The organism is Bradyrhizobium sp. LMG 9283 (assembly GCF_045571415.1).
Lineage (GTDB): Bacteria > Pseudomonadota > Alphaproteobacteria > Rhizobiales > Xanthobacteraceae > Bradyrhizobium.
Genome location: NZ_CP120691.1, coordinates 6344810 through 6460152, shown reverse-complemented (window position 1 = coordinate 6460152; position 115343 = coordinate 6344810). Strand labels below are relative to the sequence as shown.

Below are 115343 nucleotides of genomic sequence, written 5' to 3'. Positions count from 1 at the left end.
TGGACCGCGCTTATTTATTGGCGGAGATTGTCTCCGCGACCGACGGCATGCGGGTGCCCGACACCGAGACGAAGTGGATCGACGTCAAGCGGACCATCTATCTCGCGCATGCGGCCTGCGATGCAGTGCTCATCATCGAGCAGGACCGGATGGAGGTGCGCCTGGACGTCAGGACGCCAGCCGGGTGGAATTCGCAAACGCTCGGAGCATCCGATGGTCTGAAGCTGCCCGAATTCGGGCTCCAATGCGCAGTCGCCGATCTCTACGAGGGGACGCCGCTCCAGCCGCGTCGCGGACAAAAACGTTCAGCTTGATCTTTGTGTCATTCCAGGTCTGCTCCTGATCGGCCAACCGGGAATGACGAGATCAAACGTGCTGGCCGCCGTTGATGTGGATCTCGGCGCCGTTGACGTAAGAGCTGGTGTCGGTGCACAGCACGTAGATGATCTTTGCCACTTCGTCGGGCGTGCCGAGGCGGTGCATCGGGATCTGCTGCTCGACGATCTTCTCGGTGCCGGGTGACAGGATCGAGGTGTCGATCTCGCCCGGGGCGATCGCGTTGACGCGCACGCCGATCCGGCCGAAGTCGGAGGCCATCTCGCGCGTCAGCGCGGCGAGCGCGGCCTTGGAGGTGGCATAGGCGGCCCCGGCGAAAGGGTGCACGCGCGAGCCCGCGATCGAGGTGACGTTCACCACCGAGCCCTTGGCGGCCTTCAATTCCTCGATCAGCCCGCGCGCCATCATGATCGGCGCGAAGAAGTTGACGTGGAAGACATGCGTCCAGGTGTCGAGATCCGTGTCGACCGAGCCGAGTCGGGAGCCACCGGGGCCCTTAGGTGAGATCGCGGCGTTGTTGACCAGCGCATGCAGCGTGCCACCTTCGAGTCGGCGGCGGATTTCGCTGATTGCGCGCAAGGTGTCCTCGGGGTCGCCGAGGTCGACCTGGATATGGTCTTCGGGCCCCGCGTCCCAGGGACAGTCCTCCGGGAAAGGATGCCGCGAGCAGGTGATGACGCGCCAGCCCGCCGAGGAAAAGCGGATCACGGTGGCGTGGCCGATGCCGCGGCTGGCTCCGGTCAGAAGCAGCGTACGACGCGGTGCATTGGACGAATGCGGCATGGACATCTTTCAGGTTGGCCCAAAGCTCGAGACAGGGTTGAAGGAGGCTCAGGGGTACAACCGCGTCTTGGACCATTTCTGGCCGGCGGCGTCACGGCGAAATTCGATGCGGTCGTGCAGGCGGAACGGGCGGTCGTGCCAGAACTCGATACGCAAGGGCGTGATGCGCCAGCCGCTCCAGCCCGGCGGCCGCGGCACTTCGCCGATGACGTATTTGGCCGCGACCTTCGCGATGGCTTGTTCGAAAGCGAATCGGCTCTCCAGCTCTTGCGACTGCTTGCTCGCCCAGGCGCCAATCTGCGCCTGCTTTGGTCGCGTCGCGAAATAGGCGTCCGCCTCCGCGTCGGTCACCGGCGTCACGTTGCCGCGGATGCGGACCTGTCGGCGCAGCGACTTCCAGTGAAAAAGTAACGCTGCCTTAGGATTTGCGGCGAGCTCGCGGCCCTTCTGGCTGGCGATGTGGCTGTAGAAGACGAAACCTTCGGCATCGAAGCCCTTCATCAGCACCATGCGCACATCGGGCAGCCCGTCAGGGTCGACGGTTGCGAGCGCCATGGCGTTCGGATCGTTCGGCTCGCTCTTGATCGCCTCGTTCAGCCAAGCCTCAAACAGCGCAAATGGCTCATCGGCAGCGGTGAAATCACCGGATGTTAAGGGTGTCTGGTGTTTCATCGAGGTCGTGTCGGTCATGTCCGGAGTCCGAGTTGCGTCCCGCGGCCCAAAACGCGTTGTTGTCCGCTATCGCCCTATATAGGGCATGGCGACGCGTTGGCCTATCGGCGATCCGGCCGTCCGGCTTCGTCATGACGATGATTCTGATCGGGGTTGGTGCCGGCGGCTGCAGCTTTTCCCGCAACGACAGCAGCGCCTATGCCAAAGCCGACGATGGCGATCTCACCGGCTCGATCGCGCGGCCGGCGAAGGATGCCCCGCCGACCGAGACAGATCTCGCCTTCACCCGCAACGCCGCCTCCGACGTCCTGAGCAAGGGTGACAAGGATTCCAGCCAGCACTGGGAGAACCCGGAGACCGGGGCCCGCGGCTCGGTGACGCCGATCGCGCAGTCCTATGCCGCCGAGGACGGCCGCAAATGCCGCGATTTCCTGGCGAGCTACGTCAATGGCAGCACCGAAAGCTGGCTCCAGGGCGCCGGCTGCCAAAGCAGCCGTGGCCGTTGGGAGATTCATACGCTAAAGCCGTGGCGGAGCTAGGTTCAGCGCACGCTCCTAGTTGCAAAAATGCCACTCTCTTCCCACATGACCGGCAGATGGGGCGGGGAGCCCTTTGAACAATTCGATTTCTTGAAGGAGACGTGACGAATGCGCGACCCCTATGAGGTCTTGGGGGTGCCGCGGAGCGCCAACGCTGCCGCCATCAAGAGCGCCTATCGCAAGCTGGCCAAGAAGCATCATCCCGACAGCAACAAGGGTGACCCGAAGGCCGCCGAGCGCTTTGCCGAGATCAACTCGGCCAACGAGATCCTCGGCGACGAGGACAAGCGCAAGCAGTTCGATCGCGGTGAGATCGACGCCGAGGGCAAGCCGCGCTTCCAGGGCTTTCCGGGTGGCGGCGGCCCACGCGGCCGCGCGGGCTCTGGCGGGTTCGAGAGCTATACATTCCGGAGCGGCGGTGCGGGCGGCCCGGGCGGCGGCGCGTTCGAGGATATTCTCAACAGCATGTTCGGCGGCGGGATGCGCGGCGCGCGGCCCGGGGCCGGCGGCGGCGCGCAGTTCGAGTTCGACACCGGCGGCATCGGGCTCGATCTCGATGTCAACGTGGCCATGTCCGTCTCGCTGGAGGAATCGGCCAAGGGTGGCGAGAAGCGCGTCCGGTTGCCGACGGGCAAGGAGCTCAACGTCAAGATTCCCGCTGGCGTCACCGAAGGCCAGCAGATTCGGCTGCGGGGGCAGGGCGAGAGCGCGCAAGGCCATCCGCCTGGCGATCTCCTGATCACCATCAACATCGCGCCGCACCCGTTCTTCAAGGTCGAGGGCGCCGACCTCAGGATCGACCTGCCGGTCACGCTTTACGAGGCGGTGCTTGGTGGCAAGGTCCGCGTGCCCACACTCGGCAATGCCGTGGAGCTCTCGATCCCCAAAAACACCTCCAGCGGCCGGACTTTCCGCCTCAAGGGTAAGGGCCTGCCCAAAGCCGGTGGAACCGGGGATCTCTTCGTGACCATCAGGATTATGTTACCAGACGGGAACGACGCAGAGCTCGAAGCATTGATGGAGAAGTGGCGGGACCTACATCCCTACAACCCGCGGAGTGGGCTCGGCTAAGCATGATCCGGACCGGGAGGACCGCACTAGCGCAAAGTGCGCAGCGGTTTTCCAAAGAGATCATGCGCAAACAAGAAGGCGCTATCCGAGGCCACCTCGACGATCGGAGCATTCTCTTCCCGAAAGGATGATGCTCAACATACGCCTGAAGCGCGCATTGCGCTTCGACGCTGACGTTTGAGACGTGTCGGCTGTCCGGTGGGGCAGCCGATAAAAAGGTGCGGCCTCGAGAGGGGGACCAGCGCGGTACCAAAAACCCCAATCGAGGCCGCTCGCGTCGATCGGCGGATCGAACGCCACTCATAATCGCGTGAACACCCGGTGCGATAATGAGACGCGTCGATGTCCTGATTCCAAATTTTCAATGACGGAATCTGGGCATCGCGCTTATGCGGTTGCTCAGGTGCCGTTTTTCTCCGCCTGGTCGTAGACGGCCTGCGCCACCCTGGTCAGCCGGTCGCGGTCACCGCTGCCGCTGACGACGTAGCCGACGCCGCGCTCGGCCCAGAACAGCGCGCCGTCCTTGTCCGTTTTGGCGTAGCGCATTTGCGTTGCACCATTCTCGGTCTTGGCGGAGTAGATCGTGTACCGCTCGCCCGAGGCGCCCTCATACATCAGGAACGATGCCGGGCCGTTCGGTCCCGGCAAGAGCCGGCCGCCAACCAGCTTCAGTCCGCTCGCCTCCAGGTTCGGTGCGAACACGGTCCAGCCGCAACGCCGGGTCAGCCAGGCCTGCAAGTGGTCGCGCTCGTTGCCGCCGACCTCGACGGGGTGGCGGACTTCGACGACATAGAGGCGATGGGCTTCGAGCGCGTCCGCCGTAAAGCTCTGGAAGGTTGAGGGCGCGTTGGCGGCACCATGCGCGACCCAGCCGGCCGTGCCGCCGGCGACGAAAGCAACCAGCACGGCCGCGGCGGCGCCATAGAGCCATTGCCGCGGGCGGCGCTCCAGCCGTTCCAGTTCCAGCCGCGCCGGCACCGGTTCCTGGGCGACGGCATCGTAGCGGGTGTGCAGCATCTCAGCCATGGCACGCCAGGACTGCACGCGCTCGGCCTCGTCGGGATGGGCGGCAAGAAAGGCCTCGACGTCCGCGCCGCGCTCGGCCGGCAACTCGCCATCGACATAGGCGTGCAATTCGTCCTCGGTCACTGGGATCTTGCGGTCGTTCATATCGGTCGTCTCTGGCTCCGCGGCCCAAAAATCGTTCTTGGCTCAACTTCGCTTGCGTCCTCCGCAGTCTGCGGCGCGCGATACGCGATGCATCATCCTGTTCTCATTTCACCCGCCTGAGCGCCGGGCGCTCGCCCTCCAGCGAGGCTTTGACGTGGGCTCTGGCGCGCGCCAGGCGCGACATCACGGTGCCGATCGGCACGCCCTGGATGTCGGCGACCTCGCGATAGCTCATGCCTTCCAGCATCACCAGCAGCAGCACCGAACGCTGTTCCTCGACGAGAGTGGCCAGCGCCTTCTCGATGTCGCGTCCTTCGGCCTCGGTCCCGCTGGCATCCGGATTGTTCTCCGTCAGCGGCATGAATTGCGGCCGCCTTGCCAGCGAGCGCCGCCGGTTCTTGTTGAGGTTGGTCAGGATCGTATAGAGCCAGCTCCTGACGTCGCCTCCGAGAAACAGCCGCTCCGAACGCAGCGCCCGCACCAACGTGTCCTGCACCAGATCGTCGGCCGCATCCGCATCGCGCGTCAGCGCGCGGGCGTAGCGGCGCAGCGCCGGGATCATCGCTTCCACACTCTGGCGAAACGCACTCATGCCGTCTTGGCGTCCTGCTGTCCGGCGCGAGCGCCTTTAGCGATCATAACACCCGAGCGGAACGGCTATTCCGGCATTCGAAACAGCGTTAACGCCGCGGATTAGGGCTGTACCGCAGGGGAGGGCTGGTGTACCTCCAGACCTCAACGAGAGCTCGACGGGACGTTCAAAAATGGCGCAGAATTCAGGTCTGATGCAAGGTAAGCGCGGGGTGATCCTCGGCGTTGCCAACAACCGCTCGATCGCCTGGGGTATCGCCAAGGCATGCCACGCCGCCGGTGCCGAGCTTGCCTTCACCTATCAGGGCGATGCGCTGAAGAAGCGCGTCGAGCCGCTTGCCGCCGAGATCGGTGGTCTCGTGCTCGGCCATTGCGACGTCACTGATGCCGCGACCATCGACGCAGCCTTCGCGGTGCTGAAGGAGAAGTGGGGCAAGATCGACTTCCTGGTGCATGCGATCGCCTATGGCGAGCAGCTCGACGGCCGCTACGTCGACACCACGCAGGAGAACTTTTCGAAGTCGATGCTGATCTCCTGCTATTCGTTCACCGCCGTGGCGCAGCGCGCCGAGAAGCTGATGACGGATGGCGGCTCGCTGATCACGCTCTCTTATTACGGCGCCGAGAAGTGGATGCCGCATTACAACGTGATGGGCGTGGCCAAGGCGGCGCTGGAAGCCAGCGTGCGCTATCTCGCAGCCGATCTCGGCGAGAAGAACATCCGCGTCAACGCGATCTCGGCAGGCCCCATCAAGACGCTCGCCGCCTCCGGCATCGGCGATTTCCGCTATATCCTGAAGTGGAACGAATATAACGCGCCGATGCGGCGCAACGTCTCGACCGAGGACGTCGGCGGCAGCGCGCTGTATTTCCTCTCCGACCTCTCGCGCGGCGTCACCGGCGAGGTGCATCATGTCGATTCCGGCTACCATGTGCTCGGTATGAAGCGCCCGGACGCGCCTGACATCGCGCTGAGTGGCAAGGATTAACGTTCAGCCGACATGCCGGTGCCCACGATCTACTTCCTTCGCCACGGCGAGACCGAATGGAACGCGCTCGGCCGGCTCCAGGGCACCAAGGACGTCCCGCTGAACGCACGCGGCCGCAGTCAGGCGGTGCATGCTGCCGGCGTTCTGGCCGATCTGTTGACGCGCGACGGCAAGGACAGAGCGGTGCTGCCCTATGTGTCGAGCCCGCTCGGACGTGCGCGTCAGACCATGGAGCTCGTGCGCGGCAAGCTCGAGCTGCCGCCTGCCGACTATTCCCTTGACGACCGCCTGCGCGAGATCGGTTATGGTGTCTGGGAGGGGCTGACACTGGCGGAAAGCGAATCCTCAGATCCCGATGTCTATGCAAGGCGCCTTGCCGACAAATGGACGGTGGCGCCACGCGGCGGCGAGACCTATGGGGCCGTGCAGCTCCGCATGCTCGACTGGTACGAGTCGCTTCTGGTCGATACCGTCGCGGTCGCCCATGGCGGCACCTGCCGCGCCCTGATGGTGGCCTTGGGCATCGAGACCCCCGCCAGCGCCGCCGAGCTCTACATCGAGCAGGGCGCCGTCTACGTGTTCCGCGACAGGCGGCTGGAGAAGTTCAGCTAGGCCTACCCACTGTCATTCCGGGGCGCCCGCAGGGCGAAGCATGGCGCGCAGTTGCGCTCCTGAGAATCTCGAGATTCCGGGTTCGATGCTCTGCATCGCCCCGGAATGACGGAACTAGGGTTGAACCTGGTGCTCCGCGGCGCTACGACATTGACAAACAACGTTTATGTAAAACATCGTCAGGGCGGCATCTGCGAATGTCCTTCAACACCTTCGGCCATATGTTCCGCGTCACCACCTTCGGCGAGAGCCACGGGGTGGCGATCGGCTGCGTGGTCGACGGCTGCCCGCCCATGATTCCGCTCACCGAGGCCGACATCCAGAAGGACCTCGACCGCCGCCGGCCTGGACAGTCGCGCTTCACCACCCAGCGCCAGGAGCCGGACCAGGTGAAAATCCTGTCCGGCGTGATGGCGCATCCGGAGACCGGCGTGCAGGTAACGACGGGCACCCCGATCGGCCTCCTGATCGAGAATACCGATCAGCGCTCGAAGGACTATTCCGAGATCAAGGACAAGTTTCGTCCCGGTCACGCCGACTTCACCTATGAGGCCAAATACGGCCTGCGCGACTATCGCGGTGGCGGGCGCTCCTCCGCGCGCGAGACCGCGATGCGCGTTGCCGCCGGCGCGATCGCGCGAAAAGTGCTGCCCGACGTGAAGGTGCGGGGCGCGCTGGTGCAGATCGGCCCGCACAAGATCGACCGCGACAAGTGGGACTGGGACGAGGTCGCCAAGAATCCGTTCTTCTGTCCCGACAGGGACAAGGCCGCGTTCTTCGAGACCTATCTCGACGGCATCCGCAAGAGCGGCTCCTCGATCGGCGCTGTGATCGAGGTCGTCGCCGAAGGCGTGCCGGCAGGTCTTGGCGCGCCGATCTATGCCAAGCTGGATTCCGATCTCGCGGCTGCGATGATGACCATCAACGCCGTCAAGGGCGTCGAGATCGGCGCCGGCTTTGGCGCCGCCGAGCTCACCGGCGAGGAGAACGCCGACGAGATGCGCACCGGCAATGACGGCACGCGCTTTTTGTCCAACCATGCCGGCGGCGTGCTGGGCGGCATCTCCACCGGACAGCCGGTGGTGGTGCGCTTCGCGGTGAAGCCGACCTCCTCGATCCTGCAGCCGCGTCTCACCGTCGATCGGCAGGGCTCCGATACCGAGATTTTCACCAAGGGCCGCCACGACCCCTGCGTCGGCATCCGCGCCGTTCCGGTCGGCGAAGCAATGATGGCCTGCGTGCTGGCGGATCATTTCCTGCGTGACCGCGGGCAGGTCGGGCGCTGACTTCTTCACCTCTCCCCGTCGGGGAGAGGTGAACTTCCCGTCGCGGCACTAGCTCTCCGCGCAGCTTGACGGGCCCACAACTTCGTCCGCAAATGCGGACATGAACAGCTCCGAGCTTCAGCGCGTCTGCAATTGGCTGATCGACGGCGCCTGGTCGGCTCAGGAGCCGGCCGTAGGGATTGCCGATTTCTGCGAACGTCTCGTCGCGGCCGGCCTGCCGCTGTGGCGTTTCGGCATCTTCATCCGCACGCTGCATCCCGAAATCTTCGGCCGCAACTTCATCTGGCGGCAGGGCCAGGGAGTCGAAGTCGGCAGCGTCGATTTCGAGATCCTGGACACGCCCGAATTTGCACGCAGCCCGCTCCGCGTCGTGTTCGAACAGGCGATTGAGGTCAGGGGCCGCGCAAACGATCCCGACAGTAAGCGATTTCCGTTCCTCGAGGACATGCGCGCCGAAGGCGCGACCGACTATATTGCGGTGCCGGTGCCTTTTCTCGATGGCTCCATCCACGCCACGAGCTGGATCACGCAGCGCCCCGCCGGCTTCAGCGACGACGATATCGCGGCTATCCGGAGCATCATAGCGCCGCTCGCGCGCGTCAGCGAGATCATCAGCCTGCGCCGCACTGCCGAGATGCTGCTCGACACCTATGTCGGCAACCGCGCCGGCGCGCGCATCCTCGGCGGCCAGATCCGCCGCGGCCACAATGACACCATGCGGGCAGCGATCTGGCTTTCGGATCTGCGCGGCTTCACCGCGCTATCGGACCGGCTGCCGGCCGAGACCGTGGTCGAGATCCTCAACCAATATTTCGATTGTCAGGTCACCGCGATTCGCGGCCATGGCGGCGAGGTGTTGAAGTTCATGGGCGACGGCCTGCTCGCGGTGTTTCCGATCGACGAATATGTCGGCGATGCCGCCCATGTCTGCGCGCGGGTGCTGGAGGCGGCGCGCGAGTCCCGCGCCAGCGTCGAGGCGCTCACCTTTCCGGTCGGCAGCGTCATTGAGCGCTTCCGCTTCGGCGTCGCGCTGCATGTCGGCAATATTCTCTACGGCAATATCGGCGGCGGCAATCGCCTCGACTTCACCTGCATCGGCCCCGCCGTCAACCTTGCCGCAAGGCTGGAGAAGATCACGGCTCGCTTAGGGCGGACTGTCGTCGCCTCGGAAGGTTTTGCCAATGTCTGCCGCCACGATTGGCACGAGCTCGGCGAATTTCCGATCGCGGGATTTTCCAAGGCGCAGCGCGTGTATGGGCTCGCCGAGGAAACGCCGGTGGTGATGGCTTGACGTGCAATGAGCTGATGTCGTTCATCGTCGCAAGACGAAGCGCTACTCTTCCGGCTCCGTCGTGAACAGCAGCGGATAACCCTTGGCGCGGCCGGCGTCGGTGGCGCGCGTAGCCTTGGTCTCGGCGACGTCCTTGGTGAACACGGCGACGACGCAGGCGCCAAGCTTGTGGGCGGTAATCATCACCTTGTAGGCCTGGTCCTCGCTCATGCGGAACTCAGCCTTCAACACCAAGGTCACGAATTCGCGCGGCGTGTAGTCATCGTTGATCAGGATGACCTTGTGCAGCCGCGGCCGCTCGACCTTGGTCTTCGTCCTGGTTTTCGGCTTGGTGACGGCGTCGTTCATTCCGCCTCCTGGACACGGCGGGTGGGGTTCCCTGCCGGAGTGATCAGCCGGCGGCCTTCGCACCATATTGCAGGACCTGCACCTTCTCCAAGGTGATCAGCCCGCTCGACATCATGCCGTCCAGGATGGGCAGGAATGCGTTGATGTTATCCTCGCTGTCGACGATCTCGATCAACAGCGGCAGGTCTTCCGACAGCCGCAGGATCTTCGAGGTGTGCAGCCGGCTCGACTTGCCGAAGCCCATCGGCCCGCGCAACACGGTGGCGCCGGCCAGATGTCGCTCGCGCGCGGTCATCACAATCGCTTCGTACAGCGGCTTGCCGCCATAATGGTCACTCTCGCCGATGAAGATCCGGAGCGAAACTGCCTGCTCGGGGATTTGCATGCTCAGCTCCTTGTCAAGCGATTGTAGCGGCTCGCCATCATATGCCCTGCCCAGACCGAGACCAGCCAGCAGATCACGGACGCCGCGACATAAGCGAGCGCCGTGTACTTCAGGCCGCCGTAGAGCAGGCGGAAGGTCTCCAGGCTGAAGGCCGAGAACGTGGTGTAGCCGCCGCAAAAGCCGGTCATGACGAATTGCCGGTGCTCAGGCCGCGCCAGCATGCGGCCGTCGGGACCGGTCAGCGTCGCGTAGAAGCCGATGACCAGGGAGCCCGTCGCGTTGATGAACAGCGTCGCAAAGGGAAAGCCGGGGCCGGTATCGAGCGCGAGCCCGACCAGATAACGCGTCAGCCCGCCGACGACGCTGCCGGCAGCAACCCAGGCATAGAGCACGAAGTTGCGCCAGCGTTCGGCAAAAGGGGAGGGGGAGCTCATCAACCTCTAGCCTCCCAGACGATCCGCAAGGAGGAAGCCGCAGCTGACGGCGGCGAGGCATAGCCCGACCGAGGCGGCGACATTGCCGAGCGCCGAGAGCGGCTCGCCACCACGCGCGAGCGTCAGCGTTTGCAGGCTGAACGAGGACACCGTGGTGTAGCAGCCGAGAAACCCGGTCACCGCGAACAGCCATGGTGTGGGTGATGCGAAGACCGAGCCCGGATGCGTCGCCAGCGCGCCGAAAATGCCGATCAGGAAGGCGCCGGTGACGTTGATGGTCATGGTGCCCCACGGAAACGTTTCGCCCAGCCGCCGCGCGATCGCACCGGAGACGAAATAGCGCGCGCAGCCGCCCAGCGCGCTGCCGATTACGATCGCGATTGCTCCGCTCAGCAAGATGAACAGCCCCCCGTCATCGCTTGTCCTTTACCGCCAGACCCTTGCCGACGGCGAGCAGCCCCACAAGCGAGATCAGCGCGAAGCCGAGCCCCGCAAGGAAGGTTCCTGCCGGACCATAGGCGTCCCACAAGGCGCCCGCGATCACGCTTGCGGCCAGCAAGGCAAGCCCGGTGAAAAGGTTGAAATAGCCGAAGGCGGTGCCGCGCAGGCTCGGTGGCGCCGCATCCGCGACGAGGGCGGAGAGCAGGCCTTGCGTCAGTCCCATATGCAGCCCCCACAGCACGATGCCGAGCACCAGGCCGCCAATGTTCGGCAGCAGCGCCAGCGCAAGGTCGGCGCCGGCGAGGAAAACGAGGCCGACCGCGAGCAGTCCGGTCCGGTTGATCCGGTCCGACAGCACGCCGGCCGGATAGGCCGACAGGGCATAGACGATGTTCATCAGCACCAGTACCGCCGGCACCCACATCGCATTGAGCCCGATGTTCTGCGCACGCAGGATCAAAAAGGCCTCGCTGAAGCGCGCGAGCGTGAAGACGATTCCGACCGCCACGACACGCCAATAGACTGGTCCGAGCTGCCGCATCGCAGCGAGATTGAGCGGATTCTCTGCGGGCTCCCGGCGCGGATCGGGCTCCGGCTCGTCCACCGCGAACGCGATCAAGCCAAAGGACAAGAATGCCGGCAGCACCGCCACCCAGAACACGAAGACAAAATTGTCAGCCGTCCACCACATCAGGCCGATCGCCGCGAGCGGTCCGACGAACGCGCCGACCGTGTCGAGCGATTGCCGCAGGCCAAAGCTCGCGCCGCGCAGGCCGGCGGGGGCGATATCGGCGATCAGCGCATCGCGCGGCGCGCCGCGAATGCCCTTGCCGACGCGATCGATGAAGCGCGCCGCGACCAGCCATCCGACGCTGGGCGCGAGTGGGAACAGCGGCTTGGTGAAGGCGGCAAGCCCATAGCCGAGCGCGGCGAGCAGCTTGCGGCGTCCGAGCCAGTCCGACAATGCACCGGAGAAGATTTTCGTGATCGAGGCGGTCGCCTCGGCGATGCCCTCAATGAAGCCGACGGTGAGCGTGGAGGCACCCAGCACGGTGACGAGATAGACCGGCAGCAGCGCGTGGATCATCTCGGAGGAGATGTCCATCAGCATCGAGACGAAGCCGAGCACCCAAATCCCCCTGGGCAGGGTGGTGCGCGCAGCAGTCGGTGTCGTCATCGTCACGTCTTTGCTTTCTCCTTCTCGTGGCCTTCGCCAGGCAACAAAAAACCCGCCATCGGCGGGTATATCCATGCTCCCGCCAAAGGCAGAGGTCTAAAGATTACCTCTCCTCAAGCAAGAGTCATCAGCCCACGAGGTCATCGACCGCCGGGCGGTTGTTGGGGGACTCCATCCCCATCGATGTGACCAACCCTAGCATGGAAATCGTGCCGGACAAGTGGCGGGGCTGTTTCCACCAGCAGCCGTCGTTCCGGGCTCGCGAAGCGAGAACCCGGAATCTCGAGATTCTCAGGTGCGCAAGGACGCACCGGAGTTCGGCTATTCGAGCCGCCCCGGAATGACTGTGCGAGTGATCGTGCCTGTTCCTGTGTCAGCGCTATGGCCAAACGACGGCAACGCGCAGCAGCGATGCACTCGAATGTGAAGCGCAAGCGATCTTCGGCCTTTGCGGCAAGGCGATTGCATGTCACCATCGCGTCATACGACGGGAGACTGCGATGCGTTTGCTGATCTCGATCGGGGCTGTGCTGGTGGCCGGCATGTTTGCCGGAGGGAACGTCGCGGGCATCGCGGCGCCAGGACCCAAATTCGAATCGTCCAAGACGGAAACGCAGCGGCTTGCGGCCGACAAGGACGCGCAGGCGGTCGATGTCGAGCTGATCCTCGCGGTCGACGTGTCCTACTCTATGGACATGGACGAGCTCGCGATCCAGCGCGAAGGCTATGCGCAGGCGATCCAGTCGAAGGAGTTCCTGCAGGCGCTGAAGCTCGGTCCGAACGGCCGCATCGCGGTGACCTATTTCGAGTGGGCCGCCTCCAGCGACCAGAAGATCATCATTCCCTGGCGGCTGATCGACGGACCGGAGACGGCGGATGCGGTCGCCGCCGAGATCATGAAGACGCCGATCCGGCGCGCTTCGCGCACCTCGATCTCCGGCGCGATCACCTTCGCGATGCCGCTCTTCGACGAGGATCCCTATCGGGGCTTGCGCCGTGTCATCGACATTTCCGGCGACGGTCCCAACAACAATGGCGGTCCGGTCACTGTGGCGCGCGATGCCGCGCTCGAGAAGGGCATCGTCATCAACGGCCTGCCGATCATGGTCAAGGAGCCGTCCTATTCGACGATGGATATCGACAATCTCGATTTCTACTACGAGGACTGCGTCGTCGGAGGTCCCGGCTCCTTCGTGATCACGATCAAGGACCGCGACAAGTTCAAGGAAGCGATCCGCACCAAGCTGCTGATGGAAGTCGCCGGCCGCACGCCGGAGCGTCCCGTGATGCGCGTTGCCGACAAGGAGCCGCGCGTCAACTGCCTGATTGGCGAGAAGATCTGGTCCGATCGCTGGGGACGCTAAAGCCCCGGCTGAGACCTTTTGCCCATCCCAACTGGCAGTTGAATTTAACTGCCGGTTAACCGGTGCATGGCCCTAATCTGATGGTTTCTGTCCGTTTCCAGCCAGTATCCTGACATGCTGGACCGAAACGAAAGCGGGTTTGCCAAACCTGTCTCCGAGCAGTCCAATGGCCATCGTCACGTCGAGCACCAGCCAGATTTCGCCCGCCAACGAGCGGATCTATCGCCAGAGCAATCTGCTCGGTGAATGGAAGGGCACCTGGACGGCGAGCGGTCAGCCCGTCGGCTTCAAGGTCGTGAACATCCGCGGCGCACGGGCCGAGGTCGAATACACCCACAACGGACGCACCGAGCGCGGCATCGGCCAGGTTGACGGCGCCACCATCAACTTCGGTTCCGTGACGATTGGCACCAAGAACGGCAAGAGCGCGGTCCTGCTGTTCTCGGCCGGTGGCGGCAAGGCGACCGCGTCATTGGAGAAGCAGGCGCCGCCGGCTTCCGACAGCCGCCTCATAGGAAGCTGGGGCGGATATTCGTCCGCCAACGGCAAGAGCGCGAGTTTCAAGGTGCTCGCCGTCAACGGCAAGGAGGCGCAGGTCAGCGTCACCACGGACGGCGTCACCCGCCAGGGCACCGGCATCGTCTACAAGAACGTCATCATGTTCGGGCAGGCGCAGATCGCGACCGACGACGGACAGAACGGCAAAGTCATCTATCAGGTCGGCACGAAATCTTTCATGGTGCCGGTGACGAAATATCCGCCGGCGGATTCGTCGTCCTCCGTCGACAAGACCGCCTGAGGCTGCCGTCCTCACCATTTCGGCGGCCGCTTCTCCACGAACGCCTTCAGGCCCTCCTGCGCCTCGGCCGACGTCGCGACATTGCAGAAATCATCCACCGCGCTTGCAATGCTGCGCCGGTAGTCGAGATCGATCTGGCGCATGAAAGCGGCCCGGCCCATCCGCAGCACGGCGGCCGATTTTCCAGCGAACTGCGCCGCGAGCTTCACCACCTCGGCCTCGAGCTCCGCATCGCCGACGACGCGGTTCACCACGCCGAGCTCGCGCGCTTCCATGGCGCTGAAGACGCGGCCGGTGAACAGCAGCTCGAAGGCGCGATGACGTCCGACGATGCGCGGCAGATGCGCATAGTGGATCGCCGGGATGACGCCGACGTCGATCTCGGGATAGCCGAACGTCGCGCTCTCGGCCGCCAGCATGACGTCGCAGGACACCGCCATGGTCATACCGCCGCCCCGCGCCGCGCCGCCGACCGCGGCGATCGACGGTTTGCCGAGTCCATATTGCGCGTCGTAGAGGTCGATATAGAGCGCCTGGAGGAATTCGCGGATCTCCGCGCCGGATTTGCCGAGCAGGATGTCGAGGTCGAGGCCCGCCGAGAACCGCTTGGAAATCGCGCTCCCCAGCACGACCACGCGCGCATCCGCATCGTCCGCGGCGCGGCGGAACGCCGCGACCACCGCGCGGATGACATCGAGGCTCAGCGCGTTGACGGGCGGACGGCGCAGCGTGATGCGGGCGATGTTGCCGATGAGCTCATAAGCGACGGGATTGTCCGTTGTCACCGCGTTCTCCTTGCATTCAAGTCGTTAGCGCCTTCAACTGCTGCTCGACCTGCCGCAGGATTGCGCAGGCCTGCGCGAAGCCGCCATCACCAATGAGTCGCCAGATTTCGTCGGCCTGCTCCACCAAGCGTGGAATTGTCAGCGGCAGGCCGGCCGCTTCCTGCAGCGCCCCCTTCTCGTTGATGAGATAGCGTTCGTTCAGTGCGAACAGCACCTGCGCGACGCAGGCGAACGATCTGTAGAGGCATCCCGCGACATGGGTCCGCTCGTTGCGTGCGACCGCGAGCTCGGCATTTTCGATGCTGAACAGGACTTCCCATTGGAAGCGCCGGATCAGGGCGCTGCGCAGAGGCTCCGGATAGGGCAGTGCGATCGATTTGAGTCGGGCGATCAGGCCGTTCGGATCGTGCAGCGGCTGACAATATGCGATCTCGCCCATCCAGATGGCTGAGCAGAAGCCATGCGGATGGCCGGGTTGGTAGGTCATGAGGACCGTACCGTACCGGCAGGCCGACATGACGCGCTCGACATCATCGACATTACGGTACAGCAGATCGACCTTTCGTCCCTCGATCGAAAGCCAGGCTCCGCCGACGATCCACGATCCCCATTCGTTAATTCTCGTCACAATCGCGGCGTCGGGATCGTCGGCGATGTTCTTCACCACTGTCAGCAGTCGATCCGTGTCGAACCGAGCGGCGTTGGAGCGGTACAGCCCGATGTCATAGTCGGAGGAGGAATGCGCAGTGCCGCGCGCGCGTGAGCCGCCGAGCACCACGGCCTGGACGCCGGGTACCGCGGCAAGAACGGGTGTGAGGCGGGTGAGCAACGGATCGTGCGGCATAAGGTGCGGTTCCCCGAAAGACCTGCGGGCGCGAGGGCGGCGCGGTCACTCCGCTGGCATTGATGATGGTCGGGGAGTATAGTTTCGCAGTGTCTTAGACGGTAGCCAGAATGCTCGACCTTGCACGTTCATGCGCTCTTGCAGCTCTCGCCGTGCTCTGCCTCGGCGGAGAGGCGGCCCATGCGCAAGTGGCGCCGCTGCGATATTGGATTCCCGGCGGGCCTTTCGGCCTGGGCGGTGCTGCCGGCCTGAGCTCCGACACCTATGGCAACTTTGCGAGCTTCAACGCCGGAGAGGCCGATTGGCGTACGAGCTCTGCGAACGGCTTCTTCATCGGCCGCGACCGCGCCGATTTCGGATTGAGCGGCTTCAACCAAGCCGGCTCGTTCGGCAATTACAGCGCGCTCTCTTATGACAGCACGCGATTCGGCTACAACATGAAGACGGCTGGCGGCATGCCCGTCACCTTCTTTGCCGGTTTCGACACGCTGAAATATGGCAACGGCATCGGCAGCTCGCTTGCGCCGCTCACCTCCAGCGCCGCGCCCGGCTATGGCGGATTTGCGGGTGTCGAGTTCAAGCCGACTTCCAACCTCAGCCTGTCGTTCGGGGTCGGCTACACCCAGCAGCAATCGGGCCGCATGGACAGCGACATCAACTCCTCGATGCTGCCCGGCGAGTCCCCTGCGCTGGGCGGCTTGCGGCGCTGAACGATCGCCCTAGGCATCACGACACGCCCGCCACCAGCGGGCGTTGCAGGTGCCGGGCCATCAGGTCGGCTGCTTCGGGGTAGCGTCGCGTTTCCAGAACGTCGAGCAGGCGCAGATGCTCGCGCACATGCCGCCGCATGCCGTCGCGGTCGGCGAAGCTGCGATAGGCGAACAGGCGTCTGATCGAGTTCACGCGCTTGAGCGCTTCGAGGAAGAAGGGATTGCCCCCTCCGCGGATGATCTCTTCATGGAATTCGCAGCCGGAGTGAAAGATCTCGCCGATCGTCATCTTCTCGAGTTCGCCGTCGAAGACGCGCTGTTGGCGTTCGCGCAGACGTACGATCACCTCCTGCGGCAGCGCAAAGCCGGGCTGCAAGATCGCCGCCGGCTCGATGACTGCGCGAAACGCCTTGGCCTGCGCTTGAGCTTCGGGACTCGAGACCGTCTCCGCGAAGCGCCAGCCGTAGCCGGGCAGGCGTGCGATCCAGCCCTCGGCCGCGATGCGATCGAGCAGTCGCTGCAATTCGGCGCGGCTCAGATCATAGCGGCGCATCAGCTCCGCCTCGGTGACATCAGCCGACAGACGGCTTGCGAGCACATCGCCTGCAATGGTCGCATATACCTGCTCGTTGCGCCTGACCGCCGCGAGCGCCGGTTGGGCCGCGCCGCTGGTCGGATTCTTGGTCAGCACAAAGCCGCGATGTGGCTCGCCGCGCGCCAGCCCCGCCGCTTCGAGGGCTTTGAGGCCGAGCCGGATCGGAGCGCGTGAAAGGTCCAGCGCGTCCGCAAGCCTTTGTTCGATCAGGCGATCGCCGGCTTTCATGCCCTCGCGGCGGGCGAGTGCCATGATCAGGCCGGCAAGATGCTCGGCGCGCTCGGAACCGTTCTTCTCGTTGCGCTGTCGGGAACTGTCGGATGCGATCATTGCAGTGCACGTAATCTTTAGGGCTTGACAGATTGTCCCATGGATTGTTCTTTTATGCAATAATATACAATCGGTCAGGAGAGCCCAGATGGCGCGCGCGCCCGATGTCCATATTTGCGAGGTCGCCCCCCGCGATGGTCTCCAGAACCTGGACATCTTCGTTCCGACAGAAGCCAAATGCGCGCTGATCGACACGATCGCCGCTGCGGGCGTACGCGAGATCGATGCCGGGTCCTTCGTCCCGCCGAAGGTCGTGCCGCAATTCGCCGACGTCGACGCGGTGATGGCGCATGCGCTCACGCACAAATCGACCACCATCGGCGCGCTGGTGCCGAACCCGAAGGGCGCCGAGCGCGCCATCGCCGCAGGCGTCGACGCCGTCTATTTCGTCATCTCGGCCAGCGAGACGCACAACCGCGCCAACGTGCGCCGCTCGGTCGACGAGCAGGTCGAGGGATTTCGCGCGGTCCGCGCCGCGATCGATGCGCGGCCGGTAGGGCAACGGCCGCAATTGATGGGCGCGATCTCCACCTCCTTCGGCTGCTCGCTGGAAGGCGAGGTGAGCGAAGCAGCGGTGTGCCGGGTTGCCCGCGCTTTTGCCGAAGCTCGTGCCGACGAGATCGGGCTTGCCGACACCGTCGGTTATGCGACGCCCAAATCGATCCGGCAGATCGTCACGGCGGTGCAGCGCGAGATCGGGGCGCAAATGACGCTGCGGCTGCATCTGCACGATACGCTCGGTGCTGGCCTTGCCAATGCCGTCGCCGGCATCGAAGCGGGTATTCGCCGCTTCGATGCCGCAGTGTCCGGCCTCGGTGGCTGTCCCTTCGCTCCCGGCGCGCGCGGCAACATCGTCACCGAGGATCTGGTGTTCATGCTGGAGCGCATGGGGCTTTCCACCGGCATCGACCTCGACCGCCTGATGCAGACGCGCGAGATTCTCGCCCGCCATATCCCGGCAAAACATCTGACCGGGCATCTGCATGAGGCCGGTGTCCCCAAGGTCCTGCGGAGCGCGGCATGACCATGGCTGCGCGTGAGACCGCATCGGAGCTTCGTCCGCTGGCGGGCCTTCGGGTGATCGAGTTCAGCCAGATGGTGATGGGGCCGAGCTGCGGCCTGATCCTCGCCGATCTCGGCGCCGACGTGATCAAGGTCGAGCCGCCCAAGGGGGACCGCACCCGCACCTTCAAAGGCCCCGCCGCCGGCTTCTTCGCGACCTACAGCCGCAACAAGCGCAGCATCGCGCTGGATACGTCGACTGCGGAAGGCCAGGACGTGGCACGCAGGCTGATCGAGACCAGCGACGTCCTGATCGAGAACTTCCGGCCGGGCCTGTTGAAGCGGATCGGCCTCGACTACGAGACCGTCGCCGCCTTCGCACCGCGCCTGATCTATTGCTCGCTCAAGGGCTATCTGCCCGGCCCGTACGAGAACCGCCTGGCACTCGACGAAGTCGTGCAGATGATGGGCGGTCTCGCCTACATGACCGGCTTGCCCGACCGCCCCATGCGCGCCGGCGCTTCGGTCAACGACGTCATGGGCGGCATGTTCGGCGTGATCGCGATCCAGGCCGCGCTCGCCGAGCGGCAGCGCTGCGGCCGCGGCCGGTACATCCAGAGTGCGCTGTACGAGAATAACGTGTTCCTGATGGCGCAGGCCATGATGTGCGAGGTGGTTAGCGGTCAGCCCTCGATCCCGTATTCGATCAAGGACAGCCCGTGGCCCGTCTATGATCTCTTCGACACTAGGGACGGCTCAAAGCTGTTCGTCACCATCGTCGGTGAAGAGCAATGGGAGGCGTTCTGCCGCGCCTTCGATCGCGAAGCCTGGCTCTCTGATCCGCGCTTTGCGACGAGCAACGACCGCGTCGATCATCGCAGCTGGCTGATCCCCGAGATCGCGAAGATCTTCAAGCAATGGGACAAGGCCGATCTCGCCACGCGCCTCGAGCAGCTCGATCTGCCTTATGCACCGGTAAACAAGCCCGGCGATCTCTTCGACGATCCGCATCTCAACCGGTCGGGCGGCCTGACCGACATTCGTCTGCCTGACGGCCGCGAGGCCAAGACGCCGCTATTGCCGATTTCCATGGACGGAAGGCGCCTGCCCAACCGCTACGATCCACCTGAGATCGGCGAGCACAGCGGCGAGATCCTGAGCGAGATCGGCATGTCGCCAGGTGAAATCGAAGCGCTGCGGCAGGCAGGGACGATCAAGGTCGCGCCGTCCTGACCTGGTCGGCGCAATCGAACAAAAGCAAGGGAGGAGGAGCACATGAGCATCACCAGGCGCCAGGCGCTGATCGCGGGCTCCGCATGGGCCGGTGCATCGCTGCTGCCGGGACGATTGCGCGCCGAGGCCAAGCAGGTCTCGCTCGCGTTCGGGCCGGTGTCGCCGGTCTACGCCATTGGCATGATCGCGGAGCTGAAGGGGTACTTCAAGGACGAAGGGCTCGATTCCAAGCTCGTTACCGGCAATGCCGGCACATTCGGTCGGCAGACGCTGGCGGCAGGGCAAGCTCTGTTCGCCCATGGCGATGCCAGCCATCCGCTTCAGCTCGGGGCGCGCGGCAAGCCGTGCAAGATCCTGCTCGCGACCGAGATGGTATGCTCCTACGCCAACATCATGGTCCGGCAGGACCTCTACGACAGCGGCATCAATTCGGTCGAGAAGCTTGCCGACTACAAGCGGGCGGATGGCGCCAAGCCGATCGTCGCTGCGACCGCAATCGGGTCCGGCACCTGGGTGTTCGGCACCTATGTGTTCGAAGCGCGCGGGCTCGGCGGCAAGGTGAACTGGGTCGCGGGCGGCGGGCCCAACACGATGTTCCCTTCGCTCCAGACCAAGCAGTTCGACGCTATCATGGCGCCGCCGAGCTGGATCGTCGAGGTCGAGAAGAAGGGCTTTGGCAAAACGATTTACGACACGTCCAAGCCGGGCGTGTTTGAAAAGGATTTCGGCGGGACGCTGCCCGTGCTGGTGATCTACACGCTCCAGGACACGGTCGAGCAGGACAAGGCGATGGTGCAGGCCTATGTCAACGCGATCTATCGCGCCATGGCCTTTGTGAAGGCAACGCCGCTCGCGGAGGTGCAGGCGCTGGTCACGCCGAAATATTTCTCGGGCATCGATCCCGACGCGGTCAGCGCCGAGCTCGGCTTCGACAAGTCGACCTGGGCTTATGACGGTGTCATCGACAAGGCTGCGTTCGAACGCGGCGCCAAGCCCTGGTACCGCAAGGGCACGGATATTCCCGAGACCAGATACGAGGATGTCGTCGACATGAGCTTCCTTCAGACGGCCAGGGCGAAATACAAATGATCGCCCCGCTAGGCGAGGGCCTCGCGCTCGCGCGCGGCGACGATCAAGCAGCGGCGGCGCGCACGCGCATTGCCGTGCAGGGGCTTGCCAAGCGCTTCAACGCGTCCGGACGCGAGTTCGTCGCGGTGGATGACGTGTCCTTCGAGGTCAAGCAGGGCGAATTCGTCGCGCTGCTCGGTCCATCCGGCTGCGGCAAGAGCACCATCCTCAACATGGTCGCGGGGCTGCTGCCGCGCTCGGGCGGACGCATCCTGATCGACGAGGACACGGTCGAGACCGGCAAGGTCAACCCCAGGGTCGGTTATGTCTTCCAGCGCGATACGCTATTCCCCTGGCGAACCGTGGAGCAGAACATCGGCTATGGGTTGGAGATCGCGGGACTGCCGAAGGCCGAGCGCGCGGGGCGCGTTGCTTCGGCCGTCGAGAAGGCCGGCCTCTCGGGCTTTGCGCAGAGCTTTCCGCGCATGCTGTCCGGCGGCATGCGCCAGCGCGTCGCCTTGATGCGCACGCTGATCCTGGAGCCTGAGATCCTGCTGATGGACGAGCCGTTCGGTGCGCTCGATACCCACACCAAGCTCGAGATGCACAAGACGCTGCTGGAGATCTGGGAACGCGAGCGGCAGACCGTGCTGTTCGTGACGCACGATCTCGGCGAAGCCCTGACGCTGGCGAGCCGCATCATCCTGCTGTCGGCGCGGCCCGGGCGTCTCAAGGAAGATTTCGACGTCGCCATCCCGCGTCCGCGCGATCCCGTGGCCGTGCGCGAGACCGCCGAGTTCGGCCGCCTCTATTCCCACATCTGGCATTCCCTTGGCGAAGAATTCCGCCGCACCAGGGCCGACTGACCATGTCCAACAGCCGCACCGTCATCCTGTTCTGGCAACTGGCCATTCTCGCAGCCGTTCTCGTCATCTGGCAGTGGGGCTTCGAGTGGAGCAAGGCGCTGCTGCCGAAGGCCTACGTGCCGAAAATCCTCGATCCCTATTTCGTCGCCAAGCCATCGCTGATCTGGCAGAGTTTTTTGCGGCTTGGTTGCTTCTCTGACGCGGCCGGCTTTTCCGCCTGCATCACGGGGAGCGACAACAATCTGTGGCTTGCGACGCTCGTCACCCTGAAGAACACCTGGTGGGGCTTTCTGTTCGGTTCGGGGAGCGGCATCGCGGCCGGCCTGATCCTCGGCCGTTCGGATTTCCTGGCCCGCGTGTTCGGACCCTACATCGTGGCGCTCAACTCGATCCCGCGCATCGCGCTGGTACCGCTCGTCATCCTGATCTTCGGCCTCGGCGATCTCTCCAAGATCGCAACGGCCTGGCTCGTCGTGTTCTTCGTGGTGTTTTTCAACACCTTCGAGGGAACGCGTGCGGTCGACCGCGATCAGATTGCCGCCGCCCGTCTGCTCGGCGCCAGCGAATTCACGGTGCTGCGCACGGTCGTGATTCCGTCCGCGCTTGCCTGGGTGTTTGCGTCGCTGCTGCCGGCGGTGTCGTTTGCGCTGATCGGCGTCATCGTCGGGGAATTCATCGGCGCCGAACGCGGACTCGGCAAGCTCATCATCGAGGCGGAGGCGCGCGCCAATGCCAGCGAGATGATGGTCGCCATCTTCGTCATGATGTTTGTCGGCATCCTGCTGGCGATCGCGGTGCGCTCGCTGCAGTCCTACCTGTTGCGATGGCAGCCGCAATTCGAACCGTCGGCGTAGAGCATGATCCGGAACAGTGTGCAGCGGTTTTCCGGAAAGATCATGCTTAAACACTAAGTCCGACGTCACCGGCTGAACCGCGCCACCAGCTCCACGTGCGGCGTGTGGCGGAACTGATCGACCGGCACCACCGCCTCCAGCCGATAGCCGCCGTCGATCAGCAGCCGCGCGTCGCGTGCAAAGGTTGCTGCGTTGCAGGACACCGCGATCACGACGGGCACCTTGCTCGCGGCGAGCTTAAGCGCCTGCGCCTGCGCGCCCTGGCGCGGCGGGTCGAACACCACGGCGTCGAAGTCGCGCAGCTCCTGCGGCATCAGGGGGCGGCGGAACAGATCGCGCGGCTCGCACCTGATCGGCTTCAGGCCGGGTGTGCGCGCGGCTTTCGCGAGGGCCGCAATGGCGCCGGCGTCGCTGTCATAGGCGATGATGCGGGCCTTCTCGGCGAGCCGCAGAGCGAACGGGCCGACGCCGCAGAAGAGATCGGCGACCTCCTTGGCCTTGCCGATGCGCTCAGTGACGAGCGCCGCAAGCGTCTCCTCGCCCGCCACCGTCGCCTGCAGGAATGAGCCTGGCGGCAGCGTCACCTCGGCGCGGCCCATCTTCACTGTCGGCGGCAGGCGTTGCAGCACCAGCTCGCCGTGCCGCGTCAGTCGTGCCAGGCGATGCTGCTCGGCGACGCGCGACAGCGCCGTGACCAGCGGCGTCGGCAGCGGGCCGGAGCCGCGCACGTCGACGTCGAGGCCGTTGGCGGTCGCGGTGACCTGGATATCGAGCGGCTTCGTCACCGGCATCTTGGAGGTCAGCGGCTCGGCCAGAGCCCAGGCGGCGTCGAGCGCGCCATCGAGTGTGGGATCGAGGATGGGACAGCGATGAATCGGAATGACGTCATGCGAGCTCGTCGCGGAGAAGCCGACCTTGAGGATGTCATGCGTGCCGAACCGGCCGTGCAGCGTGATGCGCCGGCGCCCGGCGCCGTGGGCATCGACCAGCGGCGCCACCTCACATGCGACGCCGGCCTGCGCCAGCGTTTCCACCACGATATCGCGTTTCCAGGCGCGGTAGGGCTCAGCCGCCCAATGCTGGATGGCGCAGCCGCCACAGACGCCGAAATGCGGACAGAATGGCGCGATGCGCTCCGGACTTGCGACCTCCACCGCGAGCAGCTTGCGGCGGTCGGGATGGTGGCCCACGACGTGATCGACCTCGACGGTCTCGCCGCCGAGCGTGTAGGGCACATAGATTGCTTCGCCTGCGTCGAGGCAGACGCCGTCACCGCGATGGCCGACATGATCGATGGTGAGCCGTTCAACCACGGCGCGCGCCCAGGAAGAATTCGATATTGCCGTCGCCGCCCGTGATCGGTGAGGGGAATACCTCGATGTCAGTGCAGCCGAGCGAAGCGGCAAAGGCCGCGATGTCGTCGCAGATCTCCTGGTGCACGGCGGCGTTGCGGATGATGCCCTTCTTGTTGTGCTTCCGATCCGCCTCGAATTGCGGCTTGATCAGCGCCAACAGGCTCATCGGCGCGGCCGCCAGCGACAGCGCCACCGGCAGCACCGCCTTCAGCGAGATGAAGCTGACGTCGATCACGACCACATCGGGTCGCGCCGGCAGGCGCCTGCCCTCATAACTGCGGATGTCGGTCTCCTCCATCGACACGATCTTGGGATGATCGCGCAGCGAGGGATGGAGCTGGCTGCTGCCGACATCGATTGCGAACACCAGGCTGGCACCGTTCGCCAGCAGCACCTCGGTGAAGCCACCGGTGGAGGCGCCGACGTCGAGGCAGACGTGGTCCTCGATATCAATCGGATAGCGCTCCAGCGCCCCGGCGAGCTTGACGCCGCCGCGGGAAACGTAGGGGTGCGCGGGCTCGGCCTGGATCACCGCGTCCTCAGCGATCGTCTCCGACGGTTTCGAAACCTGCTTGTCGTCGGCCGTGACGAGCCCGGCTTCGATCGCCGCGCGTGCCCGCGCCCGGCTCTCGAACAGGCCGCGCTCGACCAAGAGAACATCCGCACGCTTGCGGGCAGAGGGCATCGGATCTCCGGAAGTCGATTGAAGAGCTTATGGTGCGATCAATCGCGCGGCCGCCATCCGGACGCAAGTCTCGAACGCTGTGAGATCGTGCCAGACGTCGATCGGCATCGTAGCCGGCGTCACCAGCGGGCAGCCGTGCAGCTCCAACGCATGGATCATCATGAGGTTGTCGGCAAGGCCAAAATCCTCGACGGTCAGCCCCTGGGCGTCGACCAGCCGCCCGTCCTCCGACTTGATGTCCATGAAGCGCCCGACGCGGTCGGCATAGGCGGCGCCGTCGTTGGAATAGGCGAGACAGAACTTGCTGCGGCCGGCCATGTAGCCGAGCTCATAGACGGTGCCGGGATCGGCCCCGGCGCCGCGGAACGGCGTCAGGTTCGCGATGATGGCATCGGCCGCATCCATCATCACCTCGTTGCCGCAAAAGATCTGTCGTGCGGCGTCGGGCGCGGTAAGGTCGATGTCGTTGTCGAGGGGATAGAGGCCGGTAAGCCCGTGTGCAGCGCAGATCGCGGCCTTCCGCCGGCCGATCTCAACCGCATCCGGCAGGAACACGTCGGGGCCTGCCAGATAGATTTTCATGGGGCCGAAGCCGAAGAAATTTGAGTCAGGGTGCCAGCCACAGCACGTGCTCTGCTCCCTCCCCGCCTGCGGGGGAGGGCTGGGGAGAGGGTTGTCTCCGCAAGCGAGAACCTCCAACTGGCGAAAGCCCTCACCCGCGCCTTCGGCGCGACCTCTCCCGCAAGCGGGAGAGGTGGAAACCGATCAAGCCAGCTTGACCGTCTCGGTCTTTACATCCTTGCCGAGCGCCTCGAACACCTTGCCGACGATGCCCTTGGCGTCGAGGCCAGCGCGGGCGTACATCGCCGCGGGGGTGTCGTGGTCCTGGAACACGTCGGGCAGCACCATCGAGCGGAACTTGACCATGCCGGTGTCGAGCACGCCCTGGTCGGTCAGGAACTGCGCGACATGCGAGCCGAAGCCGCCGATCGAGCCTTCCTCGATCGTGATCAGGATCTCGTGGTCGCGGGCGAGCTTGAGCACCAGCTCGGTATCCAGCGGCTTCATGAAGCGCGCGTCCGCAATCGTGGTCGACAGGCCGTGGGCGGCGAGTTCGTCAGCGGCCTTCTCGCATTCGGCGAGACGAGTTCCGAAAGAGAGCAGGGCGATCTTGCTGCCCTGGCGGATCATGCGGCCCTTGCCGATCTCGAGCGGAATGCCGACCTCAGGCATCTCGACGCCGCGGCCCTCGCCGCGCGGATAGCGCAGCGAGCTCGGACGGTCGTCGATCGCGACCTGGGTCGCCACCATGTGCACGAGCTCGGCCTCGTCCGCCGCCGCCATGATCACCATGTTGGGCAGGCAGCCGAGATAGGCGTTGTCGAACGAGCCGGCATGGGTCGCACCGTCGGCGCCGACGAGGCCGGCGCGGTCGATGGCGAAGCGGACGGGCAGGTTCTGGATCGCGACGTCATGCACGATCTGGTCGTAGCCGCGCTGCAGGAAAGTCGAGTAGATCGCGCAGAACGGCTTGTAGCCTTCGCTGGCAAGACCGGCGGCGAAAGTCACCGCGTGCTGCTCGGCGATGCCGACGTCGAAGGTGCGGTCGGGGAAGGCCTTGTTGAAGATGTCGACGCCGGTGCCCGACGGCATCGCCGCGGTGATGGCGACGATCTTGTCGTCCTTCTGCGCTTCCTTGACGAGGCTCTGGCCGAATACGTTCTGATAGGCCGGCGCGTTCGGCTTCGCCTTGGCCTGGGTGCCGGTCGCAACGTCGAACTTGACGACGGCATGGTACTTGTCCGCGGAAGCTTCCGCCGGGCCGTAGCCCTTGCCCTTCTGCGTCACGACGTGGACCAGGATCGGGCCGGTCTCCATGTCGCGGACGTTCTTCAGCACGGGCAGGAGATGGTCGAGGTTGTGGCCGTCGATCGGGCCGACATAGTAGAAGCCGAGTTCCTCGAACAGCGTGCCGCCGTCCATCATGAAGCCGCGGGAATATTCCTCGACGCGATTGGCGCGGTTGGCGAGGATCTTGGGCAGGCGCTTGTTGATCTGCTTGGCGGCATCGCGCAGCGTGCGATAGGTCTTGCCCGAGTAGAGCCGCGACAGATAGGCGCTCATGGCGCCGACGGGCGGCGCGATCGACATGTCGTTGTCGTTGAGGATGACGATCAGGCGCGAGTTCATCGCACCGGCATTGTTCATGGCCTCATAGGCCATGCCGGCCGACATCGCGCCGTCACCGATCACGGCGATAACGTTGTTCTTGCCGCCGGAGAGGTCGCGCGCCACGGCCATGCCGAGGCCGGCGGAGATCGAGGTCGAGGAATGCGCCGCCCCGAACGGATCGTAGTCGCTCTCGCTGCGCTTGGTGAAGCCGGACAGGCCGCCACCGGTGCGCAGCGTGCGGATGCGGTCGCGCCGGCCGGTCAGGATCTTGTGCGGATAGGCCTGGTGGCCGACGTCCCAGATCAGCCGGTCGCGCGGCGTGTCAAAGACGTAGTGGATCGCGGTGGTGAGCTCGACCACGCCGAGGCCCGCGCCGAAGTGACCGCCGGTCACCGAGACGGCATCGATGGTCTCTTGCCGCAGCTCGTCCGCCACCTGGCGAATCTGCTCGACCTTGAGCTTGCGCAGGTCTTCCGGCGTCCGGATGGTGTCGAGAAGCGGCGTCTTACTGTATGCGTTCACGGCGATTTCCAATTTGTCAGCGCCGGAAGGTCATTCCGGTGCGCGATGGGTTTGCACAATATCGGCGCAGCGCGAGTCCTCAAACCGTCGGAGCCACCTGCACGGGGCAAAGCCCCGTCTTCAAGCTTAGGTAAGCTTAGGTGCGCTCCGGTTCAGTCTCTGTGATCCCTGTCACTCAGATCGGCTTCGTCCGTCCCAAGCCAATTTCATTAGCAGTTTGAAGCGCTTGTCGTCGGTAATCGGTGCCCACGCAAGGCTTGCAAAAAGCCACACTCCGCGCAGCTTTACACCAAAGCTTGGGCCAAAGCCAACCCGCCGGACCGATTGGGGGTATGCAGGTGTAACCGGCGGGCCACATTGGTTAACCGTGGCCCGGGATAAGCGGTTCCGACGTTGATCCGTTCCTTGGCAGGCTTTTTTGCCAGAATGAGAGCTTTTCGCCCTCAACGGCCGATTCTGGGACGGGGGACGGCATCGATCCGCCGGCACGGAATCGCATGCCTCTCGAGAACAGCGCCGTGCGATCCTGAAAACGATGCGGCGGCCGCGCTCTCGCGAAGACGTCTCACGGGGGCCCTGGCGTCGTCAGGAGACTGAGCGGGGAAGTCTAGGCTTCACTATTACTGGACGATTACTGGACGTCGAGCGGAGCAGTGCCCGTGGCCTGGCCGCTGGCATCGGTGGTGATCTTGTCGACGCGCGCCTCGGCCTGGCGCAGCAATTCCTCGCAGCGCCGCTTCAGGGCCTCGCCGCGTTCATAGATCGTCACGGATTCCTCGAGCGGCACCTTGCCGTCTTCGAGCCGCTTCACGATCGTTTCGAGTTCCTCGATCGCGCGCTCGAAGGTGAGCCTGGAGACGTCGACTTGAGTATTTTCGGCCATATCCGTTTCCGATTGCCCGATTCGCTTCCCTGGAGTGAAGGCGGGTTTTGCGGGCTTAATGTGGCGGGCGTCGTCAGGCGCCCATCAAGGCGCCGACATGCGCCGTAACAGATTCTTTCAGTCCTTGCAGGTCATAGCCGCCCTCGAGCACCGAAACAATGCGGCCTCCGGCGGTCTTGTCGGCGAGATCCATCAGCTTGCGCGTCACCCAGGCATAATCCTCCGCGCGCAGGTTCAGCGAAGCCAGCGGATCGCGATAATGCGCGTCGAAGCCGGCGGAGATGATCAGGAACTCGGGGCTGAATTTTTCGAGCTGCGGCAGGATCAGATTCTCAAACGCAGAGCGGAATTCCGGGCCGCCGTCCTCGGAGGCGAGCGGCGCATTGACGATGGTGTCGTGATCGCCGCGCTCGGAGCGCGCGCCGGTTCCCGGAAACAACGGCATCTGATGGGTCGAGCAGTACATCACGGTCGGGTCCGACCAGAAGATGTCCTGCGTGCCGTTGCCGTGATGCACGTCGAAATCGACGATGGCCGCCCGCTTGATGCCGTATTTGCGCTGCGCATGGCGCGCGGCAATGGCGACGTTATCGAAGAAGCAGAAGCCCATCGGCTTGCCGATCTCGGCGTGATGGCCGGGGGGGCGCACCGCGACGAAGGCGTTGCGGTGCTCGCCCGCCATCACCGCTTCGGTCGCCGCAACCGCGCCGCCGACGCCGCGCATCACCGCTTCCCACGTGCCCGGCGACATGGAGGTGTCGCCGTCGATATAGACCTGCCCGCTGGTCGGGGCGATGTGGCGCAGCTCGGTGACGTAATGCTCGTTGTGGCAGAGCGTGACGAGATCGAGATCGCCCTCCGGCGCCTCCTCCCGCGCCAGGAACTGGAAGCGCTCATGGGACAAAGCTTCTTCCACCGCGCGCAGACGATCCGGTCTCTCAGGGTGTCCCGGCGGCGTGACATGGTCGAGGCAGGCCTTATGGGAAAGGAGAAGCGTGCTCATCAGGTCGGCCTCATGGGATGCGGGCTTTTGACGTGGTTGGCGCATCGGGCGCCAAAACGCAATGCAAAACCCAATCTAGGCCTTTGGACGGCAATGGCAAAGGGTCGTCCCGATCCGGCCCGTTTGATCCGGATCAATTCACGCGCAGGATGCGGGTGGGCGGCAGCGGGCCGATCGGCCCGTGCGCCCGGAAAAACGCGAACAGCGCGTCCGCGTCGTAGCCGCCATATAGCGGCGCCGTGCCCTGTTTGGCGACGGTGAACCCGTCTCCACCGACGGCGAGGTAATCGTTGAGCGTGACGCGATAGCCGCTTCCAGCTTCGACCGGCCTGCCGTTGAGCGTCATCTTCTCGAGGCTGACGCGCTCGCCGAATGGTTTTGATGCATCCCAGGTATAGCTGAATCCGTTCGACACCTGGAGAATCCGCGGCCGCTTCGGGTCCAGCCATTGCTGCTCGAGCAAGTCCTTGAGCTGGCTGCCCGTCAGCGTCATGGTGACGAGGCGGTTGCGGAACGGCTGGCTGGCGAAGACATCGCCGAACGTGATCGCGCCATTCTCCTTCGGAACGATGTCGGTGCGGATGCCGCCGGGATTGGTGAGCGCGATGACAGCGCTGCCAGCCTTCGCATCGCGGGTTGCGAGCAATTGCGCGTCGGCAATGATGTCGCCAAGCGCGCTTTCGCCGGCCTCGTTCGGCACGCGCGACAGCGTCTGCGTCACCGAACCGGCCGGCCGGTTGGCGATCGGCGCAGAGAGCTTGTCGTAGGCGTCGATCAATGCGGTCTGCTCGGGATCCTTGGCCAGCGAAGCATTGGTGACGATGACATTCTCCGCCTTGGCGCCGACGATGTCGCGCGTTGTGGGATCGAGCTTGAGGTCGATCGCGGTGACGAGCGTGCCGTATTTGTCGCCGCTGGTGACGAGCCGCCCGTCGATATCGCAGACATAGGCGCGGTGGGTGTGGCCGCTGACGACGACGTCGACCGCGCGGTCGAACTTCTTGACGACATCGACGATCGGACCCGTGATGGCAGGGCATTCATTGTAGTCGCCGGCGGGCTCGCCGCCCTGGTGGATCAGCACCACAATCGCTTCGACGCCGCGCGCCTTCAGCTGTGGCACGAGCGCGTTCACCGTCTCGGCCTCGTCGCGGAATTCGAGCCCGGCAATGCCCGCTGGCGAGACGATGCCCGCCGTTTCCTTCAACGTCAGCCCGATGAATGCGACGGGGATGCCGTCGAACTCCCTGATCTCGTAGGGCGGCAGCACGCTCTTGCCGGTCGCGGTCTCGACGGTGGACGCCGCGAGATAACGGAATTTGGCGCCCGTGAAGGGATGCGGTCCCTGGCAGCCGTCGACCGGATGGCAGCCGCCGTTCTGCATGCGCAAGAGCTCGGTCTTGCCCTCGTCGAATTCGTGATTGCCGACCGAGCTGATCGCAAGGCCCATCATCGAGAGCGACTCGATCGAGGGCTCGTCGTGGAACATCGCCGACAGGAACGGGCTCGCGCCGATCAGATCGCCGGCCGCGACGAAGATGGTGTTCTTGCGCCCCTCGCGCAGCTTCTTCACCAGCGTCGCCATATACTCGGCGCCACCGGCCGCCACCATCACCTTCTTGGTCTTGTCTTCGGGGTCATTGATGCGGATGCCGCCTGGCGACGGCCGCAGATTGCCGTGGAAATCGTTGATCGCGAGGACGCGCAGCTCGACGGGGGCGGCGGTCTGGGCAGAGGCGGGAAGGGCGGAGGTCAGCGCGAGTGCGGCAAGAATGGATCGGTATCGCATGGAACCGAGACTAGTCGGTCCGCGCGAAGATTTCACGAAAGTTCTCGCCGTCATTCCGGGGCGACGCGCAGCGTCGATCCCGGAATCCATTTATCCACCAACTCTGCGGCCCGATGGATTCCGGGCTCGCGACTTCGTCGCGCCCCGGAATGACGACTATTGGCTGGCCGCCGACCACACCTCACCGCTTCTTCCTGTTCGCGAACGCGTTGAACGCGGCAATCGCCTCATCCGACTTGAGCCGCTCGCCGAACAGATGACCTTCCTGGTCGATGCGGCGGGTCAACTCCTCTGGCGGGGCGCGCAGCAGCTTGCGCGAGGTTGCGACGGTCTCGGCCGGCAGCCGGCAGATCTCGCGCGCCACCTTGCGCGCCTCGACCTCGGTATGTCCCGGCGAGACCACGGTGTTGACGAAGCCTGCGGCGTGCGCCTCCGCGGCGGTGAAGGTCCGCCCCATCACCAGCATCGCGAAGGCGCGCTGGTAGCCCATCGTGCTCGGCATCAGGAGGCTGGCCGCGCCGACCGGCACGAGCCCGAGATGGATGTAAGGTGCGGAGAAGGTCGCAGCGTTCGAGGCCAGCACATAGTCGCAGTGGAACAACATCACGGTGCCCATCCCGATCGAGGCGCCGTCGACGGCTGCGATGATCGGCTTGGCATTGAGGGCGAGCGAATAGAGGAATCTGGCGCCGTTCGACAGCATCTCGGGGCGCGATGCGTCGGCGTGGAGAAAATCGTCGATGTCGTCCCCGGCGGTGAAGACGCCGGAGCCGCCGGTGATGATGATGCAGCGGATGTCCGGATTGTTCTGGGCGGTGTCGATCGCGCCGCTCATCTCCCGGTACATGTCCTGGGTGATCGCGTTCTTCTTGCCCGGACGGCGCAGGGTGATCACGCGCGTTCCGCGCTCTTCGGTGACGATGATGTTGCCGTTCGGCATGAGAGCCCCCTGCGCGCGCCGCGACGCTTGCCGCTCGCGAGTGTTGCGAAGCATCAGCCTACATCATCTCACAGGCGTGCCAATGCGCTCGCTCAATCTTTCGGCGCCGAATTCCCATAAGTTTGATGCATCGCACCTGCCGCCGTCCCGCCTCGCAACAATTGGCTACAATGTTTCATTTGAAAAACCGGTGGTTGTGGTGCACGATCTGGCGCCCGTTCCATTTGACGGACTGCCTGATTTGACGATTGCCGCAACCCGTATCGACGAATCCTCGCTGCACTACCGCGGCTGGCGCGTCGTACTGGCCTGCTTCCTGATGGCCTTCTTCATGTTCGGTTTCGGCCTCTACGGCCAGGGCGTCTATCTCGCCGAGCTGCAGCGTGCCCATGGCTGGCCGGGCACGCTGGTTTCCGCGGCCAGCACCTTCTCGTTTCTCCTGACCTCCGTGCTGGTCATTTTCACCGATGATCTGCTCGAGCGCATCGGGTTGCGCTCGCTGATCCTGTGCGGTCTGGTGGCGCTCGGCGCCTCGACGGTGCTGCTGGCGCTGATGCAGACGCCGTGGCAGCTCTATCTCGCTTATGCGCTGATGTCGGTCGGTTGGACCGGTATGGGCACCGTTGTGATTGCGACCCTGCTGAATTCCTGGTTCGAGCGTCGGCGCGGGCTCGCGCTCAGCCTCGCCTTCAACGGCGCGACCTGCGGCGGCATCATCCTCGTCCCGCTGCTGCTGTCGCTGACCGGCAGCATCGGCTTCCGTTCCGCGATGCTGGCGGCCACGCTCGCGATGATGGTGCTGGTGCTTCCGATGGTCGTGACCTGCATCGGCTGGCCCACCGGGATGTCGCTGGCATCGGGCGGGCGTCCGAGCGCCAGCGGTGCGGCCGCACCAAGCCATTCCCGCAAGGCGCTGCTCGCCAATGCAGCGTTCTGGACCATGGTGCTGCCGATCGCGATCGCGCTGCTGGCGCAGATGGGATTCATCATCCACCAGGTGAGCTTTCTGGAGCCGTTGATCGGGCGTGCCAGTGCTGGCCTTGCCGTGACCATCATGGCGGCGATGGCGATCGTCGGGCGCCTGTCGCTTGGCCTGTTCGTTGACCGGCTCGATCCGCGGCTCGCCTGCGCGGCGTCGATGACGAGCCAGGCGGCGGCACTGTTCGTGCTTCTCCAAAGCACGAGCCCGACCGTGCTGCTGGCCTGCTGTGCCGCTTACGGCTTTTCGATCGGCAACATGATCACGTTCCCGCCCTTGATCATCCAGCGCGAGATCGGCGCTGCCGCCTTCGCCGCCGCAATGGGACTGGGCACCTCGATCAGCGGCGTGGTCAGCGCCTTTGGCCCGGGCATCGTCGGTCTCGTGCGCAGCCTCACGGGTAATTACACGACGGCATTTGCATTGTGTGTGGGGCTCGATCTCGTGGCGGCCGGAGTCGTGCTGTGGCGGCCGCGGAGCAGAGCCGAAATCGCAGCTTCTTAGATTGAGCTGGATTGCCTCTCGTGCCCCGGACGCAGTGCAGCGCTACTTCAGCGATGCGCTGCAGAGCCGGGGCCTATGTTGCCGCGATCGCTTCTTTGGCATGGGTCCCGGCTCGGCGCAGCAACGCTACGGGTTGCAGCACGTCCGGGACACGTGAAGCAGCTCACCCCAGCAGCACCGCATCCGCCGCCGCGACCGACTCCGCGCTCTCCGTCACGGTGCGCTCGAGCGCTCCCGCCTGCACCGTGATGTTCTCGGCAAAGAAACGTGCGAGCGCGACGTAGCGCGCAGCATCCGTGTTGGCTTCGGCCTTGGCGGCGAGCGCCTCGGAGGCGAGCAGGCAGCCGCCGAGCGTCGCGCCGAACTGTTGCAAGTAGGGCGTCGCACCCGCGAGCGCCTCGTTTGGCGCGGAGGCAACGCGCTCCAGCAGCCATTTGCTGGTACGCGTGAGTGCCTCCAGCGCCTCGCGCAGCTTGGTGCCCGTGGTACCGAAACCGGGATCGTTGGAAGCCTCCACCTGGCTGACGATCGCCGCGAGCTCGTCGAGCAGCGCCCACACCGACGCGCCGCCATTGGCCGCCAGCTTGCGCGTGACGAGATCGATCGCCTGGATGCCGTTGGTGCCCTCGTAGATCGCGGTGATGCGGGCATCGCGGTAGTGCTGGGCCGCGCCGGTCTCCTCGATGAAGCCCATGCCGCCATGCACCTGCACGCCGAGATAGGCGACCTCGTTGCCGATATCGGTGGAATAGGCCTTGGCCATCGGCGTCAGCAACGCCGCCCGTGCCGCCGCATCGGCGCGCACCTTCGCGTCCTTGGCGCGCGTCGAGACGTCGATCGCGACGGCGGTCGCATAGCAAATGGTACGCGCGGCCGCAGTCTGCGCCCGCATCCGCATCAGCATGCGCTTGACGTCGGGATGGACGAAGATCACGTCCGAGCCGTCGTCCGTCTTGCCGACCGCGCGGCCCTGCTTGCGTTCCTGCGCATACGACAACGCCTGCTGGTAAGCGCGGTCGGCAACGCCGACGCCCTCCAGGCCGACGCCGAGGCGGGCCTGGTTCATCATCGTGAACATGCAGCGCATGCCCTGGTTCTCTTCGCCGATCAGGAAGCCGATCGCGCCGCCATGATCGCCCATGGTCATGGTGCAGGTCGGCGAAGCATGCATGCCCAGCTTGTGCTCGACACCGCTCGCATAGATGTCGTTGCGCTGCCCGAGCGAACCGTCCGCATTGACCATGAACTTGGGCACGAGGAACAGCGAGATGCCCTTGGTGCCGGCGGGCGCATCGGGCAGACGCGCCAGCACGAAATGCACGATGTTGTCGGTCATGTCGTGCTCGCCATAGGTGATGAAGATCTTCGTCCCCTTGATGCGATAGGTGCCGTCGGCCTGCTTTTCGGCGCGGGTGCGCAGCGCGCCGACGTCGGAGCCGGCCTGCGGCTCGGTCAGCTGCATCGTGCCGGTCCATTCGCCGGAGACGAGCTTTGCGAGATAGATTCTCTTCAATTCGTCGCTGCCATGCGCATCCAGCGCCTCGATCGCCGAGGCCGTCAGCAGCGGGCAGAGGCCGAAGGCGACGTTGGCCGCGCTCCAGATTTCCGTGCAGGCGGCGTTGATCGCGAGCGGCAGGCCCTGGCCGCCGAAATCTTCGGGGCCGGACACCGCATTCCAGCCGCCCTCGGTCCAGCGCTTGTAGGCGTCAGGCCAGCCCGGCGCGGTCGTGACCTTGCCGCCCTCGAGCTTGATGCCGTGCTCGTCGCCGACCTTGTTGAGCGGCGCCAGCACGTCGGATGCGAACTTGCCGGCTTCCTCCAGCACGGCGGCCGCGAGGTCGGCGTCGAAATCGCCATAATGACCGGCCTCCACGGCGGCCTTGAGGCCCGCGCCATGGTTGAGCGACAGCAGCATGTCAGAAATCGGCGCGCGGTAGGTCATGGCTCACTCCCGAGGACAAATATTGGCGCCGTATTCCCATGAAACGGGGGCGGTCTCAACTGGGCGGACGTCAGGATGGCTGGGCCGGAACGGGGCGGCCATTGGGGCCTGAAATAGAGTGTGGGCCGCCAGCCGACTGGGCCAAGGGTATTTTGCCCCTCCAGGCGGTTGAAATGCCGCGCCGCTCCCTATAGACCGGCTGCGACCGACGGGAATCTGCGGTAGCCGGTTCTACCCCGTTCGTCGTCTGTTGGGGCGTAGCCAAGCGGTAAGGCAGCGGATTTTGATTCCGCCATTCGGAGGTTCGATCCCTCCCGCCCCAGCCAGATTGCCTGCCCCGCCTGAAATCACTCAGGAAACCGGCCTGGCTGGGGAGCTGCTGCACAGCTCTGCGACACACTGCTGCTGCACAGGTGTGTTTCGAGATGGCTGTCCACATCCTGCCGGCTGTGCGGCTCACTTATTGTCCGCGGCCGTGACGTCGGTCAGTTCCTGGTCGGAAAAAGGTTTGGCGCGTCCGTATCTCTGAGTGGAACGCGCTGTTCGCTGCTACAGCGATGGTGCAGTTAAGATCTCGCGCGTGCATTCTGTCTAGGGGCGGAGTTGGTGCTCGCGTCACCAGAAGTGGGAGCGGCCTAGGATTGCCGTCGTTGGCGATCTGATTGGGTTGGGGGAGTCTCAGTTCGGGCGGCGCGGCTGATGATGCCTCTTCCATCACTCGCCCGGACGCGTCATTTCTGCCAGAATCATTGATTGAACGATATGGCGAGCGGCCCGACGATATGCTTGAGCGCGGTTTGGGGAACGGTCGCTATCATCACGGTCGCGGGCAGCGGGGATACCAGGCGAATGTTCGGCAGGCCCACCGAACCGCAACATTCGCCCGACCATCTCCTCGCAACGCGTCAGACCAGATAGTCGTGATAGCTGATAAGCGTTCCCATGTTTTTGTCTGCCTCCGTCTGGAAGCCCGCGGCATCGTACTGGCCCAACAGGGCAATGTCGGTGGTATGGACTCCGTCAGTCACCGACAGGGTTCCTCCGGTGCCGGCCTGATTTGCGACATAACTCGCGGTCGTGCCGACCCCGAATGCCACATCGAGGAGATCGAGGTGGTCATTGCTGTCAAATCCGGACACGACCCCGCTAAAGTCGAAGGAGTCGTGGAGCACGATTGTCCCGGTGGCTCCGGCATCAAGCGTTATCTTGGTCGATGAGGCGGCTCCGAATTCGAGCGTGGCCACTCCATCCATCAAGGCGGTGCCGCCGCCAGTGACGCTGCCATTGAGGGTGATGTTGGCTCCATGCGCCCACAGCAGCCCAGAATTATCAAGGTTGCTGTCGATGACCATCCCGCCGCTTCCAGTCGCTTCAAGTGTTCCGGAATTGACGATGGTGTTCGTTCCGGTATCGATATCGAGCACATTGATGCCGGTGGCGACAATCGTGCCTTTGTTGACCAGCCCCATCATCCCGTCCCCGAGGTGGCCGGCGCCGGCGATCGTGTTGTCCACATTCGTCAGCGTGACGTCCGAGGTCGTTCCGGTGATCAGGTTCTGATCGCTGTCGGACAGCACGACCTGCCCATGGCCCTGGAGTGTGATGCCATGTTCGATCAGCTCGAGGTTTGTCCCGTTTCCGGTCGAGTTCAACTCAATTGTACCCGTGTTGTCGATGGTGCCGCTCAACGGAAGAAACGCGCCGTCGCCTATCACCAGGCTGCCCGAATTTTCCGTAACGGGGATTTCATCGAACACGAAATTGCTCGATGTGAGCAACGTCGGATCGAGACCTTGCAAGGTGATTGATTGGCCTTCTCCCAACTCGATTACGGCGTTGCCGTTGGCGTCGATCACAGTATGCGCCTGAATGTCGGCGAACGAGGTGAAGTTGGCGTAATCGATCAGATCGATTTGGTCGTGCATCGTGTCGAAGTTATAAACCACGTCATGACCGATCGGCTGCGCGAACACCAGCAGGTCGCTCCCGCTCGAGGCCGTCAGATGGTCGTCGCCCGACACAGCAAAGATCGGCGATCCCTGCGCATAGACTTCGACATTGTCGGATACGGTTGCCGTTCCCGTAGTGCCATCGGTGTTCGTCCAGGTTTGCGTGACGTTCAGCACCACCGCGCCCGCGAAATCTAGCGGCGAAGTGATGGTCATCGACTGCACATCATTTGTCTGAGCAGTCCAGGTGCCGTTTCCGTTATTCGTAGCGTTACTCAGACTCCAGCCCAAGGGCACCCCGCTGATCGTGACGGTGATGACATCGTTGGGATCATCTGAAGGATCGACCAGAGCCAGATTGATGGCCTCGCCAGCGATACCTGCGGGCGCAAGGGCAGTGGCCCCGCTCCCTTTCACGATCGTGACGGTGTCAGTATCGGCGAGGCCTCCTCCGTCGGTCGTTGTCATGGTCAACGTCCGCGTGGTGTTGTTTGACCCACCACTGAACGTCACGCTAGCCAAGGCCGCATTGATGTCCGCGATCGAGCCGGAGAACGTCATGGCCTTCGTGCCGTTGGCACCGGAACTGAATGTAAGGCCTGATGTCGTGGAGAGGGTTAAAATGCCGGTCGACGATTGCGGAGAATTGCCCAGTGAGAGTGAAACAGTCTCGATGCCGTTGTCCACATCACTGACTCTCAGCGTGAAAGTTGCCGTCGAGCCACCGCCGCTACCGTTTCCTACGGTCTGCTGCCCCGGAACGGTGTTGACCGGCGCGTCGTTGGCGCCACTGATGGTAACGGTTAGCACCGCCGTGTCGGTCAGGCTGCCGTCAGTCACGGTGTAGTTGAAGGTGTCGGTCGTCGTCTGGCCGACGTTGAGCGCCTGCACGGTGGCGTCGTTCTCGTTGACCACGTACGTGTAGCTGCCGTTGGCATTGAGTGTCAGTGTGCCGTGCGCGCCCACCAGGCCGACCCCCAAAGTGCCGGCCGTGCCGGCCCCCTCGGTGCCGCCGGTACGGATCGCACTGACCGTCAGGCTGCCGCTGTCGACGTCGGTGTCATTGGTCAGCACATTGCCACTACCATTGATGCCCCCCGATCCGTTGGCGGTGCCGCCTTTCTCGGTCGCGGCTGTGGCACCCGGACTGACACTGGTGTCATTCACGGCGAGCGGCGCATCATTCGTGCCGGTGATGGTCACCGTCACGGTGCCGGTGGCGGTGCCGTCCTGGCTGGTCACCGTGAACTGGTCCTGCACCTGCTGGCCGGCGGTGAGTTCATTGTGGGCGCCGTTGCCGGTGTAGCTCCAGGCCCCGTTGGCATCGATCGAGAAGTCGCCGTAGGTGCCGTGGACGTTGCTCTGGGCCACGACATGGGCCTGGCCAGCGTCCGGATCGGTGATGGTGTGCTGGCCGCTCGTGTTGAGCGCGGCGGCCGTGTCGCCCTCGGTGACGGACCTGGAGTCGGAGCTGACGGTCGCCGCATCGTTGGTGCCGGTGATGGTCACCGTCACGGTGCCGGTGGCGGTGCCGTCCTGGCTGGTCACCGTGAACTGGTCCTGCACCTGTTGTCCGGCGGTGAGCTCATTATGGGCGCCGTTGCCGGTGTAGCTCCAGGCCCCGTTGGCATCGATCGTGAAGTCGCCATAGGTGCCGTGGACGTTGCTCTGGGCGACGATGTGGGCTTCGCCCGATCCGGGTCAGTGATGGTCAATTGCCCCGAGGCGTTCAGCGCCGCGGCGGTGTCGCCTTCCGTCACGGACTTCGAGTCCGAGCTGACACTTGCCGCGTCGTTGGTCCCGGTGATGGTCACCGTGACGGTGCCGGTGGCGGTGCCGTCCTGGCTGGTCACCGTGAACTGATCCTGCACCTGCTGCCCGGCGGTGAGCTCATTGTGGGAGCCGTTGCCGGTGTAGCTCCAGGCGCCGTTGGCATCGATGCTGAAGTCGCCGTAGGTCCCGTGCGCGTTCGTCTGGGCAACGACATGAGCTTCGCCGCTGTCGGGATCCACAATCGTCAGCTGCCCGGAGGTGTTCAGTGCCGCGGCAGTATCGCCCTCGGTGACGGATTTCGAGTCCGATGAGACAGTGGCGGCATCGTTGGTGCCGGTGATCGTCACCGTGACGGTGCCGCTGGCGGTGCCATCCTGGCTGGTCACCGTGAACTGGTCCTGCACCTGCTGCCCGGCGGTGAGCTCATTGTGGGAGCCGTTGCCGGTGTAGCTCCAGGCGCCGTTGGCATCGATGCTGAAGTCGCCGTAGGTCCCGTGCGCGTTCGTCTGGGCAACGACATGAGCTTCGCCGCTGTCGGGATCCACAATCGTCAGCTGCCCGGAGGTGTTCAGTGCCGCGGCAGTATCGCCCTCGGTGACGGATTTCGAGTCCGATGAGACAGTGGCGGCATCATTGGTGCCGGTGATGGTCACCGTGACGGTGCCGCTGGCGGTGCCGTCCTGGCTGGTCACCGTGAACTGGTCCTGCACCTGCTGGCCGGCGGTGAGCTCATTGTGGGCGCCGTTGCCGGTGTAGCTCCAGGCGCCGTTGGCATTGATGGTGAAGTCGCCGTAGGTCCCCTGGACGTTGCTCTGCGCCACAACATGGGCTTCGCCGGTGTCGGGATCCACAATCGTCAATTGGCCGCTCGTGTTGAGCGCGGCGGCCGTGTCGCCCTCGGTGACGGACTTCGATTCCGACGAGACCGTCGCCGCGTCGTTGGTCCCGGTGATGGTCACCGTCACAGTGCCGGTGGCGGTGCCATCCTGGCTGATCACCGTGAACTGGTCCTGCACCTGCTGGCCAGCGGTGAGCTCATTGTGGGCACCATTGCCGGTGTAGCTCCAGGCCCCGTTGGCATCGATCGAGAAGTCGCCGTAGGTCCCGTGCGCGTTCGTCTGGGCAAGGACATGGGCTTCGCCCGAATCCGGGTCGGTGATGCTGAGCTGGCCGCTGGTGTTGAGCGCCGCGGCAGTATCGCCCTCGGTGACGGACTTCGAGTCCGACGAGACAGTGGCGGCATCGTTGGTGCCGGTGATCGTGACCGTGACGGTGCCGCTGGCGGTGCCGTCCTGGCTGGTCACCGTGAACTGGTCCTGCACCTGCTGGCCGGCGGTGAGCTCATTATGGGCGCCATTGCCGGTGTAGCTCCAGGCGCCGTTGGCATCGATCGTGAAGTCGCCATAGGTGCCGTGGACGTTGCTCTGGGCGACGATGTGGGCTTCGCCCGAATCCGGGTCAGTGATGGTCAATTGCCCCGAGGCGTTCAGCGCCGCGGCGGTGTCGCCTTCCGTCACGGACTTCGAGTCCGAGCTGACGGTCGCCGCATCATTGGTGCCGGTGATGGTCACCGTGACGGTGCCGGTGGCGGTGCCGTCCTGGCTGGTCACCGTGAACTGATCCTGCACCTGCTGCCCGGCGGTGAGCTCATTGTGGGAGCCGTTGCCGGTGTAGCTCCAGGCGCCGTTGGCATCGATGCTGAAGTCGCCGTAGGTCCCGTGCGCGTTCGTCTGGGCAACGACATGAGCTTCGCCGCTGTCGGGATCCACAATCGTCAGCTGCCCGGAGGTGTTCAGTGCCGCGGCAGTATCGCCCTCGGTGACGGACTTCGAGTCCGATGAGACAGTGGCGGCATCGTTGGTGCCGGTGATCGTCACCGTGACGGTGCCGGTCGCGGTGCCATCCTGGCTGGTCACCGTGAACTGGTCCTGCACCTGCTGGCCGGCGGTGAGCTCATTGTGGGCACCATTGCCGGTGTAGCTCCAGGCGCCGTCGGCATCGATCGTGAAGTCGCCGTAGCTGCCGTGCACGTTGGTCTGGGCCACGACATGGGCTTCGCCCGTGTCGGGATCCACAATCGTCAGCTGGCCGGAAGTGTTCAGTGCGGAAGCGGTGTCGGCCTCCGTCACCGCCTTGGAGTCGGAGCTGACGGTCGCCGCATCATTGGTGCCGGTGATGGTCACCGTGACGGTGCCGGTGGCGGTGCCGTCCTGGCTGGTCACCGTGAACTGGTCCTGCACCTGCTGGCCGGCGGTGAGCTCATTGTGGGCGCCGTTGCCGGTGTAGCTCCAGGCGCCGTTGGCATTGATGGTGAAGTCGCCGTAGGTCCCCTGGACGTTGCTCTGCGCCACAACATGGGCTTCGCCGGTGTCGGGATCCACAATCGTCAATTGGCCGCTCGTGTTGAGCGCGGCGGCCGTGTCGCCCTCGGTGACGGACTTGGAATCCGAGCTGACGGTGGCCGCATCGTTGGTCCCGGTGATGGTCACCGTCACAGTGCCGGTGGCGGTGCCATCCTGGCTGGTCACCGTGAACTGGTCCTGCACCTGCTGGCCGGCGGTAAGCTCATTGTGGGCGCCGTTGCCGCTGTAGCTCCAGGCGCCGTTGGCATCGATCGAGAAGTCGCCATAGGTCCCATGGACGTTGGCTTGCGCCACGACATGGGCTTCGCCCGAATCCGGGTCGGTGATGCTGAGCTGGCCGCTGGTGTTGAGCGCCGCGGCAGTATCGCCCTCGGTGACGGACTTCGAGTCCGACGAGACAGTGGCGGCATCGTTGGTGCCGGTGATCGTGACCGTGACGGTGCCGCTGGCGGTGCCGTCCTGGCTGGTCACCGTGAACTGGTCCTGCACCTGCTGGCCGGCGGTGAGCTCATTATGGGCGCCATTGCCGGTGTAGCTCCAGGCGCCGTTGGCATCGATCGTGAAGTCGCCATAGGTGCCGTGGACGTTGCTCTGGGCGACGATGTGGGCTTCGCCCGAATCCGGGTCAGTGATGGTCAATTGCCCCGAGGCGTTCAGCGCCGCGGCGGTGTCGCCTTCCGTCACGGACTTCGAGTCCGAGCTGACGGTCGCCGCATCATTGGTGCCGGTGATGGTCACCGTGACGGTGCCGGTGGCGGTGCCGTCCTGGCTGGTCACCGTGAACTGGTCCTGCACCTGCTGGCCGGCGGTAAGCTCATTGTGGGCGCCGTTGCCGGTGTAGCTCCAGGCGCCGTTGGCATTGATGGTGAAGTCGCCGTAGGTCCCCTGGACGTTGCTCTGCGCCACAACATGGGCTTCGCCGGTGTCGGGATCCACAATCGTCAATTGGCCGCTCGTGTTGAGCGCGGCGGCCGTGTCGCCCTCGGTGACGGACTTGGAATCCGAGCTGACGGTGGCCGCATCGTTGGTCCCGGTGATGGTCACCGTCACAGTGCCGGTGGCGGTGCCATCCTGGCTGGTCACCGTGAACTGGTCCTGCACCTGCTGGCCGGCGGTAAGCTCATTGTGGGCGCCGTTGCCGCTGTAGCTCCAGGCGCCGTTGGCATCGATCGAGAAGTCGCCATAGGTCCCATGGACGTTGGCTTGCGCCACGACATGGGCTTCGCCGGTGTCCGGGTCGATGATGGTGAGCTGGCCGCTGGTGTTGAGCGCCGTTGCCGTGTCGCCTTCGGTGACGGACCTGGAGTCCGACGAGACCGACGCCGCATCATTGGTGCCGGTGATGGTCACCGTGACAGTGCCGGAGGCGGTGCCATCCTGGCTGGTCACCGTGAACTGGTCCTGCACCTGCTGGCCGGCGGTAAGCTCATTGTGGGCGCCGTTGCCGCTGTAGCTCCAGGCGCCGTTGGCATCGATCGAGAAGTCGCCATAGGTCCCATGGACGTTGGCTTGCGCCACGACATGGGCTTCGCCGGTGTCCGGGTCGATGATGGTGAGCTGGCCGCTGGTGTTGAGCGCCGTTGCCGTGTCGCCTTCGGTGACGGACCTGGAGTCCGACGAGACCGACGCCGCATCATTGGTGCCGGTGATGGTCACCGTGACAGTGCCGGAGGCGGTGCCATCCTGGCTGGTCACCGTGAACTGGTCCTGCACCTGCTGGCCGGCAGTGAGCTCGTTGTGGGCGCCATTGCCGCTGTAGCTCCAGGCCCCGTCGGCATCAATGCTGAAGTCGCCGTAAGTCCCGTGCGCGTTGGTTTGCGCCACGACATGGGCTTCGCCCGTGTCGGGATCCACAATCGTCAATTGGCCGGAAGTGTTCAGTGCGGAAGCGGTGTCGACCTCCGTCACCGCCTTGGAGTCGGAGCTGACGGTCGCCGCATCGTTGGTGCCGGTGATGGTCACCGTCACGATGCCGGTGGCGGTGCCGTCCTGGCTGGTCACCGTGAACTGGTCCTGCACCTGCTGGCCGGCGGTGAGCTCATTGTGAGCGCCATTGCCAGTGTAACTCCAGGCGCCGTTGGCATCGATGCTGAAGTTCCCGTAGGTGCCGTGGAGATTGGTCTGCGCCACGACATGAGCCTCGCCGCTGTCGGCGTCGGTGATGGTGAGCTGCCCCGAGGCGTTCAGCGCCGCGGCGGTGTCGCCTTCCGTCACGGACTTCGAGTCCGAGCTGACACTTGCCGCGTCGTTGGTCCCGGTGATGGTCACCGTGACGGTGCCGGTGGCGGTGCCGTCCTGGCTGGTCACCGTGAACTGATCCTGCACCTGCTGCCCGGCGGTGAGCTCATTGTGGGAGCCGTTGCCGGTGTAGCTCCAGGCGCCGTTGGCATCGATGCTGAAGTCGCCGTAGGTCCCGTGCGCGTTCGTCTGGGCAACGACATGAGCTTCGCCGCTGTCGGGATCCACAATCGTCAGCTGCCCGGAGGTGTTCAGTGCCGCGGCAGTATCGCCCTCGGTGACGGATTTCGAGTCCGATGAGACAGTGGCGGCATCGTTGGTGCCGGTGATCGTCACCGTGACGGTGCCGCTGGCGGTGCCATCCTGGCTGGTCACCGTGAACTGGTCCTGCACCTGCTGCCCGGCGGTGAGCTCATTGTGGGAGCCGTTGCCGGTGTAGCTCCAGGCGCCGTTGGCATCGATGCTGAAGTCGCCGTAGGTCCCGTGCGCGTTCGTCTGGGCAACGACATGAGCTTCGCCGCTGTCGGGATCCACAATCGTCAGCTGCCCGGAGGTGTTCAGTGCCGCGGCAGTATCGCCCTCGGTGACGGATTTCGAGTCCGATGAGACAGTGGCGGCATCATTGGTGCCGGTGATGGTCACCGTGACGGTGCCGGTGGCGGTGCCGTCCTGGCTGGTCACCGTGAACTGGTCCTGCACCTGCTGGCCGGCGGTGAGCTCATTGTGGGCGCCGTTGCCGGTGTAGCTCCAGGCGCCGTTGGCATTGATGGTGAAGTCGCCGTAGGTCCCCTGGACGTTGCTCTGCGCCACAACATGGGCTTCGCCGGTGTCGGGATCCACAATCGTCAATTGGCCGCTCGTGTTGAGCGCGGCGGCCGTGTCGCCCTCGGTGACGGACTTCGATTCCGACGAGACCGTCGCCGCGTCGTTGGTCCCGGTGATGGTCACCGTCACAGTGCCGGTGGCGGTGCCATCCTGGCTGATCACCGTGAACTGGTCCTGCACCTGCTGGCCAGCGGTGAGCTCATTGTGGGCACCATTGCCGGTGTAGCTCCAGGCCCCGTTGGCATCGATCGAGAAGTCGCCGTAGGTCCCGTGCGCGTTCGTCTGGGCAAGGACATGGGCTTCGCCCGAATCCGGGTCGGTGATGCTGAGCTGGCCGCTGGTGTTGAGCGCCGCGGCAGTATCGCCCTCGGTGACGGACTTCGAGTCCGACGAGACAGTGGCGGCATCGTTGGTGCCGGTGATCGTGACCGTGACGGTGCCGCTGGCGGTGCCGTCCTGGCTGGTCACCGTGAACTGGTCCTGCACCTGCTGGCCGGCGGTGAGCTCATTATGGGCGCCATTGCCGGTGTAGCTCCAGGCGCCGTTGGCATCGATCGTGAAGTCGCCATAGGTGCCGTGGACGTTGCTCTGGGCGACGATGTGGGCTTCGCCCGAATCCGGGTCAGTGATGGTCAATTGCCCCGAGGCGTTCAGCGCCGCGGCGGTGTCGCCTTCCGTCACGGACTTCGAGTCCGAGCTGACGGTCGCCGCATCATTGGTGCCGGTGATGGTCACCGTGACGGTGCCGGTGGCGGTGCCGTCCTGGCTGGTCACCGTGAACTGATCCTGCACCTGCTGCCCGGCGGTGAGCTCATTGTGGGAGCCGTTGCCGGTGTAGCTCCAGGCGCCGTTGGCATCGATGCTGAAGTCGCCGTAGGTCCCGTGCGCGTTCGTCTGGGCAACGACATGAGCTTCGCCGCTGTCGGGATCCACAATCGTCAGCTGCCCGGAGGTGTTCAGTGCCGCGGCAGTATCGCCCTCGGTGACGGACTTCGAGTCCGATGAGACAGTGGCGGCATCGTTGGTGCCGGTGATCGTCACCGTGACGGTGCCGGTCGCGGTGCCATCCTGGCTGGTCACCGTGAACTGGTCCTGCACCTGCTGGCCGGCGGTGAGCTCATTGTGGGCACCATTGCCGGTGTAGCTCCAGGCGCCGTCGGCATCGATCGTGAAGTCGCCGTAGCTGCCGTGCACGTTGGTCTGGGCCACGACATGGGCTTCGCCCGTGTCGGGATCCACAATCGTCAGCTGGCCGGAAGTGTTCAGTGCGGAAGCGGTGTCGGCCTCCGTCACCGCCTTGGAGTCGGAGCTGACGGTCGCCGCATCATTGGTGCCGGTGATGGTCACCGTGACGGTGCCGGTGGCGGTGCCGTCCTGGCTGGTCACCGTGAACTGGTCCTGCACCTGCTGGCCGGCGGTGAGCTCATTGTGGGCGCCGTTGCCGGTGTAGCTCCAGGCGCCGTTGGCATTGATGGTGAAGTCGCCGTAGGTCCCCTGGACGTTGCTCTGCGCCACAACATGGGCTTCGCCGGTGTCGGGATCCACAATCGTCAATTGGCCGCTCGTGTTGAGCGCGGCGGCCGTGTCGCCCTCGGTGACGGACTTGGAATCCGAGCTGACGGTGGCCGCATCGTTGGTCCCGGTGATGGTCACCGTCACAGTGCCGGTGGCGGTGCCATCCTGGCTGGTCACCGTGAACTGGTCCTGCACCTGCTGGCCGGCGGTGAGCTCATTATGGGCGCCATTGCCGCTGTAGCTCCAGGCGCCGTTGGCATCGATCGTGAAGTCGCCATAGGTGCCGTGGACGTTGCTCTGGGCGACGATGTGGGCTTCGCCCGAATCCGGGTCGGTGATGCTGAGCTGGCCGCTCGTGTTGAGCGCGGCGGCCGTGTCGCCCTCGGTGACGGACTTGGAATCCGAGCTGACGGTGGCCGCATCGTTGGTCCCGGTGATGGTCACCGTCACAGTGCCGGTGGCGGTGCCATCCTGGCTGGTCACCGTGAACTGGTCCTGCACCTGCTGGCCGGCGGTAAGCTCATTGTGGGCGCCGTTGCCGCTGTAGCTCCAGGCGCCGTTGGCATCGATCGAGAAGTCGCCATAGGTCCCATGGACGTTGGCTTGCGCCACGACATGGGCTTCGCCGGTGTCCGGGTCGATGATGGTGAGCTGGCCGCTGGTGTTGAGCGCCGTTGCCGTGTCGCCTTCGGTGACGGACCTGGAGTCCGACGAGACCGACGCCGCATCATTGGTGCCGGTGATGGTCACCGTGACAGTGCCGGAGGCGGTGCCATCCTGGCTGGTCACCGTGAACTGGTCCTGCACCTGCTGGCCGGCGGTAAGCTCATTGTGGGCGCCGTTGCCGCTGTAGCTCCAGGCGCCGTTGGCATCGATCGAGAAGTCGCCATAGGTCCCATGGACGTTGGTTTGCGCCACGACATGGGCTTCGCCCGTGTCGGGATCCACAATCGTCAATTGGCCGGAAGTGTTCAGTGCGGAAGCGGTGTCGACCTCCGTCACCGCCTTGGAGTCGGAGCTGACGGTCGCCGCATCGTTGGTGCCGGTGATGGTCACCGTCACGATGCCGGTGGCGGTGCCGTCCTGGCTGGTCACCGTGAACTGGTCCTGCACCTGCTGGCCGGCGGTGAGCTCATTGTGGGCGCCGTTGCCGCTGTAGCTCCAGGCGCCGTTGGCATCGATCGAGAAGTCGCCATAGGTCCCATGGACGTTGGCTTGCGCCACGACATGGGCTTCGCCGCTGTCGGCGTCGGTGATGGTGAGCTGCCCCGAGGTGTTGAGCGCGGCTGCGGTGTCGCCTTCGGTGACAGACTTCGAGTCCGACGAGACAGTGGCGGCATCGTTGGTGCCGGTGATCGTGACCGTGACGGTGCCGGTGGCGGTGCCGTCCTGGCTGGTCACCGTGAACTGATCCTGCACCTGCTGGCCGGCGGTGAGCTCATTGTGGGCGCCGTTGCCGGTGTAGCTCCAGACCCCATTGGCATCGATCGAGAAGTCGCCATAGGTCCCATGGACGTTGGCTTGCGCCACGACATGGGCTTCGCCCGTGTCGGGATCCACAATCGTCAATTGGCCGCTGGCGTTGAGCGCCGCGGCGGTGTCGCCTTCGGTCACGGACCTGGAGTCCGAGCTGACCGTCGCGGCGTCGTTGGTGCCGGTGATGGTCACCGTGACGGTGCCGGTGGCGGTGCCGTCCTGGCTGGTCACCGTGAACTGGTCCTGCACCTGCTGGCCGGCGGTGAGCTCATTGTGGGCGCCGTTGCCGCTGTAGCTCCAGGCGCCGTCGGCATCGATCGAGAAGTCGCCGTAGGTCCCGTGGACGTTGCTCTGCACGACGACATGAGCCTCGCCGGTGTCGGGATCGGTGATGGTGAGCTGGCCGGAGGTGTTGAGCGCGGCGGCGGTGTTGGCCTCGGTGACGGACCTGGAGTCGGAGCTGACGGTCGCCGCGTCGTTGGTCCCGGTGATGGTCACCGTGACGGTGCCGGTCGCGGTGCCGTCCTGGCTGGTCACCGTGAACTGGTCCTGCACCTGTTGGCCGGCGGTGAGCTCGTTGTGGGCGCCGTTGCCGGTGTAGCTCCAGGCCCCATTGGCATCGATCGTGAAGTCGCCATAGGTCCCATGGACGTTGGTCTGCGCCACGACATGGGCTTCGCCGGTATCGGGATCCACAATCGTCAATTGGCCGCTCGTGTTGAGCGCGGCGGCGGTGTCGGCCTCGGTGACGGACTTGGAGTCCGAGCTGACGGTGGCCAGATCATTGGTCCCGTTGATCGTTACCGTAACCGTCTGAGTAGACGTCGAGCCGTGGCCGTCGTTGACCGTCACCACGAAGCTCTCGGTGACGCTCTGGCCAGCGGCGAGATACTGCGCAGCGCCATTGTTCAAGGCATAGTGCCACTGCACCGAACCGTTCGCGGCATTGGTTGCCTCGTTGACTGGATCGAGCGAAAACGTGCCAAGCGAGGTCGTATTCGCGGGCGACGCTACAAACGTCGCTGTGTGCGAATCACTCAGATCCGCATCGATGAAGCTGATGGTGCCTGCGGTATTCAGCGAATTCGAGGGGGCCGGTGTCGACGGTGCGTCTTCGACCACCGAGCCGCTCTGGGGGATCGAGGTCAAATAAACCGAATCGTTTGCGCCATTGAATTGGAGTGTCACCGTCGCCCAACTGAGCGTGCCGTTGCCCAGCTGGATCGCGTAGGTGAATGTGTCAGTCAGCGTTTGCCCAGCCGCCAGCGCCTGAAGCTGAGCGTTGATGTCGCCCTTATCGTAATGAACTGTGCCGTCCGACTCGATCCAGATGCGCGCACCGAGCGCGCTGCGGTCACTGGTTCCGGCCATGCCGGCTGCGTCACTGCTGTACGCCACATCCTTGACCAGCAGATCCGCAGGTGCGTAGCTCTTGGTGGACGCGGAGGCGCTCGTTCCGTCGTCCAGCGAGAACAGCGTCTTGGCCGTGCCGCCAAGATCATTTGCCAGCACATTCAAGATGAGAATGTTGCTGGCGTCTTCCACAAACGAGAAAATATCGTTGTTGGCTTGCGGAGTATTTCCGAAAGAAACCGTGCTGCCGCCGCCCGTCGTCTGCGTCGCCATAGCTAAATCCTCTGGGTGATATGCCGTCCGCGTTCACGGACCTGGAAGTGCACAATTGCGCGGTGATGGTCGGCCGATGCCTTGCCTACACCGTTGAAGAAAAATGCTGTGCTGCCGACCAAGACTGTCGTCGTGCGGAGGGCTGCGAAAATGTGCAAAGAAGGCATGCGACGAACTCAAGCTTGTCTGGAGCTAGCGTCGCTCCGAGCTCGCAACAGCCGGTCGCGGCCTGACAGGAACCAGGGATTGAGCTTGGGCGCCGGACCGTGCGCGAGGGCTGGCGGATCGTCCGCGAACCGCACACCGAGCGCGATCGAGGGATCGCATGCTGACAGAGAAGAACTCGAAATCGCCTGAAGATCGGCTTCAACTTGAGCCCGGCCGAAGATGGTCTCGGACTCCCACACAAAACGCGCGCGCCTCATTCTCATTCGCGGGCCCTCGTCTGCCAATGCAGAGCAGAGAGTGTCGCCGCCAAATCAATTCACGCAAACCGGGAGCGTTCGCTCGGACGAATGACATGTCCGCTCGTTAGCGCCGATCCGGCCAACCTGCTGCCAAGTTACGCGAAAAGATTCAGACGTGTATCCCCCTGCCCATTCGTGTGCGGTCCTCGTCCGCCCACGTTGAGATTCTTCGGCTCTCGAGCGCGGTGCGTGATCAGGAGCGATCACGATCGTTTGGCCCGGGATTAAATTAAAGCTAGATTAAAATAATACGGAGGTCCATTTATTTATTTGTCCTCTACATTTAATAATTAATGCATGAAAATCAACAGCAGAGAGGCGCTTGCGTGGCTTCGGGCGGGAAGCACCCGGATTCATACGGGCGTTATCCGATGTTGCGGTCGCTGCTCGGACGAACGCCGGCACATGATCTTGCGAGGTCGTGCAAGCCCACAACATCGTGCTCGCCCGGCGAGATGTGCTCGGTCCACGACATGATCCGGCTTGCCTTTCCGCGGTCGGCTCTTGAAAGTCGCCAAGCGCCGCCGACGAACCTGCCCCGCATTTGCGCCGGGCTGATCGCACATATGATTCGGTGCTCAGCAACGGACGAATTGGAGACGAGTCCCGCGGGTCCAACCGGTCCGGAGCCGGACATTGCGAGGCGAGGCGGTCATGTCCAGTCTGCGTCAGATTTATAGCTGTGCCGTTCTGAGTGAACGGCGCCAAGCGCTTGTGGTGGAGCTTAGATAAGTGGAGAAGCTTCGAACGAAGCTCCGGCGTGTAGAAGCGAGAACAATCGGCAGAAGACGGTGTGCCAAACCGGGCAACAGAACAAGCGCCGTGCACTAACTCGGCGGCGAGACCGGCCGCTTATTCAGGACAGAACGGCCGCACCGATTTCCGTTCGACTCAGCACTTTGAAAAACCGCAACGAGCCGGTCACCCTCCCAAAGCTCCACGTCGTGCTCGCCAGACATTTGCCCGGCTCGATGCCGTGCTGCCTGCTCGTCGATGCAGTCGAGCTTTGCAGCGCAGATCACTCGGCGGCTGCTGTCCACCACGAACACTTTGTACCGCATGATGGTAGTCCCATCCCAAAGGGGGACCGTCATCGTAATCGAATGTCTGTCCAAGTCAGGGAGAAACTCTGTGGCTGTGCGCGGAACCTTTGTACGTGTGGCAATTCAGCTATAGCCCGCGTGAACTCATCGACTTCGCGGTGAGCGCGTCAGGTAAGCAGTGTAGCGTGCTTCAGTGACGCAATCTCACCGCCTGCCGGAGCGCGCGACTCGAGCTTAGGAGCGAGAAGCCCCCTAGCGTCATCAGCAGCACACCTAGCCAGGTTACCGTCCGGCTGCGCGCCTCGTCGGGCGCCTGTTCTTCGCGTGCGCCCATCGGCGTAGCTGGAGATAGGTCGGCTCGCGCGGCAGCGGAAAGCTGCTCCATGTCAACTTGGGGCGGCGTAGAATGCTCGGGCGTGAGTTGGTCGCTGGGAGGATCCGAGATGGGTGCCGCCGGCATCAGGATCGGCGTGCCCGCATCGACAACAGAAGCAGCATCAGCCACCCTCATTTCCGGCGGCGTCGGCTGAGCCTCGCCGGCCGTCGCAGAGCTTAGTACCTCGGCGCGCGCTTCGCTCACCGGGCGCCGCCTTTGTCGCATGGTCTCCTTCTCGTCGGGCCTGACGGTGCGGTTGGCGATGCGACTATGAACCGGTTTTCGCACCGTCGCGACGCCCTCGGCCAAGAACCAGCATTTGCGGTGATCGTCCCGCCGATACACCCAGCGCAGGCCTGGGCCCGGCGAATTGCCGGGCCGCGGCAAGCATTCCGGCTGCGCCGAAGAGGTTGCAGCGGGCTCGCGCGGAGCAACATTGAACAAATCGGTGAATGGATTGGAGAACGCAGGTGTGGCCGTAAGACCTCCAGCAAGGACCAAGCTGGCGAAATAACATCGCAAAAGACGGGACATCGAGAACTCCCGGTGATGCGCCCCACCCGGCACGAGCCTTCGCGGCGACATGGGCTCCCATGCGACTTAAATCTGGCAGCGCAATGAATTAATTGTGGTCCTGGCAGCCGAATTAATCGGCTCGTCTGGCACGCCTGGGTTGCTGCACGCGGCTCGATCAATCGAGCCACCTGCGTGTCGCCGGACATCGCTCCGCCCACGGTCCGCGGACGCAGCCGCTCGCTTGATCGCCGTCGCTGCGGTCACGGTCCTGTCCGCGCTGGCGACTGGCGATGCGAACGCGCAACTGGCGGGCGGTAAGTTTACGGATCCCGCTGTGCGGGCCTCAGCGAGCCTTACCCCTCACAGCAAATTAAATACTCCGCCATGACATTACCGCTGTCATGCCCTGCTCCCTGCAATCTCCCGCATTTAAATGTGGATTACACGGCTTGGACTTAACTGACGGCTTGTCTGCTCCGTCATTCCCGATTTGTCTGCCTGCGCCTTCTCTCAGGAATTCGGATCAAGCCATGAATACCGCGCATTTCAATTCGCTCTCCCTCGACGAGCTCTGCATACTTCACCAACAGGTGGCCGCCAGCCTCACTCAGAGAATTTTGGTGCGCAAAGCACGATTGGAGGAACGGCTCCAGAAGATTGGACGGGCCGACAACGCCACACGGTTTGATCGCAAGCGCCGCTCCTATCCGCCCGTGCGTCCCAAATACCGCAATCCGAAGAACCCGGCGGAGACATGGTCGGGCCGCGGCAGGCTGCCTCGGTGGCTGCAGCCGCAACTTCGAGGGGGGCGCAAGTTGGACGATTTCCTGATCGACCAGGCTTCGCTCCAAAAGCGGCAGACCAATTGAGCGCCGCAGCTGCGGTGGGCCATCACGGCATTTGATCGCAGCCGCTGCTGTTTTGGCAGTCTATCCGACCATTTCGCTCCTTGTTTCGAGCCCTTTGCCGGTCACGATAACACTCAAACACATCGCGTCCGTCCCCAACTGTGATTTTGCCCGCTTGGTCAGCCTACCCCCGCGCGGCGCGGAGAGCCCGGCTGTTGGCAGCAGCACGGTCGCGACGGGGATGGGGTTGCTTGCGAACCATGGCGGCCACGTCGGGGAGGTGTCCCGCAACGAACCACAGCACTGGCCAACTCAGACTGAGTTACGCAGGCATTTGCGACGCGCCTAGGCAGTGTGTGTTGGCTGTCGATGAAGAGCGGTCGCCGATCCATGATCGGATGCGCTGCTGCATTTGACCCGTGGCAATGTTGTCACTTCGAGACGTGGTCTTGCTTCATTGCCAATTGCCGACTGGCCATGGTCGCGCTCGTGGGGAGGCGCCTCTCCTTGCGGACTTCAATACCACAGAGCCAACCCAATCCCTTGCAACATGAGAGCGGCGAGACGTCTTGCCTGCTTGACGCGAGCACATCCCTCAGCAGGAATTTCCCTGTTAGGATTTTGAGGCATCGTGACGCCATGCCTGCGATTTCAACCTTCATTTCGCATTGTTATGTCCGTTGGCGCCCCCGCGGCGGGACTTTTCCCCTGTCAGCAGAATTGATCGCCGGCGGCCTATTACATTTTTGGGTGGGCGTTCTTGAACTTGGATGCGAATAAAATAAAGGCGCATCATTTAATAGGGCTGAAACGGAGAGGGGTTGCGTGATCTGCGGATGCCGCCCGTATTATTCCGGTGAATCTCAATGATTGATGGTTAATTAGGTAAGTCATTGTAAGAAAACGAATTTGTTGATCTTCGGTCGGATTTGATTGGTCGAGGAAATCGAAAATTTAAAGCGGCAACGCATTAAATATTGACTAAAGATAATATTTAATGAAGAGTTTTCGAGCGGCGGCGCTTGTCGTTCGCAGCCGCTGAAATTTGCCAATGGTGTCCTGCAATCCATCTTCAAAGAAAGGCTTTCCCTATGCTGCGCTATTACATCAAGACCACCGAAGCCATGAAGCGTCTCCGCACCGACCAGGAGGGCGTGGTGTCGTTCGAGTACATCATCGTCGCGGTTTGCATCGTTGGCGCAGTGGGCGCCGTGTTCGGCGGTGGAGCTGGTGGCCAAATCGGGGCCGCCCTGACGACCGGAATCACCGCTATCACCACCGCTTTCGCTACTGCGATCGCTGGCTGATACGGCCATCTGGCGCCAGAGGGGGGCAATCCAAGGCGCCCCCCTTTGCTAGTACTTCCCCCTTATCTCGTGCGCGTTCCACTTTGTTTGAGGCGTGCATTTCATGAGTTGGATTGCTCCCACAGTCTCGATTCTTGAAATCGTATTGTTGCTCTATGTCGCAACGATCGATGTGGCGACGCGCTTAATCCGAAATGAAGTTTGTTTGGCGCTGGCGCTCCTCGGGATCGCCAGTCAATTGTCCAATCCAATGCAAGTTGTCGAGTCGCTGATGTCAGCCGCGATGCTCTTTCTGCTGTTGTTTGCCCTCTACACGCGCGGAGGAATTGGCGGTGGGGATGTCAAGTTGCTGGCTGCTCTGGCGCTGGGTCTCCCGCCGACCGGCCTCATGCAGCTGCTGACCATCACCGCGTTGGCCGGCGGCGTTCTTGCCCTGGTGCATCTGATGATGCGCCACCTGCCACATCCCCGGTTGGCACCCGCCGGATCGTCGCTCGCACGCCGGGTCTACGCAATCGAGCGCCGGCGCCATTTGCGACACGCCCCGCTGCCGTACGGAGTCGCCATCGCCTGCGGCGGTATTTGGGCTATTTTGAGCAAAGGATTGTGAGATGTCATCCGCGTTGCGTCTGTCGATCATCATGGTGCTTCTGCTCGCAACCACTGCGTTCGGGCTGATCGCCTATAACATGAACCTGCCGAAGGCGGAGCCTCCGGCAGCGGTACAAGTCACAGAGACGGCACCGGCACCTGCGCGGGCGCCAACCGCCGGGTACTTTGTGGCGGCACGTCCATTGCCGAAGGGGACGTTGGTCCGCGAGGAAGACTTCACCGTCCGGTTGGTACCGCCAGAGCGCGTTCCACAGGGGGCCATCCTTGAAACGCCCGATTCCAAGGCCGGGCTTCCCGGATCTCTAATCCGCAAGTTTGTCGAAGCGGGCAGTACAATCACATTGCAGGATATCCTGCGCCCGCGGGATCGAGGTTTCCTCGCCAGCGTCCTGGCACCGGACAGCCGTGCCATCAGCATCAAGGTTGACGAGGAGGCGGGTGTCTCCGGCCTGATCAGGCCGGGTGATCACGTGGACGTCGTGTTGACCCAGGTGTTCGAGAAGGTCGACACCGCACGTCGAGCCCTGAGCGAGACTGTTCTGCGCAACGTTCGAGTCATCGCGATCGACCAGGAGATCGTGCAGGGGGCACGACCAATTAGCGGAATGGCAGGCAAGCAAACGCAAACCGTGTCCCTGGAGCTTGCGCAGGAGCAGGTCAAGAAAATCACCGTCGCAAAGCAGCTCGGAACATTGTCTCTGGCCGTGCGTGCAGCAGTCGATCAATGGGACAAGGCCGACACTGGCGCGATGTCAAGCTGTGATGTGTCCCCGGAACTTGCTCGCCAGTACGCGATCGCACGTCAGAGGACGGCAGTCGTCATTCATTCGGGCGGCGAGGCCAAGCAATACACGGTCAGAAAGCAAGACGAGGACGCTCTCGTCAGCTGCGAGGGGGCTTCCGAAGTTGTGCGCCAGACCGCAACGGCCGAAGGTTATGCCAACAGGTTTTCGGAGAAACGTTGATGAACATTGCGATAGCCGCTCCGCCCGAAGAATCGACATCGATTGTCACGCGTAACCGCATCGTCTGTTTCGTAAACGACGAGATCAGCGCTGCAGCTTTGCGCAAGGGCCTCGAAGGCGCCAACCTCTCGATCAGGCGCGGCACGATCCGCAATGCGATACGGATGCTGGAATCCGACACGGACCTGTTCGCGCTGGTAACGGACATCAGCGGCATCGACGATCCTTTCACTGAACTGGAAAGGCTGGCCGGCGTCTGTCCGCCCGATGTCCGCGTAGCTGTGATTGGCGAGAACAGGGAGATCACCTTCTACCGTGAGCTTCTGGAGCTCGGCCTCGCCGAGTATCTGCCGCGGCCGCTCACGCGCGATTTGGTGCTGGACCAATTGCGCCCCAAGCTGCTGGGCGACGTTGCCGCCAACCAAATCGATCGTGGCGGTCACGTGGTTTCGATCTGTGGGGCGCAGGGCGGGGCCGGCGCCACGAGCATCGCGATCAATCTGGCACTGCAACTTGCCGAGACCACCAAGGCCAAAGTGGCGCTGCTTGACCTTCATCTGCAGGGCGGCGAAGCCGCCGTGATGTTGGGTGTCCGTCCCGGGCCGGGGCTGCGCATCGCCCTGGAGAACCCGATGAGGGCGGACACACTGTTCCTCGAGCGGGCGGCAATCGAAGTCAACGAGCGGGTCTGTCTGGTCTCGGCCGACGAGGATCTCGATGCGCAGCTCGAAATCACGGAAGCCGGCGTACGACATGTGCTGGGTCTGCTCCGTCAACGATTCAACTACATCGTTGTCGATGTGCCCGTCCCGTTTCCCCCGTCGATCTATCCGGTGATTACGTTGTCCCGTCACGTGATGGTGCTGCTCGAAGCCGAGGTGACCGGACTTCGCAATGCCCACGCACTGCGCACCGCCATCATCAACATCGCCGGCAAAGATCGGGTCTTTACCTTGCTCAACCGGGCCGGTCGTCCCGGTGGCCTTCCCAGGTCGGCAGTTGTCAAGGCGATGGGCGCAGAGCCGGACATCGTCGTTCCCGATCTCGGCAAGGGGATGACCGAGGCGGTCAATCTCGGAATTCCAGCTCTGAAGCACGTCAGGAAATTGCGACGTCACCTGGCACCGATTGTACGGGAGATCAGCGGTGTCGGCGCCGAGCGGAAGAGCTGGTGGAGGAGGGTGCTCACAGCACATCTGCGATGAAAAAGTTCGGTAGGCGTGAGGAAGAGGCGTCCGTTCTTGTAGCTGCATTGGGGACTGAGCTGCCGGGTCCTGCGACAGGCTTGCCTCTGTCGATGCCCAACGTTGCTGCATCCGCGCCAAGCGCGCCGCCACCTGCGTCAAACGTGTCCGCATCCGCGCCCAGGCGCGACGAACCCCCGATCCACCATCCGGTGATACCGGCTTCGTTGCGTGAGCGGGTAATCGAGCAGATCGAGCCAGCGGTGGCCGCAACCGTTTCGCGCGAAGTTCTTCGGCGGCAGATCGAGGAAATCATCCATCAAATTGCCAACCAGGAGCGGCTCGAGCTGTCGGGGCGCGAGCAACTTCAGCTTGCGGACGAGATTGCCGATGACATGACGGGGTACGGGCCGCTCCGTCCGCTGCTGCTGGATCAATCGATCAACGACATCATGGTCAACGGTCCGAGCAATGTCTACGTTGAGCGAAACGGCAGGCTGGAACGAATTGCGGTACGATTCCGCGACAATGATCACATCGCCTCCGTCGCTCAGAAGATTGCCGCGCAGGTGGGGCGGCGCGTCGACGAATCCAGTCCGATGGTGGATTGCCGGCTGCTGGATGGCAGCCGCGTCAACATCATTCTCCCGCCGCTGGCGATCCACAGTCCGTGCATCTCCATCCGCAAATTTCCAAGCCGTCGGCTGGATATCGCAGGATTGATCGAAAATGGCTCGATGAACGCAGCCATCGGACGATTGCTGGAGATCGCCGCCCGGTCTCGGCTCAATGTTCTTGTCTCCGGCGGTACCGGATCCGGCAAGACGACGCTCTTGAACGCGATGAGTCAGTTCATCGATCACAGCGAACGCATTGTAACGATCGAGGATGCGGCGGAGTTGCAGCTTCAGCAGCCGCACGTGATCAGCCTGGAGACCCGGCCTCCCAGCCTGGAGGGCACGGGGCAGGTGACGCAACGCGATCTGCTTGTGAATGCCCTGCGCATGCGTCCCGACCGGATCGTCGTCGGCGAAGTCCGCAGCGCGGAAGCTTTCGACATGCTCCAGGCGATGAACACCGGCCATGACGGTTCGATCTCCACGGTCCACGCGAATAGTACCCGGGATGCCCTGACCCGCATCGAAAACATGGTCCAGATGGGACAAGTCAATCTACCGTCGCGAGCCATTCGAGCTCAGATCGTCGCTGCACTCGATCTCATTGTGCAGGTCGAACGCATGCGGGACGGGCAACGTCGTATCGTTCAGATCAGCGAGGTCATCGGCCTCGAAGGGGACGTGATCACCACCAATGACATCGCAGCCTTCGAATACAAGGAGGAGGATGAGCAGGGTCGTCTATCGGGCACCTATAGGTGCAACCTTGCAACTCCGAAATTCAAGAGCCGTCTTGTCTATTACGGGCTGGATGGAGCGTGGGCCGAGGCAATGAGGCAAATATGATGCCGGAGTCCGTAATCGCGTCTTTTCTGGCGCTCGCGATGGGCGCAGCAGCCATTTCGCTGTGGCTCGACGCTCGGGAAAGACGCATCAATCGTCGGCTGGCGGTTGCTCTGCCAGCTTCCCATCCAGCCAACCTACCATCCATTCGCCGGTTGGAGGCCGGGTCTCCGTCGCTGTTGCTCCATCGCGTGGCCAATTACAATCGCGAGATACCTTACACCTGGCATCCAACCTATGTGTTGCTTGCCGGCGCCATCGCAGCAGCAGCAATCCTTTACACCAATCGTCTGTTGGGATTCTCCACTCTTTACGTGTCGGTCGCGGCCGTAATTGCCGCCATAGTCGTCGTGCGAGGCCTCTTTGGGTGGCAGCAACGTCGCTTCGCCAGGCAACTGTTTCGACAGCTGCCTGATGCGATCCAGCTCGTGACGAGCACCGTTCGATCGGGTCTGCCTGTGCACGAAGCTTTTCGCGCCCTCGCGCGCGACATGCCGCAACCAACAGCTGGGCAGTTTGCCATCGTATGCAGCGAGGTGAATCTTGGAAGACCTCCCGAGGACGCCGTCCAAGGTGTCTATCGACGAACGCAGGTGGCGGAATATGCGATGTTCGCGGTGACCCTTGCAGTTCAATTGAGGTCGGGTGGTAGCCTGGCGGAGACCTTACAGAATCTGGGAGACACCGTGAGGCAACGTGTTGCACTAGCTGCTCGCGCCAAAGCGCTGGCAGGAGAAGTGATCTTTTCCTCACGGGCGCTGACGATCTCGCCCTTGCTTGGGGGCGGGGTGCTATACGCGGCCAATCCGCAAACGGTCGATCTGTTGTTCACTGATCCGGTTGGAAACAAGCTGCTGGCTTACGCAGTGATCTCGGTGCTTGTCGGGGCCTTGGTAATAAGTTGGATGGTCAGACGGGAAACGGCACTATGACGCTTGGTCTTGGTCTGGTGGCCCTCGCATTCGCAGCTGGTGCTGCGAGCTGCGTGTTGATCATCCGCGAAATGCACATTCGCGCTTTGGACGTGCGGGTCTCGAACGCGGTGTTGGGCGTTGCTGGACGGTCAGCCCCCTTCCAGGACATGACCGGTTGGTTTTCGTCGCTCGGCATGCGGTACCGCCGTTTCTACGCAGAGGAAAATCTGGATCAACTACGAGCGATTCTTCAGTCAGCCGGTTTCAATCATCGTCGAGCCCTGCCGACCTGGATCGGTGTCAAGGCCGTCAGCATGTTCTTGTGCCCGATCATTGCCGGAGGGGTCGCTCAGCTCTTGGGCAAGCCGTTGCTGGACGTGCTGGTCTTCACACTGATCGGCGTGGCGGTTGGAATCGTGGGACCGCGGTTGATACTGGCGATGCTGAAGCGCCGCTTTGATGCGGCCATTCGTCTGGGCACGCCGGATATGATCGACTTGTTGGTTGTGTGCAGCGAAGCGGGAATGGGCCTGGAGAGCGGGCTGGCACGCGTTGCGCAGGAAATGAACGAGACCAATCCCTCCATAGCTGGGGTCTTGAGGAATCTTCTTGATGATCTCCGGATCCTGCCTAGCCGCAGCGAGGCATTCGAGAAGCTAGGAGCTACGTCGGATGGGCTGCGCCGATTCGGGACTATGCTCGCGCAAAGTCTGCAATACGGGACGCCGGTCGGCCAGGCGCTGCGGAGCATCGCCGTCGACCTCCGGCGAGAACGTATTACCAAGCTTGAAGAAAGAGCACACAAGCTGGGCGCCAAGCTGACCATTCCCATGGTCCTGTTCCTGCTTCCAGCCATGTTCGTCATTTTGGGAGGAAGTCCCATTCTGCACCTCGTGCGCTCCTTCGCCAGCTTCGGTAAGTAGCCATGACCACGGTCGCCCTGTCGAAAACCTCCGCTTACGACCGGACCATGCAATTGTTCGGCGGCATGTGGTTCATGTTGCTGGCGCTTGGCGTCGCCACCAAGGCCGGATCGTCGGTTGGTGATCCCTTGCCGTCGCTTCTGTCGAGTTTTTGCCTCGCTGTCTTCTACGTGCTGCTGGCGCTGTTGATCATCACACGGCCGCCGGCAAAGGCGCACGCGAATGGCCTTCTCCCAAGGATGGCGGCGTTCGTCGGCACCTATATGCCATGGACCATCGCCTTCTTCGGCGAAACCGACAAAGCGTTGCCAAATCTGGCGTCCACCGCTTGCGTGTTGATCGGCATGGTCATGATGCTGGTCACCATTCGACATCTCGGCAGGTCATTCAGCCTCGTGCCGCAGGCGCGTAACGTGGTGCAAACGGGTCCGTATCGGTGGATCAAGCACCCGCTGTACCTTGCGGAAGAAATCGCGGTGCTGGGTGTGGTGCTGAGAAGTCCGACGCCGCTAACAGCAGTCTTGCTCGTCTTGCATATCGGCGTCCAGATCTGCCGAATTCACTACGAAGAGGACCTGCTCCGGCGCAGCTGCCCTGAATATTCCGGTTACGAGGCATCACGCTGGAGATTGATCCCTTACGTTTGGTGAGTGCGATCGACCCGGTCGACGACCGGAGTGGCGAGTAACGGTCGAGGTAGGCTCATGAGCCACAGAAGATGTTTCATCGGGGATCAGCGCGGCGCCGTCGCGCTTGAGACTATGATCGTTTACATATTCCTGGTTTCGTTCCTGCTTGTGCCGCTCGCCGACGTCGCCGCCGCGGGCTTCCAGTTCATCTCGGCGTGGAGCGCGTTGCGCTCCTTCGGGCAGTACGTCCAATACTACAATCCGCTCGGCCCCGACGGCACAGTGACCTGGAGGTCAGGGCTACAGACGACAGTTGCCGGTCACACAATCAGTAATCTCCAGGTAAAATGCGGAGACGCGGGCGCTACCTGCTCGCCGGGCAATCTTTTTCCTCCGAAATACATCACGTTTTCCACCACCATCACCTTGGCTCCGATTGGGGCGCGCGTGCCTTTTTGGAGGTCCGTGTTGTGTCCCACCAGTTGTACATACACGCTGACTTACTCAGAACGCTTCCAGTAGGTGCTTCCATGCGCAATCTGCTCCGCTCCCGACGAGGCTCAGCCGCATTCGCAACGGCCATCGCGCTCGTGCCGCTCATCGGAGTGGTCGCGCTCGGGGCGGAGGCCGGTTCGTGGTACGTCACCCACAAGCACGCACAGAACGCCGCCGACTCGGCAGCCTTCTCGGGCGCCTTGCGACTTTCATGCACGATGGCTGGCGCGGCCTGCGATATACAATCGGTGGATTATCGCGGCAAGGAATTCGCGGCACAGAACGGGTTTTGCAATTCGAGTCCGAAGGACAGCACGCCTTATCCCGACAATCAGTGTCCGCCCAGCCTTCCAACCAGAGTCTCGCGAGCCGTGCAGATCGATATTGGCACCTACAATGCGGGCACCTTTACAACGCCACCAACAGGCACCGGCAACGCCGTTCGCGCCAGGGTCAGCCAGCAACAACCAGCCTACTTGTCGGCTGTATTGGGTTTTATGACCATCAATATCCCCGCCCAGGCCATTGCGCTAGTTCAGCAGCCGACCAAGGCGTGCGTCCTCGCGCTTGGACCTGATTCAGGCGCACTCAAGCTTGCCGGCAGCCTCAGCAACAACGGAACTGGCTGCGCGCTGATGTCGGATACCAGTGTTCAACTTGCCAGCACTCCAACGTTCACTGGCTCGGGATGGGCAGTTTATGGTGTAAATGGCTGCACCCCGTCAGGCAGCTGCAGCAATGTTAGCGTGCCGCACAACTATTTCATGACGTATGCGAGCAATCCGCTCAGCAAGCTGGACACCGCATCGTTCAACAGCAGGACGGGCAATACAAGCATGCCATGCACCCTTCAGGCGGATGGGTGGAAGCATTGCGCGCCAAATAGCGCGGGGACTGGAGCTTACGGTAGTTTCACGGTCCAGAACGGGGACAAGTACGTTTTGGACCCGGGGACATATTTCTTCTACAAAGCAAATATAAAAATGACCGGCGGAGAACTGAAAGGCGCAGGCGTAACCCTGGTATTGCTCGGAGACTCGCAGCTTACCATCAACGGGGGAAAGGTTGATCTCTCTGCACCTGCTACCAACACGTTCTCTTCTGATCTGAATGGCGTCCTGATCGATGATCAGGCTCCGACCAAGACCAGCAACAAGGTCACCATCAACGGTGGCGGTCAAGTTAGTTTGGGCGGGGCTCTGTACTTCCCCAAGGTCGACGTTAGCTGGGCCGGAACGACTGCCAGCGCCAATACGACCTGTGCGCAGGTGATCGCCAAAACACTCGACATGAGCGGCGGCGCCTACTTGAGCACGGAGGGCTGTGCTCCGTCGACCATCGTCTACACTCAAATGGTCGCTTTGGTGCAATGATGAGAAAGCTCGACAATCGCGGCATCGCGCCGTTTGAATTCATCATGGTGTGCGTGCCGCTTTTCACATTGATGTTCGCTATCTTCGATCTCGGACGGTATGCGATCACGATGCAGTCGTTGCGGACGCTGGCGAGCGCAGGCGCACGAGCGGTCATGATTAGCTGCTATACGCCTGCCATGGTTCAAAGCCCACCGCAGTCGCCGGCTGGCTGCACCGGCGATCCCCTTTCCACCACCGCCAAGCGGAACGCGGCCCCCTTCCTGTTTCGCGGCGGTCTCGCGCCCACGCTGACGGTCGGGGCCAGCAGCGACAATCTGATTGTTACAGCTTCCCAGACAAGCTTTACCATGCTGATGCCGATATGGGGCACAGCGCTGAATGCGCCGAGCGCCTCCACCCACATCCCCTTCTAGGGCAATATGGCAGTATCCCTGACATGTTGCCGGACATCATATCTTGACCGGTGCTTTTCGGCATTTGCGCTTCGATCGGGTTAGGTCGTTGGTCAAACGCGTCGGGGCCGAATTGCGCCAGAGATCTGCTTGGCCGAGAGCATCTTCAAGCCTGCGACCAAATGTCTTCCGATAGCAAGGTCCCCGACCGGAACTCGTTCTAAATGAGGTTGTACAGCAGAAATAGTTCACTACGAGGAATGGGAATGATGCGCGCTGGCAACATTGAAAAGTTTTCTTTCTGCTTGCGGCAGTGCGGTAAGTGTCTCTTCTTGCAAGCTGGCAGCATAAGGGACGATGATCTTGGAAACACGAAGTAACGAATTGTAGTGGGGCCAATTGTAAGCTCTGCGACGTGGTGCGCAGAGGGGAAATGTTGAGCACGTCGAGCACGTAGATTTACGGGATCTCTGTGATCGCAGGTGGGGGGACTCGGATGGGTGGCGGTCGCGTTTGGGGTAACACGATAGGGAAGCTTCTCGCCCTAGGCGCGATGGGTCTGGGCGCGGCGGTAGCTTTGTCCGATTTCACGGATCGCGCCGCGGCTGCAGACCGGCGGGGCTCCTCTGGTGGTGTCATCGTCAGCGAGATGAACGACGTCCAGCGGGTCAAGGTCGTCGTCAACAAGTCGCGTACCTTCAAGGTCGACACCGCCTTTGCGACGATCGTGGCGGGCTCGTCTGACATCGTCGATGTGAAATCGTTGAGCGATCACCTCATTTACGTGCAGGGCAAGCAGACCGGTACAACAAACGTCATACTATTTGACTCATCGATGAAGCAGATCGGGATCCTCGACGTCGAGGTCGTGATCGATACCGGAAATCTACAGCAGAACATCCGGACCAGCACCGGTGGCCAAGGTATTCGCGTGTCGGCATCCGAAGGTCAGGTGGTGCTCAGCGGGACCGCAGCCGACGCGGTTACCGCCGAGCGGGCCATGGCGATCGCCACCAGCACGGTTGCGAAGGGCGGCACTGTCGTCAACGCGATGACGGTCGCGGCACCGCAGCAGGTGATGCTGGAGGTGCGCTTTCTCGAGGTCGGTCGAGATGCTGGTCGCGATTTAGGGGTCAATCTTTTTGGTGGTAACGCTAGCGGATCGCGAGGATTTAATACAGGCCTCGGCGCTGGCGGTTCGGCCGGTGCGGTAACCTCAGCCGGACGTATCGCAGCGGACAGCACCGGAACGCCTTTGAAAGATCCTGTGACCGGCGGCCACGTGTCCACTCCGGGTGGCCTTCCCCTAATAGGGACTGCGGGTACTCTGGCTGGAGGCGCCTTGCCTTTCGGTAGCCTGTTGACAAGTGTTTTGAAGTTCAACAATGGCAGCACGTTGGACGTCCTGATAACTGCACTTGAGACCAAAGGCGTCCTTCGCAGGTTAGCGGAGCCAAACCTTATGGCGTTGTCAGGCGATGCGGCGCGCTTCCTGGCCGGCGGTGAATTTCCAGTGCCGGTAGCTTCCACGGCGACTGTGGGCGCGCTTCCCACGGTTACGATCGAATTCAAGAAGTTCGGTGTTGAGCTTGCCTTTGTGCCGACGGTTCTCTCGCGGGGGGTGATCAACCTTCGCGTCGAGCCTTCGGTCAGCGAACTCGATTTCGCTAACGCGGTAACCATTGCTGGCACGACTATTCCGGCGCTGAGCCGTCGCGACGCGAGGACTACGGTCGAGTTGCGCGACGGCCAGAGCTTTGCCATCGCTGGCCTGCTCCAGACCCGCAATCGCCAGGACGTTTCGCAATTGCCCTGGATCGGCTCAGTGCCCGTGCTCGGGACGCTGTTCAGCAGCAAGTCCTACCAGCAGCAGGAAACTGATCTGGTGATCATCGTGACCCCGCGCCTGGTCGCGCCGGCGGCACCCGGTCAGCAACTGGCATCCCCACTCGACTCCCGCCTTCCGGCCAACGACGTCGATTTCTTCCTCAATGGCCAGATGGAAGTCCGCAAGCGTTACAATGACTACGTCAATTCCGGCGGCGACGTCAAAGGACCCTATGGGCACATCATCGCTCCCGAGGTCACTGCGACCATTCCGGCGCCGGCCGCTGCGAACCAGCCGGTGGTGAAGACGCTCAACTGAGAAGGAAGCGGAAGATGACCATCAGGTATCTGGCTCTGTTCGCACCGCTCCTGCTCGGGGGATGTTACGGGGTCGCCGGCCATGACGAGGTGGACCGCTATTTCCAGCGTTCCGACACCATCACGATGAGTGCCGGCAATGCCAAGGAGGTCAATGCCGTCACCCATGCAATCCATCCATGGCCGCGAAACGTCGGTGATCGCAGGATCGCGTACGACGCCCGCCGCGTGGGCGCCGCCGTGACACGCTATGGCAACACGAAACAGCCGGTGGATCAGCTTCCCGACATTGGCGATGCGACGAAACAAATGGGCGTGCGGACTGCCCCAACCCAGAACGTCAACATAGAAGGATTGGGGGCTGGATCGGCTGCTGGAGTATCAGTGCCGGTCGGCGGAGTAGGCGGAGGCGGCAGGTAACGATTTTTAGTGCGTGGTTTTGGCGATGTTGTTTGCGAACGGCGCAGTGAAGTTGCTGCGCCGTGCGGGGGACCAAGGGGTTATGCGGCGTATCATCTTCATGCTGACCTGTTGCTGGTTGGGGATCGGCCTTGCGGGGTGCGATCACACACTGAGGGAGGCTGCCATCGTGGCTCCCGTCGATCCGCCGGGCGGGGACCCCGTGCAGGAGCCGACCGACGTCAAGTACTACCCGTCGGACGAGCCTGTGCGGCTGGGCCTGGAGCATTACAACCGCGGCAGTTACGGACTCTCACAGCGCTATTTCAAGGATGCCGTCGAGAAATCGCCCAAGGACGTCACGGCCTGGATTGGTCTCGCAGCAAGCTACGACAAGCTGCGTCGTTTCGACCTTGCCGATCAGGCCTATGCCCAAGCGATCCGGCTCGGCGGCGAAACTGTGCAAGTCCTGAATGACCAGGGATATTCGTACATGCTGCGCGGCAATCTGAGTGCGGCGCGCCGAAAGTTTGAGAAGGCTTATTCGCTCGATCCAGGCAACCCGGTTATTGCCAATAACCTCGAGCTTCTCAATGGCAGCCGGCGGTTCATTGAAAGACCACCAAACAACCAGCCTTAAGGGGCGATCGGTTACTGCGATCGCGGCCAGTTCTCGTCAATTTGGCCCAATCACAGCATCAGCGTGACGGCTGCCGCTGCGGACGATGACAACAACGCCATTGCGAACGGTAAATCGTGCGCCGAGCAGTTTCCGCACCTTCTCCGTGATCGGAGACGGAAAGGCGACAGTTTCCCCCGAAACTGGATCGCCGACCTTGGTTGTGTCAGTCGCGGCGCCCGCAACTGGCGCAGGTTTAATATAGTCGCGGATAAGCTGAACCTCTTCACGTGACAGGATCAGCGGAGCCTGGTCGGGATGCGTCTCTGACGGCCGCTTGGGTGTTTCGCTGCTTGCCTTGTCACGTCTCTCATTGGCGCTTGCGATCTGATCGAGCCTGGCTACGCCTAGCTTGAGCGCAATGATGTCACGTTGAAGTGTTGCGATCTCCAATTTGAGCGAGTTGACCTGCATGAAGACGATGATCGCGCAAACGCAGCTCACGACAACCCCGACGCTCAGCGATGCGATCAACCAACGCTCAAAGTTTCTCGTCGATCCTCCTGCCGTCTGGGGGAGTTCATCGCGCTGAAGATGGCTCCGCCAGAAGCGGCGTGCTCGGTCCATCCAACCTGTAGAGCCCGTGACGCCGGCCGCCGCCCGGCCCGACCCAAAATGTGCGGGCGACAAGGCGGCTTCCTCTCGGGCCGGATCAACTGCCGACGCCGTGTCGCCTTGCTCAAGTTCTAGATCCTCGGGGACGCGATCGTCCGTGGTCGAATCAGCGGCACTGTGGAAGGAATCCATGTGCTTATCCAGCCGGCCCATCTACGTCTCCTTGGAGGCATCTATCCGCTTCAGCAGCTCCGCCGCCGCGGCTTGAATATGGTACCCGAAGATCCGAGCAACGCCACTGACCCTGCGGGATCTCTGACGATTGTGGAACCTTGTGACTCGTCGCTCGTTTTCGCGAGCGAACGGAGGTTCAGCAACACATGGCCAAGAAAGCAAAGAAACAATCGGCCCGCGGGCGCAAGCTGGATCGTGCCCGCGTGGCGGGCGGACAGGATTATGAGGTGCGGTACGAAGCGACGAAGACGCGCCGATCGGCGTCGGCTGTGAAGAAGGCGGTCAGGAAGGTCGGCAGCAGCCGCGAGAGGGGCGGGCGACGATTGCGGTCCAAATAGGTTGGCGCGGCGAGGGAGCCCCGCCGCGGTCGTGGTGACGCTTCCTGCCATTGCAATGGCGACTTGAGCGAGGACCTGGAGCCTTCGAGAAGCGCGCTAGCGAGATAACCGCTGCGCTTCAGGCGTCGGCACGTAGTGCTGGCCTGCTCGGGCAGGTCTGTTTTGCTCTCATCGTAGAATAGGGTGCTACGGCGAACGAAGCAGACAACCGGTCGAGATGCGCTTGTGCGGAATTGCAGCCGTGCTGCAGTCCGCCTAGCCGGCGGCCCTCGGGGGGGCTGGTCGCTGCCCCGCTACCAGGGATCATTACGACTGCAAATCGCGCGGCCTTCGTTTCCTTGGCCGACCGGAACGATGGAGGCCCCGCACTTTCTGCTGTTGAAAAAGCTCCCCACACACGTCACGCAACCATTGGCTTGCCGGGTCGTGATGGAAGCGGGCGTGCCAATATTGCTTCACCGTGAAGCCGGCGATCGCCAGCGGGCAGTCGAGCACGCGCAGTCCGTAGTAGTGAGCCAGCGTTTCGCCGATGTGCCTTGGCAGAGTGGCGATCAGGTCAGTCGTCCCGATGATTGCGGGGAGTCCCAGGAAGCCCGGTAGCTCGAGCGCAACGTCAAGGACTATCCGCTGCTCCTGGAGCGCGTCCGCGAGCAATTGATGTCCGGTGCCGGAGCGAATGAGGACGTGCGCCTCGCGCCTGAAATCCTTTGCCGTGATGCGGTCGTGGATCCGGGCATGTTTTGCGCTCGCCAGGCAGACCCAATCCTGCGGAAAGAGTGCCTGTTGGAAGTGCCCGGCGTCGAGGTCCGAGATGTAGCCGAGCGCCAGATCGGCCTCGCCGGACTGCAGCATTCGAGGCGTATCGCCGCCGATCTGCGCGGCCTCGATGCGGATGCCCGGCGCAACCCGGCGAACGTGGGCGAGGATGGCCGGAAGCAGCGTGATGTGGCTCGCATCGGTCATGCAGATGACGAAGCGGCGCTTTGCAGTTGCCGGATCAAACTCGGGACGAAGCTCCGCCATGCGTCGCAGCATCTCCAACGCCTGCCTAGCCGTGCCGATGAGAGCCTCGGCGCGCGGAGTCGGCAGCATTCCCTCCGCCGACCGGATGAAGAGCGGATCGTCCAGCTCTTTTCGCAAGCGCGCCAGCCAGATCGAAATAGTCGGCTGACTTTGACCGAGCTTCGCGGCTGCCTTGGTGACGCTTCCCGTGGAGAACAATGCATCGAAGAGCCGGAGCAGGCGCGGCTCCAGCAGGTTCGTCTCGGAGAGGTCCCGATGCTTCATTGCAATCCACAATAATGGGTATAAGGATCATAGCATATCCAAATACAGGGCAGCCTGCTAGCACGCTTCCCACGCCGAGAAAGGCGCGGGAGAAGCGTTCGGATGAGGATCTGCTTTATCGGAGCGGGAGCCTTGGGCTCGACCATCGGCGGCACGCTGGCGCGCGGTGGTGCCGAGATTTGGTTGATCGATCCGTTTCAGGCTCATGTCGACGCGATCAATGCTGGCGGCCTACGGATGCTCGAAGGTGACGCCGAGACCGTTGTGAAGGTCTCGGCCTGCACCTCCGCGACCCAGGTCGGCATCGTGGCGGACCTCGTCATCGTCCTCGTCAAATCCTATCACACGCGGGATGCGATCCGGGCGGCAGCGCCGATCATAGGCCCGCAGACGGTTGTGATGTCGCTTCAAAACGGTCTGGGTCACGAGGACATCCTTTCGGAGGAAGTTGGCCGTGACCGGGTCATGGCAGGCAAGACCTACGTTGGCGGCGTGCTGCTTGGTCCCGGTCAGGTTCGCTCCGGGGTCGTCGGCAAGGAAACCATCATCGGCGAACTCGATGGACGCTTGACGGAGCGCGCACAGCGAATTTCCGAGACGTTCAATCGTGCCGGCATTCTCACGCTGCTCAGCGACAACATCTTGGGCACGATGTGGGACAAGTTGTTCATCAACGTGGCAGGAGGAGGAATTACCGCCGTTACGGGGCTGACTTATGGCGGTCTCTATTCGCTACCGATCCTGGAAGATTGCGCGCTGGCCGCGATCTCGGAGGGCATCGCGGTCGCGCAGGCGGCTGGCGTGAAGATCACGATCACCGATCCGCGCCTTGCCTGGACGATGGCATCCGCTGGTCTACCGCCCGAGTTCAAGACGTCGATGTTGCAGAGCTTGCAGTCCGGCAATCTGACCGAGGTCGACTACATCCACGGCTCCGTCGTGCGTTGGGGCGCCAAGCTCAATGTGCCGACCCCCGTCAATTCTACCCTCGTCGCGTTGGTGAAAGGGCTCGAATACGCCCGCAGCGATTATCCAGGAAAGGCCTGAGACGATGTCGTTGCCCCGCGCTTATATCGAACACGTCGCGATCCGCGTGCCGGACGTTGATCGTCACGTCGACTTCTTTCGTGAGGTGCTTGGTCTTGCTATTCGCGACGAGCAACCCGCCGATGGTGCGCGCCCGCGTCAGGTGTGGGTGCTCGGAAGCGTGCAACTCATCGAGGATCCGGATTTCGTCGGACCGGAGGGACGCCTCGCCCATCTCGGCATCATGGTCGACGATTACGAAGGTGTGCTCACTCGTGCCGCCGCGTGGGGCGCCAAGGCGTTGTCCGCCGGCCCGAACTGGCTCGAGCTGCCGGGCGGGCTGAACGTCGAGATCTTGCAAGCCAGCGCAGGCGCCGTGGAAGCCGCCCTGGCGATCAATCCCCGTGCCTAGAGGAAGACGCGATGACCGATGAGCGCTACTGGGACGATGCCAGGGTCGGTGACGAATGCGTCACTACCTCAGTGACGGTCACCGAAGCGATGGTGAATGCCTACGCCGAACTGACGGGTGATTTCACGCCGGTCCATGTCGACGAGGAATATGCCAAGACCACACCATTCGGCACGCGCGTCGCACACGGGCTGTTTGGTCTGTCGCTAGCCGACGGTTTGAAGACCCGTGCCGACTACCGCTTCCTTCCGGGAATGTCGCTGGGCTGGACGTGGGATTTCAAGTTGCCGATCAAGCTCGGCGACACCGTGCACGTGAAGTTTCGCGTCGGCTCGATGCGCACCACCAAGCGTGATGGGTGGGGCATCGTGGTGCTGCCCTCGGAGCTGATCAATCAGCGCGGCGAAGTGGTGCAGCTTGGCGAGCATCGATTGATGATTCCGATGCGACCGAAGACCAGTGCCAAAGGAGAGCAGGCATGACCGCGCAAGATCCGCCGCTCAAAGGCATTCGCGTCATCGACTACAGCCATTTCCTGGCAGGCCCGTTCATGGGCCGCTGCCTCGCCGCGATGGGCGCGGACGTCATCAAGGTGGAGCGTCCGAGGGCAGGCGATGCGGGCCGCGCCCATGGCTATTTCAAGGACGGACAATCCGGCTACTTCCTGCAGCAGAACATGGGCAAGCAGGGATTGTGCATCGACCTGCGCGATACGCGCGGTCTCGACATGATGATGAAGCTCATCGACACGGCCGACGTCTTCATCGAGAACTACCGCCCCGGCGCACTCGAGCGCCTTGGCCTCGGCTACAAGGCGCTGTCGGCGCGGAATCCCAGGCTGGTCTACTGCTCGGTTTCCGCCTATGGCCACAGCGGTCCCTATGCCAACCGTCCGGGCTTCGGACTGATCGCGGAGGCGATGTCGGGTGCCCTGGCGCAACTGGGCTCCCCCGGCGAAGCGCCGCCGCTGCTGCGGATGCCATTGGCCGACATGTACACCGGCATTCACGGTGTGGCTGCCGTCAATGCGGCGCTGGTCGGCCGCGCGTCGTCCGGGCGCGGCCAGCATATCGATCTCGCGCTGTACGACTGCATGGTGTCGATGCACGACTATGCGGTTCAGCGCTACTTCCTCTCCGGCGGCACCGACTTGCCGAAGCAGACCGGCAGCGGACAGCCGGATTCGACCGTCTACGGGGTCTTTCCGGCCAGGGACGGTAATCTTGTGATCGCCGCGCAAGTCGATGATGCGTGGCGGCGATTGGCGACACTGATCGGAGGAAGCAGGTTGTCATCCGACGAACGCTTCACCACGCCTGCCGCGCGGAACGCCCATTATGCCGAAGCGATGGAGATCGTGCGCGACTGGACGCTGTCGCAGCCGTCTCGGGATGCTTGTCTTGCCGCACTCGAGGAGGCAGGTGTGCCGTCCGCTCCCGTGCAGACCATCGAAGAGGTCGTGAGGGATCCGCAGATCCACGCGCGTGGCATGCTGGTCGAGCAGGAGCATCCTGTGCTCGGCAAGGTGACGTTGCCGAACCTGCCGTTCCGCTTCTCCGACTGCGACACCACGGTGCGAACTCCGGCGCCACTGCTCGGCCAGGACAATCGCCGCATTGCAGAGTCGCTGGGGCTATCGGCCGAGCTCGTCGAGGCGATGGTGCGCGACGGCGTGCTCTACAACGAAGCCGCAGTGCAGGAGTGAGTGATGGGCGATCGTTATGCGGTGATTGGCAATCCGATCGGCTTCAGCAAATCACCCCTCATCCATGGCACTTTCGCCAAAATGACGGGACAGGACCTTGTCTATGAGGCGATCGAGGGACCACTCAATGGCTTCAACGAACGGGTTGATCAATTCCGGACTGAGGGCGCCAAGGGGCTGAACATCACCGCCCCGTTCAAGCTCGATGCCTACGCCTACGCAAACGAGCTTTCAGAGAGCGCCAGACGAGCAGGCGCCGCAAACTGCCTGAAGTTCGAGGGCGATCGGATCATTGCCGAGAATTTCGACGGGATCGGCCTGGTGCGTGACATCACCGTCAATCTCGGCGTCAAAATGGCCGGCCGGCGCGTCCTGATGCTCGGCGCTGGGGGAGCGGCTCGCGGCGCGCTGCTGCCGTTCCTGCGCCAGGAGCCGTCCGAGCTGGTTCTGGTCAACCGAACGCTGTCGAAAGCGGTTGCGTTGGCCGAAGAGTTTGCCGGCTGTGGTCCCCTGATCGTCAGCGGCTATGCTGAACTGGCCGATCTTGCCGAGGGCTATGACGTCGTCGTCAACGCGACGTCCGCCAGCCTGCGAGGTGAGATGCCGCCGCTTCCAGGCAATGTCTTCCGCGGTGCGGAGCTGGCGTACGAACTCGCCTACGGCAAAGGGCTGACTCCCTTTCTGCGAGCGGCCCGCGCCGAAGGCGTAGCCAAGCTGGCCGACGGTGTCGGCATGCTGGTCGAGCAGGCGGCGGAAGCTTTTTCCTGGTGGCGCGGCGTTAGACCGAGCACGGCTCGGGTCATCGCCGAACTCACCGTCCCATTGAGCTGACGGGCGATGCCAAGCATGCATCCGAAGTCCAGCTTTCTCGTCGGCCTGATCGGCAGCGGCATCGCTGCGTCCCGCACCCCGCCCATGCACGAAGCGGCCGCAGACGCCGCCGGCATCCGCTATATCTACAAGAAGATCGATCTGGGCGAGTTGAAGCTTGGCGTGGAGGCGTTGCCGGAATTGCTCACGGCCGCAAGGCGGATGGGCTTTGACGGGTTGAACGTGACCCATCCCTGCAAGCAGGCGATCCTTCCACTCCTGGATGAGCTTTCGCCCGACGCAGAGGCGCTTGGTGCCGTGAACACCGTGGTCGTCCGGAATGGTCGAATGACCGGCCACAACACCGACTGGTTCGGCTTCGCCGAGAATTTTCGCCGCAACATGCAAGGTGCACCACTCGGACGGGTCGTCCAATTCGGCGCGGGCGGCGCAGGCTCGGCGGTCGCTTTCGCGCTCATGAAGCTCGGCGTGCGGGAACTGACCATCATCGACGTGGACGTGGCCAAGGCGCGGAGTTTGGCGGATAGCTTGTCGCCCCGATTTGCAGAAGGGCGCTTGAGGGCCGGCCAGGATGTCGCGGCGGCCGTCGCTGCCGCAGACGGAATCGTCAACGCGACGCCGATCGGCATGGACAATTATCCGGGCACGCCGCTGCCGACGGCCTTGCTGCGTCGCGATCTGTGGGTCGCCGAGATCGTCTACTTCCCGCTGGAAACCGCGCTGCTGCGCGCGGCGCGTGCTCTCGGCTGCCGCACCGTCGACGGCGGTGGCATGGCGATTTTCCAGGGCACCGAAGCATTCCGCCTGTTCACGGGCATCTCACCTGATTCAGACGTCTTCTTCGCCACTTTTGCATCCCTGGGAGGGTGACACCCGGCCGATGGGCGAGCGGCACGCACAACGCCCGAGAGGAAACGCAAGATGGGCTACACGCTCGATTTCTCGGTGGTTTGGCATGCAATGCCCGCGCTGCTGTGGGGGTGCGTGGGTACATTGGGCCTGGCGCTTGCCGGAATGACCCTCGCAATGATCATCGGTGTCGCCGGCGTCGCGGCACGGGATGCGAGAGCAGCTTGGTTGCGTGCCATCGTGATCGGCTTCGTCGAGATCGTGCGCAATACGCCTTTCCTGGTGCAGATCTTCTTTCTGTTCTTTGCTCTCCCGCTCGTCGGATTGAAGCTCAATCCGACAGCTACCGCCATTATCGCACTCGGTGTCAATGGCGGCGCCTACGCGATCGAGATCATCCGCGGCGGGGTGCAATCCATTCACAAGGGACAGGTAGAGGCCGGCTACGCGCTCGGCCTGCACAAAGGACAGGTATTCCGGTTCATCGTGCTCAAGCCCGCGCTTCGCGCGATCTACCCCTCGCTCACGGGGCAGTTCATCATGCTGACGCTGACCTCGTCGATCTGTTCGGCGGTATCGGCCTACGAATTGACGTCGGTTGCGCAGCGCATCGAAAGCGACACGTTCCGCAGCTTCGAGGTCTACTTCTTCGTCACCTTCCTCTACCTCGCGATCTCCTGGCTGTTGATGCTGGGCTTCGCGGTCGTCTCTCACCGCTTCTTCTCGTATCCGACACGCTGAGGGGGCGATCATGACATCGCATTTTGGTTTTCCCGAGTTCGGCTTCCTGCTGCGTGGGCTGCAATGGACGGTGCTGCTCACGCTGGTCGCGTTTGCGGGCGGCTGCACGGCGGGGCTGGCCGTCGCATTGCTGCGCACCTGTGGTCATAAGGGCGTGGAATGGATCACCCGCATCTACATCGGGATATTCCAGGGCACTCCGCTGCTGCTGCAGCTTTTCGTCGTGTATTACGGATTGGCGCTGACCGGGCTGAAGCTCGACGCCTTCGTCGCGGTGGCGATCGGCTTCACCGTGAATGCCTCCGCCTTCCTCGGCGAGATCTGGCGCGGCGCGATACAGGCCGTGCCGCGCGGCCAGACCGAGGCGGCGATGGCGCTCGGACTGCACTATTCGTCCCGCATGCGCGACATCGTGCTGCCGCAGGCGATCCGCATCTCGCTGCCGGCGACCATCGGCTATCTCGTGCAGCTCATCAAGGGCACTTCGCTCGCCGCCATCGTCGGGTTCATCGAACTCGCGCGCGCCGGTCAGATCGTCTCGAACCAGACCTTCCAGCCGTTGCTCGTCTTCGGCGTGGTCGGCGCAATGTATTTCATCCTCTGCTGGCCGCTCTCGTGGTGGGGCAGTCGGATGGAGGCCAGGCTCGCCCTGGCCAATCAAAGGTAGGAACGGCGCACCTACTCAATCAATACAGCATCACCAGGAGGAGGAATTTCATGTTGTTTTCACTCAATCGTCGCCAGTTCGGCATTGCGCTGCTGACGCTCGGGGCAATCGCCGTCGCAGGCAAATCGCAGGCGGGCACTCTGGAAGACGTGAAGAAGAAGGGCGTCGTCGTCATCGGCATTCAGGGCGACAATCCTCCTTGGGGTTATGTCGATAGTTCGGGAAAGCAGGATGGGATCGATGCCGACATGGGGCGCGCCTTCGCTGAATATCTCGGCGTGAAGGCCGAGTTCGTCCCGCTGGCGGTGGCCAATCGTATTCCGGCGCTGACCACAGGCCGTGTCGACATTCTGTTCGCAACCATGGCCATGCTGCCGGAGCGCGCGAAGGCGGTGCAGTATTCCAAGCCGTATGTCGCCAATGAGATCACGCTTGTCGCTGCGCAGGCGACCCCGATCAACAGCAATGCCGACATGGGCAAGTACGTTATCGGCGTTCCGAGGTCCTCCACGCAGGATACCCAGGTCACCAATAGTGCTCCAGCAGGCACTGAAATCCGCAGGTTTGACGATGACGCGGCCACGATCCAGGCGCTGCTCTCCGGTCAGGTGCAAGCCGTCGGTGCAAACAGCTTCTACCCGCAGCGTCTGAACGCCGCAAAGCCGGAGCTGGGGTTCGAGCCCAAGCTTCACTTCACCGCACTGTACAACGGCGCCTGCACCCGCCTGGGCGAGAAGGAGTGGAACGAGACGGCCAACAAGTTCATCGACCAGATCAAGTCCAACGGAAAGTTGGCCGGCTTCTACGCCAAATGGATGAAGGCGCCCGTGCCGACCTTCCCGGACTCGGTCCCCGGTGTCCCCTTCACAGTCCAGTAGCCACTGCGAGCGGCCGACGCGCGATCCGCGTTGGCCGCCGCCCGACGGCGGAGACCAGCATGCAAGACCAGATCCTGATCGAAATGAAGGGCGTGCAGAAGTGGTACGGCGGGTACCAAGCTCTCCGTGATATTGATCTCACCGTCCGCAGAGGTGAAAAGATCGTGCTCTGCGGTCCGTCCGGCTCGGGCAAGTCGACGCTAATCCGTTGCATCAACCGCCTCGAGGCGATCCAGCGGGGCAGTATAGTGGTGAACGGTCACCGGCTCAACGACAGCGTCAAAGCCATCGATGTCGTACGTCAGGACGTCGGCATGGTTTTTCAGAGCTTCAACCTTTTTCCGCACATGACTGTGTTGCAGAACTGTACACTCGCGCCCATTCGCGCGCGCCGCATCGGCAAGGCCGAGGCGGAGGCGACCGCGCGAAAATACCTCGAGCGGGTACGCATCGGTGACCAGGCCGACAAGTATCCGGCTCAGCTTTCGGGCGGTCAGCAACAGCGCGTCGCGATCGCGCGCGCACTCTGCATGCAGCCCAAGGTGATGCTGTTTGACGAACCGACCTCGGCTCTCGATCCCGAAATGGTCAAGGAGGTGCTCGATACGATGATGGGCCTTGCCAACGACGGCATGACCATGATTTGCGTCACCCACGAGATGGGCTTCGCTCGCCAGGTTGCCGATCGGGTCATCTTCATGTCAGAAGGGCAGATCATTGAAGAAGGCGCGCCCGACGCTTTCTTCCGCGAACCACAGCACGCCCGCACCAAGCAGTTCCTTGGCGAGATCCTCGCCCATCACTGAACGGAGTTCTTCGATGAGTCGTCTTGTCTACGTCCTCAACGGGCCGAATCTCAATTTGCTCGGCAAGCGCCAGCCCCACATCTATGGCCACGAGACGCTTGCAGATGTGGAGCGGGATTGTCGAGCACTGGGCCAGGAGCTCGGCCTGGAAGTTCGCTTTCATCAATCCAACAGAGAATACGAGCTCATCGATTGGATCCACGAGGCGCGCGAGACGGCTGCCGGTATCGTGATGAATCCCGCGGCTTTCACCCATACGTCGGTCGCCATCTTGGATGCTTTGAACACGTTCGAGGGGACGGTGATCGAGGTGCACATTTCCAACGTGCACAAGCGCGAGGAATTCCGCCACCATTCGTTTGTGTCTAAACGGGCTGATGGGGTCATCGCTGGCTTCGGCACTCAGGGCTATCTGCTCGGCTTGCGTCGTGTGGCCAAGCTGCTTGATGAGAAGAAGGGATAGCATCGTATGAGTACACCCGTCCGCCTGTCGGTGATGGGAGCCGGTCTCATCGGCAAACGGCACATCGAGCACATTCTCGCGCGGCCGGAGGCGGTACTGTCGTCGATCGTCGATCCGGCGCCGGCGGCACGAGAGCTGGCGGTTTCCCTGAAAGTGGACTGGTTTCCGTCGTTTCAGGACTTGCTCTCCGGAAATCGCCCAGACGGGGTGGTTGTCGCCACCCCCAATCAGATGCACGTGGCCAACGGCATGGATTGTATCGCAGCTCGCATCCCAGCGCTCATCGAGAAGCCGTTAGCGGATGACGTCCTCGCTGCACAGGCCCTGGTCGAGGCCGCCGAGCGGGCGGGCGTGCCGCTGCTCACCGGCCATCATCGCCGCCACAACCCGATGATCCAGCGCGCCAAGGCGGAGATCGACAGCGGCCGGCTCGGCCCGATCGTATCGGTGCATGGCATGTTCTGGCTGATCAAGCCGGACGAGTATTTCGATGTGGCCTGGCGCCGCGAGAAAGGGGCGGGGCCTGTTTTCCTGAATCTCATCCACGACGTCGACCTGCTGCGGTACCTCTGCGGGGAGATCGTGGCGGTGCAAGCTGCCCAATCCAATCGGCTGCGTGGAAATGCGGTCGAAGAGACAGCGGTGATCCTCCTGCACTTCGCCTCCGGCGCGTTGGGAACGGTCAACGTCTCCGACACCATCCAGTCGCCTTGGAGCTGGGAATTCACTACCGGCGAGAACCCGGCCTACAGTCATACGCAGGAGGCGTGTTACCAGATCGGCGGCACGAGGGCATCGCTGGCTATTCCGCAACTCGATCTATGGCATCACCCAAGCCAGGCCAGCTGGTGGGCGCCGATCGAGCGCGAGCGGCTGAGCTACGAGAAGGAAGACCCGCTCGGCCTGCAGATTGCCAATTTCTGCGGGGTCATCCGGGGTACGGCCGAGCCTGTGGTGAGCGGGCGTGAAGGGCTGAAAACCCTCAGAGTGATCGACGCGGTCAAACGCGCGGCGGAAACCGGAGATTTCGTATCGGTTTGATGCCGGAAAGCACGGCCGTTCTTTTGCAGAATGAGCGCGATCATCGCGCTCATTCTGCCGCCAGTATCACGCGAGCCAGCTCCGACGGATTCTCGACAGCCGAAAAGTGACCGGTATTCTCGAGTGTCAACATCTGCGTAGCAGGAATCAGTGACCGCGTGCGTTCGCGTTCATCTGGCCGGGACCAGTCGCTATCGCCATAGATGAGCGTGACCGGGATGGAGATCTGCCGATAATAGTCGCGTGCCTTGCTCCAGGATCGCCAGCCGGCCAGCACCTTGCGTGCGGCCCGCTTGTATCCGGGGCGGCGGGCGACTTTATCGAACTCGGCGAGCAGGTCGGCCGGCAGCTTGCGCGGGTCGTGATAGCCGCCGCCCATGATCTTGCCGAGGATCATCTTGTTCTCGAGCGACGCGTTGATCGCGCCGAGCACCGGGACTTGCAAGCTTCCGATGATGAAATTGGCAAGCCAGTTGCCGCGACGAAGGCCATCGCCGTAGCGGGTCTCGTAGTCGTACGGGTTGATCGCATAAACCCGCTTCACCCGCTGCGGAAGTGACGCTGCCACCGTGAGGGCCAATGCCCCGCCAATCGACTCGCCAACAAGCGTCACGTCCGTGAGGTCCAGCTCCTCAAGGAAACGTATGACGGCCCGCCTGAAGTAGGGTTCGTCGAAGCTCGCGCTCGGATCGATCGATGAGTGTCCGTGGCCCGGCAGGTCAATGGCATAGACCGTGTACGATCCGGCGAGAAGGGGAACGAGACTGCGAAAATATTCGAGCTGCGTCCGGATCGTATGCATGAGCAGCAGCGGCGGCCCGCTGCCGGTCTTTTGAAAGCGCACACTGAGGTTGTCCGACAGCTTGAGCAAACTCGGTTTGGTTTCGCTTATGACGAGCATTTGATCTCTCCAGGGTTTGAGGAGCGCCTCGTTCAAGCGGCCGCGGTAGCGCGGACCTGTGCGGCTGCCGCATCCAGAAGGGCCCGAGCGAGATCGGGGTCGTTGACCACACGCGATAGCGTCACGGCCCCGACCATCGTCGCGAGAATGGCCATGGCCTTGTCTCTGGATGCTTCGTCGCTGTTCTCGGCAATGAAGCGGCCGAGCACCTCAAGATGAGCCTTGATGCCTGCTTCGAACGCCGCTTTCACGTCGGGGCCCTGCCGCGCGGCATCCGCGCCGAGCGCGACGATCGGGCAGCCGTCCATTCTTTCTTCGCGATGGTCAGCGCTGAGGTAGAACCCGATCACTTCGCCGAGCGGATCATCAGGATTGCGCGCAGTCGCCTCCGACCATCGGCCGGAAGCGCTCTCCAATGCGCGCCTGGACGCCTCGACCGCCAAATCCTCTTTTGACGCGAACTGCTTGTAGAAGGCGCCCTGGGTGAGCCCGGCACCCTCCATCAGATCCTTGAGTCCAATGCCGTCAAAGCCGCGCTCCCTGAAGAGGCGACTTGCCACATTGATCACGGTTTGGCGGTTCTCCGCGGCTTGAACGCGACTGACGCGCATCATGGACCTCCATTTGGATTTCAATCGAAATCTATACCTCAAATAGAGGTCGATCGCAATCTATCAAGTGGGGGTGGCTCGCGCCGAGGTCGAGGGCGACCTTAGCGATCACGTTCCTGTCAGCGTCCAAATTTAGATTGCGAGCGAACTCTAACTATATTATAGAGTTCGAACGCAATCTAATTTGCAACAGGAGACCGACATGAAGAGGGGTGTTGCCGTACTGGCCGGTATTTTGATCCCGACGGGGGTAGCCACGTTCGTCAGTCTCGGCATTTTCGCCCCAAAAGCCTCTGCCGTGAGCGACCCCCGGCAGGAACCGCCGATGGTGAGCTTAGTGACGGCCGCGCGGGTGAGTGGATCCGAGCGTGGGTTCACAGGCACCATCGGCGCGCGGGTGGAAAGCAATCTCGGTTTCCGCGTGGCCGGTAAGATCGTCGAGCGGCTGGTGAATGTCGGCGAGCAGGTCAAAGCCGGGCAGCCGCTCATGCGGATCGACGAAACTGACCTGCGCCTGGCACTTGCGGCAAAGCGTAACGCCGTCGCCGCGGCGCGCGCAGTTGTGGTGCAGACGGATGCGGATGAGCGTCGATACGCAAACTTGGTCAGCGACGGATGGACTTCCAAACAGCGCTACGAGCAGGCGAAGGCCGCGTCGGATACAGCCAAAGCGCAGCTCGCCGCGGCCGAAGCCGAAGCAGGGGTCGCCGAGAACCAGGCGACCTATTCCGTCCTGGTGGCGGATGCGGACGGAACGGTCACCCAAACGCTTGGCGAACCCGGCCAAGTGGTCTCCGCCGGCCAGACGGTCGTGCGGCTTGCGCAGTCCGGTCCTCGCGAAGCCGTGGTGGCACTTCCCGAAACCATCCGGCCGGCGATCGGCTCGGTCGCCGAGGCCAGCCTGTATGGGAGCGATGGGCGCCGTTACGCGGCGCATCTCCGCCAATTGTCGGACTCCGCCGATGCGCAGACCCGGACCTACGAGGCCCGCTATGTGCTGGACGGCGAGGCGGCAGCCGCACCGCTTGGCGCGACAGTCACCATTCGGCTTGCAAGCCAGGACAGCCAGGCCGAAGTCCAGGTGCCGCTCGGAGCCGTCCTCGATGACGGCAGGACGACGGGCGTCTGGGTGTTCGACAGCGGCAGCTCGACCGTACGCTTTCGGCCGGTCAAGCTTCTGCGTGTGACCAGCGAAGCAGCGATTATCTCTGGATCGGGCTCGGGTGATGCCATCGTTTCCCTCGGCGCTCACCTCCTGCACGAGGGCGCTCGCGTCAGGACCGTCTCTGAGGGCGGGAGCAAGTCATGAGCTTCAATCTTTCCGCAGTCGCCGTTCGCGAGCGGGCCGCGACTCTGTTCTTTATCATCTTGCTCGCTGCTGCGGGCGCCTACGGATTCTTCAAGCTCGGGCGGGCCGAAGACCCGTCCTTCACCATCAAGACCCTGACGGTCACCACGGTATGGCCGGGCGCGACGGCGCGTGAGATGCAGGACCAGGTCGCCGAAACCTTGGAAAAGCGGCTTCAAGAGTTGACCTGGTACGACCGGGTGGAGACGACCACGCGGCCGGGCTATGCGTACATGACCGTTACGCTGAAGGACAGCACGCCGCCATCGAGCGTGCAGGAAGAGTTCTATCAGGCCCGCAAGAAGCTCGGTGATGAAGCGCGCAAGCTGCCGGCCGGCGTGCTCGGCCCCTTCGTCAATGACGAATATTCGGACGTGAGCTTCGCACTCTACGCCCTCAAGGCGAAGGGCATGCCGATGCGTGAGCTCGCCAGGAAGGCCGAGGCGATCCGCCAGGACCTGCTGCATGTGCCCGGCGTCAAGAAGATCAACATCCTCGGCGAACGTCCCGAGCAGATCTTCGTCGAGTTCTCCTATCCCAAGCTGGCAACTCTCGGCGTGTCGGCACAGGATATCGTTGCCGCCTTGCAGCGGCAGAACACGGTGACCCCGGCAGGCTCGATCGACACAAAGGGGCCACAGGTGTTCATCCGCGTCGATGGCGGTTATGACAGCGTGCAGGCGATCGCCGACACGCCGATCGTTGCTGCGGGGCGAACCTTGAAGTTGTCCGACATCGCTGAGATCCGCCGCGGCTACGAGGATCCTCCCACCTACATCATCCGGCATCAGGGCGAGCCCACGATCATGCTCGCGGCTGTCATGCAGGAGGGCTGGAACGGCCTGGCGCTCGGCAAGGCGCTGGAAGAGCGGTCCGCGGCCCTGGCGCGGACGCTGCCGCTGGGGATGACGCTCGACAAGGTGACCGATCAGGCCGTCAACATCACCTCGGCGGTCGACGAATTCATGATCAAATTCGCCATGGCGCTGGCAGTGGTGCTGCTGGTCAGCCTGCTCAGCCTTGGCTGGCGCGTGGGAATCGTCGTGGCCGCCGCAGTCCCTCTGACGCTTGCGGTCGTGTTCCTCATCATGCTGGAAACGGGCCGGTTCTTCGACCGCATCACGCTCGGGGCTCTCATCCTCGCACTTGGACTTCTCGTGGACGACGCCATCATCGCCATCGAGGTGATGGTGGTGAAAATGGAAGAAGGCATGGATCGCATCAGCGCGGCGGCCTATGCATGGAGTCACACTGCGGCGCCGATGCTCTCGGGCACGCTCGTGACCATCGCAGGGTTTCTGCCGGTCGGTTTCGCGCGCTCGACTGCCGGCGAATACGCCGGCAACATCTTCTGGGTCGTGGGTTTCGCTCTCATCGTCTCCTGGATCGTCGCGGTGATCTTCACGCCTTATCTTGGCGTCAAGATGCTGCCTGCGATCAAGCCGATCGAGGGCGGTCACCTCGCGATCTACGATACGCCAAACTATCGGCGCCTGCGGCGGCTCATCACTTTCGCCGTGCGCCACAAGTTCCTGACCTGCGGCGTCGTGGTCATCGCTTTCGCGCTGTCCGGCCTCGGCATGGGCGCCGTCAAGCAGCAGTTCTTCCCGACCTCCGACCGCCCCGAGGTTCTGGTGGAGGTTCGCCTGCCGGAAGGCACCAGCATCGAGACGACCACCGCCACCGTCGAGAAGCTCGAACGCTGGCTGCATGATCAGGGCGAGGCGAAGATCGTCACCAGCTATGTCGGTCAGGGCGCGCCCCGCTTCTTCTTCGCGATGGCGCCAGAGCTCCCCGATCCAGCCTTTGCCAAGATCGTCGTGCTGACACCGGACGCCGAGGCGCGCGAGGCTTTGAAGCACCGGCTCCGGCAGGCGGTATCACAGGGCCTTGCCCGAGAAGCGTATGTGCGGGTCACCCAGCTCGTATTCGGACCTTACACGCCGTTCCCGGTGGAGTTTCGGGTGATGGGGCCCGATCCCGCGAAATTGTACGCGATCTCTGAAAAAGCCGTCGAGGTCATGCGTGGCGTTGCTGACGTGAGGCAGGCAAATCGCGACTGGGGCAATCGCACACCGGTGCTCCGCTTCATTCCGGATCAGGATCGGCTGAACCTGATCGGCCTCTCGCCAGCGGAGGTGGGCCGTCAGCTCCAGTTCCTCCTCACCGGCATCGCCGTGACGCAGGTCCGCGAGGACATTCGCAACGTCCCGATCGTCGCCCGCAGCGCCGGCGGCGAGCGACTGGATCCGACGCGGCTGGCCGACTTCTCGCTGATGAGCCGAGACGGCCGTGCGATTCCGCTCGACCAGATCGGCCATTCGGAAGTCCAGCTTGAAGAGCCGATCCTGAAGCGCCGCGATCGCACGCCTGCCATCACGATTCGTTCGGACATCAATGAGGCCACGCAGCCCCCCGAGGTCTCCAAGGACATCATGAAAGCCCTTCAGCCGCTGATCGCATCCCTTCCGGCCGGCTATCGCATCGAGACGGGTGGCTCGATCGAGGAGGCCACGAAGGCCAATGACGCGCTGGCGACCGTCTTCCCCGCCATGATTGCCGCAACGCTGATCGTCATCATGCTTCAGGTCAGATCCTTTTCGATGATGGCCCTCGTCGTGCTGACCGCACCGCTTGGTCTGGTCGGTGTCGTGCCCGCCTTGCTCATCTTCAACCAGCCCTTCGGATTCAACGCGATTTTGGGGCTGATCGGACTGGCGGGGATCCTGATGCGCAACACGCTGATCCTGACCGAACAGATCAAGGAGAACCGCGCAGCAGGTCTCGACGACTATCACGCCGTCATCGAGGCGACGGTGCAGCGGACGCGGCCCGTGATCCTGACCGCGCTTGCTGCCGTGCTGGCGTTCATCCCATTGACGCATTCCGTCTTCTGGGGATCGATGGCCTACACGCTGATCGGCGGCACTGCGGTCGGAACGGTCCTGATTCTGCTGTTCCTTCCCGCGCTTTATGCCGCGTGGATCCGGATCAATCCAACCGCAGATGATATCCACGATGTTGCGTGCGAGAAGCCGGAATTACGGCCGGCACTGGCTGCCGAGTAGGGCTGTGTCGATCCGATGAATCGTCCGCTCCGAAGGGGGATAGATTCCGACGAGGCCCGCGCGCGCATCCTCGGAGCGGCGGAGGAGCATTTCCGCCGCGTCGGTTACCACAGGAGGTCCGGTGGCCGATATCGTCGCTGACCTCGGCATGAGTCCGGCGAATAGCTACCGCTTCTTTCCATCCAGGGATGCAATCAACGCGTCCGTCTGTGCACGTCTCATGAACGAGTTCGCAGACCCTGCCTTGGCGATCGCACGCACGGAAGCGGCCCGGGCGGTCAGATCGGCGTTCATGTCCACCGTTTTTCACTTCTGTCGCTTCTTCTTTTTGGTCTCGAGCAGGGTTCGCATCGCGTCGGCCCACATCGCTACAAGTCGCTCGCGTGCTCCCGCAGAGCTTCGAAGGTTCTCGGAAATCGCGAGTCCTCTGATGAAATGGAGCGTCAGCGCGATGACGTCGTCGTAGGCCTCGGAATCCGTCCACTCGCCGAAGAGCTGGACATAAACGCGCTCGAGATCGTGTCGGGCACCGCGCTCTGCCGCCGTCAATGCCTGTTTCAAGGCAGCATCGGTGCGAGCCACCGCCCAGAGCTCCAACTCGGCGAGATAGGCTGGCTGGCGCGCAGCGAATGCAAGCGCCTCGACGGCAGCAACCAGAGTGTCAGCCGGCCCCGCGCCTGCGCGCCCCTGCGAGACGGCCTTCTCGTTCCGGCTGACAAGTTCGGCGACGCTCGCAGCCAAAAGAGAGGCGTGCGTGGGAAAGTGATGAAGAAGGGCGCCGCGGCTGACTTCTGCCCGATGCTGTACCGCGAGCGTTGTCGTGCCGGCGACGCCGAGGTCGATCAGGCAATCTACGGCGGCGTTCAGAATCCGCGATCGTGTGGTCTCGGCCGGTCCGTCGGGAGCTCCGGTCTTCGCTGGACTTGGCATTCTGTCCCTCAACAGTCAGTATTGACTGTAGCACGATAGTTGTTACAGTCAATGCTGACTGTTCATACATCCGCGAGGTTACGATGCCGAATTTCTCGAGTCTCAGTATCGCAGTCCGCGAGGACGCACCGAACATCGCCCGTCTCGTCCTCGACCGCCCGGGTCGGTTCAACGCCATCGACGACGCGATGCCCGAAGAGATCCGGGCGGCGGTCGAGTGGGCGGAGAAGAATGACGACGTGCACGTTGTCGTGATCGAAGGCGCAGGCAAGGGGTTCTGCGGCGGGTATGATCTCGTCGCCTATGCCGAGAGCGAGATCGAGCACCCGTGCCAGCAGGAGAGCGAGCCTTGGGACCCCATGGTCGATTACGCGTTCATGAAGAAGAATACCGAGAACTTCATGAGCTTGTGGAAGTGCTCCAAGCCGACCATCGCCAAGATTCACGGCGCGGCGGTCGCCGGGGGCAGCGATATCGCGCTCTGCTGCGACCTGATCGTGATGGCGGAGGATGCTCGGATCGGCTACATGCCGACGCGCGTATGGGGATGCCCTACCACCGCGATGTGGACGTTCAAGCTCGGACCTGCGCGCGCCAAGGAGATGATGTTCACCGGGAACATGATCGACGGCCGCAAGGCGGCGGAGTGGGGGCTGGCGAACGTCTGCGTTCCGGTGGAGCAACTCGAGGCCGAGACGCGAAAGCTCGCCGACCGGATTGCCGGCGTTCCGAAGAGTCACCTCGCCATGCACAAGATGGTCGTCAATCAGGTCATGCTGACCATGGGTCTCGAGCAGACGCAGTCGCTTGCGACACTGTTTGACGGCATCACGCGTCATAATCCTGAGGGCTTGTGGTTCAGGCGGTACGCGCAGAGGCACGGTTTCAAGGCGGCCATCGAATGGCGTGACAGCGGCCGCCCGATCCCGGAACGCGACGAGGCGCGCAGGTTGATTCGCGAAATGAAGGGTCGTGACTGACGCCGTCAGGAGCGCGAGCGACGTCGGCCCCATTCATCGAGGAACGTCCGGGAGAAACGAATGAGTATTAAGAACAGTACATCGGATGACGTGCAGGCCTATCGTGCGGTCGAGCGGATTTATCACTCGTATCTTACGGGTCTCATCCTTCATCTCTCGTCGCGCGCCGGGGCGGCTCGCGCGGCTGAGATCGTGTTCAGAATGTTTCGCCGCCAGCAAGCGACCCATTTCGTCGCGAGCCTCAAAAAGCTCGGTTTGGACGGGTTGCCCCATGCGGTCGCCAGCGCGCAGTACAACTACCTCGCCAATCAGGTTGGTGGCGTAAAGGTCGAATATGTCTATGAAAGCGACAAGAAGGCATGGATACGCTATCCGCCTCCTCGGTGGCTTTGGCATGGCACCGCGATCTGCGGAATTCCCTCGGAAGTCTCTCGCGGGATGCTCAGGGGATGGCACGGCAACAACGGCGTGGTTCTCGGTAACCCTCGCCTCGGCTTCGTCTGCACGGGACAGACCGTCGACGGGCAGCCTGGCCTGGAGGGATATTACCGGGAGTACGATCATGACCTTTCTCCGGAAGAGCGGCTGCAATTTTCGCCCGGAGAGCGATGCCCTCCATTCAGGCCAGAACTTGCGCCGCGCCTTCCCGAAACCAATTGGCCAGAAAGTCGCTTGAGAAAGGCCCTCCGCAATTACGCGATGGACTATATCACTTCGATCCTGCCTGAAGTGATGTCGGTGCTCGGACCGGCCGAGGGAGGTCACTTGGGAGGTTTAGCTGCTCGATTGATCGGCATGCACACGTTTGACGATGTTGCGTCCATGCTCGGTGGAGTGGACCGAGGTGTCGCAGGTTTTGCAACCGCACTTACGAGGCTGTTACGTGGCCAAGGCGATGACGCAGAGATGCATCTTGAAGGTAGCACGGCGATCGTAAGACAAACGACGTGGCGCCTCATGTCTGGCAGGGAGCAAATGTCTCCCGCCATATTCGATGCGTGGAATGAACTGTGGCTGGGCGCTGCACTGGCCCACGATCGTTTCATGCGCGTCACCCTGATCAGCCGCCGGGATGCCGGCGATCCGGTCTGGGCATGGGAGATTCGACAGGACCATTGAATGAAGTGACCTGAATCAACCAGCTTGTGGAAACGCGAGCGATCCTATAATCGGGTTGGGAGCGACCTTGAACAAATTCAATTGCATGATCCTCCCGTTTTTCATGCAGTTGCGATCGCAGGCGCGCGCTTTGAAGCAATGCGACGCGTCCGCGACATCGCAGCAAGTGAAAAGCCGTACCTCGCGCGTGATCAGTTGGTCCATCCTCGGAAAGCAAGCTGGTTCTCCAGGCTGCTGCTCCCGCTAAGCGGGGAGGTCAAGCAAGTCGCGCCTGCCACGAGGCCCCTGGATGCTCTCCGCGTTTCGCTCGCGCTCTTTCTGATATCGCTGGGCGTCATCGCCGCCGTGTGGTGGTGGTTGGGAACGCCAGTCCATCTGGTGCGCGCACCCATCGATCCAAACGACAAGGTCCAATGCATCTCATACGCCCCGTTCCGCAGCCATCAGACCTCGCTTTCGTCCGCGACGCAGGTATCGCGTGAGCAGATCGCGGAAGATCTCGCCCAGCTTGCGGAGATATCCGACTGTATCCGTACCTATGCGACCGATCTTGGCCTCGACCAAATCCCCGAACTTGCAGCCCGAGCGGGGCTGAAGGTCATCCAGGGCATTTTCCTCGACAAGGACCAGCAGAAGAATCGAACGCAGATCTCAACGGCGATACGCCTCGCCAGGGAGTATCCCGGGACCGTGATCGCGCTGGTGGTCGGCAACGAGACCTTGTTGCGCAAGGACATAACAGTGTCCGATCTCGCCGACACGATCCGCTCGGTCAAAGCGCAGGTCAGTGTCCCCGTGACCTATGCCGACGTCTGGGAATTCTGGCTGAGCAATCGTGAGCTCTACGATGCCGTCGACTTCGTCACGATTCACATCCTGCCATATTGGGAGAACGTGCCGATCCCGGCAGGTTCGGCTGCCACGCACGTCGACGCAATTCGCCGGCAGGTCGCGACGGCCTTTCCGGGCAAGGAAATCCTGATCGGCGAAATAGGCTGGCCGAGCCAGGGACGGATGCGGGAATCGGCGTTGCCGTCGCCCACCAATCAGGCCCGCGTGGTCTCCGAGATTCTCGACCTCGCCCGGCGCGAGAATTTCCGCGTCAACTTGTTCGAGGCCTACGACGAATCCTGGAAGCGAGAGATCGAGGGCACAATCGGCGGATCATGGGGCCTGTTCGGAGGCGAGCATCGCGTGCTCAAATATCCCGCCGGCATCCCCGTCAGTAACTTTCCGCTCTGGAAGCTGCAGATGAGCTGCGGAATTGCGCTGGCGACCCTGGTCTTCGCTGCGGCGTGGCTGACCTCGCGTCGTAAGCCGGGGAGCCATGGCCACGCTTCATGGTTTGGGGTCGCAATCTCGGCGACGACAGCCGGGATCCTGTTTGGCGTGGCCGCCCAAAAGGTGTTCTTCGAAAGTGTCGGAGCCGGCGGCTGGCTCCTGTGGAGCTCTCTTCTGATGGCTGCGACGGTTTCACCGGTACTTGGTGCCAACGCCCTCATGTCGGGGCGCCCACCGCCGAGCTTTCAGGAGTTGCTCGGTCCGAAAGGCTACCGGACGGAATCGATGGTCGTGACCATGCACGGATTGGCCTTAATCGTAACCGTCGTGATAGGTACGGCCACCGCAGTCGCGCTCGTGTTTGACCCGCGCAACATCGATTTTCCTTTTGCAGCACTCACCATGGCAGCGTTACCTTTCGCGGCGATGACACTGCTCAATCCGCCTGGGAAGGGAAGTCGTCCTGTGGCGGAATCGCTGTTTGCCGGCGTGCTCGTCGGAGCGGCGATCTATATAACCTTCAACGAAGGGACAGCGAACTGGCAGGCAATGTGGACTTGCGCCGCCTACCTCCTGCTTGCCGCGACGCTGTGGCGGGCCCGTGCCTGAGAATGGTACGACATGACTCGCCGCCGCGCGACCACCGCGCCAGGTGGTCTCGGCGGCCGGCCTGATCCGTCACGTCCTTGCGAACCTCGCGTAGGCCAGAGGACGTGTCAAAAACGCGGCGAGGAGACTACGCCGGCCCGGAATAGAGATCGGCAAAGCGTTCGCGCAAGAGGTTCTTCTGCACTTTTCCCATCGCGTTGCGGGGCAGACCCTCGACGAACACGACCCGCTTCGGCTGCTTGAATTTTGCCAATCGTCCCGACAGCGCGGCGAGAATGGCGCTTTCGTCGACCGATGAGCCCGGCGACCGAACCACCGCCGCGGTGACGCCCTCGCCAAAATCGGCGTGCGGCACGCCGACGACCGCGCTCTCGGAAACGCCCGGAATCGCGTCGATCTCGGTTTCGATCTCCTTGGGGTACACATTGAACCCGCCGGTGATGATGAGGTCCTTGCCGCGCCCGACGATGTGCAGATAACCATTCGCTTCGAGCTTGCCGAGATCGCCGGTGATGAAGAAGCCGTCGGCACGGAATTCGGCCGCGGTCTTTTCCGGCATGTTCCAGTAGCCCGCAAAGACGTTTGGCCCCTTCACCTCGATCATGCCGACCTCGCCGGCCTGCAGCACAGCGCCGGTCTCGGGATCGGTGACGCGAACCTCGACGGCGGGAAGCGGCCGGCCGACCGAGCCGGCAATGCGAGACCCCTCATAGGGATTGGAGGCGATCATCCCGGTCTCGGTCATGCCGTAGCGTTCCAGGACCGCGTGCCCGGTCCGCGCCTTCCAGGCCCGGTGCGTCTCGGCCAGAAGCGGCGCCGAGCCGGCGACGAAAAGCCTCATGTTGGCGGTGCTTCGCTCGTTCAGGTCAGTGCTCTCGAGCAGGCGGACATAGAAGGTCGGCACGCCCATCAGCACGGTGGCGCGCGCCATCGTGGCCAGAATGCGTTCGGCGTCGAACTTCTGCATGAATAGGATGCGCGCGCGTGCGGCGAAGCTGACGTTGCAGGCCACGAAGAGCCCGTGAACGTGATAAATCGGCAGGGCATGGATCAGCACGTCCTTGCTCGAATAACGCCACTCCTCGACGAGCGTCAGAGCGTTCGAAGAAAGGTTGCCGTGTGTCAGCATGGCTCCCTTCGAGCGGCCGGTCGTGCCGGACGTGTAGAGGATGGCTGCGAGATCGTCATTCGTCCTGGCGACGGTGTCAAATCGCGCCGGGAAGTCTGCCGCAGCATCGACGAGCGAACCCTTGCCGCGGTGATCGAGCGTCTCGACCCGGCCGCCCGCCTTGGCGGCGATGGCGCGCAAATCGGTCTCTTCCCTGGGATCACACACGATCAAAGTCGGCTGCGCGTCGCGGATGAAATACTCGGTTTCGGCCGGCGTATAGGCGGTGTTGAGCGGCAGATAGACCGCGCCGGCGCGCAGTGTTGCGAGATAGAGCGCAACGGCCTCGACGGATTTCTCCACCTTGATCGCGACGCGGTGGTTCGGGCCGATGCCGATACTGGCGAGGAAGTTTGCGAACCTGCCGCTCAGCGCAGCAAGTTCGGCATAGCTCAACGCTGCGCCGTCGTCCTTCTCGATGCAGATGGATTGGTCGGACTCCGCGCCGGCGAGCAGGCGGTCATACAGGTTCGAGGTCATGACGAGATCTTCCGTTGCGAGTTGGTGGGAGGACTGGGAACGAGGTCCCGCGATGACAGTTTCGCGCGAAGCGCCTTCTTCACCTTGTCGGAAGCGACGACCGTGCCGGCTTCCGCAAAAGCTTCGTGGTTCGCCTCGATGCGCTCGAGCGCGTAGAGATAGTTCACCATCAGCCCGTAGGACTGCTTCATGCCCTTGGCGGAGGCATCGCCGAGGAAATTGAGCCGCTCCAGGCGCGCGCCGTTGCCGAGATGGAAGCGGGCGACGGGGTCGACCGGCTTGCCTGACGGCAGCTTCGCCTTCAGGAAGTAATAGGCGGCGAGTGCTGTGATCGCCTCCTTCGCCTGCGCGATGTCGCCGCCGTCGTCGAGCGCGGCCAGCGCGCCTCGCGTCTCCTCATCGATCGCGGCGGAGGCCTCCGTCTTGAGCTCGCGCCGCACCCAGCCGGCAAAGCCGGGAACGGGCGACAGCGTGACGAAGGTCTTCAGGTTCGGCAGCTCGCGGGCGAGGTCCTGCACCACCTGCTTGATGAGGAAATTGCCGAACGAGACGCCGGCGAGACCCTTCTGCGTGTTCGAGATCGAGTAGAACACGGCCGTTGTCGCCTCATGCGCGGCAATCGCCTCGCGCGATTTGTCGAGCAATGGGCCGATCGCGCCGGGAATCTCCTTGGTAAGCGCGACCTCGACGAAGATCAGCGGCTCGTCGACCAGCTGCGGATGAAAGAATGCATAGCAGCGGCGATCCGGTGGCTCGAGCCGGTTGCGCAAATCGTCCCAGTCCTGGATGGCGTGGACGGCCTCATACTTGATGATCTTCTCGAGGATGTTGGCCGAGGTGGTCCAGTCGATCGGTCGCAGCACGAGAAAACCCCGGTTGAACCAGGACGAGAACAGATGGACGAAATCGTCGTCGACCGGCTGGAGCTCGGGATGCTCGCGCAGCAGCGCGAGCAGCACCTCGCGCATGCGCACCAGCGAGGCGGTCCCGCCGGGCGCGAGGTTGAGGCGCCGGATCAGCTCCTGCCGGCGCGGCTCTGCGGCGGCATGCAGTGCCTCGAGCTTGCTGCTGTCGCCGCCCTCCTTGCGCTGGTAGGCCGCGATCGCAAGTTCGATTGCGCGCCGATCCGGCCCGAACCGGTCGGCGAGGGAGGATAGAAATTTGAGCCGCTGCGGCTCGGCCGCGGCTTCGAACGCCGCGAGCAGCGATTGCGCGATCGCAACACCGGAGGCTTCGCCGCGACGCGACAGCAGCGCCTCGCCGAGGAGCTCGAGGTCGCGATCCTCGCCGACAGCGCGATCTGGCTTGATGCCGAGAACCGCACGGCTGCGTTGTGTCAACGTGTCGATCAGCCCTTGCAGGAATTCGGGCGCCGCAATGCGTCCGGACCGGATGTCGTTCAGCATGGTTCGGGCCTCCTCGGGTTATCGCGATGGCGGACCCATCACGAGGTTGGGCAGAAAGGTGGAGATCGACGGAACAAGGCAGAGCAGGACGACCGCGAACGCCATCAGCAGGACGAAGGGCAGCGTGCCCCAGATCACATCTCGCAACGGGATGTCGGGCGCGATATTCCTGATGACGAAGATGTTGAGGCCGACCGGCGGATGAATGAGGCCCATCTCCATCACGATCGTCATCACCACGCCGAACCAGATCAGGTCGAAGCCGGCGTCCTTGAGCGGCGGCAGGATGATCGGCGCGGTCATCAGGATGATCGAGACCGGCGGCAGGAAGAAGCCGAGCACCACGACCAGCACCAGGATCGCGCCCAGCAGCACCCATCGCGACAGCTGCATCGCGACGATCGCCTGCGCCGCCGCCTGGCTGATGTGGAGATAGCTCATCACGTAGGAGTAGAGTAGCGACATGCCGATGATCAGCATCAGCATGGTCGATTCCTTCAGTGTCGATTCCAGGATCGGACCGAGATCCCGTGGGCGCCACACGCCGTAGATCGAGGCGATCAGGACCAGTGCCAGGATGCCGCCGAGGCCGGCCGTTTCCGATGGCGTCGCATAGCCGCCATAGAGCGCGATCATGACGCCGCTGAGCAGCACGACGAAGGGCAGCACGCGCGGCAGCGCGCCGAACCGCATCGCCATGGTGAAGCGCTCGTTCGACAGGATCGGATGCTGCGCCGGATCGGCCGCATAAGCGCGTTGCGCCGCTTTGTATTCGGTCTTGAACCTCAGCACCGCGTAGGTTGCGAACAGCAGCACCAGGAGAAGGCCGGGCCCGATGCCGGCGAGGAAGAGGCGTCCGAGCGACTGCTCGGCCGCGACCGCGTAGAGGATCATGGTGATGGAGGGCGGCAGCAAGATGCCCAGCGTGCCGCCGGCGGCGATCACGCCCGCGGCAAAGCCGCCGGAATAGCCGCGCTTGCGCATCTCGGGGATGCCGGCAGAGCCGATCGCCGAGCAGGTGGCCGGCGACGATCCCGCCATCGCGGCGAACAGCGCGCAGGCAAACACATTGGCGATGCCGAGACCGCCGGGGATGCGCCCCATCCAGACATGCAGCGCGCTATAGAGATCCTGTCCCGCCTTCGACTTGCCGATCGCGGCGCCCTTCAGGATGAAGAGCGGGATCGCCAGCAGCGTGATCGAGGCCATTTCCTCGTAGACGTTCTGCGTCACCGTATCGAGCGATGCGGCGGGCATGAAGTAATACATGAAGATGACGGCGACCGCGCCGAGCGCCAGCGCAATCGGCATGCCCGAGGCCATGACGGCGAGGGTCGCACCACCGTACATCAGTCCGACGGCAAGCGTGCTCATTTGCTCCTCCATGCCTCAACGCTCGCGGCGAGCTGAAGCGCGATCTGCAGCGTCATCAGCGTCATGCCCAGCGACATCATGCTGTAGGGAATCCACAGCGGCGGGGCCCAGGTCGATCCGGACACCTGTCCGTCGACCCAGGCTTCGTGGAACAGCGTCCAGGACTTCCAGGCGAAGAAGCAGCAGAACAGCAGGCTCGCGGTGTCGACCACGAGCATGCGGATCGCATTGCCGCGCTTCGACAGATAGCCGGTGAGGGCCTCGATGCCGATATGGCCGCGCCCGGCCTGCACGAAGGCGGTCGACAGGAACGTGGCGCCGACCAGCAGGAACACCGCGGCCTCGTCCTGCCAATAGGTGGCCGCGTTGAAGAAGTAGCGCGCGCCCACGCTGTAGCTGAGGATCGTGCTCGCGACGATGAGCGCGATCGAGCAGAGCACGACGATCGTCCTGTTGAGCAGGGTCATCGCACGGCTGATCCGTCCCACCGGGGAGCCGGGTCGCGCCGTCATCACTGTGGCTGAATGACCGAGATCGATGCCGTGCGCGCTCATGAGCCCGCCTCCATGGCAAGCTTGATCAGGCGAGCGCAGTTCTCGTTCTTTCCCGCGTAGTCCTTCCAGGCCGTCTCGCGCGCAAGCTCGCGCCAGGCCTGAACCGTCTTGTCGTCGAGATCGTGCACCGTCGCGCCGGCGGCCTGATAGACCTTGGCCACGCGGACATCGTCCTCCACCGCCGCAGCGCGGCCGAACGCTTCGAGCTCGGCGCCGACCGAGACGATGATGTCGCGCTCCTCGCTCGACAGCCGATCGAATACCGCCTTCGACATCACCAGCGGCTCGAGCATGAACCAGTAGCTCTTGGCCCGCCCGGTCGTCAGATGCTTGGCGAGCTCCTCCAGGCGGAACGAGGTCAGGCTGGTGGACGAGGTGAGGGCGGCATCGCATGCGCCGGTCTGCATCGCCGCATAGAGTTCGTTGGAGGGAAGCGACAGCACCGAGGCGCCGGCAGCCTGCAGCACGAGATCCATCTCGCGCGAGCCGCCGCGGATCTTCATGCCCTTGGCATCGCCGACCTCGACCAGCGGACGCGCACGGCTGGCGACGCCGCCGGCCTGCCAGATCCAGGTGATGATGACGAGACCCTTGGCCGCGAGGAATTTACTGAACTCCTGGCCGATCGGCTTGTTCTTCCAGCCGAGGCCTTCGTCGTAACCGGTGACGAGGCCAGGCATCAGGCCGATGTTCAGCTCGGGAAGATCGCCGCCGGCGTAAGAGATCGGAATGAGGCTCATGTCGAGCGCGCCTTTGCGCATTGCCGAGACCTGCGCGTTGGTCTTCATCAGCGACGAGCCCGGATAGATCTCGGCGGTCATCGCACCTTTGCTGCGCTCCTGGATCAGTGCCGCGAAACGCCGGCAGAGCCGGTCGCGGAAATCGCCTTCGGTCGCGGTGCCACCCGGAAACTGGTGCGAGATCTTGAGGGCCGTGGCCGCACGCGCCTGTCCGAACCGGAGCAGGGCCGGGGCCGCGATCCCCAGGGCCAGGGCTTGGCGTCTTGAAATCCTCATTCCATACCTCCCGTTGCGAGATTGCATTTTTTATTTCTAGTCTTGCATACAATTTATGTATGAACTGCATGCTGTATGTTTTGTCAAGCATATGGTATGGAACTGTCGGATCGGGTGTATACAATGAGCCAGGCCTTCAGACTGAAGCAGTCGATCGAAGACGCTGTGATTGCAGGGGAATTTCAGCCCGGCGATCGCTTGGACGAAGCCTCGCTGGCGGAGCGATTCGGCGTATCGCGGACGCCGATCCGGGAGGCGCTGCTGCAGCTCGGGGCCGAAGGCTTCATCGATGTTCGCCCGCGACGCGGCGCCATCGTCAGCGTGCCGTCACCAACCCGGCTGTTCGAGATGTTCGAAACCATGGCCGAGATCGAAAGCGCCTGCGGACGCTTGGCCGCGCGCCGGCTGACGCCGGACAATGATGCGGCGATGGAAGCTGCGCATCGGGCCTGCGAGACGGCCGCGCGGAACGGCGACAGCGAGCAGTACTACGCCGACAACCGCAACTTTCACGAAGCGATCTACCGCGCCAGCCGCAACAGCTTCCTGGCCGATCAGGCCTTCGCCTTGCACAAGCGCTTGAGCGCCTATCGCCGTATCCAGCTTCGGGCGCGCAATCGGCTGCTGCAATCGCTGCAGGAGCATGCCGGCATTTTGGAAGCGATCCGTGCCGGCGACGAGCAATTGGCCGCGACCCGTCTTCACGACCACGTCCTGGTGCAAGGCGAACGGTTCTCGGACATGGTCCTCGGCCTTTCACCCGGCGGCCAATCTCCTGCCGAAAGCAGGAGGCAAACGGCGAAATAAACGTGCCGTTCGCATCTGGTCTGGGACGCAGACCGGTTGCCGTGCCGCGCGCCAGTTAGATGGCCCGCAGCCCTTCCTTGGGCATTTCCCGGATCAGCGCATCGATATCGCTCTGCTCGAGCGTCTCCTTCTCCAAAAGCTTCTTTGCGGCGCGGTCCAGGATCGGCCGGCGCGTGTTCAGGATGCCCTGGGTGCGTTGGAAGACCTGGTCGACAATGGCTTTCACCTCGCGGTCGACCGCGGCTGCAGTCTCTTCCGCATAGTCGCGCTCGCGCGCCGGATAGGGGCGGTCGGCGCCGGCGAGGAAGTTGCCGGGATCGCGCTCATAGGCGACGCCGCCCAATCTCTGGGACATGCCGTAGCGCGTCACCATGCTGCGGGCGATGTCGGTGACACGGCGCAGATCGTCGGCCGCACCCGTGGACAAATGACCGAACACGATCAGCTCCGCGGCGCGGCCGCCGAGCAGCACCGCCATCTTGTTCTCCAGCTCCTCCTTGGTCATCAGGAAGCGGTCTTCGATCGGTCGCTGAATGGTGTAGCCGAGCGCGCCGACACCGCGCGGGATGATCGAGACCTTGTGCACGGGATCGGTCCCCGGCAGCGAGAGCGCGACGAGGGCGTGCCCCATCTCGTGATAGGCGACGATCTCGCGTTCCCTGGTGTTGAGCAGGCGGTTGCGCTTTTCGAGCCCCGCGACCATGCGCTCGACCGCATTGTTGAAGTCAATCATGCTCACCGCGTCGGCCGCGCGACGTGTCGCCAGAAGCGCCGCTTCATTGACGAGATTGGCGAGGTCCGCGCCGGTGAAGCCCGGGGTGAGCGCCGCAACAGCATCTGCATCGACGCCATCAGCCAGCCGCACTTTCTTCATGTGCACTTTAAGGATTTCGATGCGGCCCTTCTTGTCGGGCCGATCAACCAGCACCTGCCGGTCGAAGCGGCCGGCCCGGAGCAGGGCGGGATCGAGGATTTCGGGCCGGTTGGTGGCGGCGAGGATGACGAGCCCCGAGCGCGAATCGAAGCCGTCGAGCTCGACGAGCAGCTGGTTGAGCGTCTGCTCCTTCTCATCGTGGCCGCCCGCGAAACCGCCGATGCCACGGGCGCGGCCAAGCGCGTCGAGCTCGTCGATGAAAATGATGGCGGGTGCCTTTTCGTGAGCCTGCTGGAATAAGTCCCGCACACGTGCGGCGCCGACGCCGACGAACATTTCGACGAACTCCGAACCCGAGATCGAGAAGAACGGCACTCTGGCCTCGCCGGCAACGGCCTTGGCCAGCAGGGTCTTGCCTGTGCCCGGCGGGCCGACCAGCAGCACGCCTTTCGGCATGCGGCCGCCGAGCCGGCCATAGTCGGTCGGGTTCTTCAGGAAATCGACGACCTCGCGAAGCTCGTCCTTGGCCTCGTCGACCCCGGCGACATCGGCAAAGGTGACCCCGGTGTTGGATTCGACATACACCTTGGCCTTGCTCTTGCCGATGGCCATCAGCCCGCCGCCGATGCCGCCGCCTTCCGCCAGGCGGCGGCCGATGTACCACCAGACGCCGAAGAACAGCAGCACGGGCATGGCCCACGACAAAAGGTCACGCAGAAACGTGCTCTCGATCTGGCCGGTGAATCGGACGTTGTATTTCTCCAGCTCTTGCGCAACGTCCTGATCGACGCGCGTCGTGACGAATTGTTTTTGGCCGCCAGGCAGCGGCTCCTTCAGCGTGCCCTGCAGGGTGCGGTCGGAGATGCCGACCGTTTCGACTTTGCCCTGGCGCAACAATTGCTGATATTCACTGTAGGGGATCACCGCGATCTGGTGTGCCGCGGAGATCAGATACTGGATCAAGAAGACCGCGAAGATCGCGGCGACAGCATATCCAAGATTGAAACGGATATTCTTGTTCATGCGAGATCCGATAGTCTTGCGCGGCCAGGCCGCGTCGAGGCGCATTTTTGCGCGCTCGTTCGGGCCCGGTACGCGTCCGGACCTGCATCATATTCCCAGAACTTTTGCTCCTGCCTTCTGTTCCTTGGCGTAGCACCGCGCTCGCAGTGAGAAGCGCCCCCCTGGAGGGGGCAGGCAATCGGCTGCCGCGGCGGGTGTCCAATTCCGCCCGTCGAAATGTCCGCCGCCCACACTCCTGGGCGGAGCAGAGATGTCTGGCTTGCGGTCACGGCCAGCCGCAGTAATTTGAGCGAAACATCAAAGGAAGGAATCCATGGGAGGAGTTTTGGAGGGCGTGCGTGTGCTCGATTTCGGGCGCTACATCGCCGGGCCCTATTGTGCGACCTTGCTGGCCGAGTTCGGGGCCGAGGTCATCCGCGTCGAGAAGCGCGACGGCAGCGAGGATCGTTTCGTGGCGCCGGTGGGCGAAGGCGGCGAGGGCGCGCTGTTCCTCCAGGTCAATCGCAACAAGAAGTGCATCACGCTTGATCCGATGAAGGTGGAAGGCCAGGAGGTGATGCGCCGCCTGATCGCGACTGCGGACGTCGTGGTCGCCAATCTGCCGCCGCAAACCCTGCGCGCGATGAAGCTCGATTACGCGTCGTTGAAGGCGATCAAGCCGGACATCATCCTGACCACGGCGACCGCGTTCGGCGGGCCGGGTCCCTGGTCCGATCGCGTCGGCTTCGACGGCGTCGGGCAGGTGATGTCGGGCTCGGTTTACATGACGGGCGCGGGCGATCCGCCGTATCGGGCCGCGGTGAACTGGGTCGATTTCGGCACCGCGCTGCACTGCGCGTTCGGCACGCTCGCCGCGCTGATCGAGCGCGGCAAATCCGGACGCGGGCAGATCGTCGAGGGCGCGCTGCTCGCAACCGCCCTGTCCTTCACCAATGCCACGCTGATCGAGCAGGCCGTCATCAACGTCAACCGCGTTCCGACCGGTAATCTCGGCCAGACCGCAGCACCGGCCGACATCTACCGCACCAAGGACGGCTGGGTGCTCTGCCAGGTCACCGGCCATCCACTGTTCAAGCGCTGGGCGAGGCTGATGGGTGAGGAGGAGCTTTGGCTGAATGATCCGCGCTTTGCCGACGACATCAGCCGCGGCAACAACGGCCGCATCATCAGCGAGCGGATGGCGCGCTGGTGCGCCGAGCGCACCACGCAGGAAGCCGTCGACGCGCTGGGCCAAGCGATGATTCCGACCGGCCCCGTGCTCTCACCGCAACAGGCGCTGGATCATCCGCACATCCGCGCCGCCGGCTTCATGCAGGACGTCGACTATCCGGGCCTGCCGAAACAGGCGCCGGTCGCCCGCGCCGCGGTGCGGCTGTCGGAAACGCCGGGCAAGGTCGCAACGCGCCCGCCGACGCTCGGCGAGCACACCGATCTCGTCCTCGCCGAGCTCGGCTACGACGAGGCGGCGATCGCAGCGCTTCGGCGAGGCGGCATCATCTAGCTATCATGTGCAAGCTCTGGGATGGCGGGGCGCTCAAAGCGAGCTGCCGCCGCAGATGACCAGCTGCTGTCCGGTGATGGCGGCGGCTTCCGCCGAGAGCAGGAAGGCGACTGCGCTAGCAACTTCCTCGGGGCGGATGTAACGGCCGAGTGGCGGCAGTTTTGGTGCAACATCAGCGCGCGAGGGATCCTTCAACATCGGCGTCTCGGTCGCAGCCGGCGCAACCACGTTGACCGTGACACCGCGCGGCGCAAGCTCCATTGCCCAGGAGCGTGCGAGTGCGATCAGCGCCGCCTTCGTCGCGGCATATTGCCCGCGGCCGGGCGCACCCGATGCGGTTCGGCTGCCGATGAAGACGATGCGCCCTCCCTCTGGCAGGCGCGGTGCCAGCGCGTCGGCGAGGCGCTCGGCAACCTCGACATGCAGCCGCCACATCGCCGCTCCCGCCTCGTGATCGAGCGATCCAAGGTGACCGACCCTCAGCATGCCCGCGGCATGAACCAGTGCAGTCGGCGCGATGCCCGCGACGGCGTCCGCGATGGCCTCGGCGTCGGCAAGGTCGAGCGACACATGATCGAAGGCCGGATGCTCGAACAGTCCGGGCCGCCGGCTGATCCCGGTGACGCGCCAGCCGTCGCGCAGCAGCCGTTCGACGATCGCAGCGCCGATCCCCGAACTGGCGCCCGTGACGAGAGCGTGAGGCCTCATGTCCATCATCTCAGTCCCGGGCGGCGCGCGTCACCCATGGTTCGGTCACGCGCACATATTTGATGGCGCGGCGGTGGAAGGTGAACGCCATGTGGAGCGCGCCGTCGGCGGTCTGCTTGACGGAGGGGTAGGATAGCTCGCGATTGCTTTGCTCGCGCGAATTGTTGGTCATGCAATAGCCGTCGCCGGTCTCGACGTTGCGCCTGGTCCAGCTCCGTCCACCGTCGGCCGAGACCGCCAGCGTCATCGGTGCCCGCGGCGCGCCCCAGAATGCGGTGCGTCCGTTCGCCGTGCTGCCGTCGGCGGCAAGAACCGGTGGCAGATCATCTTCGATTTCGTCATAGAGCGAGAGCCGACGCCCGGTTGCGTCATTGGCGCTCGAGTCGTTGAACACGAGTGCGAGATGGCCGTTCACGAGCCGCGTAAACTGGATAGATGAGTTGTTGTTGGGAAGCGCGGTCGCAACCGGCGCCGACCAGGTGCGGCCGTGGTCCGCGGACCTGCTCTGATAGATGCTGTCCGCCCAGCGGCTGCGATAGAGCGCGAGCAGCGAGCCGTCGTCGAGGCGCGCGATGCACATATGCACGCAGCCACGGCTGCCGGGGACGTCGACGTCCCGCCAGGTCGCGCCGGCATCCGACGAGATCTTCACCGCGCTGGTGTCCTCGTCGCCGTTCCATTTCCGGCCCGGCGTGCTGTGGCAATAGAACACGGGCAGCAGCCAGTCGCCATTGTCGAGCACGACGACCGGCTGACGGATGAAGGCGCCGCGGCCGCGCTGCTCCGGGAACAGCGTCTCGATCGGGCCCCAGCTCTTGCCATTGTCACGCGAGAGGCGGCGGCGGATCAGCGCGGTGTCCTGGTTTCCGGCGAGCTGAGCCGTCCACATCAGCCACAGCGTGCCATCGGGAGAGGGAAACAGCACCGGATTCTGCTCCGAACGTCCCGTGTCATCGGAGAGCTTTTCGGCAGGCGACCACCGCGTCGCGCCTCGGGATAGGCGTGAAAAATAGATGGAGATATCCGACATACCCTCCTGCGTGCCGCCGAACCAGACGCAAGCCAGATCGCCGCCCGCGAGCGGCATGAGATTGGCGGCGTGGTTCTGCACGCAAGGCGAGGGAATGAAGGCGTCGAACCGCTCGGGATCATCGGCCACCGGGCGGACGACGCCATCGGCGACGATCTCCATGTCGGGGATCATGTCGAGGTCCTTTCCATCAGAGCGTTGGGTTGCGCCGCCGGGGCGGTGGGCGAGCGGCCCAGCACCAGGCGCTCGATCGCCATCACGATCAACGGCGTCACGGCGGCGACGTACATGTTGTCGATGCCGAACGGGTTGCCCAGCAGGTACCAGGCCGTGGTCGACACCGCCGCGCCGATCAGCCCGGCCGTGGCGCCCCGGTTGCTGGCAAACAGCGGCAGATAGAAGCCCATCATCGCCACCATCGTGATCGACAGGCGCAGGGCGCGCGTGAAGAAGGACAGCTTGAGGATCTCCGGAACGAAGAAGACGAACACCAGCGGCACGATGCCGATCAGCACCGAGAACACGCGGGTCATCTTCAGCTCGCGCTCCGGCGTCGGCTTCCAGTATGGAACGTAGAAGTCGCGCACCACGAGCGAGGCGATCGCGAGCGCCACCGTGCAGACGCTGACGAAGATCGAGGCGACGAGCGAGGTGGTCACGAAGGCCGAGGCCAGCGGCGGCATCTTCTCGAGGAACACCGGCAGGGCGTAGAGGCTGTTCATGTCGGGATAGAGGAATTTCGCGGCGACACCGATCAGTGCGAGGAGGATGCCGAGCGGCAGGCAGAACGCGGCGGCATAGAAGGTCGCCTTGCGGGCGTCGTCGGCGCTCGGCGTCGAGGAGATCGCCTGGACGATGAACTGCGTCGAGAAGATCGCGCCGACCGTGCCGAAGGTCCAGGCGAAGATGGTCGCAAAGCCGATCTTGCCGTCCCAGCTGAAATAGTGGGCGGGCAGCTTGGCCTGCATCGGCGCAATCCCGCCGGTCAGCGACATCGCCACCGCAAAGATGATGAGGATGCCGACGACCTTGATGGCACTGTGCAGGATCGTCACCCAGGCGACGCCCTTCAAGCCGCCGAATACGTAGTAGAAGGTGCTGACCAATGCGATGATGCACATCGCGACGGGCAGGCTGACATGGAGCGCAGTGGCGATCGCGGCCGCCCCGCTGACGTAATTGCCGACGTTCACCAGCAGCAGGGCGTAGATCATGATCACCGATACCGTGAGCATGGTCGACTTGCCGTATTTCTGCGCGATCGCGGCCGAGATGGTGTATTCGCCGGAATTGTAGAGCTTCTTCACCATCAACAGCCCGAACAGCAAGAAGCCGATCGAGGCGCCGAGCACGGCCCAGCCTGCCGCGATGCCCGATTGGAAGGCCTCCTGCGCCGTGCCGACGGTCGACTTGGCCCCTACGAATTCCGACATCATCAGCACGCCGACCACGATGGCCGGCATTGCGCGCGCGCCGGTCATGAACTGGTCGCTGGTCCGGCTGCGCAGCTTGAGCGTGAGCCAGGAGGTAAAGGCGATGTAGGCGACAATCATCGTGACGATGAGCGTGCTCTCGCCGGTGAGGATGGCTTGCATCGTTGACGTTTCCTCTGGTGACGCGGACGCGGTGTTGTGAGCCCGCTCTGCCCGATTGGATGGTGTTCGGAATGCGAACAATTGTTCTCAGCGTCCATTAGACCTTTCCGGACATCATGCGTCAAGCGCGCTGAGGCGGCTGCCCGGGAGGCGTGCGATCAGCGGGGTTCCGTTTGTTTGGTTGGGGGACGGCCGAGATGCGCGGGGAGCCGGCGCTCGCGCGCTACAGCAATTGCTTCAGCGCCTTTGCATCGGCCGGCGCTGCGCTCTTCTGGTCATTGTCGAAATAGACGTAGACGTCGCAGCCCTGCCGCTTCCATGATTTGATGCGCTTGGCCCATTGCGTCAGCATGGCCTTGGTGTAGTGCCCGTGATAACGCCCGCTCGGCCCGTGTCCGCGCACATAGACGAAATCCGCCGTACGCTTCCATGGTGCCGGCGCATCGTGATGATCGGACAGGCACAGCGAGATGTTCTCGTCGGCCAGCATCCGCAGGATGCGCGGCTGATACCAGCTCGGATGCCGGAATTCGAAACTGTAGCGCCGCCTCCGTGACAACAGCTTGAAGAAGGACGCCAGCCGGTCCGCGTTCGCCTCGAATTGCGGCGGCAGCTGGAACAGGATCGGGCCGGCCTTGCCGCCGAGCCGCGAGATGCGGTCCTCCAGCAGTTCGAGGCTGTTGACGGAGCGGTCCGACAGACGCTTCCAGTGCGTGATGAATTTGGATGCCTTCCAGGCGAAGACGAAGTCGCGGCCGGTCTGCTCGCGCCATCCTTTCACCGCCTCCGGGGTCGGTGTGCGGTAGAACACGCCGTTCAGCTCGGTGGTATCGAACTGCCCGGAGTAGTAGCGCAGCTGCTGCTTCAGCGTCACGTCCTCGGGAAAGAACGGGCCTCGCCAGGAGGCATAGTGCCAGCCGGAGGTTCCGATCAGAACGCGCGCCATCGCTCACGTGCCATCCGTTGCCATTTGCCAGAGGGAACGTCCGTGCGGCCGATACGTTGCTCGTGAGGATCAACGCAGGACCGGAACCGATGTACGCGCTGTTCGAAGGCAACAAGCAGATCGGCAATCCCTTTCCAACCGAGAAGGAGGTGTGGGAAGCCGCCTTGATCGAGGGCCTCGTGACCGACGTCCCGGTCGCCGACGAGGAGGGCGGCCACCTGTTGCCCGCCGGATATCACGTCGAGCGGGTGGACGAGGTTTGCGAGCCGCGACCGGATTGGAAGCTGCCGCGGGAAATCTCGTGAGCTAGGGCGTGTACTCATAAAGGCACAGATGTCGGCTTTGGGTCCAAGCAGAAGTTTTCTGCTCAATCGGAATATTGGACCCTGAACGACATGGCGTTCTCGTCACTGCTGTCGCGTCTATGAGTACGCTGACGTAATCAGATCGGCAGATGAAGCTTGAGCTTTGTCAGTCGGCGAAGTAGCGGACTATCTTTGCGATCGAGATATTTCTTGAACACGATGTCTTTCGTTTCCGATTGTCTTAGGGTTTTCTCCACAATAGCTGCAGCGTAGTTCCAGTATTCTTGGCCGTTCTCCGCATAGCCCTCGGACAGTGACTTAGCGAGAATTTCAAGATAGATGCTGTTGACTGCCTTTACCCACAGTTCCTTCGCCGTCGAATGATCAAGCATTGATCCAGGCCGCTGATACCACATAATCCAATAGTCTTCCTCATCTCGAGCCCAATCGTGCCGAGTGTGGCTCGGGTCAAGGCTCGGAGAGCGACAGACCATGGGCTCGTCGATCGCTCGATCGAAGAAGCAGTAGCAGTCCAATTTGTAGTACCACGCAACTCTCAAGAATTTTCGAATTTCATTTAGATCGTCGCGATCTTGCATCGGTAGGGATTTTGAGCCTGATTTTTGGCCTTCCAGTTCCGATACTATTTTCTCGATCTTGGCTTTTAGAAATCTCTCAACCTCAAAAACCATCCCTTGATATTTCGGGAATAGCTCCTCGAGAATCTTCATGATCTCATCGAAGAATGCATGCGCAATATCGCCACTACGCCAGCACTGTTGTACCGCAATATAGTTTCCGTAGATCAGTTTGCTGGAGTGGTCGTAAGTAAAAAATCCAAGACCAATAGCTCGATCAGCAAGACACAAAATGAAATAGCGAGAGTCAAGTGTGTATGAAAGCTCTGTTTTTCCAGATAGTACGAAACGCCTTTTCTGCCCGAGATCAGTGCGCAAGACCCAACGAATAATATCGTCGCGATCGTCTTGTTCGATTTCTGGGAAGATATCTTCATACAGATCGAACACACCCGTATCGTCGAATGTCGCTACGTCATTGAAGTCGAGTCTCGTTACGAGCACATGTGGTTTCATTAAAGAAACGAGCTTGTCATCGCTGTCCGCGATTGGACTGGCGTGCTTATCCAAGCCACGGATGTCCGATAGGCTAAACGGTTCAGCCAATTTCCCGGTGTCAAAATCTCGCGTGGCGAAATGAATTGGACGCCCTTCTCTTTGCCAGCTGCGCCCACCTGCCGCATAGAGCGGAATGATGATCGGTCGGTAGCCGCTGTTTCGCTGCTGCAGCGACACAGCTAAACCCAACTCGCGTTGAACCCACTCCGATTTGATCGAGTAATCACTGACCACGAGAATAAAAAAACTGCACTCTTGGATTTTGTCTCTTAATACGCTCATTCGATCTCCGAAGTGGAGACCGTGGCTGTATTGAAACGCCGAAAAGCCAGCATTCGTTAGCAGCATTTCGTAGTACTGAGCCTCATCATTATTTTCCGCACTATGGGAGATGAAAGTTGAAATCTGCTTTTGAGCGCCAACGACAAACCTCATCTGCCACTCCAAAAAAATAGTTGCCAAATACGGGAACTCTACTTCATATGCAGCTTCTGAGAAAGGGTCTAGCGTGTTGACAATATTCCCATTCCGCCGGTCACGCCTAAACGCTAAATCGCCAGCGAACTGATTGCGGGGTCCACAGCGATATTCATCGCGCCAGGATTGGCACAATGTCTCTTCTTGGGCCCTTCTCGGACCTCGTGCAATGTCCGCTCCTGCGCCGCTATTGGGGGATAAGCGGACATCCCCGGATTTAGGAGTACACGCCCTAGTTCGAGGCCAGCGCCGTCTTGGCGACCTCCGCCATCCAGTTCGACGCCACCGGCAGGATCGCGTCGTTGAAATCGTAGCGCGGGCCGTGCAGCTCGGCGCCTTCGCGCAACTCGCCATTGCCGATCCAAACGAAGGCGCCCGGCCGCTGCTGCAGATAGTGGGCAAAATCCTCGCCGGCCATGCTGGGCGCAAGGTCGCGCCGCACGGGCGCCTGCACCTTCTCCGCGGCGATGCGCGCGAGCTCCGCCTCGGCCGGCGTATTGATCACGACGCCGACGCCCATGACGATCTCGGGCGTGACCTTGACGCCAAAGCTGGTCGCTATTCCGGCGCAGGTACGCTCGATGCCGTCGAGGATGGTGCCCTTGACCGCCTCGCGGTGGTACCGCAGCGTGCCGCGGATGGTGACGCGTCCGGCGATCTGGTTCGGCGCGGTACCGCCTTCGATCGTGCACAGCGACAGCACGGCAGTGTCGAGCGGATCGACGCCGCGCGAGGTGACCGATTGCAGCGCCACGATCAAGTGCCCGGCCGCCACCACCGGATCGCGCGTCAGATGCGGCATGCCGGCGTGGCCGGCATGACCCTCGATGGTGATGGTGATGCGCCCGCCGGAGGCCATGACGACGCCGTCATGGACCGCGATGGTACCGGCGGCAAGGCCGGGCCAATTGTGAAAGCCGAATATCCGTTCCATCGGAAAACGGTCGAACAGCCCCGCCGCGACCATCGCGCGCGAGCCGCCAAATCCTTCCTCGGCCGGCTGGAAGATGAAATCGACCGTGCCGCTCCAGTCGGTGTCGGCGGCGAGCAGCGCTGCTGCGCCGAGCAGCGAGGCGGTGTGGCCGTCATGGCCGCAGGCATGCATCACGCCTGATGTCTTTGAAGCGTAGGCTAGGCCGGTGTCCTCGGTGATCGGCAGCGCATCCATATCGGCGCGCAGGCCGACCCGGCTTTGTGCGTGCCCGCGCGTCAAGGTCGCGACGATGCCATGCCCGCCGATGCCAGCCTCAAAGGGAATGCCGAGCTCGGTGAGCCTGTCCTGCACGAAGGCGGCGGTGGCTTTTTCCTGGAGCGACAATTCGGGGTGGGCATGCAGGTGCCGGCGCCACGCGGTCAGTTTCTGGTGGAGTTCGGGGGGCAAGGTGGAGTCTTTCGCAAGGGTTGGTTGCCGACACCATAACGGATTGTCGGGCCGACGCATCCTGCGAAGGGGAATGGCTCGCGTGCAGCAATGTCGTTCGGTGCAAGCCCCGGAGAAGGTGCGCTCCCTCCCCCGCTTGCGGGGGGAGGGGTGGGGAGAGGGTTGTCTCCGCAGTGAGATTCCTCAAGAGGAAAGAACCCTCACCCGGCCCTTCGCGCCGACCTCTCCCGCAAGCGGGAGAGGTGAGCCCGCTAGCCCGCCAGCTTCGCCAGCCCCTTCCAGTCAAAACCGATGCCATGCCCGGGCCGATCAGGCGCCAGCGCAAGCCCGTCCTTCAGCACCAGGGGATGCTCGATATATTTGTCGAGCCCGAAGCCGTGCGCCTCCAGATAGGAGCGGTTCGGGCAGGCCGCGAGCAGATGCACGGTGATGTCGTGCGCGCCGTGGCTGGTGACCGGCAGGTTGAACGCCTCCGCCAGCCGCGCGATCTTCATGAACGCGCTGACGCCGCCGCAATTGGTGACGTCGGGCTCCGGATAGGACACCGCGCCGGATGCGATGTAGTTCTTGAACTCCCACAGCGAGCGCAGGTTCTCGCCCGCCGCGATCGGCACGCCGCCAGCCTGCATGATGCGCGCGTGGCCTGCGACGTCGTCGGGAATGATCGGCTCCTCCAGCCAGGTGAGGTCATAGGGAACGAAAGCACGCGCGGCCCGGATCGCCTCCTCGACGGTCCATTTCATGTTCGCATCCGCCATCAGCGGAAATCCGTCGCCGAGATGCTGTCGCATCGCGGAGACCTTTGCGACGTCGGATTTGAGATCGGGCCGGCCGACCTTCATCTTGATGGCGCGAAATCCCTTGGCAAGGTTGCCGTCAGTCTGCTTGAGCAGCGCATCGACGGAGAGATCGAGGTCGATGCCGCCGGCATAGCACGGCACGTGCGCATCGAAGCCGCCGAGCAGGCGGTACAGCGGCAGCTTGGCGCGCCGCGCCTTCAAATCCCACAGCGCGATGTCGAGCGCCGAGAGCGCCAGCACCGCCGGCCCGCCGCGGCCGCCATAATGCAGCCCCCACCAGACGTGATGCCAGATCGCCTCGGTGTCGTCGGCCTCGCGCCCTTCGACCAGCGGCGGGATCTCGCGCTTGAGAATGTCGGCTGTCGCTCCGCCATTTCGGCCGACCGTATAGGTGTAGCCGACGCCCTCGGCGCCATCGGCATCACGGATGCGACAGGTGATCAGCTCGAACGCGGCGATCTCGCCATGGGTGGAGTCGGAGAGCGTAATGGGGAGGGGGATCCGGTAGAGTCCGGTCTCGGTCGTTGCGATGCGCGCCATGGTTCCTTCCTGCTTTTTTCTTGCAGGCTAGGACGATGCGCACCGCCCGGCAAGCGCGCATCGCGCAAGGCTACTCACCGCATCGTCGCGAGTTGCAGTGCCAGCGCACAGGCGCGGTCGTATTCGTCGAGATTGATCCATTCGTCGACCGTATGCGCCTCGTTCTGGCCCGCACCGAAAGTCACGGTCGGAATACCGTGACGGACCATCCAGTTGGCATCGAGACCGCCATTGGCGGCGCGCACGTTTGGGGTTCCGCCCACTGCAGAGACCGCCTCGATCGCGCGTTTGACCACGGGGAGGCTCTCTTTCATGCGGAACGGATAATAGTCGGTCTCGGCCTTGAACTTGATTTTGCCGGACTTGCCTTGCGCGTTGATCACCTTCTTCGCCGCCTTCTCGAACGCGGCCTTGTAGGCCTTGGTGATCTCCTTGAAGAACTTTCCGTCATGGCTGCGGCATTCGCCGCGCACATGGACGTAGTCGGTGACGACGTTGGTAGCATCGCCCGCGGGGCGGCCCTCGCCGCCGGTGACCGGGCCGACATTGCTGGTGCCTTGCTTCTTGCCCTTCACCACCTTGCCGAACCAGCCGCCTTTCTTCACATCCGCAAGCGCGAGCGCCATGATCATGGTCGCGGAGATGCCGCGCTCCGGCGCGACGCCGGCATGCGAGGCGCGGCCGAAGATCTCGACGGTCCAGCGATCTGCGCCGACCGCGCCGATCACGACATTGGAGGCCGAGCCGCCGTCATAATTGAAGGCCATCACCGGCGCGCCGAGCTCCTCCAGCTTGACATGGCGCGCGCCGTAGAGCCCGCTCTCCTCGCGCACGCAGAACAGCAGCGTGATCGGCGGATGATCGAGCTTCTGCTTTTCGAGCTCGGCGGCCAGCGTCACCAGCACGCCGCAGCCGCAGCGATTGTCGCCGCCGAGGGCGGTTTTGGCCTCGTTGACGATCTTGCGCCCGGATTTCTTCGGCTTGGCACCGGCACACAGCGGCACGGTGTCCATGTGGGTCATGAACATGATACGCGGCTGGTTGTGCAGCGCGCCGCGGCCGGGCAGGTCGACCATCAGGTTGCCGGTCTCGGTCGGCACCGGAATGCGCGTGTTGGCATCGTCGAGCCGGATCGCCTTCGCCGGCACGCCCGCTTCCTTCAGCGCGGCGGCAATCTCACGCCCGATCGCCGCCTCCTGTCCGGTCACGCCCTCGACCGAGAGAAAGCGCATGAGACGATCGGTGGCGGCTTTGGTGTCGACGGGCATGAATGATTCCTTTGGCGGGCGGGGCGCGTCATCCTATGAGCTCGGCGAGGTGTAAGCCAAGAAGATCAGCACACCGAGCGCCAGCATGGCAGCCATGAACAGCAGCACCGCCGGCAGTCCTGCGAGCGCCGCCACCGCACCGGTGACCGACTGCATCAAGGCCGCGCCGAGGAAGAAGGCGAGATTGATGGCCGCGAGCGCTTTGCCCGCGGTTTGTGCGTCGACCAGCTGCCGCGACATGCCGAACAGCAGCGGCTGGGCGGAGGTCGCAAGGCCAATCAGCACGAACAGCACCAGATCGAATTGCGGCGGCATCACGGGCACGCCGAACAGCGTGGAGACCGCGTAATGCGGTGCGCCCAACGCCATCAACGCCAGCAGCACCGCCCCGGCGAGATGCGAGCCCGCCACCAGCGCGCGGCGGCGGCCGAGCCTGCGGTCGATCATGCCGATGCACAGCGGGCCTGCGATCATCGCCAGTGTGAACGCGCCGAGCTGGTTGCCGGCTTCGACCCGCGACAAGCCCTTGACCTGCATCAGCCACGGCCCGCCCCACAGGCCGCGCAGCACCAGCGAGGTTGCCAGCGACACCAGCGCCAGCGCGATCAGGCCGCGCAAGGGGCGGGAGAGGCCGAGCCTGAGCACCTCGATCATCTGCGCCAGCGGCGAGGATTCGTCCTTGTGCTCGGCCGGCTGGTTCGGCACCAGCGCAAACACCGCGAGCGCCACCACGACGCCGCCGATTGCGGAAATCCAGAACCCCGCGCGCCAGCCCCAATTGTCGACCACGAAGGCGAGCGGGCTCGCCGACAGCAGCATGCCGATATTGCCGATCGAGAGGATCGCGCCCGACCACAGCCCGAAGCGGCCCGGCGACAATTGCTTGGCCGCCAGCGTCATCGGGCACATCAGCATGCCCGAGGTGGCAATGCCCAGCAGCAGCTGCCCGACGGCAAAGCTTTCCGGTCCCGTCGCAAACCCGGATGCCACCGCGCCGAACACGGTCCCGGCGAGCAGGCTCAGCGACACCGGCCGCACGCCGAACCGGTCCATCGCCGCGCCGACCGGGATCTGCGCCGCCGCAAAGGCGAAATGATAGATCGACGTGAGGCTCGCCAGCGCCTGCGGCTCGATGTGGAAATCCGCCGCCATCAGGTCGAGGCTCACGGCCGGAATGGTGCGCAGCAAGGTCGAGAGCATGTGGCCGCAGGCGAGCGCGAGCAGCGCAAAGATCAGCGCGCGGGTGGCGATGCCCGCGTGGTTGGCGGCCGTGGTCATGAGCGTTCCGTCCGAGGAGTCTTGTGCGGGGTTACATGATCGAGGGGGCGGGTGGCAACCTCAGCAGGCCCAGAGCTGCGATGCGGAGGCGTGAAGGCGCAGTCACAGCCTGAACGACGCGCTCATCGATGGCGCGCGGTGGGTGCAGACAGAAGCATCGTCAGTCGATAGTCGGGCCAGCCCGCGAGAGACAGCGACACCTGCTGATAGTGCAGCAGTCCCATGGTCGGATGATTGAACGCGCGTTCGCCCCCTTCGCGGGCCAAAACCCCCTGTGTCTCCCAGCAGCGCGCGAAGTCGGAGCTTCCAATTCTCAGTTCATCCACGAGCCGGCGGATATCCGGATCGTCGGAATAGCCTGTCACCGCGGCGCGGAACTCTGCGACGACGCGATGCGCACGGGACGTCCAGTCGAGGATGAGGGCTCGCGCCTCGGGCCTGAGGAAGATGTAGCGCAGGAGGTTCTTTTCGCCGTCTGTATCGAGCCATCCCGCAAACAGCCGGGACGCTTTCGCATTCCAGCGACGCGCACTCCATGCGCGGTCGAGGATGTAGGCGGGACCATTGATCGCGTCGACGCAGGCGAGCACCCGATCGGGTGGATCGTCCCTGCTGCCCGGCCGCTCGGGATCGCGCTTGCCCGCAACCTCGAACAGATAGCTGCGCTCGGCGCGTGACAGGCGCAATCCGCGGGCGAGGCGCGCCAGTGTCGCGGCGGAGACGGACACGTCGCGCCCCTGCTCGATCCAGGTGTACCAGGTGACGCTCACTCCGCACAGCTGAGCGACCTCCTCGCGCCGGAGGCCGGGGGTGCGCCGGCGTGGTCCGGCGGCGAGACCGAATTCCACCGGAGACTGGCGCTGGCGGAGCGCTCGCAGGAATGTGCTGAGCGAAAGAGCCGGGGCGATCGCGGCATGTCGTTTCATGGTGGTATTTATACCAGCATAATATGTGTGCTTAAACGGGCGTCTCTGGCGGGCTAGTCCTACCTCGACTTCGTCGCTGCGCAAAGGACGGACGGGCATGGGCAAGCAATTCGCTGGGATCGAACCGGAGCACGCGGCTTTCATCGAGCGGCAGAAGATCTTCTTCGTCGCCAGTGCGCCGCCGAAGGGGCGCATCAACGTTTCTCCCAAGGGCCTGTCATCATTCCGGGTGCTCGGAGAGAATGACGTCGCCTATCTCGATTGCACCGGCAGCGGCACCGAGACCCGCGCGCACCTGATCGCCTCGCACGACAAGCGGTTGACCATCATGTTTTGCGCCTTCGAGGGCCCTCCGATGATCCTGCGGCTCTATGGCCAGGGTCGATCGCTCATGCGCGGCACGCCGGAATATGCCGATCTCGTTCCGAAGTTCGAGGAAGTTGCAGGCGCCCGCCAGATCGTACGTCTCTCGGTTGACCTCGTGCAGACGTCGTGCGGCATGGGCGTGCCGCTGTTCGACTACAAGCAGGAGCGTGGCAGCCTCGTGCGCTACTGGACGGCGCAGGGCATCAACAACTTACGAAAATACTGGGGCCTGAAGAACATGAAGAGCATCGACGGCCTGCCGACCGAGTTTGCCCCTGACAGCATGGCTCCGCCAGTCTGACGGAGCAGGATTGCGTACCATAGCGCCCGGACTTAGCGGCGACAGCAGCCTGGCGGGAAATGCGCCTATCGAGCTCAGTCCGACTTCATCTCGACCAACCGCTTCTGGGTCTCGCGCAGCAACAGCATGAGCACCGCGATCATGCTGACGAGAGGATTCTTGTGAAGGTCGGGCTTTGCGCTGGCGAGCTCGCAAATCAAGCACGATCAATTCCGAGCGCACGGATCTTGTTGGCGAAGACATCAACGGAGATGCGTACTCGCGTTTTCGCAGCGAGCAAACATGACGGTTTGTACAGAATGTCGCACGCAATCGTTATTTTGAGGCCGAGATTTTGTCCGCGATACTTTCCGTTCAAAGCTGCAGGTACATGTGAAAGCGGGCACGAAGAGTTAGATGGCGATCAATCTGACAAGGCGACCGAAGCTCAGCGCTGCGCTGTTTGGAATCCTTGCACTAGCCGTGGCGGCCTTTGGCTTGTGGTATGAGCTCCTCGGGAGCGTCAAGCCCGTCGAAGCGGCTGCCCAAAGCGCTTCCAGTCAGGCTCCTGTCAGGATTCCCGTGACCTCGTTCGAGGTGAAGAGGGCCGACTTTCCCGTGCACGTCTACGGTCTTGGAGTCGTCTCCCCGTTCAAGACGGTAACGGTCAGGAGCCGCGTCGACGGTCAGATCACGAAGGTATTCTTCAAGCAGGGGCAGATGGTGAAGGAGGGCGATCCGCTTCTTCAGATCGATCAGCGTCCCTTTACCGCGGCCCTGGAGCAGGCGGTAGCGAAGAAGGCACAGGACGAGGCCAGCCTGAAGAACGATCAGTTGAACCTGCAGCGCTACCAGACGCTTGCGAAACAGCAGTTCGAGACCCAGCAAAATCTCGACACCCAGCAGGCGCTGGTCGATCAGATGACCGCGCAGGTGAAGGGTGATCAGGCCGCCATCGACAACGCACAGACCAATCTCGGTTACACCTCGATCAAGGCGCCGATCAGCGGACGAATGGGCTTCCGGCTGGTCGATCCCGGCAACATCGTGCATGCCGCCGATACGACGGGCATCGTCACCATCGCCCAGCTGCAGCCGATTGCCGTGCAGTTCACGGAACCGGAGGAGCAATTGCAGGCCATCGCCAAAGCCTTCGAAGCGGGCGAGGTGCCCGTCGAGGCGCTGTCCTCGGACGGAGCGCGGACACTGTCGCACGGCAGGCTCGCGATCATGGACAATTCGGTGAACCAGGCGACCGGGACGATCGGTCTGAAAGCGCGTTTCGACAACAAGGACAACGCGCTGTGGCCCGGCCTGTCCGTCAACACGCGGATGCTGGTCGATACGCTGAGGCAGGCCATCGTCGTGCCGCAGGACGGCGTGCAGCACGGGCCGTCCGGCCTGTTCGCGTATGTGATCGGCGACAATGGCAAGGTCAGCATCAGGCCGATCAAGGTCAGTGAGAGCGGCGATGCGAATGCCGTGGTCTCCGAAGGCTTGAACGTCGGCGACAGGATCGTGGTGGCCGGGCAGTCGCGCTTGTTCGAAGGCGCCCTGGTCGACGAAAAGCCGCTGGTCGCTGCGGCCGCGCCGATGACGGATGTGGGCGCCACCGCCGCTCAAGCCAGGGCCGGATCGGCTGACTGACATGGCTGGCGGCATCTCGGCTCCCTTCATTCGCCTGCCCATCGCGACGTCGCTGCTGATGGTCGGCATTCTCTTCGTCGGGATCATCGCCTATCCGCAATTGCCGGTGGCGCCGCTGCCGGAGGTGGACTTCCCCACCATCCAGGTCTCCGCCAGTCTTCCCGGCGCGGATCCCGAGACCATGGCGTCCTCGGTTGCGCAACCGCTCGAATCGCAGTTCGCGCTGATCCCCGGCGTCTCGGAGATGACGTCATCGAGCCAGACCAGTTCGACCCAGATCGTTCTGCAATTCGATCTTTCGCGCAACATCGATGGGGCGGGGTCCGACGTGCTCGCCGCCATCAATGCCGCGAGCGGCCAATTGCCCAAGACAATGCCGAGCACCCCGACCTACAGAAAGGTCAATCCGGCGGACTCGCCCATTCTCCTGCTTGGCGCCACGTCGAAGACGCTGCCGATGACCCAGGTATCGGACGAAGCCTACACCAAGCTCGCGCAGGCGATCAGCCATATCGGCGGCGTCGGCCAGGTCAGTGTCGGCGGGCAGCAGGCGCCGTCGATCCGTGTCCAGATCGATCCCGCCAAGCTGGTCGCCAAAGGCTTGTCGCTGGAAGACGTCCGGACCCCGCTGTCGGTGATATCAGTCAACAACCCCAAGGGGACCCTCAACGGAGACACGCGCACATACACCATCTATGCCAATGACCAGTTCACCAAGGCCGAGGCGTGGAACGACATCGTCATTGCCTATCGCAACGGCAGCCCCGTCCGCGTCGGCGACATCGGCCATGCCGTCAGTGCGCCGCTGGACAATACCCAGTACGGCTGGGCCGACGGCAAGCCCGGCGTCTTTCTGGTCATCTTCAAGCAGCCTGGCGCCAACGTCATCGATACCGTCGACAATGTCATGAAGCAGCTGCCGCACCTGGAGGCGGGCATTTCGCCCGCTATCGACATCAAGGTGTTGTCGGACCGCACGCAGACCATCCGGGCGGCCGTGAAGGACGTGCAGTTCACTCTGCTCCTGACGATCGGCCTCGTCGTGATGGTGATCTTCGTTTTCCTTCGCAGCATGTGGGCCACCATCATTCCGTCGATCACGGTGCCGCTCGCGCTGCTGGGCGCCTGCGCGTTGATGTGGATGGCCGGCTACAGCCTCGACAATCTGTCGCTGATGGCCCTCACCATCGCCGTCGGCTTCGTGGTGGACGATGCCATCGTGATGCTCGAGAACATCACCCGGTACATCGAGGAAGGCGAGACGCCGATGGCGGCCGCGGTCAAGGGCGCGGGCGAGATCGGGTTCACGATCATCTCGATCTCGGTCTCGCTGATCGCCGTCCTGATTCCATTGCTGCTGATGAGCGGCATCATCGGCCGCCTGTTCCGGGAATTTTCGGTGACGCTCGCGATGACGATCGTCGTGTCGGCCCTGGTGTCGTTGACGTTGACGCCGATGATGGCATCACGCTTCCTCAAGTCGCACGACGAGGAGCATCACGGCAGGCTCTATATGCTCAGCGAGCGGATGTTCCAGGGCCTCGTGAACGGCTATGAACGCGGCCTCGACCTCGTGCTGCGTTTCCGCTTCGCCACCTTGATGGTGTTCCTCGCGACGATAGCACTGACGATCTATCTGTTCGTGATCATTCCCAAGGGCTTCTTTCCGCAGCAGGATACCGGGCTGATTACTGGAATCGTCGAAACGTCGCAGGACGTGTCGATCGCGGACATGGCGAGGCACATGCAGGAAGTCGGTGCGATCGTGCTGAAGGACCCGGCGATCGACCACATGGCCATGCGCATGGGCGGCAGCGGCAATACGCTCAACGACGGCAATATGTATATTACGTTGAAGCCGCGCGATGAGCGTACGGCGTCGGCGGACCAGGTCATCCGCCGTCTGCAGGTGCAAACGGCGAAGATTCAGGGC

At 63.2% G+C, this 115343-nt stretch carries 101 protein-coding genes, 1 tRNA gene and 1 riboswitch (2 of these 103 running past the window's edge); of the genes, 55 read left to right on the top strand and 47 right to left on the bottom strand.

Annotated elements, in window-relative coordinates:
- A protein-coding gene (locus P6U29_RS30350) for a Uma2 family endonuclease (RefSeq protein ID WP_407114033.1) crosses the window boundary here: on the top strand, positions 1 to 314 show its 3' portion. The gene continues 316 nt to the left of window position 1, outside the view; only the last 314 of its 630 coding nucleotides appear in the window; the start codon falls outside the window, past its left edge; the stop codon is at positions 312 to 314.
- 52 nt (positions 315 to 366) lie between these two features.
- Here P6U29_RS30350 and P6U29_RS30345 read toward each other — a convergent pair whose 3' ends face one another.
- Together P6U29_RS30345 and pdxH are read right to left on the bottom strand one after the other, a co-directional pair.
- On the bottom strand, positions 367 to 1119 hold the full coding sequence (locus P6U29_RS30345; protein ID WP_407114032.1) for an SDR family NAD(P)-dependent oxidoreductase: 753 nt from the start codon (positions 1117 to 1119) through the stop codon (positions 367 to 369).
- Positions 1120 to 1167: 48 nt separating this feature from the next.
- Complete coding sequence (pdxH, locus tag P6U29_RS30340; protein ID WP_407114031.1) at positions 1168 to 1809, bottom strand: pyridoxamine 5'-phosphate oxidase; 642 nt, start codon at positions 1807 to 1809, stop codon at positions 1168 to 1170.
- 113 nt (positions 1810 to 1922) lie between these two features.
- Between pdxH and P6U29_RS30335 the strand changes: the two genes are divergently transcribed.
- Positions 1923 to 2330, top strand: coding sequence for an RT0821/Lpp0805 family surface protein (locus P6U29_RS30335; RefSeq protein ID WP_407114030.1), 408 nt, complete (start codon positions 1923 to 1925; stop codon positions 2328 to 2330).
- A gap of 108 nt (positions 2331 to 2438) precedes the next feature.
- Positions 2439 to 3401, top strand: a complete 963-nt coding sequence (locus P6U29_RS30330; protein WP_407114029.1) for a DnaJ C-terminal domain-containing protein — start codon at positions 2439 to 2441, stop codon at positions 3399 to 3401.
- A gap of 399 nt (positions 3402 to 3800) precedes the next feature.
- On the opposite strand, the gene P6U29_RS30325 is transcribed toward P6U29_RS30330, so the two are convergent.
- Complete coding sequence (locus P6U29_RS30325; RefSeq protein ID WP_407114028.1) at positions 3801 to 4571, bottom strand: anti-sigma factor family protein; 771 nt, start codon at positions 4569 to 4571, stop codon at positions 3801 to 3803.
- A gap of 103 nt (positions 4572 to 4674) precedes the next feature.
- A complete protein-coding gene (locus tag P6U29_RS30320; protein ID WP_407114027.1) occupies positions 4675 to 5163 on the bottom strand; it encodes a sigma-70 family RNA polymerase sigma factor in 489 nt (162 codons plus the stop codon).
- A gap of 172 nt (positions 5164 to 5335) precedes the next feature.
- Between P6U29_RS30320 and fabI the strand changes: the two genes are divergently transcribed.
- From fabI to P6U29_RS30300, 4 genes are all read left to right on the top strand, one after another.
- The gene (fabI, locus tag P6U29_RS30315; protein ID WP_407114026.1) at positions 5336 to 6151 is read left to right on the top strand and encodes an enoyl-ACP reductase FabI; all 816 of its coding nucleotides are present in this window, start codon (positions 5336 to 5338) and stop codon (positions 6149 to 6151) included.
- A gap of 12 nt (positions 6152 to 6163) precedes the next feature.
- A complete protein-coding gene (locus P6U29_RS30310; protein WP_407114025.1) occupies positions 6164 to 6763 on the top strand; it encodes a histidine phosphatase family protein in 600 nt (199 codons plus the stop codon).
- A 197-nt stretch (positions 6764 to 6960) separates the two neighbouring features.
- On the top strand, positions 6961 to 8049 hold the full coding sequence (aroC, locus tag P6U29_RS30305; protein ID WP_407114024.1) for a chorismate synthase: 1089 nt from the start codon (positions 6961 to 6963) through the stop codon (positions 8047 to 8049).
- A 100-nt stretch (positions 8050 to 8149) separates the two neighbouring features.
- Complete coding sequence (locus tag P6U29_RS30300; RefSeq protein WP_407114023.1) at positions 8150 to 9340, top strand: adenylate/guanylate cyclase domain-containing protein; 1191 nt, start codon at positions 8150 to 8152, stop codon at positions 9338 to 9340.
- Between the two features lie 42 nt (positions 9341 to 9382).
- Here P6U29_RS30300 and clpS read toward each other — a convergent pair whose 3' ends face one another.
- From clpS to P6U29_RS30275, 5 genes are read right to left on the bottom strand one after another with little or no spacing between them, the layout of a single operon-like run.
- Complete coding sequence (clpS, locus tag P6U29_RS30295) at positions 9383 to 9688, bottom strand: ATP-dependent Clp protease adapter ClpS (protein WP_407114022.1); 306 nt, start codon at positions 9686 to 9688, stop codon at positions 9383 to 9385.
- A gap of 43 nt (positions 9689 to 9731) precedes the next feature.
- Positions 9732 to 10073 (bottom strand): DUF190 domain-containing protein, encoded by a 342-nt coding sequence (locus tag P6U29_RS30290; protein WP_407114021.1) that lies wholly within the window; start codon positions 10071 to 10073, stop codon positions 9732 to 9734.
- Positions 10074 to 10075: 2 nt separating this feature from the next.
- The gene (locus P6U29_RS30285; protein ID WP_407114020.1) at positions 10076 to 10507 is read right to left on the bottom strand and encodes a CrcB family protein; all 432 of its coding nucleotides are present in this window, start codon (positions 10505 to 10507) and stop codon (positions 10076 to 10078) included.
- 6 nt (positions 10508 to 10513) lie between these two features.
- Complete coding sequence (gene crcB / locus P6U29_RS30280) at positions 10514 to 10903, bottom strand: fluoride efflux transporter CrcB (RefSeq protein WP_407114019.1); 390 nt, start codon at positions 10901 to 10903, stop codon at positions 10514 to 10516.
- A gap of 16 nt (positions 10904 to 10919) precedes the next feature.
- Positions 10920 to 12125 carry an MFS transporter gene (locus P6U29_RS30275; protein ID WP_407114018.1) on the bottom strand — a complete coding sequence of 402 codons (1206 nt, stop codon included), beginning with the start codon at positions 12123 to 12125 and terminating at the stop codon, positions 10920 to 10922.
- Positions 12126 to 12236: 111 nt separating this feature from the next.
- Positions 12237 to 12313, bottom strand: a riboswitch (Fluoride riboswitch).
- Positions 12314 to 12625: 312 nt separating this feature from the next.
- Between P6U29_RS30275 and P6U29_RS30270 the strand changes: the two genes are divergently transcribed.
- On the top strand, positions 12626 to 13489 hold the full coding sequence (locus tag P6U29_RS30270; RefSeq protein WP_407114017.1) for a DUF1194 domain-containing protein: 864 nt from the start codon (positions 12626 to 12628) through the stop codon (positions 13487 to 13489).
- Positions 13490 to 13655: 166 nt separating this feature from the next.
- Positions 13656 to 14288, top strand: coding sequence for a hypothetical protein (locus P6U29_RS30265; RefSeq protein WP_407114016.1), 633 nt, complete (start codon positions 13656 to 13658; stop codon positions 14286 to 14288).
- 11 nt (positions 14289 to 14299) lie between these two features.
- On the opposite strand, the gene P6U29_RS30260 is transcribed toward P6U29_RS30265, so the two are convergent.
- Both P6U29_RS30260 and P6U29_RS30255 read right to left on the bottom strand, forming a co-directional pair.
- The gene (locus tag P6U29_RS30260) at positions 14300 to 15073 is read right to left on the bottom strand and encodes an enoyl-CoA hydratase/isomerase family protein (protein ID WP_407114015.1); all 774 of its coding nucleotides are present in this window, start codon (positions 15071 to 15073) and stop codon (positions 14300 to 14302) included.
- 16 nt (positions 15074 to 15089) lie between these two features.
- The gene (locus P6U29_RS30255; protein WP_407114014.1) at positions 15090 to 15917 is read right to left on the bottom strand and encodes a nucleotidyltransferase domain-containing protein; all 828 of its coding nucleotides are present in this window, start codon (positions 15915 to 15917) and stop codon (positions 15090 to 15092) included.
- Between the two features lie 110 nt (positions 15918 to 16027).
- Here P6U29_RS30255 and P6U29_RS30250 point away from each other — a divergent pair, with 110 nt between their 5' ends.
- Positions 16028 to 16627, top strand: coding sequence for a hypothetical protein (locus P6U29_RS30250; protein ID WP_407114013.1), 600 nt, complete (start codon positions 16028 to 16030; stop codon positions 16625 to 16627).
- 16 nt (positions 16628 to 16643) lie between these two features.
- Here P6U29_RS30250 and P6U29_RS30245 read toward each other — a convergent pair whose 3' ends face one another.
- A complete protein-coding gene (locus tag P6U29_RS30245; protein ID WP_407114012.1) occupies positions 16644 to 17552 on the bottom strand; it encodes an FCD domain-containing protein in 909 nt (302 codons plus the stop codon).
- Between the two features lie 88 nt (positions 17553 to 17640).
- On the opposite strand from P6U29_RS30245, the gene P6U29_RS30240 reads away from it, so the two are divergent.
- The 5 genes from P6U29_RS30240 to P6U29_RS30220 are packed head-to-tail and all read left to right on the top strand — an operon-like array spanning position 17641 to position 22575.
- A complete protein-coding gene (locus tag P6U29_RS30240; RefSeq protein ID WP_407114011.1) occupies positions 17641 to 18576 on the top strand; it encodes a hydroxymethylglutaryl-CoA lyase in 936 nt (311 codons plus the stop codon).
- The gene (locus P6U29_RS30235) at positions 18573 to 19787 is read left to right on the top strand and encodes a CaiB/BaiF CoA transferase family protein (RefSeq protein WP_407114010.1); all 1215 of its coding nucleotides are present in this window, start codon (positions 18573 to 18575) and stop codon (positions 19785 to 19787) included. The genes P6U29_RS30240 and P6U29_RS30235 overlap by 4 nt, the downstream gene beginning before the upstream one ends.
- A 42-nt stretch (positions 19788 to 19829) precedes the next feature.
- Entirely contained in the window at positions 19830 to 20876 is a 1047-nt protein-coding gene (locus P6U29_RS30230) for an ABC transporter substrate-binding protein (protein ID WP_407114009.1), read from the top strand.
- Complete coding sequence (locus P6U29_RS30225; RefSeq protein WP_407114008.1) at positions 20873 to 21721, top strand: ABC transporter ATP-binding protein; 849 nt, start codon at positions 20873 to 20875, stop codon at positions 21719 to 21721. Before P6U29_RS30230 ends, P6U29_RS30225 begins: the two co-directional genes overlap by 4 nt.
- A gap of 2 nt (positions 21722 to 21723) precedes the next feature.
- Complete coding sequence (locus P6U29_RS30220) at positions 21724 to 22575, top strand: ABC transporter permease (protein ID WP_407114007.1); 852 nt, start codon at positions 21724 to 21726, stop codon at positions 22573 to 22575.
- A 65-nt stretch (positions 22576 to 22640) separates the two neighbouring features.
- Here P6U29_RS30220 and P6U29_RS30215 read toward each other — a convergent pair whose 3' ends face one another.
- The 8 genes from P6U29_RS30215 to P6U29_RS30180 form a co-directional block, all read right to left on the bottom strand.
- Complete coding sequence (locus P6U29_RS30215; protein WP_407114006.1) at positions 22641 to 23888, bottom strand: class I SAM-dependent RNA methyltransferase; 1248 nt, start codon at positions 23886 to 23888, stop codon at positions 22641 to 22643.
- Positions 23881 to 24615: a TlyA family RNA methyltransferase gene (locus P6U29_RS30210; protein ID WP_407114005.1), complete on the bottom strand. Its 735-nt coding sequence runs from the start codon at positions 24613 to 24615 to the stop codon at positions 23881 to 23883. Before P6U29_RS30210 ends, P6U29_RS30215 begins: the two co-directional genes overlap by 8 nt.
- A gap of 27 nt (positions 24616 to 24642) precedes the next feature.
- On the bottom strand, positions 24643 to 25197 hold the full coding sequence (locus P6U29_RS30205; RefSeq protein ID WP_407114004.1) for a nucleoside 2-deoxyribosyltransferase: 555 nt from the start codon (positions 25195 to 25197) through the stop codon (positions 24643 to 24645).
- Between the two features lie 183 nt (positions 25198 to 25380).
- Positions 25381 to 27309: a 1-deoxy-D-xylulose-5-phosphate synthase gene (gene dxs / locus P6U29_RS30200; RefSeq protein WP_407114003.1), complete on the bottom strand. Its 1929-nt coding sequence runs from the start codon at positions 27307 to 27309 to the stop codon at positions 25381 to 25383.
- 631 nt (positions 27310 to 27940) lie between these two features.
- Positions 27941 to 28192 (bottom strand): exodeoxyribonuclease VII small subunit, encoded by a 252-nt coding sequence (locus tag P6U29_RS30195; RefSeq protein WP_008132970.1) that lies wholly within the window; start codon positions 28190 to 28192, stop codon positions 27941 to 27943.
- A gap of 73 nt (positions 28193 to 28265) precedes the next feature.
- Positions 28266 to 29195 (bottom strand): histone deacetylase family protein, encoded by a 930-nt coding sequence (locus P6U29_RS30190; RefSeq protein ID WP_407114002.1) that lies wholly within the window; start codon positions 29193 to 29195, stop codon positions 28266 to 28268.
- 133 nt (positions 29196 to 29328) lie between these two features.
- Positions 29329 to 30984 carry a bifunctional metallophosphatase/5'-nucleotidase gene (locus P6U29_RS30185; RefSeq protein ID WP_407114001.1) on the bottom strand — a complete coding sequence of 552 codons (1656 nt, stop codon included), beginning with the start codon at positions 30982 to 30984 and terminating at the stop codon, positions 29329 to 29331.
- A 181-nt stretch (positions 30985 to 31165) separates the two neighbouring features.
- Positions 31166 to 31924 carry an enoyl-CoA hydratase-related protein gene (locus P6U29_RS30180; protein ID WP_407114000.1) on the bottom strand — a complete coding sequence of 253 codons (759 nt, stop codon included), beginning with the start codon at positions 31922 to 31924 and terminating at the stop codon, positions 31166 to 31168.
- 241 nt (positions 31925 to 32165) lie between these two features.
- Here P6U29_RS30180 and P6U29_RS30175 point away from each other — a divergent pair, with 241 nt between their 5' ends.
- Positions 32166 to 33407 carry an MFS transporter gene (locus P6U29_RS30175; protein ID WP_407113999.1) on the top strand — a complete coding sequence of 414 codons (1242 nt, stop codon included), beginning with the start codon at positions 32166 to 32168 and terminating at the stop codon, positions 33405 to 33407.
- Between the two features lie 163 nt (positions 33408 to 33570).
- Here P6U29_RS30175 and P6U29_RS30170 read toward each other — a convergent pair whose 3' ends face one another.
- A complete protein-coding gene (locus P6U29_RS30170; RefSeq protein ID WP_407113998.1) occupies positions 33571 to 35349 on the bottom strand; it encodes an acyl-CoA dehydrogenase in 1779 nt (592 codons plus the stop codon).
- Between the two features lie 251 nt (positions 35350 to 35600).
- On the opposite strand from P6U29_RS30170, the gene P6U29_RS30165 reads away from it, so the two are divergent.
- Positions 35601 to 35675, top strand: a tRNA-Gln gene (locus tag P6U29_RS30165).
- 579 nt (positions 35676 to 36254) lie between these two features.
- Here P6U29_RS30165 and P6U29_RS30160 read toward each other — a convergent pair.
- The 3 genes from P6U29_RS30160 to P6U29_RS30150 all read right to left on the bottom strand — a co-directional run bounded on the left by P6U29_RS30160 (position 36255) and on the right by P6U29_RS30150 (position 51534).
- Positions 36255 to 38933, bottom strand: coding sequence for a beta strand repeat-containing protein (locus P6U29_RS30160; RefSeq protein WP_407119456.1), 2679 nt, complete (start codon positions 38931 to 38933; stop codon positions 36255 to 36257).
- Positions 38843 to 49114 carry a VCBS domain-containing protein gene (locus P6U29_RS30155; protein ID WP_407113997.1) on the bottom strand — a complete coding sequence of 3424 codons (10272 nt, stop codon included), beginning with the start codon at positions 49112 to 49114 and terminating at the stop codon, positions 38843 to 38845. The genes P6U29_RS30160 and P6U29_RS30155 overlap by 91 nt, the downstream gene beginning before the upstream one ends.
- Positions 49115 to 50814: 1700 nt before the next feature.
- Positions 50815 to 51534, bottom strand: coding sequence for a hypothetical protein (locus tag P6U29_RS30150; protein ID WP_407113996.1), 720 nt, complete (start codon positions 51532 to 51534; stop codon positions 50815 to 50817).
- A gap of 512 nt (positions 51535 to 52046) precedes the next feature.
- Between P6U29_RS30150 and P6U29_RS30145 the strand changes: the two genes are divergently transcribed.
- On the top strand, positions 52047 to 52385 hold the full coding sequence (locus P6U29_RS30145; RefSeq protein WP_407113995.1) for an H-NS family nucleoid-associated regulatory protein: 339 nt from the start codon (positions 52047 to 52049) through the stop codon (positions 52383 to 52385).
- 869 nt (positions 52386 to 53254) lie between these two features.
- On the opposite strand, the gene P6U29_RS30140 is transcribed toward P6U29_RS30145, so the two are convergent.
- Positions 53255 to 53680, bottom strand: coding sequence for a hypothetical protein (locus tag P6U29_RS30140; RefSeq protein ID WP_407113994.1), 426 nt, complete (start codon positions 53678 to 53680; stop codon positions 53255 to 53257).
- Between the two features lie 94 nt (positions 53681 to 53774).
- Between P6U29_RS30140 and P6U29_RS30135 the strand changes: the two genes are divergently transcribed.
- From P6U29_RS30135 to P6U29_RS30075, 13 genes are all read left to right on the top strand, one after another.
- On the top strand, positions 53775 to 54281 hold the full coding sequence (locus tag P6U29_RS30135) for a prepilin peptidase (RefSeq protein ID WP_407113993.1): 507 nt from the start codon (positions 53775 to 53777) through the stop codon (positions 54279 to 54281).
- Position 54282: 1 nt separating this feature from the next.
- The gene (gene cpaB / locus P6U29_RS30130) at positions 54283 to 55248 is read left to right on the top strand and encodes a Flp pilus assembly protein CpaB (protein WP_407113992.1); all 966 of its coding nucleotides are present in this window, start codon (positions 54283 to 54285) and stop codon (positions 55246 to 55248) included.
- Positions 55248 to 56453: a CpaE family protein gene (locus P6U29_RS30125; protein WP_407113991.1), complete on the top strand. Its 1206-nt coding sequence runs from the start codon at positions 55248 to 55250 to the stop codon at positions 56451 to 56453. Before cpaB ends, P6U29_RS30125 begins: the two co-directional genes overlap by 1 nt.
- On the top strand, positions 56450 to 57895 hold the full coding sequence (locus P6U29_RS30120) for a CpaF family protein (RefSeq protein ID WP_407113990.1): 1446 nt from the start codon (positions 56450 to 56452) through the stop codon (positions 57893 to 57895). Before P6U29_RS30125 ends, P6U29_RS30120 begins: the two co-directional genes overlap by 4 nt.
- Positions 57892 to 58824, top strand: coding sequence for a type II secretion system F family protein (locus P6U29_RS30115; protein ID WP_407113989.1), 933 nt, complete (start codon positions 57892 to 57894; stop codon positions 58822 to 58824). Before P6U29_RS30120 ends, P6U29_RS30115 begins: the two co-directional genes overlap by 4 nt.
- On the top strand, positions 58821 to 59729 hold the full coding sequence (locus tag P6U29_RS30110) for a type II secretion system F family protein (RefSeq protein WP_407113988.1): 909 nt from the start codon (positions 58821 to 58823) through the stop codon (positions 59727 to 59729). The genes P6U29_RS30115 and P6U29_RS30110 overlap by 4 nt, the downstream gene beginning before the upstream one ends.
- A 2-nt stretch (positions 59730 to 59731) precedes the next feature.
- Complete coding sequence (locus P6U29_RS30105; RefSeq protein WP_407113987.1) at positions 59732 to 60379, top strand: methyltransferase family protein; 648 nt, start codon at positions 59732 to 59734, stop codon at positions 60377 to 60379.
- A 54-nt stretch (positions 60380 to 60433) separates the two neighbouring features.
- Positions 60434 to 60880: a hypothetical protein gene (locus P6U29_RS30100; protein WP_407113986.1), complete on the top strand. Its 447-nt coding sequence runs from the start codon at positions 60434 to 60436 to the stop codon at positions 60878 to 60880.
- A gap of 8 nt (positions 60881 to 60888) precedes the next feature.
- A complete protein-coding gene (locus tag P6U29_RS30095) occupies positions 60889 to 62226 on the top strand; it encodes a TadG family pilus assembly protein (protein WP_407113985.1) in 1338 nt (445 codons plus the stop codon).
- On the top strand, positions 62223 to 62642 hold the full coding sequence (locus tag P6U29_RS30090; RefSeq protein ID WP_407113984.1) for a TadE family protein: 420 nt from the start codon (positions 62223 to 62225) through the stop codon (positions 62640 to 62642). The genes P6U29_RS30095 and P6U29_RS30090 overlap by 4 nt, the downstream gene beginning before the upstream one ends.
- A gap of 475 nt (positions 62643 to 63117) precedes the next feature.
- Positions 63118 to 64767, top strand: a complete 1650-nt coding sequence (locus P6U29_RS30085) for a type II and III secretion system protein family protein (RefSeq protein ID WP_407113983.1) — start codon at positions 63118 to 63120, stop codon at positions 64765 to 64767.
- Positions 64768 to 64781: 14 nt separating this feature from the next.
- Positions 64782 to 65186: a hypothetical protein gene (locus tag P6U29_RS30080; RefSeq protein WP_407113982.1), complete on the top strand. Its 405-nt coding sequence runs from the start codon at positions 64782 to 64784 to the stop codon at positions 65184 to 65186.
- Positions 65187 to 65268: 82 nt separating this feature from the next.
- Positions 65269 to 65805, top strand: coding sequence for a tetratricopeptide repeat protein (locus P6U29_RS30075; RefSeq protein WP_407119455.1), 537 nt, complete (start codon positions 65269 to 65271; stop codon positions 65803 to 65805).
- Positions 65806 to 65841: 36 nt separating this feature from the next.
- On the opposite strand, the gene P6U29_RS30070 is transcribed toward P6U29_RS30075, so the two are convergent.
- On the bottom strand, positions 65842 to 66612 hold the full coding sequence (locus P6U29_RS30070; protein WP_407113981.1) for a hypothetical protein: 771 nt from the start codon (positions 66610 to 66612) through the stop codon (positions 65842 to 65844).
- Between the two features lie 167 nt (positions 66613 to 66779).
- On the opposite strand from P6U29_RS30070, the gene P6U29_RS30065 reads away from it, so the two are divergent.
- On the top strand, positions 66780 to 66971 hold the full coding sequence (locus P6U29_RS30065) for a DUF3606 domain-containing protein (RefSeq protein ID WP_407113980.1): 192 nt from the start codon (positions 66780 to 66782) through the stop codon (positions 66969 to 66971).
- A gap of 306 nt (positions 66972 to 67277) precedes the next feature.
- On the opposite strand, the gene P6U29_RS30060 is transcribed toward P6U29_RS30065, so the two are convergent.
- Positions 67278 to 68258: a LysR family transcriptional regulator gene (locus P6U29_RS30060; protein ID WP_407113979.1), complete on the bottom strand. Its 981-nt coding sequence runs from the start codon at positions 68256 to 68258 to the stop codon at positions 67278 to 67280.
- Positions 68259 to 68360: 102 nt separating this feature from the next.
- Between P6U29_RS30060 and P6U29_RS30055 the strand changes: the two genes are divergently transcribed.
- From P6U29_RS30055 to P6U29_RS30000, 12 genes are read left to right on the top strand one after another with little or no spacing between them, the layout of a single operon-like run.
- Positions 68361 to 69305: a ketopantoate reductase family protein gene (locus P6U29_RS30055; protein ID WP_407113978.1), complete on the top strand. Its 945-nt coding sequence runs from the start codon at positions 68361 to 68363 to the stop codon at positions 69303 to 69305.
- Positions 69306 to 69309: 4 nt separating this feature from the next.
- On the top strand, positions 69310 to 69696 hold the full coding sequence (locus P6U29_RS30050) for a VOC family protein (RefSeq protein ID WP_407113977.1): 387 nt from the start codon (positions 69310 to 69312) through the stop codon (positions 69694 to 69696).
- 11 nt (positions 69697 to 69707) lie between these two features.
- Complete coding sequence (locus P6U29_RS30045; protein WP_407113976.1) at positions 69708 to 70178, top strand: MaoC family dehydratase; 471 nt, start codon at positions 69708 to 69710, stop codon at positions 70176 to 70178.
- Positions 70175 to 71401, top strand: a complete 1227-nt coding sequence (locus P6U29_RS30040) for a CaiB/BaiF CoA transferase family protein (protein WP_407113975.1) — start codon at positions 70175 to 70177, stop codon at positions 71399 to 71401. Before P6U29_RS30045 ends, P6U29_RS30040 begins: the two co-directional genes overlap by 4 nt.
- A 3-nt stretch (positions 71402 to 71404) precedes the next feature.
- Entirely contained in the window at positions 71405 to 72232 is an 828-nt protein-coding gene (aroE, locus tag P6U29_RS30035) for a shikimate dehydrogenase (protein WP_407113974.1), read from the top strand.
- 15 nt (positions 72233 to 72247) lie between these two features.
- Positions 72248 to 73102, top strand: coding sequence for a shikimate dehydrogenase (locus P6U29_RS30030; RefSeq protein ID WP_407113973.1), 855 nt, complete (start codon positions 72248 to 72250; stop codon positions 73100 to 73102).
- Between the two features lie 51 nt (positions 73103 to 73153).
- Positions 73154 to 73822, top strand: coding sequence for an amino acid ABC transporter permease (locus P6U29_RS30025; protein ID WP_407113972.1), 669 nt, complete (start codon positions 73154 to 73156; stop codon positions 73820 to 73822).
- Positions 73823 to 73832: 10 nt separating this feature from the next.
- Positions 73833 to 74489 carry an amino acid ABC transporter permease gene (locus tag P6U29_RS30020; protein WP_407113971.1) on the top strand — a complete coding sequence of 219 codons (657 nt, stop codon included), beginning with the start codon at positions 73833 to 73835 and terminating at the stop codon, positions 74487 to 74489.
- 50 nt (positions 74490 to 74539) lie between these two features.
- Complete coding sequence (locus P6U29_RS30015; RefSeq protein ID WP_407113970.1) at positions 74540 to 75367, top strand: transporter substrate-binding domain-containing protein; 828 nt, start codon at positions 74540 to 74542, stop codon at positions 75365 to 75367.
- A 59-nt stretch (positions 75368 to 75426) separates the two neighbouring features.
- On the top strand, positions 75427 to 76173 hold the full coding sequence (locus tag P6U29_RS30010) for an amino acid ABC transporter ATP-binding protein (RefSeq protein WP_407113969.1): 747 nt from the start codon (positions 75427 to 75429) through the stop codon (positions 76171 to 76173).
- A 13-nt stretch (positions 76174 to 76186) separates the two neighbouring features.
- Positions 76187 to 76636: a type II 3-dehydroquinate dehydratase gene (gene aroQ, locus P6U29_RS30005; RefSeq protein ID WP_407113968.1), complete on the top strand. Its 450-nt coding sequence runs from the start codon at positions 76187 to 76189 to the stop codon at positions 76634 to 76636.
- 6 nt (positions 76637 to 76642) lie between these two features.
- Entirely contained in the window at positions 76643 to 77677 is a 1035-nt protein-coding gene (locus P6U29_RS30000) for a Gfo/Idh/MocA family protein (protein ID WP_407113967.1), read from the top strand.
- A 49-nt stretch (positions 77678 to 77726) separates the two neighbouring features.
- On the opposite strand, the gene P6U29_RS29995 is transcribed toward P6U29_RS30000, so the two are convergent.
- Both P6U29_RS29995 and P6U29_RS29990 read right to left on the bottom strand, forming a co-directional pair.
- Positions 77727 to 78578, bottom strand: coding sequence for an alpha/beta fold hydrolase (locus P6U29_RS29995; protein ID WP_407113966.1), 852 nt, complete (start codon positions 78576 to 78578; stop codon positions 77727 to 77729).
- 32 nt (positions 78579 to 78610) lie between these two features.
- Positions 78611 to 79189, bottom strand: coding sequence for a TetR/AcrR family transcriptional regulator (locus P6U29_RS29990; protein WP_407119454.1), 579 nt, complete (start codon positions 79187 to 79189; stop codon positions 78611 to 78613).
- A 202-nt stretch (positions 79190 to 79391) separates the two neighbouring features.
- On the opposite strand from P6U29_RS29990, the gene P6U29_RS29985 reads away from it, so the two are divergent.
- Positions 79392 to 80498: an efflux RND transporter periplasmic adaptor subunit gene (locus tag P6U29_RS29985; RefSeq protein ID WP_407113965.1), complete on the top strand. Its 1107-nt coding sequence runs from the start codon at positions 79392 to 79394 to the stop codon at positions 80496 to 80498.
- Entirely contained in the window at positions 80495 to 83605 is a 3111-nt protein-coding gene (locus P6U29_RS29980; RefSeq protein WP_407113964.1) for an efflux RND transporter permease subunit, read from the top strand. Before P6U29_RS29985 ends, P6U29_RS29980 begins: the two co-directional genes overlap by 4 nt.
- 306 nt (positions 83606 to 83911) lie before the next feature.
- On the opposite strand, the gene P6U29_RS29975 is transcribed toward P6U29_RS29980, so the two are convergent.
- The gene (locus P6U29_RS29975) at positions 83912 to 84535 is read right to left on the bottom strand and encodes a TetR/AcrR family transcriptional regulator (protein ID WP_407113963.1); all 624 of its coding nucleotides are present in this window, start codon (positions 84533 to 84535) and stop codon (positions 83912 to 83914) included.
- Positions 84536 to 84618: 83 nt separating this feature from the next.
- On the opposite strand from P6U29_RS29975, the gene P6U29_RS29970 reads away from it, so the two are divergent.
- From P6U29_RS29970 to P6U29_RS29960, 3 genes are all read left to right on the top strand, one after another.
- Positions 84619 to 85515, top strand: coding sequence for a crotonase/enoyl-CoA hydratase family protein (locus tag P6U29_RS29970; RefSeq protein ID WP_407113962.1), 897 nt, complete (start codon positions 84619 to 84621; stop codon positions 85513 to 85515).
- 60 nt (positions 85516 to 85575) lie between these two features.
- Complete coding sequence (locus P6U29_RS29965; RefSeq protein WP_407113961.1) at positions 85576 to 86634, top strand: hypothetical protein; 1059 nt, start codon at positions 85576 to 85578, stop codon at positions 86632 to 86634.
- 327 nt (positions 86635 to 86961) lie between these two features.
- Positions 86962 to 88524: a beta-(1-6) glucans synthase gene (locus P6U29_RS29960; protein ID WP_407119453.1), complete on the top strand. Its 1563-nt coding sequence runs from the start codon at positions 86962 to 86964 to the stop codon at positions 88522 to 88524.
- Between the two features lie 127 nt (positions 88525 to 88651).
- Here P6U29_RS29960 and P6U29_RS29955 read toward each other — a convergent pair whose 3' ends face one another.
- From P6U29_RS29955 to dctP, 5 genes are read right to left on the bottom strand one after another with little or no spacing between them, the layout of a single operon-like run.
- On the bottom strand, positions 88652 to 90172 hold the full coding sequence (locus tag P6U29_RS29955; protein WP_407113960.1) for a malonate--CoA ligase: 1521 nt from the start codon (positions 90170 to 90172) through the stop codon (positions 88652 to 88654).
- Entirely contained in the window at positions 90169 to 91578 is a 1410-nt protein-coding gene (locus P6U29_RS29950; protein WP_407113959.1) for a malonyl-CoA decarboxylase, read from the bottom strand. Before P6U29_RS29950 ends, P6U29_RS29955 begins: the two co-directional genes overlap by 4 nt.
- 18 nt (positions 91579 to 91596) lie before the next feature.
- On the bottom strand, positions 91597 to 92952 hold the full coding sequence (locus tag P6U29_RS29945) for a TRAP transporter large permease (RefSeq protein WP_407113958.1): 1356 nt from the start codon (positions 92950 to 92952) through the stop codon (positions 91597 to 91599).
- Positions 92949 to 93506 carry a TRAP transporter small permease gene (locus P6U29_RS29940; RefSeq protein WP_407113957.1) on the bottom strand — a complete coding sequence of 186 codons (558 nt, stop codon included), beginning with the start codon at positions 93504 to 93506 and terminating at the stop codon, positions 92949 to 92951. Before P6U29_RS29940 ends, P6U29_RS29945 begins: the two co-directional genes overlap by 4 nt.
- Positions 93503 to 94522: a TRAP transporter substrate-binding protein DctP gene (dctP, locus tag P6U29_RS29935; RefSeq protein WP_407113956.1), complete on the bottom strand. Its 1020-nt coding sequence runs from the start codon at positions 94520 to 94522 to the stop codon at positions 93503 to 93505. Before dctP ends, P6U29_RS29940 begins: the two co-directional genes overlap by 4 nt.
- Before the next feature lie 123 nt (positions 94523 to 94645).
- Here dctP and P6U29_RS29930 point away from each other — a divergent pair, with 123 nt between their 5' ends.
- The gene (locus P6U29_RS29930; protein ID WP_122404449.1) at positions 94646 to 95329 is read left to right on the top strand and encodes a GntR family transcriptional regulator; all 684 of its coding nucleotides are present in this window, start codon (positions 94646 to 94648) and stop codon (positions 95327 to 95329) included.
- Positions 95330 to 95384: 55 nt separating this feature from the next.
- On the opposite strand, the gene ftsH is transcribed toward P6U29_RS29930, so the two are convergent.
- Positions 95385 to 97226, bottom strand: coding sequence for an ATP-dependent zinc metalloprotease FtsH (gene ftsH, locus P6U29_RS29925; protein WP_407113955.1), 1842 nt, complete (start codon positions 97224 to 97226; stop codon positions 95385 to 95387).
- A gap of 313 nt (positions 97227 to 97539) precedes the next feature.
- On the opposite strand from ftsH, the gene P6U29_RS29920 reads away from it, so the two are divergent.
- Positions 97540 to 98727: a CaiB/BaiF CoA transferase family protein gene (locus tag P6U29_RS29920; protein WP_407113954.1), complete on the top strand. Its 1188-nt coding sequence runs from the start codon at positions 97540 to 97542 to the stop codon at positions 98725 to 98727.
- A gap of 33 nt (positions 98728 to 98760) precedes the next feature.
- Here P6U29_RS29920 and P6U29_RS29915 read toward each other — a convergent pair whose 3' ends face one another.
- From P6U29_RS29915 to P6U29_RS29900, 4 genes are all read right to left on the bottom strand, one after another.
- Positions 98761 to 99444 (bottom strand): SDR family NAD(P)-dependent oxidoreductase, encoded by a 684-nt coding sequence (locus P6U29_RS29915; RefSeq protein ID WP_407113953.1) that lies wholly within the window; start codon positions 99442 to 99444, stop codon positions 98761 to 98763.
- Position 99445: 1 nt separating this feature from the next.
- On the bottom strand, positions 99446 to 100639 hold the full coding sequence (locus tag P6U29_RS29910; protein WP_407113952.1) for an exo-alpha-sialidase: 1194 nt from the start codon (positions 100637 to 100639) through the stop codon (positions 99446 to 99448).
- Complete coding sequence (locus P6U29_RS29905) at positions 100636 to 102060, bottom strand: sodium:solute symporter family protein (RefSeq protein ID WP_407113951.1); 1425 nt, start codon at positions 102058 to 102060, stop codon at positions 100636 to 100638. Before P6U29_RS29905 ends, P6U29_RS29910 begins: the two co-directional genes overlap by 4 nt.
- Positions 102061 to 102283: 223 nt before the next feature.
- The gene (locus P6U29_RS29900; RefSeq protein ID WP_407113950.1) at positions 102284 to 103006 is read right to left on the bottom strand and encodes a DUF72 domain-containing protein; all 723 of its coding nucleotides are present in this window, start codon (positions 103004 to 103006) and stop codon (positions 102284 to 102286) included.
- An 89-nt stretch (positions 103007 to 103095) separates the two neighbouring features.
- Between P6U29_RS29900 and P6U29_RS29895 the strand changes: the two genes are divergently transcribed.
- The gene (locus tag P6U29_RS29895) at positions 103096 to 103311 is read left to right on the top strand and encodes a hypothetical protein (RefSeq protein ID WP_407113949.1); all 216 of its coding nucleotides are present in this window, start codon (positions 103096 to 103098) and stop codon (positions 103309 to 103311) included.
- A 137-nt stretch (positions 103312 to 103448) separates the two neighbouring features.
- On the opposite strand, the gene P6U29_RS29890 is transcribed toward P6U29_RS29895, so the two are convergent.
- The 6 genes from P6U29_RS29890 to P6U29_RS29865 all read right to left on the bottom strand — a co-directional run bounded on the left by P6U29_RS29890 (position 103449) and on the right by P6U29_RS29865 (position 111117).
- Positions 103449 to 104882 carry a toll/interleukin-1 receptor domain-containing protein gene (locus tag P6U29_RS29890; protein ID WP_407113948.1) on the bottom strand — a complete coding sequence of 478 codons (1434 nt, stop codon included), beginning with the start codon at positions 104880 to 104882 and terminating at the stop codon, positions 103449 to 103451.
- A gap of 274 nt (positions 104883 to 105156) precedes the next feature.
- Positions 105157 to 106305: an amidohydrolase gene (locus tag P6U29_RS29885; RefSeq protein ID WP_407113947.1), complete on the bottom strand. Its 1149-nt coding sequence runs from the start codon at positions 106303 to 106305 to the stop codon at positions 105157 to 105159.
- 251 nt (positions 106306 to 106556) lie between these two features.
- The gene (locus tag P6U29_RS29880) at positions 106557 to 107645 is read right to left on the bottom strand and encodes a mandelate racemase/muconate lactonizing enzyme family protein (protein ID WP_407113946.1); all 1089 of its coding nucleotides are present in this window, start codon (positions 107643 to 107645) and stop codon (positions 106557 to 106559) included.
- Between the two features lie 74 nt (positions 107646 to 107719).
- Positions 107720 to 108913, bottom strand: coding sequence for a M20/M25/M40 family metallo-hydrolase (locus P6U29_RS29875; RefSeq protein WP_407113945.1), 1194 nt, complete (start codon positions 108911 to 108913; stop codon positions 107720 to 107722).
- A 33-nt stretch (positions 108914 to 108946) separates the two neighbouring features.
- The gene (locus tag P6U29_RS29870) at positions 108947 to 110191 is read right to left on the bottom strand and encodes an MFS transporter (RefSeq protein ID WP_407113944.1); all 1245 of its coding nucleotides are present in this window, start codon (positions 110189 to 110191) and stop codon (positions 108947 to 108949) included.
- A gap of 122 nt (positions 110192 to 110313) precedes the next feature.
- A complete protein-coding gene (locus P6U29_RS29865; protein WP_407113943.1) occupies positions 110314 to 111117 on the bottom strand; it encodes a helix-turn-helix transcriptional regulator in 804 nt (267 codons plus the stop codon).
- A 97-nt stretch (positions 111118 to 111214) separates the two neighbouring features.
- On the opposite strand from P6U29_RS29865, the gene P6U29_RS29860 reads away from it, so the two are divergent.
- Positions 111215 to 111784, top strand: coding sequence for a pyridoxamine 5'-phosphate oxidase family protein (locus P6U29_RS29860; RefSeq protein WP_407113942.1), 570 nt, complete (start codon positions 111215 to 111217; stop codon positions 111782 to 111784).
- Positions 111785 to 111858: 74 nt separating this feature from the next.
- On the opposite strand, the gene P6U29_RS29855 is transcribed toward P6U29_RS29860, so the two are convergent.
- A complete protein-coding gene (locus P6U29_RS29855; RefSeq protein ID WP_407113941.1) occupies positions 111859 to 111984 on the bottom strand; it encodes a hypothetical protein in 126 nt (41 codons plus the stop codon).
- Between the two features lie 196 nt (positions 111985 to 112180).
- On the opposite strand from P6U29_RS29855, the gene P6U29_RS29850 reads away from it, so the two are divergent.
- Both P6U29_RS29850 and P6U29_RS29845 read left to right on the top strand, forming a co-directional pair.
- The gene (locus tag P6U29_RS29850; protein ID WP_407113940.1) at positions 112181 to 113410 is read left to right on the top strand and encodes an efflux RND transporter periplasmic adaptor subunit; all 1230 of its coding nucleotides are present in this window, start codon (positions 112181 to 112183) and stop codon (positions 113408 to 113410) included.
- Between the two features lies 1 nt (position 113411).
- Positions 113412 to 115343: the 5' portion of an efflux RND transporter permease subunit gene (locus P6U29_RS29845; protein WP_407113939.1), read on the top strand. The gene runs 1251 nt beyond the window's last position; 1932 of the gene's 3183 nt are visible here — the first part of the coding sequence; its start codon is at positions 113412 to 113414; its stop codon lies off the right edge, out of view.

Coding starts and splice junctions, on each gene's coding strand:
- P6U29_RS30345 (WP_407114032.1), bottom strand. CDS start 1,119: ATGCCGCATTCGTCCAATGCACCGCGTCGTACGCTGCTTCTGACCGGA.
- pdxH (WP_407114031.1), bottom strand. CDS start 1,809: ATGACCGACACGACCTCGATGAAACACCAGACACCCTTAACATCCGGT.
- P6U29_RS30335 (WP_407114030.1), top strand. CDS start 1,923: ATGACGATGATTCTGATCGGGGTTGGTGCCGGCGGCTGCAGCTTTTCC.
- P6U29_RS30330 (WP_407114029.1), top strand. CDS start 2,439: ATGCGCGACCCCTATGAGGTCTTGGGGGTGCCGCGGAGCGCCAACGCT.
- P6U29_RS30325 (WP_407114028.1), bottom strand. CDS start 4,571: ATGAACGACCGCAAGATCCCAGTGACCGAGGACGAATTGCACGCCTAT.
- P6U29_RS30320 (WP_407114027.1), bottom strand. CDS start 5,163: ATGAGTGCGTTTCGCCAGAGTGTGGAAGCGATGATCCCGGCGCTGCGC.
- fabI (WP_407114026.1), top strand. CDS start 5,336: ATGGCGCAGAATTCAGGTCTGATGCAAGGTAAGCGCGGGGTGATCCTC.
- P6U29_RS30310 (WP_407114025.1), top strand. CDS start 6,164: ATGCCGGTGCCCACGATCTACTTCCTTCGCCACGGCGAGACCGAATGG.
- aroC (WP_407114024.1), top strand. CDS start 6,961: ATGTCCTTCAACACCTTCGGCCATATGTTCCGCGTCACCACCTTCGGC.
- P6U29_RS30300 (WP_407114023.1), top strand. CDS start 8,150: ATGAACAGCTCCGAGCTTCAGCGCGTCTGCAATTGGCTGATCGACGGC.
- clpS (WP_407114022.1), bottom strand. CDS start 9,688: ATGAACGACGCCGTCACCAAGCCGAAAACCAGGACGAAGACCAAGGTC.
- P6U29_RS30290 (WP_407114021.1), bottom strand. CDS start 10,073: ATGCAAATCCCCGAGCAGGCAGTTTCGCTCCGGATCTTCATCGGCGAG.
- P6U29_RS30285 (WP_407114020.1), bottom strand. CDS start 10,507: ATGAGCTCCCCCTCCCCTTTTGCCGAACGCTGGCGCAACTTCGTGCTC.
- P6U29_RS30275 (WP_407114018.1), bottom strand. CDS start 12,125: ATGACGACACCGACTGCTGCGCGCACCACCCTGCCCAGGGGGATTTGG.
- P6U29_RS30270 (WP_407114017.1), top strand. CDS start 12,626: ATGCGTTTGCTGATCTCGATCGGGGCTGTGCTGGTGGCCGGCATGTTT.
- P6U29_RS30265 (WP_407114016.1), top strand. CDS start 13,656: ATGGCCATCGTCACGTCGAGCACCAGCCAGATTTCGCCCGCCAACGAG.
- P6U29_RS30255 (WP_407114014.1), bottom strand. CDS start 15,917: ATGCCGCACGATCCGTTGCTCACCCGCCTCACACCCGTTCTTGCCGCG.
- P6U29_RS30250 (WP_407114013.1), top strand. CDS start 16,028: ATGCTCGACCTTGCACGTTCATGCGCTCTTGCAGCTCTCGCCGTGCTC.
- P6U29_RS30245 (WP_407114012.1), bottom strand. CDS start 17,552: ATGATCGCATCCGACAGTTCCCGACAGCGCAACGAGAAGAACGGTTCC.
- P6U29_RS30240 (WP_407114011.1), top strand. CDS start 17,641: ATGGCGCGCGCGCCCGATGTCCATATTTGCGAGGTCGCCCCCCGCGAT.
- P6U29_RS30235 (WP_407114010.1), top strand. CDS start 18,573: ATGACCATGGCTGCGCGTGAGACCGCATCGGAGCTTCGTCCGCTGGCG.
- P6U29_RS30230 (WP_407114009.1), top strand. CDS start 19,830: ATGAGCATCACCAGGCGCCAGGCGCTGATCGCGGGCTCCGCATGGGCC.
- P6U29_RS30225 (WP_407114008.1), top strand. CDS start 20,873: ATGATCGCCCCGCTAGGCGAGGGCCTCGCGCTCGCGCGCGGCGACGAT.
- P6U29_RS30220 (WP_407114007.1), top strand. CDS start 21,724: ATGTCCAACAGCCGCACCGTCATCCTGTTCTGGCAACTGGCCATTCTC.
- P6U29_RS30210 (WP_407114005.1), bottom strand. CDS start 24,615: ATGCCCTCTGCCCGCAAGCGTGCGGATGTTCTCTTGGTCGAGCGCGGC.
- P6U29_RS30205 (WP_407114004.1), bottom strand. CDS start 25,197: ATGAAAATCTATCTGGCAGGCCCCGACGTGTTCCTGCCGGATGCGGTT.
- P6U29_RS30195 (WP_008132970.1), bottom strand. CDS start 28,192: ATGGCCGAAAATACTCAAGTCGACGTCTCCAGGCTCACCTTCGAGCGC.
- P6U29_RS30190 (WP_407114002.1), bottom strand. CDS start 29,195: ATGAGCACGCTTCTCCTTTCCCATAAGGCCTGCCTCGACCATGTCACG.
- P6U29_RS30185 (WP_407114001.1), bottom strand. CDS start 30,984: ATGCGATACCGATCCATTCTTGCCGCACTCGCGCTGACCTCCGCCCTT.
- P6U29_RS30180 (WP_407114000.1), bottom strand. CDS start 31,924: ATGCCGAACGGCAACATCATCGTCACCGAAGAGCGCGGAACGCGCGTG.
- P6U29_RS30170 (WP_407113998.1), bottom strand. CDS start 35,349: ATGACCTACCGCGCGCCGATTTCTGACATGCTGCTGTCGCTCAACCAT.
- P6U29_RS30155 (WP_407113997.1), bottom strand. CDS start 49,114: ATGGCGACGCAGACGACGGGCGGCGGCAGCACGGTTTCTTTCGGAAAT.
- P6U29_RS30150 (WP_407113996.1), bottom strand. CDS start 51,534: ATGTCCCGTCTTTTGCGATGTTATTTCGCCAGCTTGGTCCTTGCTGGA.
- P6U29_RS30145 (WP_407113995.1), top strand. CDS start 52,047: ATGAATACCGCGCATTTCAATTCGCTCTCCCTCGACGAGCTCTGCATA.
- P6U29_RS30140 (WP_407113994.1), bottom strand. CDS start 53,680: ATGGCCGTATCAGCCAGCGATCGCAGTAGCGAAAGCGGTGGTGATAGC.
- P6U29_RS30135 (WP_407113993.1), top strand. CDS start 53,775: ATGAGTTGGATTGCTCCCACAGTCTCGATTCTTGAAATCGTATTGTTG.
- cpaB (WP_407113992.1), top strand. CDS start 54,283: ATGTCATCCGCGTTGCGTCTGTCGATCATCATGGTGCTTCTGCTCGCA.
- P6U29_RS30125 (WP_407113991.1), top strand. CDS start 55,248: ATGAACATTGCGATAGCCGCTCCGCCCGAAGAATCGACATCGATTGTC.
- P6U29_RS30120 (WP_407113990.1), top strand. CDS start 56,450: ATGAAAAAGTTCGGTAGGCGTGAGGAAGAGGCGTCCGTTCTTGTAGCT.
- P6U29_RS30115 (WP_407113989.1), top strand. CDS start 57,892: ATGATGCCGGAGTCCGTAATCGCGTCTTTTCTGGCGCTCGCGATGGGC.
- P6U29_RS30110 (WP_407113988.1), top strand. CDS start 58,821: ATGACGCTTGGTCTTGGTCTGGTGGCCCTCGCATTCGCAGCTGGTGCT.
- P6U29_RS30105 (WP_407113987.1), top strand. CDS start 59,732: ATGACCACGGTCGCCCTGTCGAAAACCTCCGCTTACGACCGGACCATG.
- P6U29_RS30100 (WP_407113986.1), top strand. CDS start 60,434: ATGAGCCACAGAAGATGTTTCATCGGGGATCAGCGCGGCGCCGTCGCG.
- P6U29_RS30095 (WP_407113985.1), top strand. CDS start 60,889: ATGCGCAATCTGCTCCGCTCCCGACGAGGCTCAGCCGCATTCGCAACG.
- P6U29_RS30090 (WP_407113984.1), top strand. CDS start 62,223: ATGATGAGAAAGCTCGACAATCGCGGCATCGCGCCGTTTGAATTCATC.
- P6U29_RS30085 (WP_407113983.1), top strand. CDS start 63,118: ATGGGTGGCGGTCGCGTTTGGGGTAACACGATAGGGAAGCTTCTCGCC.
- P6U29_RS30080 (WP_407113982.1), top strand. CDS start 64,782: ATGACCATCAGGTATCTGGCTCTGTTCGCACCGCTCCTGCTCGGGGGA.
- P6U29_RS30075 (WP_407119455.1), top strand. CDS start 65,269: ATGCGGCGTATCATCTTCATGCTGACCTGTTGCTGGTTGGGGATCGGC.
- P6U29_RS30070 (WP_407113981.1), bottom strand. CDS start 66,612: ATGGGCCGGCTGGATAAGCACATGGATTCCTTCCACAGTGCCGCTGAT.
- P6U29_RS30065 (WP_407113980.1), top strand. CDS start 66,780: ATGGCCAAGAAAGCAAAGAAACAATCGGCCCGCGGGCGCAAGCTGGAT.
- P6U29_RS30060 (WP_407113979.1), bottom strand. CDS start 68,258: ATGAAGCATCGGGACCTCTCCGAGACGAACCTGCTGGAGCCGCGCCTG.
- P6U29_RS30055 (WP_407113978.1), top strand. CDS start 68,361: ATGAGGATCTGCTTTATCGGAGCGGGAGCCTTGGGCTCGACCATCGGC.
- P6U29_RS30050 (WP_407113977.1), top strand. CDS start 69,310: ATGTCGTTGCCCCGCGCTTATATCGAACACGTCGCGATCCGCGTGCCG.
- P6U29_RS30045 (WP_407113976.1), top strand. CDS start 69,708: ATGACCGATGAGCGCTACTGGGACGATGCCAGGGTCGGTGACGAATGC.
- P6U29_RS30040 (WP_407113975.1), top strand. CDS start 70,175: ATGACCGCGCAAGATCCGCCGCTCAAAGGCATTCGCGTCATCGACTAC.
- aroE (WP_407113974.1), top strand. CDS start 71,405: ATGGGCGATCGTTATGCGGTGATTGGCAATCCGATCGGCTTCAGCAAA.
- P6U29_RS30030 (WP_407113973.1), top strand. CDS start 72,248: ATGCATCCGAAGTCCAGCTTTCTCGTCGGCCTGATCGGCAGCGGCATC.
- P6U29_RS30025 (WP_407113972.1), top strand. CDS start 73,154: ATGGGCTACACGCTCGATTTCTCGGTGGTTTGGCATGCAATGCCCGCG.
- P6U29_RS30020 (WP_407113971.1), top strand. CDS start 73,833: ATGACATCGCATTTTGGTTTTCCCGAGTTCGGCTTCCTGCTGCGTGGG.
- P6U29_RS30015 (WP_407113970.1), top strand. CDS start 74,540: ATGTTGTTTTCACTCAATCGTCGCCAGTTCGGCATTGCGCTGCTGACG.
- P6U29_RS30010 (WP_407113969.1), top strand. CDS start 75,427: ATGCAAGACCAGATCCTGATCGAAATGAAGGGCGTGCAGAAGTGGTAC.
- aroQ (WP_407113968.1), top strand. CDS start 76,187: ATGAGTCGTCTTGTCTACGTCCTCAACGGGCCGAATCTCAATTTGCTC.
- P6U29_RS30000 (WP_407113967.1), top strand. CDS start 76,643: ATGAGTACACCCGTCCGCCTGTCGGTGATGGGAGCCGGTCTCATCGGC.
- P6U29_RS29995 (WP_407113966.1), bottom strand. CDS start 78,578: ATGCTCGTCATAAGCGAAACCAAACCGAGTTTGCTCAAGCTGTCGGAC.
- P6U29_RS29990 (WP_407119454.1), bottom strand. CDS start 79,189: ATGCGCGTCAGTCGCGTTCAAGCCGCGGAGAACCGCCAAACCGTGATC.
- P6U29_RS29985 (WP_407113965.1), top strand. CDS start 79,392: ATGAAGAGGGGTGTTGCCGTACTGGCCGGTATTTTGATCCCGACGGGG.
- P6U29_RS29980 (WP_407113964.1), top strand. CDS start 80,495: ATGAGCTTCAATCTTTCCGCAGTCGCCGTTCGCGAGCGGGCCGCGACT.
- P6U29_RS29975 (WP_407113963.1), bottom strand. CDS start 84,535: ATGCCAAGTCCAGCGAAGACCGGAGCTCCCGACGGACCGGCCGAGACC.
- P6U29_RS29970 (WP_407113962.1), top strand. CDS start 84,619: ATGCCGAATTTCTCGAGTCTCAGTATCGCAGTCCGCGAGGACGCACCG.
- P6U29_RS29965 (WP_407113961.1), top strand. CDS start 85,576: ATGAGTATTAAGAACAGTACATCGGATGACGTGCAGGCCTATCGTGCG.
- P6U29_RS29955 (WP_407113960.1), bottom strand. CDS start 90,172: ATGACCTCGAACCTGTATGACCGCCTGCTCGCCGGCGCGGAGTCCGAC.
- P6U29_RS29950 (WP_407113959.1), bottom strand. CDS start 91,578: ATGCTGAACGACATCCGGTCCGGACGCATTGCGGCGCCCGAATTCCTG.
- P6U29_RS29945 (WP_407113958.1), bottom strand. CDS start 92,952: ATGAGCACGCTTGCCGTCGGACTGATGTACGGTGGTGCGACCCTCGCC.
- P6U29_RS29940 (WP_407113957.1), bottom strand. CDS start 93,506: ATGAGCGCGCACGGCATCGATCTCGGTCATTCAGCCACAGTGATGACG.
- dctP (WP_407113956.1), bottom strand. CDS start 94,522: ATGAGGATTTCAAGACGCCAAGCCCTGGCCCTGGGGATCGCGGCCCCG.
- P6U29_RS29930 (WP_122404449.1), top strand. CDS start 94,646: ATGAGCCAGGCCTTCAGACTGAAGCAGTCGATCGAAGACGCTGTGATT.
- ftsH (WP_407113955.1), bottom strand. CDS start 97,226: ATGAACAAGAATATCCGTTTCAATCTTGGATATGCTGTCGCCGCGATC.
- P6U29_RS29920 (WP_407113954.1), top strand. CDS start 97,540: ATGGGAGGAGTTTTGGAGGGCGTGCGTGTGCTCGATTTCGGGCGCTAC.
- P6U29_RS29915 (WP_407113953.1), bottom strand. CDS start 99,444: ATGATGGACATGAGGCCTCACGCTCTCGTCACGGGCGCCAGTTCGGGG.
- P6U29_RS29910 (WP_407113952.1), bottom strand. CDS start 100,639: ATGATCCCCGACATGGAGATCGTCGCCGATGGCGTCGTCCGCCCGGTG.
- P6U29_RS29905 (WP_407113951.1), bottom strand. CDS start 102,060: ATGCAAGCCATCCTCACCGGCGAGAGCACGCTCATCGTCACGATGATT.
- P6U29_RS29900 (WP_407113950.1), bottom strand. CDS start 103,006: ATGGCGCGCGTTCTGATCGGAACCTCCGGCTGGCACTATGCCTCCTGG.
- P6U29_RS29895 (WP_407113949.1), top strand. CDS start 103,096: ATGTACGCGCTGTTCGAAGGCAACAAGCAGATCGGCAATCCCTTTCCA.
- P6U29_RS29890 (WP_407113948.1), bottom strand. CDS start 104,882: ATGAGGTTTGTCGTTGGCGCTCAAAAGCAGATTTCAACTTTCATCTCC.
- P6U29_RS29880 (WP_407113946.1), bottom strand. CDS start 107,645: ATGGCGCGCATCGCAACGACCGAGACCGGACTCTACCGGATCCCCCTC.
- P6U29_RS29875 (WP_407113945.1), bottom strand. CDS start 108,913: ATGCCCGTCGACACCAAAGCCGCCACCGATCGTCTCATGCGCTTTCTC.
- P6U29_RS29870 (WP_407113944.1), bottom strand. CDS start 110,191: ATGACCACGGCCGCCAACCACGCGGGCATCGCCACCCGCGCGCTGATC.
- P6U29_RS29865 (WP_407113943.1), bottom strand. CDS start 111,117: ATGAAACGACATGCCGCGATCGCCCCGGCTCTTTCGCTCAGCACATTC.
- P6U29_RS29860 (WP_407113942.1), top strand. CDS start 111,215: ATGGGCAAGCAATTCGCTGGGATCGAACCGGAGCACGCGGCTTTCATC.
- P6U29_RS29850 (WP_407113940.1), top strand. CDS start 112,181: ATGGCGATCAATCTGACAAGGCGACCGAAGCTCAGCGCTGCGCTGTTT.